The organism is Agarivorans sp. 2_MG-2023 (assembly GCF_030548085.1).
Classification (GTDB): Bacteria; Pseudomonadota; Gammaproteobacteria; order Enterobacterales; family Celerinatantimonadaceae; genus Agarivorans.
In genome coordinates, this window is the sequence record NZ_JAUORQ010000002.1 from 173,014 (window position 1) to 288,356 (window position 115,343).

Annotated in this window: 101 protein-coding genes and 1 riboswitch (1 of these 102 running past the window's edge); of the genes, 43 read left to right on the forward strand and 58 right to left on the reverse strand. The window is 44.6% G+C overall.

What is annotated here, in order from left to right; translation table 11 throughout:
* Positions 1 to 87 precede the first annotated feature (87 nt).
* A complete protein-coding gene (locus Q4549_RS03480; RefSeq protein ID WP_303549432.1) occupies positions 88 to 1,038 on the forward strand; it encodes a HEAT repeat domain-containing protein in 951 nt (316 codons plus the stop codon).
* 126 nt (positions 1,039 to 1,164) lie between these two features.
* The gene (locus tag Q4549_RS03485; RefSeq protein ID WP_303509858.1) at positions 1,165 to 1,815 is read left to right on the forward strand and encodes a hypothetical protein; all 651 of its coding nucleotides are present in this window, start codon (positions 1,165 to 1,167) and stop codon (positions 1,813 to 1,815) included.
* 53 nt (positions 1,816 to 1,868) lie between these two features.
* On the opposite strand, the gene Q4549_RS03490 is transcribed toward Q4549_RS03485, so the two are convergent.
* Positions 1,869 to 1,970, reverse strand: coding sequence for a MetS family NSS transporter small subunit (locus Q4549_RS03490; protein WP_303549430.1), 102 nt, complete (start codon positions 1,968 to 1,970; stop codon positions 1,869 to 1,871).
* 4 nt (positions 1,971 to 1,974) lie between these two features.
* Positions 1,975 to 3,456 (reverse strand): sodium-dependent transporter, encoded by a 1,482-nt coding sequence (locus Q4549_RS03495; protein ID WP_303509854.1) that lies wholly within the window; start codon positions 3,454 to 3,456, stop codon positions 1,975 to 1,977.
* A gap of 649 nt (positions 3,457 to 4,105) precedes the next feature.
* Here Q4549_RS03495 and Q4549_RS03500 point away from each other — a divergent pair.
* The gene (locus Q4549_RS03500) at positions 4,106 to 5,017 is read left to right on the forward strand and encodes an SMP-30/gluconolactonase/LRE family protein (RefSeq protein ID WP_303549428.1); all 912 of its coding nucleotides are present in this window, start codon (positions 4,106 to 4,108) and stop codon (positions 5,015 to 5,017) included.
* Positions 5,018 to 5,084: 67 nt separating this feature from the next.
* On the opposite strand, the gene Q4549_RS03505 is transcribed toward Q4549_RS03500, so the two are convergent.
* Together Q4549_RS03505 and Q4549_RS03510 are read right to left on the reverse strand one after the other, a co-directional pair.
* Positions 5,085 to 5,507, reverse strand: coding sequence for a hypothetical protein (locus Q4549_RS03505; RefSeq protein ID WP_303549425.1), 423 nt, complete (start codon positions 5,505 to 5,507; stop codon positions 5,085 to 5,087).
* 324 nt (positions 5,508 to 5,831) lie between these two features.
* Complete coding sequence (locus tag Q4549_RS03510) at positions 5,832 to 7,934, reverse strand: exo-alpha-sialidase (protein ID WP_303549416.1); 2,103 nt, start codon at positions 7,932 to 7,934, stop codon at positions 5,832 to 5,834.
* A 318-nt stretch (positions 7,935 to 8,252) separates the two neighbouring features.
* On the opposite strand from Q4549_RS03510, the gene Q4549_RS03515 reads away from it, so the two are divergent.
* The 3 genes from Q4549_RS03515 to Q4549_RS03525 all read left to right on the forward strand — a co-directional run bounded on the left by Q4549_RS03515 (position 8,253) and on the right by Q4549_RS03525 (position 11,494).
* A complete protein-coding gene (locus tag Q4549_RS03515) occupies positions 8,253 to 9,989 on the forward strand; it encodes a hypothetical protein (RefSeq protein WP_303549413.1) in 1,737 nt (578 codons plus the stop codon).
* 140 nt (positions 9,990 to 10,129) lie between these two features.
* Positions 10,130 to 11,029 carry a M15 family metallopeptidase gene (locus Q4549_RS03520; protein ID WP_303549409.1) on the forward strand — a complete coding sequence of 300 codons (900 nt, stop codon included), beginning with the start codon at positions 10,130 to 10,132 and terminating at the stop codon, positions 11,027 to 11,029.
* A 15-nt stretch (positions 11,030 to 11,044) separates the two neighbouring features.
* Positions 11,045 to 11,494, forward strand: coding sequence for a hypothetical protein (locus tag Q4549_RS03525; RefSeq protein ID WP_303549406.1), 450 nt, complete (start codon positions 11,045 to 11,047; stop codon positions 11,492 to 11,494).
* A 19-nt stretch (positions 11,495 to 11,513) separates the two neighbouring features.
* On the opposite strand, the gene Q4549_RS03530 is transcribed toward Q4549_RS03525, so the two are convergent.
* Together Q4549_RS03530 and Q4549_RS03535 are read right to left on the reverse strand one after the other, a co-directional pair.
* Positions 11,514 to 12,191, reverse strand: a complete 678-nt coding sequence (locus Q4549_RS03530) for a response regulator (protein WP_303549404.1) — start codon at positions 12,189 to 12,191, stop codon at positions 11,514 to 11,516.
* Between the two features lie 4 nt (positions 12,192 to 12,195).
* Positions 12,196 to 13,809 (reverse strand): sensor histidine kinase, encoded by a 1,614-nt coding sequence (locus Q4549_RS03535; protein ID WP_303549401.1) that lies wholly within the window; start codon positions 13,807 to 13,809, stop codon positions 12,196 to 12,198.
* A 235-nt stretch (positions 13,810 to 14,044) separates the two neighbouring features.
* Between Q4549_RS03535 and Q4549_RS03540 the strand changes: the two genes are divergently transcribed.
* From Q4549_RS03540 to Q4549_RS03550, 3 genes are all read left to right on the forward strand, one after another.
* The gene (locus Q4549_RS03540) at positions 14,045 to 15,013 is read left to right on the forward strand and encodes a tripartite tricarboxylate transporter substrate binding protein (protein WP_137672044.1); all 969 of its coding nucleotides are present in this window, start codon (positions 14,045 to 14,047) and stop codon (positions 15,011 to 15,013) included.
* 106 nt (positions 15,014 to 15,119) lie between these two features.
* A complete protein-coding gene (locus Q4549_RS03545) occupies positions 15,120 to 15,584 on the forward strand; it encodes a tripartite tricarboxylate transporter TctB family protein (protein ID WP_137672045.1) in 465 nt (154 codons plus the stop codon).
* A gap of 25 nt (positions 15,585 to 15,609) precedes the next feature.
* Complete coding sequence (locus tag Q4549_RS03550) at positions 15,610 to 17,163, forward strand: tripartite tricarboxylate transporter permease (RefSeq protein ID WP_303549398.1); 1,554 nt, start codon at positions 15,610 to 15,612, stop codon at positions 17,161 to 17,163.
* Between the two features lie 164 nt (positions 17,164 to 17,327).
* Here Q4549_RS03550 and sstT read toward each other — a convergent pair whose 3' ends face one another.
* The gene (gene sstT / locus Q4549_RS03555; RefSeq protein WP_303509832.1) at positions 17,328 to 18,548 is read right to left on the reverse strand and encodes a serine/threonine transporter SstT; all 1,221 of its coding nucleotides are present in this window, start codon (positions 18,546 to 18,548) and stop codon (positions 17,328 to 17,330) included.
* Between the two features lie 367 nt (positions 18,549 to 18,915).
* On the opposite strand from sstT, the gene Q4549_RS03560 reads away from it, so the two are divergent.
* The 4 genes from Q4549_RS03560 (at position 18,916) to Q4549_RS03575 (ending at position 24,196) form a co-directional block, all read left to right on the forward strand.
* Positions 18,916 to 19,668, forward strand: a complete 753-nt coding sequence (locus Q4549_RS03560) for a TetR/AcrR family transcriptional regulator (protein WP_303549396.1) — start codon at positions 18,916 to 18,918, stop codon at positions 19,666 to 19,668.
* Between the two features lie 235 nt (positions 19,669 to 19,903).
* Entirely contained in the window at positions 19,904 to 22,219 is a 2,316-nt protein-coding gene (locus tag Q4549_RS03565) for an RND family transporter (RefSeq protein ID WP_303509828.1), read from the forward strand.
* Entirely contained in the window at positions 22,188 to 23,006 is an 819-nt protein-coding gene (locus Q4549_RS03570; RefSeq protein ID WP_303509825.1) for an outer membrane lipoprotein-sorting protein, read from the forward strand. Before Q4549_RS03565 ends, Q4549_RS03570 begins: the two co-directional genes overlap by 32 nt.
* On the forward strand, positions 23,006 to 24,196 hold the full coding sequence (locus Q4549_RS03575) for a hypothetical protein (RefSeq protein ID WP_303549394.1): 1,191 nt from the start codon (positions 23,006 to 23,008) through the stop codon (positions 24,194 to 24,196). The genes Q4549_RS03570 and Q4549_RS03575 overlap by 1 nt, the downstream gene beginning before the upstream one ends.
* A gap of 205 nt (positions 24,197 to 24,401) precedes the next feature.
* Here the strand turns inward: Q4549_RS03575 and Q4549_RS03580 are convergent, their stop codons facing one another.
* From Q4549_RS03580 to Q4549_RS03600, 5 genes are all read right to left on the reverse strand, one after another.
* Positions 24,402 to 24,854 (reverse strand): GNAT family N-acetyltransferase, encoded by a 453-nt coding sequence (locus Q4549_RS03580; protein ID WP_303549391.1) that lies wholly within the window; start codon positions 24,852 to 24,854, stop codon positions 24,402 to 24,404.
* Positions 24,855 to 24,992: 138 nt separating this feature from the next.
* The gene (locus Q4549_RS03585) at positions 24,993 to 25,733 is read right to left on the reverse strand and encodes a hypothetical protein (RefSeq protein ID WP_303549387.1); all 741 of its coding nucleotides are present in this window, start codon (positions 25,731 to 25,733) and stop codon (positions 24,993 to 24,995) included.
* Positions 25,734 to 26,080: 347 nt separating this feature from the next.
* Positions 26,081 to 27,058 carry an anti-phage protein KwaB gene (gene kwaB / locus Q4549_RS03590; protein WP_303549384.1) on the reverse strand — a complete coding sequence of 326 codons (978 nt, stop codon included), beginning with the start codon at positions 27,056 to 27,058 and terminating at the stop codon, positions 26,081 to 26,083.
* On the reverse strand, positions 27,055 to 27,654 hold the full coding sequence (gene kwaA / locus Q4549_RS03595) for an anti-phage protein KwaA (RefSeq protein ID WP_303549381.1): 600 nt from the start codon (positions 27,652 to 27,654) through the stop codon (positions 27,055 to 27,057). The genes kwaB and kwaA overlap by 4 nt, the downstream gene beginning before the upstream one ends.
* 339 nt (positions 27,655 to 27,993) lie before the next feature.
* Complete coding sequence (locus Q4549_RS03600; protein ID WP_303549378.1) at positions 27,994 to 28,692, reverse strand: hypothetical protein; 699 nt, start codon at positions 28,690 to 28,692, stop codon at positions 27,994 to 27,996.
* A 332-nt stretch (positions 28,693 to 29,024) separates the two neighbouring features.
* On the opposite strand from Q4549_RS03600, the gene Q4549_RS03605 reads away from it, so the two are divergent.
* From Q4549_RS03605 to Q4549_RS03620, 4 genes are all read left to right on the forward strand, one after another.
* The gene (locus tag Q4549_RS03605) at positions 29,025 to 29,906 is read left to right on the forward strand and encodes a LysR family transcriptional regulator (protein WP_303549375.1); all 882 of its coding nucleotides are present in this window, start codon (positions 29,025 to 29,027) and stop codon (positions 29,904 to 29,906) included.
* Positions 29,907 to 30,007: 101 nt separating this feature from the next.
* Positions 30,008 to 31,090, forward strand: coding sequence for an efflux RND transporter periplasmic adaptor subunit (locus Q4549_RS03610; protein WP_303549373.1), 1,083 nt, complete (start codon positions 30,008 to 30,010; stop codon positions 31,088 to 31,090).
* Between the two features lies 1 nt (position 31,091).
* A complete protein-coding gene (locus Q4549_RS03615; RefSeq protein WP_303549371.1) occupies positions 31,092 to 34,175 on the forward strand; it encodes an efflux RND transporter permease subunit in 3,084 nt (1,027 codons plus the stop codon).
* Positions 34,162 to 35,637 carry an efflux transporter outer membrane subunit gene (locus Q4549_RS03620; RefSeq protein WP_303549368.1) on the forward strand — a complete coding sequence of 492 codons (1,476 nt, stop codon included), beginning with the start codon at positions 34,162 to 34,164 and terminating at the stop codon, positions 35,635 to 35,637. The genes Q4549_RS03615 and Q4549_RS03620 overlap by 14 nt, the downstream gene beginning before the upstream one ends.
* A gap of 141 nt (positions 35,638 to 35,778) precedes the next feature.
* On the opposite strand, the gene Q4549_RS03625 is transcribed toward Q4549_RS03620, so the two are convergent.
* The 3 genes from Q4549_RS03625 to Q4549_RS03635 all read right to left on the reverse strand — a co-directional run bounded on the left by Q4549_RS03625 (position 35,779) and on the right by Q4549_RS03635 (position 38,159).
* Positions 35,779 to 36,384 carry a YiiX/YebB-like N1pC/P60 family cysteine hydrolase gene (locus Q4549_RS03625; protein ID WP_303549365.1) on the reverse strand — a complete coding sequence of 202 codons (606 nt, stop codon included), beginning with the start codon at positions 36,382 to 36,384 and terminating at the stop codon, positions 35,779 to 35,781.
* A gap of 113 nt (positions 36,385 to 36,497) precedes the next feature.
* The gene (locus tag Q4549_RS03630) at positions 36,498 to 37,010 is read right to left on the reverse strand and encodes a PEP-CTERM sorting domain-containing protein (RefSeq protein WP_303549364.1); all 513 of its coding nucleotides are present in this window, start codon (positions 37,008 to 37,010) and stop codon (positions 36,498 to 36,500) included.
* A 264-nt stretch (positions 37,011 to 37,274) separates the two neighbouring features.
* Positions 37,275 to 38,159: a LysR family transcriptional regulator gene (locus Q4549_RS03635; protein WP_303549361.1), complete on the reverse strand. Its 885-nt coding sequence runs from the start codon at positions 38,157 to 38,159 to the stop codon at positions 37,275 to 37,277.
* Positions 38,160 to 38,253: 94 nt separating this feature from the next.
* On the opposite strand from Q4549_RS03635, the gene Q4549_RS03640 reads away from it, so the two are divergent.
* Entirely contained in the window at positions 38,254 to 38,766 is a 513-nt protein-coding gene (locus tag Q4549_RS03640) for a lactoylglutathione lyase family protein (protein WP_303509788.1), read from the forward strand.
* 47 nt (positions 38,767 to 38,813) lie between these two features.
* On the opposite strand, the gene Q4549_RS03645 is transcribed toward Q4549_RS03640, so the two are convergent.
* The 3 genes from Q4549_RS03645 to Q4549_RS03655 all read right to left on the reverse strand — a co-directional run bounded on the left by Q4549_RS03645 (position 38,814) and on the right by Q4549_RS03655 (position 41,279).
* Complete coding sequence (locus Q4549_RS03645) at positions 38,814 to 39,293, reverse strand: DUF1772 domain-containing protein (protein ID WP_303549358.1); 480 nt, start codon at positions 39,291 to 39,293, stop codon at positions 38,814 to 38,816.
* Between the two features lie 35 nt (positions 39,294 to 39,328).
* A complete protein-coding gene (locus tag Q4549_RS03650; RefSeq protein WP_303549357.1) occupies positions 39,329 to 40,225 on the reverse strand; it encodes a DMT family transporter in 897 nt (298 codons plus the stop codon).
* Between the two features lie 136 nt (positions 40,226 to 40,361).
* Positions 40,362 to 41,279: a LysR family transcriptional regulator gene (locus Q4549_RS03655; RefSeq protein ID WP_303509781.1), complete on the reverse strand. Its 918-nt coding sequence runs from the start codon at positions 41,277 to 41,279 to the stop codon at positions 40,362 to 40,364.
* A gap of 163 nt (positions 41,280 to 41,442) precedes the next feature.
* Between Q4549_RS03655 and Q4549_RS03660 the strand changes: the two genes are divergently transcribed.
* Both Q4549_RS03660 and Q4549_RS03665 read left to right on the forward strand, forming a co-directional pair.
* Complete coding sequence (locus Q4549_RS03660; protein WP_137672065.1) at positions 41,443 to 42,132, forward strand: type 1 glutamine amidotransferase domain-containing protein; 690 nt, start codon at positions 41,443 to 41,445, stop codon at positions 42,130 to 42,132.
* 29 nt (positions 42,133 to 42,161) lie between these two features.
* The gene (locus Q4549_RS03665; RefSeq protein WP_303549726.1) at positions 42,162 to 43,319 is read left to right on the forward strand and encodes an iron-containing alcohol dehydrogenase; all 1,158 of its coding nucleotides are present in this window, start codon (positions 42,162 to 42,164) and stop codon (positions 43,317 to 43,319) included.
* Positions 43,320 to 43,383: 64 nt separating this feature from the next.
* On the opposite strand, the gene Q4549_RS03670 is transcribed toward Q4549_RS03665, so the two are convergent.
* Both Q4549_RS03670 and Q4549_RS03675 read right to left on the reverse strand, forming a co-directional pair.
* The gene (locus tag Q4549_RS03670) at positions 43,384 to 45,564 is read right to left on the reverse strand and encodes a di-heme-cytochrome C peroxidase (protein ID WP_303549355.1); all 2,181 of its coding nucleotides are present in this window, start codon (positions 45,562 to 45,564) and stop codon (positions 43,384 to 43,386) included.
* 194 nt (positions 45,565 to 45,758) lie between these two features.
* Positions 45,759 to 46,019, reverse strand: a complete 261-nt coding sequence (locus Q4549_RS03675; protein ID WP_303549352.1) for a DUF1127 domain-containing protein — start codon at positions 46,017 to 46,019, stop codon at positions 45,759 to 45,761.
* Between the two features lie 215 nt (positions 46,020 to 46,234).
* Between Q4549_RS03675 and Q4549_RS03680 the strand changes: the two genes are divergently transcribed.
* Complete coding sequence (locus tag Q4549_RS03680; RefSeq protein WP_303509769.1) at positions 46,235 to 47,665, forward strand: PLP-dependent aminotransferase family protein; 1,431 nt, start codon at positions 46,235 to 46,237, stop codon at positions 47,663 to 47,665.
* Positions 47,666 to 47,690: 25 nt separating this feature from the next.
* On the opposite strand, the gene Q4549_RS03685 is transcribed toward Q4549_RS03680, so the two are convergent.
* On the reverse strand, positions 47,691 to 47,912 hold the full coding sequence (locus Q4549_RS03685) for a hypothetical protein (protein WP_137672069.1): 222 nt from the start codon (positions 47,910 to 47,912) through the stop codon (positions 47,691 to 47,693).
* Positions 47,913 to 48,474: 562 nt separating this feature from the next.
* Here Q4549_RS03685 and Q4549_RS03690 point away from each other — a divergent pair.
* The 3 genes from Q4549_RS03690 (at position 48,475) to yjjX (ending at position 50,297) form a co-directional block, all read left to right on the forward strand.
* A complete protein-coding gene (locus Q4549_RS03690) occupies positions 48,475 to 48,834 on the forward strand; it encodes a hypothetical protein (RefSeq protein WP_303509764.1) in 360 nt (119 codons plus the stop codon).
* Positions 48,835 to 48,914: 80 nt separating this feature from the next.
* Complete coding sequence (locus tag Q4549_RS03695) at positions 48,915 to 49,661, forward strand: sugar nucleotide-binding protein (RefSeq protein WP_303549349.1); 747 nt, start codon at positions 48,915 to 48,917, stop codon at positions 49,659 to 49,661.
* Between the two features lie 93 nt (positions 49,662 to 49,754).
* Positions 49,755 to 50,297, forward strand: coding sequence for an inosine/xanthosine triphosphatase (gene yjjX / locus Q4549_RS03700; protein WP_303509759.1), 543 nt, complete (start codon positions 49,755 to 49,757; stop codon positions 50,295 to 50,297).
* On the opposite strand, the gene Q4549_RS03705 is transcribed toward yjjX, so the two are convergent.
* On the reverse strand, positions 50,283 to 51,119 hold the full coding sequence (locus Q4549_RS03705; RefSeq protein ID WP_303549347.1) for a hypothetical protein: 837 nt from the start codon (positions 51,117 to 51,119) through the stop codon (positions 50,283 to 50,285). The two genes, yjjX and Q4549_RS03705, sit on opposite strands and share 15 nt — an antisense overlap.
* 566 nt (positions 51,120 to 51,685) lie before the next feature.
* Between Q4549_RS03705 and rnr the strand changes: the two genes are divergently transcribed.
* Positions 51,686 to 54,016, forward strand: a complete 2,331-nt coding sequence (rnr, locus tag Q4549_RS03710) for a ribonuclease R (protein ID WP_303549344.1) — start codon at positions 51,686 to 51,688, stop codon at positions 54,014 to 54,016.
* 145 nt (positions 54,017 to 54,161) lie between these two features.
* Here the strand turns inward: rnr and Q4549_RS03715 are convergent, their stop codons facing one another.
* From Q4549_RS03715 to Q4549_RS03760, 11 genes are all read right to left on the reverse strand, one after another.
* Positions 54,162 to 54,689, reverse strand: coding sequence for a hypothetical protein (locus tag Q4549_RS03715; protein ID WP_303549341.1), 528 nt, complete (start codon positions 54,687 to 54,689; stop codon positions 54,162 to 54,164).
* A gap of 114 nt (positions 54,690 to 54,803) precedes the next feature.
* Positions 54,804 to 55,820, reverse strand: coding sequence for a hypothetical protein (locus Q4549_RS03720; RefSeq protein WP_303549338.1), 1,017 nt, complete (start codon positions 55,818 to 55,820; stop codon positions 54,804 to 54,806).
* A 304-nt stretch (positions 55,821 to 56,124) separates the two neighbouring features.
* Complete coding sequence (locus tag Q4549_RS21865; protein WP_368411616.1) at positions 56,125 to 56,385, reverse strand: aldo/keto reductase; 261 nt, start codon at positions 56,383 to 56,385, stop codon at positions 56,125 to 56,127.
* Between the two features lie 159 nt (positions 56,386 to 56,544).
* Positions 56,545 to 57,183 (reverse strand): cytochrome b/b6 domain-containing protein, encoded by a 639-nt coding sequence (locus tag Q4549_RS03725; protein ID WP_303549335.1) that lies wholly within the window; start codon positions 57,181 to 57,183, stop codon positions 56,545 to 56,547.
* 99 nt (positions 57,184 to 57,282) lie between these two features.
* Positions 57,283 to 59,796, reverse strand: a complete 2,514-nt coding sequence (locus tag Q4549_RS03730; protein ID WP_303549332.1) for a heavy metal translocating P-type ATPase — start codon at positions 59,794 to 59,796, stop codon at positions 57,283 to 57,285.
* Positions 59,793 to 60,227 (reverse strand): MerR family transcriptional regulator, encoded by a 435-nt coding sequence (locus tag Q4549_RS03735; protein ID WP_303549329.1) that lies wholly within the window; start codon positions 60,225 to 60,227, stop codon positions 59,793 to 59,795. Before Q4549_RS03735 ends, Q4549_RS03730 begins: the two co-directional genes overlap by 4 nt.
* A 112-nt stretch (positions 60,228 to 60,339) precedes the next feature.
* Entirely contained in the window at positions 60,340 to 60,921 is a 582-nt protein-coding gene (locus Q4549_RS03740) for a copper resistance protein CopA (protein WP_303549327.1), read from the reverse strand.
* Positions 60,922 to 60,939: 18 nt separating this feature from the next.
* Positions 60,940 to 64,062, reverse strand: a complete 3,123-nt coding sequence (locus Q4549_RS03745; RefSeq protein ID WP_303549323.1) for an efflux RND transporter permease subunit — start codon at positions 64,060 to 64,062, stop codon at positions 60,940 to 60,942.
* A complete protein-coding gene (locus tag Q4549_RS03750) occupies positions 64,062 to 65,810 on the reverse strand; it encodes an efflux RND transporter periplasmic adaptor subunit (protein WP_303549318.1) in 1,749 nt (582 codons plus the stop codon). Before Q4549_RS03750 ends, Q4549_RS03745 begins: the two co-directional genes overlap by 1 nt.
* A gap of 11 nt (positions 65,811 to 65,821) precedes the next feature.
* Entirely contained in the window at positions 65,822 to 67,087 is a 1,266-nt protein-coding gene (locus Q4549_RS03755) for a TolC family protein (RefSeq protein WP_303549315.1), read from the reverse strand.
* Positions 67,088 to 67,128: 41 nt separating this feature from the next.
* On the reverse strand, positions 67,129 to 67,500 hold the full coding sequence (locus Q4549_RS03760; RefSeq protein WP_303549312.1) for a hypothetical protein: 372 nt from the start codon (positions 67,498 to 67,500) through the stop codon (positions 67,129 to 67,131).
* A gap of 385 nt (positions 67,501 to 67,885) precedes the next feature.
* On the opposite strand from Q4549_RS03760, the gene Q4549_RS03765 reads away from it, so the two are divergent.
* Positions 67,886 to 68,764 (forward strand): glycoside hydrolase family 16 protein, encoded by an 879-nt coding sequence (locus tag Q4549_RS03765; protein WP_303549309.1) that lies wholly within the window; start codon positions 67,886 to 67,888, stop codon positions 68,762 to 68,764.
* 48 nt (positions 68,765 to 68,812) lie between these two features.
* Here the strand turns inward: Q4549_RS03765 and Q4549_RS03770 are convergent, their stop codons facing one another.
* Entirely contained in the window at positions 68,813 to 70,324 is a 1,512-nt protein-coding gene (locus Q4549_RS03770; RefSeq protein WP_303549306.1) for an alpha/beta hydrolase-fold protein, read from the reverse strand.
* A 179-nt stretch (positions 70,325 to 70,503) separates the two neighbouring features.
* Positions 70,504 to 71,409, reverse strand: a complete 906-nt coding sequence (locus tag Q4549_RS03775; RefSeq protein WP_303549303.1) for a LysR family transcriptional regulator — start codon at positions 71,407 to 71,409, stop codon at positions 70,504 to 70,506.
* A 158-nt stretch (positions 71,410 to 71,567) separates the two neighbouring features.
* Here Q4549_RS03775 and Q4549_RS03780 point away from each other — a divergent pair, with 158 nt between their 5' ends.
* A complete protein-coding gene (locus Q4549_RS03780) occupies positions 71,568 to 72,551 on the forward strand; it encodes an aldo/keto reductase (RefSeq protein ID WP_303549301.1) in 984 nt (327 codons plus the stop codon).
* 256 nt (positions 72,552 to 72,807) lie between these two features.
* On the opposite strand, the gene ribB is transcribed toward Q4549_RS03780, so the two are convergent.
* Positions 72,808 to 73,461, reverse strand: coding sequence for a 3,4-dihydroxy-2-butanone-4-phosphate synthase (ribB, locus tag Q4549_RS03785; RefSeq protein WP_303549298.1), 654 nt, complete (start codon positions 73,459 to 73,461; stop codon positions 72,808 to 72,810).
* A gap of 155 nt (positions 73,462 to 73,616) precedes the next feature.
* A riboswitch (FMN riboswitch) is annotated at positions 73,617 to 73,809 on the reverse strand.
* Positions 73,810 to 74,055: 246 nt separating this feature from the next.
* Between ribB and Q4549_RS03790 the strand changes: the two genes are divergently transcribed.
* The 4 genes from Q4549_RS03790 to Q4549_RS03805 all read left to right on the forward strand — a co-directional run bounded on the left by Q4549_RS03790 (position 74,056) and on the right by Q4549_RS03805 (position 77,381).
* Positions 74,056 to 75,039: a permease gene (locus tag Q4549_RS03790; protein ID WP_303549295.1), complete on the forward strand. Its 984-nt coding sequence runs from the start codon at positions 74,056 to 74,058 to the stop codon at positions 75,037 to 75,039.
* 34 nt (positions 75,040 to 75,073) lie between these two features.
* Complete coding sequence (locus Q4549_RS03795; protein ID WP_303549292.1) at positions 75,074 to 75,322, forward strand: thioredoxin family protein; 249 nt, start codon at positions 75,074 to 75,076, stop codon at positions 75,320 to 75,322.
* A gap of 73 nt (positions 75,323 to 75,395) precedes the next feature.
* Positions 75,396 to 75,920, forward strand: coding sequence for a sigma-70 family RNA polymerase sigma factor (locus tag Q4549_RS03800; RefSeq protein WP_303549290.1), 525 nt, complete (start codon positions 75,396 to 75,398; stop codon positions 75,918 to 75,920).
* A gap of 330 nt (positions 75,921 to 76,250) precedes the next feature.
* Positions 76,251 to 77,381 (forward strand): glycosyl hydrolase 53 family protein, encoded by a 1,131-nt coding sequence (locus Q4549_RS03805; protein WP_303549287.1) that lies wholly within the window; start codon positions 76,251 to 76,253, stop codon positions 77,379 to 77,381.
* 300 nt (positions 77,382 to 77,681) lie between these two features.
* On the opposite strand, the gene Q4549_RS03810 is transcribed toward Q4549_RS03805, so the two are convergent.
* Entirely contained in the window at positions 77,682 to 78,179 is a 498-nt protein-coding gene (locus Q4549_RS03810; RefSeq protein ID WP_303549284.1) for a fasciclin domain-containing protein, read from the reverse strand.
* Between the two features lie 304 nt (positions 78,180 to 78,483).
* On the opposite strand from Q4549_RS03810, the gene Q4549_RS03815 reads away from it, so the two are divergent.
* Positions 78,484 to 80,223, forward strand: coding sequence for a choice-of-anchor I family protein (locus Q4549_RS03815; RefSeq protein ID WP_303549723.1), 1,740 nt, complete (start codon positions 78,484 to 78,486; stop codon positions 80,221 to 80,223).
* An 85-nt stretch (positions 80,224 to 80,308) separates the two neighbouring features.
* Here Q4549_RS03815 and Q4549_RS03820 read toward each other — a convergent pair whose 3' ends face one another.
* On the reverse strand, positions 80,309 to 82,024 hold the full coding sequence (locus Q4549_RS03820; RefSeq protein ID WP_137672088.1) for an NAD-dependent malic enzyme: 1,716 nt from the start codon (positions 82,022 to 82,024) through the stop codon (positions 80,309 to 80,311).
* A gap of 226 nt (positions 82,025 to 82,250) precedes the next feature.
* On the opposite strand from Q4549_RS03820, the gene Q4549_RS03825 reads away from it, so the two are divergent.
* The gene (locus Q4549_RS03825; protein ID WP_303549280.1) at positions 82,251 to 83,474 is read left to right on the forward strand and encodes a threonine/serine exporter ThrE family protein; all 1,224 of its coding nucleotides are present in this window, start codon (positions 82,251 to 82,253) and stop codon (positions 83,472 to 83,474) included.
* Between the two features lie 150 nt (positions 83,475 to 83,624).
* Here the strand turns inward: Q4549_RS03825 and Q4549_RS03830 are convergent, their stop codons facing one another.
* Positions 83,625 to 83,885, reverse strand: a complete 261-nt coding sequence (locus Q4549_RS03830; protein ID WP_137672089.1) for a hypothetical protein — start codon at positions 83,883 to 83,885, stop codon at positions 83,625 to 83,627.
* 361 nt (positions 83,886 to 84,246) lie between these two features.
* Between Q4549_RS03830 and ggt the strand changes: the two genes are divergently transcribed.
* The 3 genes from ggt (at position 84,247) to Q4549_RS03845 (ending at position 89,685) form a co-directional block, all read left to right on the forward strand.
* Positions 84,247 to 85,986 (forward strand): gamma-glutamyltransferase, encoded by a 1,740-nt coding sequence (gene ggt, locus Q4549_RS03835; protein WP_303549277.1) that lies wholly within the window; start codon positions 84,247 to 84,249, stop codon positions 85,984 to 85,986.
* A 104-nt stretch (positions 85,987 to 86,090) separates the two neighbouring features.
* On the forward strand, positions 86,091 to 89,132 hold the full coding sequence (locus Q4549_RS03840; RefSeq protein WP_303549274.1) for a DUF1566 domain-containing protein: 3,042 nt from the start codon (positions 86,091 to 86,093) through the stop codon (positions 89,130 to 89,132).
* On the forward strand, positions 89,119 to 89,685 hold the full coding sequence (locus Q4549_RS03845) for a DUF1566 domain-containing protein (protein WP_303549271.1): 567 nt from the start codon (positions 89,119 to 89,121) through the stop codon (positions 89,683 to 89,685). The genes Q4549_RS03840 and Q4549_RS03845 overlap by 14 nt, the downstream gene beginning before the upstream one ends.
* 41 nt (positions 89,686 to 89,726) lie before the next feature.
* Here Q4549_RS03845 and nqrM read toward each other — a convergent pair whose 3' ends face one another.
* The 11 genes from nqrM to Q4549_RS03900 form a co-directional block, all read right to left on the reverse strand.
* The gene (gene nqrM / locus Q4549_RS03850) at positions 89,727 to 89,963 is read right to left on the reverse strand and encodes a (Na+)-NQR maturation NqrM (protein ID WP_303509704.1); all 237 of its coding nucleotides are present in this window, start codon (positions 89,961 to 89,963) and stop codon (positions 89,727 to 89,729) included.
* 15 nt (positions 89,964 to 89,978) lie between these two features.
* A complete protein-coding gene (locus tag Q4549_RS03855; protein WP_303549268.1) occupies positions 89,979 to 91,004 on the reverse strand; it encodes an FAD:protein FMN transferase in 1,026 nt (341 codons plus the stop codon).
* Between the two features lie 3 nt (positions 91,005 to 91,007).
* A complete protein-coding gene (nqrF, locus tag Q4549_RS03860; RefSeq protein WP_137672095.1) occupies positions 91,008 to 92,231 on the reverse strand; it encodes an NADH:ubiquinone reductase (Na(+)-transporting) subunit F in 1,224 nt (407 codons plus the stop codon).
* 31 nt (positions 92,232 to 92,262) lie between these two features.
* Positions 92,263 to 92,871, reverse strand: coding sequence for an NADH:ubiquinone reductase (Na(+)-transporting) subunit E (gene nqrE, locus Q4549_RS03865; RefSeq protein ID WP_137672096.1), 609 nt, complete (start codon positions 92,869 to 92,871; stop codon positions 92,263 to 92,265).
* A 4-nt stretch (positions 92,872 to 92,875) separates the two neighbouring features.
* Entirely contained in the window at positions 92,876 to 93,508 is a 633-nt protein-coding gene (locus tag Q4549_RS03870) for an NADH:ubiquinone reductase (Na(+)-transporting) subunit D (RefSeq protein WP_137672097.1), read from the reverse strand.
* Complete coding sequence (locus Q4549_RS03875; RefSeq protein WP_137672098.1) at positions 93,501 to 94,286, reverse strand: Na(+)-translocating NADH-quinone reductase subunit C; 786 nt, start codon at positions 94,284 to 94,286, stop codon at positions 93,501 to 93,503. Before Q4549_RS03875 ends, Q4549_RS03870 begins: the two co-directional genes overlap by 8 nt.
* The gene (locus tag Q4549_RS03880) at positions 94,276 to 95,487 is read right to left on the reverse strand and encodes an NADH:ubiquinone reductase (Na(+)-transporting) subunit B (protein WP_137672099.1); all 1,212 of its coding nucleotides are present in this window, start codon (positions 95,485 to 95,487) and stop codon (positions 94,276 to 94,278) included. Before Q4549_RS03880 ends, Q4549_RS03875 begins: the two co-directional genes overlap by 11 nt.
* A 2-nt stretch (positions 95,488 to 95,489) precedes the next feature.
* Positions 95,490 to 96,830, reverse strand: coding sequence for a Na(+)-translocating NADH-quinone reductase subunit A (locus tag Q4549_RS03885; protein ID WP_303549262.1), 1,341 nt, complete (start codon positions 96,828 to 96,830; stop codon positions 95,490 to 95,492).
* Between the two features lie 298 nt (positions 96,831 to 97,128).
* Positions 97,129 to 98,199 carry a TRAP transporter substrate-binding protein gene (locus tag Q4549_RS03890; RefSeq protein WP_303549260.1) on the reverse strand — a complete coding sequence of 357 codons (1,071 nt, stop codon included), beginning with the start codon at positions 98,197 to 98,199 and terminating at the stop codon, positions 97,129 to 97,131.
* A gap of 46 nt (positions 98,200 to 98,245) precedes the next feature.
* Positions 98,246 to 98,551, reverse strand: a complete 306-nt coding sequence (locus tag Q4549_RS03895; protein WP_137672102.1) for a BolA family transcriptional regulator — start codon at positions 98,549 to 98,551, stop codon at positions 98,246 to 98,248.
* A gap of 20 nt (positions 98,552 to 98,571) precedes the next feature.
* Positions 98,572 to 99,159, reverse strand: coding sequence for an alpha-ketoglutarate-dependent dioxygenase AlkB (locus tag Q4549_RS03900; protein ID WP_303549258.1), 588 nt, complete (start codon positions 99,157 to 99,159; stop codon positions 98,572 to 98,574).
* A 98-nt stretch (positions 99,160 to 99,257) separates the two neighbouring features.
* Between Q4549_RS03900 and Q4549_RS03905 the strand changes: the two genes are divergently transcribed.
* The 4 genes from Q4549_RS03905 to Q4549_RS03920 are packed head-to-tail and all read left to right on the forward strand — an operon-like array spanning position 99,258 to position 102,969.
* On the forward strand, positions 99,258 to 100,400 hold the full coding sequence (locus tag Q4549_RS03905; RefSeq protein ID WP_303549255.1) for a methyltransferase: 1,143 nt from the start codon (positions 99,258 to 99,260) through the stop codon (positions 100,398 to 100,400).
* 22 nt (positions 100,401 to 100,422) lie between these two features.
* On the forward strand, positions 100,423 to 101,004 hold the full coding sequence (locus tag Q4549_RS03910) for a YajG family lipoprotein (RefSeq protein ID WP_303549253.1): 582 nt from the start codon (positions 100,423 to 100,425) through the stop codon (positions 101,002 to 101,004).
* Positions 101,001 to 101,579 carry a peptidylprolyl isomerase gene (locus Q4549_RS03915; protein WP_303509676.1) on the forward strand — a complete coding sequence of 193 codons (579 nt, stop codon included), beginning with the start codon at positions 101,001 to 101,003 and terminating at the stop codon, positions 101,577 to 101,579. The genes Q4549_RS03910 and Q4549_RS03915 overlap by 4 nt, the downstream gene beginning before the upstream one ends.
* A 28-nt stretch (positions 101,580 to 101,607) precedes the next feature.
* Positions 101,608 to 102,969, forward strand: a complete 1,362-nt coding sequence (locus tag Q4549_RS03920) for an MFS transporter (protein WP_303549250.1) — start codon at positions 101,608 to 101,610, stop codon at positions 102,967 to 102,969.
* Here the strand turns inward: Q4549_RS03920 and Q4549_RS03925 are convergent.
* The 4 genes from Q4549_RS03925 to Q4549_RS03940 form a co-directional block, all read right to left on the reverse strand.
* The gene (locus Q4549_RS03925) at positions 102,966 to 104,222 is read right to left on the reverse strand and encodes an RNA polymerase sigma factor (protein ID WP_303549247.1); all 1,257 of its coding nucleotides are present in this window, start codon (positions 104,220 to 104,222) and stop codon (positions 102,966 to 102,968) included. The two genes, Q4549_RS03920 and Q4549_RS03925, sit on opposite strands and share 4 nt — an antisense overlap.
* Entirely contained in the window at positions 104,219 to 104,563 is a 345-nt protein-coding gene (locus tag Q4549_RS03930) for a YciI family protein (protein WP_303509670.1), read from the reverse strand. The genes Q4549_RS03925 and Q4549_RS03930 overlap by 4 nt, the downstream gene beginning before the upstream one ends.
* 257 nt (positions 104,564 to 104,820) lie before the next feature.
* On the reverse strand, positions 104,821 to 105,615 hold the full coding sequence (locus Q4549_RS03935; RefSeq protein WP_303549244.1) for a hypothetical protein: 795 nt from the start codon (positions 105,613 to 105,615) through the stop codon (positions 104,821 to 104,823).
* A 178-nt stretch (positions 105,616 to 105,793) separates the two neighbouring features.
* Entirely contained in the window at positions 105,794 to 106,276 is a 483-nt protein-coding gene (locus Q4549_RS03940) for a YajQ family cyclic di-GMP-binding protein (protein WP_303509665.1), read from the reverse strand.
* Positions 106,277 to 106,423: 147 nt separating this feature from the next.
* Here Q4549_RS03940 and Q4549_RS03945 point away from each other — a divergent pair, with 147 nt between their 5' ends.
* Genes Q4549_RS03945 through Q4549_RS03955 form a run of 3 tightly spaced genes read left to right on the forward strand, consistent with a single transcriptional unit; the run spans position 106,424 to position 108,223 of the window.
* Positions 106,424 to 106,783: a hypothetical protein gene (locus tag Q4549_RS03945; RefSeq protein ID WP_303549241.1), complete on the forward strand. Its 360-nt coding sequence runs from the start codon at positions 106,424 to 106,426 to the stop codon at positions 106,781 to 106,783.
* The gene (locus tag Q4549_RS03950) at positions 106,765 to 107,670 is read left to right on the forward strand and encodes a ketopantoate reductase family protein (protein ID WP_303549238.1); all 906 of its coding nucleotides are present in this window, start codon (positions 106,765 to 106,767) and stop codon (positions 107,668 to 107,670) included. Before Q4549_RS03945 ends, Q4549_RS03950 begins: the two co-directional genes overlap by 19 nt.
* Complete coding sequence (locus Q4549_RS03955; RefSeq protein WP_303549236.1) at positions 107,663 to 108,223, forward strand: DJ-1 family glyoxalase III; 561 nt, start codon at positions 107,663 to 107,665, stop codon at positions 108,221 to 108,223. Before Q4549_RS03950 ends, Q4549_RS03955 begins: the two co-directional genes overlap by 8 nt.
* Positions 108,224 to 108,293: 70 nt before the next feature.
* Here the strand turns inward: Q4549_RS03955 and Q4549_RS03960 are convergent, their stop codons facing one another.
* The 4 genes from Q4549_RS03960 to Q4549_RS03975 form a co-directional block, all read right to left on the reverse strand.
* Positions 108,294 to 109,919 carry a cellulase family glycosylhydrolase gene (locus Q4549_RS03960; RefSeq protein ID WP_303549233.1) on the reverse strand — a complete coding sequence of 542 codons (1,626 nt, stop codon included), beginning with the start codon at positions 109,917 to 109,919 and terminating at the stop codon, positions 108,294 to 108,296.
* Positions 109,920 to 110,205: 286 nt separating this feature from the next.
* Entirely contained in the window at positions 110,206 to 110,952 is a 747-nt protein-coding gene (locus Q4549_RS03965) for a carbonic anhydrase (RefSeq protein ID WP_303549230.1), read from the reverse strand.
* A 183-nt stretch (positions 110,953 to 111,135) separates the two neighbouring features.
* On the reverse strand, positions 111,136 to 113,781 hold the full coding sequence (locus Q4549_RS03970) for an alpha-amylase family glycosyl hydrolase (RefSeq protein ID WP_303549226.1): 2,646 nt from the start codon (positions 113,779 to 113,781) through the stop codon (positions 111,136 to 111,138).
* A gap of 168 nt (positions 113,782 to 113,949) precedes the next feature.
* Positions 113,950 to 115,343, reverse strand: the 3' portion of a protein-coding gene (locus tag Q4549_RS03975) for an AraC family transcriptional regulator (protein ID WP_303549223.1). The gene runs 28 nt beyond the window's last position; only the last 1,394 of its 1,422 coding nucleotides appear in the window; its start codon lies beyond the right edge, outside the window; its stop codon occupies positions 113,950 to 113,952.

Genomic DNA, 115,343 nt, shown 5'->3' on the forward strand with positions numbered 1-115,343 from the left:
CATTACTCAAAGAAGCGGCCTTTGGCCGTTTCTTTATTAATGCTTCTTGAGTACTTCGCAAGCAACTAGATTAATAAGGTGGATTGAATGCGCATATTAAAAACCGCAGTATTGATCATCCCTAGCCTTGTTCTCATCTTGGTACTTTTTTTAAGCCCCGCAGAACACACCGGCTATAGCAGTGAGGCCGAACAAGACATCAGCGCACTGGAAGATGACCTAGAGCGGCTGCGTGAAAAACTACACCTAGCGGAAGTCCAATTACAGCAAGTTGATTATTCACCGCAGCAAGCAGAGCTTTTGCTTACCCACTGTGAGCCAACTACTGGCAATATTACCGTCCAAGCAAACCTACCAAGCAATGCCCAACAAAACGCTGCACAAACAGATAAGGCCGCTATTGGTATAGAGACTAATGCCATAAGCAACCAAGCGGCCAGTGATACGGTTGCCGCCTTACGCCAGCTCGCAAGTGATAGCCCGTTTGACGTAGAAGAGCAAATAAACACCTTGCTGCTTAGCAAACAAGCCAATGATCTCGCAGCGCTCTCTCGCCTCATTTATGAATGGCGCCAAGAGCCACAAAGCTTGCCTGACTATTTAGTCACCACGATTTACGACAATGGACATAACGATAACCTTCGTAGAATAAGTGCTCAAGTATTAGCCCAACGTGGTGACTATAGTTTGCTTGAAGACTACGTAGCCGAGCAATCAGAAGCCATTAACAGCAACCAAGATCACCAGCGAAGCCAAGCCTTATATGCCCTTTCACAAACCAATAATTATTTGGCGGTACCGTTAATCCAGCCCTTACTTAACGACCCTAGCGCATCGATTAGAGTCGATGCCTTAATGGCCTTACGAGCTACGGGAAACGGTACTCATGCGGCGATTGCCCAAGAGTTAGTGGGTGATAGTAATCAACAAATAAGCGCGTTAGCCAAAGAAGTGGTGAACCTACTTAATCAGTTACCAGATGATGCAAGACAACGAGTAAGCCAAGATGATATAAAACAAAATACTCCTGAGTTATAGTACACAAAGCGTACACTTTACGTCACTTTTAACGGTTAGTTAATTCAACCAGCCACATTTAGTTCTAAACCTCGTCGGCTACTATATATTGCGCCACCTTTTGCCAACGTGACTAGATTTGCCACTATGAATGCCCCCTTATACCTTGCCCTCTTTGCTTGCTTTACTTTATGGGCCAGCACATTAAACGCTGAAGAACGCCAAAGCTCTAGCGAGAAACATATTGAAGACCCCACTCAAATTGTAACGCGCGCAGGCGTGGGTTATGACGGTGAACTTACCGTTAATGCCTCAATAGGCTTAGACGATAGCCGCATGTTACGCGGTAAAGTGAATGCCAGTGGTGACGATTGGTACTTAGGTGGGTCGTGGTTATTTGAAAAAGGCATTGTTAATTTATATGTAGACGGCAATACCGACCGCATTAGTTACAATTTAGGCACCTATGTACCGTTATCAGAGTTTGGTGTGAATACCGGAAAATGGATGGTTTTTCCAACGGGCGGAGTGTCGGTGATTGATCCTAAAAACACCAGTGAGCTCAACTATGGTGGTTATCTTGGTGGTTTTGCCATTCGTCCCTTTAATGAACAATGGTCGCTAGTATCGTGGTTAGGTACAACGGTCGCATCTAATAATTACCAATCAATTTGGGGCGGCATTGGTGCGAGCTATCGCATCAACCAAGAGCAAAGTATTCGTGGAAATGTCAATTTATCCAACGACGATTATGGCCATAACACCACCTCAAGTATTTCATATACTTATCAGTTTTAAGCCACAAAAAAGCCAAGCAAGGTTGCTTGGCTTTTTGTTTCAAAGTGTTGTGTTTAGTCTTGCTTGGCCTTCATGGCTCTAGCAATACAAAAAGCCGCCCCACCCCAAGTAAACCCTAAACCAACAGCCATCATAATAATTGCACTTAGTTCCATGTTATTACTCCTGTGTTGCTGGTGCTGTAGGCAGTTTCCTTACGATGATAGATAGCACTACCATAATCGCAACAAGCCCCCAACCAAAGGTCATTAAATCAAACTGATTGTAGCCACCGTAGCCTTCTGATATCAAAGAGATAAAGTTGGTCACTAATATAACCAACAAAATGGCCGGACTAACAAAACGCAAACACACATTAAACCAAGCCCCAATACGGAACTCTGAGCGTTGATTACTGTATTCACGTAAATCAGGTAAACCTTTCAGCATCCAACCCACTATGATGAGCTCAAGGAAACAACTACCAAGAATACCCACGTTATTCATGAAGTAGTCAACAACATCTAATAACAATAAGCCGCCATTGGTAGTAAAAGCTAAAGAAACAAATAGGGCTACGCCACATACTGCTGTAGCCGCCTTTTTACGGCCGCAACCAAACTTGTCAATTACCGACGATGTTACCGCTTCAATAATAGAAATCATTGAGCTTAAACCCGCTACCGTTAAGGCTAAGAAAAATAATGGCCCTAAGATATAAGGAGCAGGCAAGAGATTAATAGCAGTAGGAATAGTAACAAAAGCCAAGCCTACGCCAGCTTTTACCACTTCGGTAATAGCAACACCTTGCTGATCAGCCATGTAACCCAAAATACCGAAAATCATGATGCCAGCCATAATCGAGAAACCGCAGTTAATTAACACGGTCATGAAGGCGTTATTAGCAATATCGGAATTTTTTGGCAGGTAACTAGAGTAAGCCAGCATAATGGCAAACCCGACACTTAGGGTGAAGAAGATTTGCCCGTAAGCGGCAGACCACACCGATGCGTCTAAGATTTTGCTAAAGTCAGGTTTAAATAGGTAGTTCAAACCTTCTACCGCTCCAGGTAAAAAGGCCATTCGAACAATTAGTCCCAACACCATAACAAATAGCAAAGGCATCATTATTTTGCTGGCGCGCTCAATACCACCTTTAACCCCAGTAAACACCGCTGAATAGGTAATTAGCCAAGCAATCACTACAGGGACTAAAATATGCAGCTGAACACTCCCCAAATTGCTTGGGCTGTTGTCGCCCAGCTTTAGGTATTCGCTAAAGAAGAAAGTATTTGGATCTGCGCCCCAGCTTTGGGTAAATGAAAATCCAAGGTAAGAAATAGACCAGCCAATTACGGCAACGTAGTACACCGCAATCGCAAACGCGATAAATACTTGAAACCAACCCAACCACTCTAATCTTCGCCCTAGTTTTGCAAACACTTGAGGGGCTGCGCCACGCATTTTATGGCCAAGGCTGAATTCCATGATCATAAATGGAATACCCGCCGATAACATAGCGAACAGATAAGGAATAAAAAATGCCCCTCCACCGTTCTCATACGCCATATAAGGGAAGCGCCAAATGTTGCCTAATCCAATTGCTGAACCCACGGCGGCCATAATAAAGCCAACCCGGGAGCCCCACTGCTCTCTTTGCATAATTATCTCCTCAATACCTTCAGGGGAGAGTAAAACTTAGGCACTCAACATACCGCTCTACTTTCCTTGTACAAAATACTCTTTACATCTAGCTATTCGGAATTTAACAGCACCGATAACTAATAGAGAACAATGCTACAAAACAAAGAACTAACAAAATAGAGCAACCCACAGGCACATTGATTTAAATCATTAATTTTATTTGGTTTTTTCACTAACAAGCCAAACAAAAAACAGCATTTAACTTTGCCAAAAACGAACATAAAAGAGTTAATAACCACGTATAAGCCAAAGAGCAAACACTGCCTCTACCAAGAAAATAAAATACAAACAAATACTCTACCCACCCATCCGTATTTAGCTTAATCCTCCAAACTGATTTCACATCCTCATGTAAATCCAAAACAAACAACTTTTAAGCGACGTATTCAGCGATGAAGATATTGTTGCTTTGTCTGTAACGCTAACCATAAACAAACCAGCACGGTCTCCTTCCTTAGAAATGCTCTTTACGCCCTACTCTAACTCGCAAAAATGTAGAAAACTGATGAAACAAATCATCCCCTAATTAAGAAGTGTTACCATCGCTAACAAACGAATTGAATGAGAAAATGCTCGCTTATAAGGGCATTTAGTAAAGGACATAACGATGAACAGTAACCCCAAGATAGAATGTATCTGGCCAGCTCAAGCGCGTTTAGGAGAAGGGGTTATCTGGATTGAGCAAGAACAAGCTTTGTATTGGGTCGACATATTAAAAGAAAGCCTGCATCGTTTTCATCCAGCCAGCGGCCAACAGCAAACCTGGTCACAAAAACCGATGATTAGCGCTATTTTACCCACTCAAATACCCGGTGAACACAGTACTTTTGTCGCCACTTATGCCGACGGCGTAAAGCTGCTAAGCAATAACATCAGCTACCCGTTAATAGACCCAGAACCTCAGCTGCCTAACAATCGCCTTAATGATGCATGGGTAGCGCCAAACGGCGACCTTTGGTTAGGTTCAATGGATTGCCAACTCAAACAAGATTCAGGCTCGTTTTACCGCTTAAGTCCAGACCTTAAACTGAACTCGCTGGCTGGCAAGTATTGGGTGACCAATGGTCCAACGTTTAGCGCCTCTAAAGCTTATGGCTACTTTGTAGACACTGAAAATTACTGCATCTTACGCAGTAAACTGGCTGAAGATGGTAGCCTCATTAAATTGGAAAACTGGCTAGAAATAGATCGCAGCTTTGGCAACCCCGATGGCATCACCATCGATGCAGAGCAACATATTTGGGTAGCTCACTACAATGGCGCGCAAGTAAGCCGTTATACGCCAGAAGGAAAACTAGAACGACAAATAGCAATTCCAGCACTTAATGTGACCAAGTGTGCTTTTGGCGGTCCCGATTTAAGCACTCTCTATGTAGTAACCGCTAGCGAAGGCATGAGTGAACAACAACTCCGAGACTACCCGCTAAGTGGCGGTGTATTTGCGATTGAGCTTGAAGATATAAGAGGTGTGCCAACGCCAGCGTTTGCAATGAGTGAGTGGCCAGAGACGCTTGTTTAAACCAAGCAAAAAAGGCTTAAGTGATAACTTAAGCCTTTTAGATATTGTCATTGAATACACAAATCTATTATAGCGTTTGGCAGTCTTTATAAGACTTCACTTTGCCAACAAAACCATTCTTACCGGTGAGGTTAACAAGCAAACCAAAACCATGCTTAAGAGCATCTAGCTTGGCTGGGTTAGTACAAAAATCCTTAAGTATATATCCACTCGTAGTTGAAGCTGCTTGCGGATTCCATTGCCAACGATTGTTAGTTAAACGCGTTTCGTAAACAATTACATCACCCTTCATGTAACAAGTATCAATGGTTCTTATTTCTTTACGGTAGAACTTAGCGCAATCTTCTATTATATTTTCGCGAATAGTTTCTTTATGAGGAGCATTTAATTCTGTTTTATAGGCCGCAGTCACTTCATCAACCGTAGGCCCTGTTAACGCACATGCACTCAATCCTAGGGCAGCAATAAGGCCCAACACTCTGTTTTTCATACTTCATCCCTGAAAACAACAAAGCCGGGATTTAAGCATTTAGTATTATAAAAATCAATAAGATGTGAAACTACATTTCCAGTAACAAAAATATCGTAATTCATATAAATATTTTTAAGGTGGTTCACAGCGCCTGAATACCGCAATTACTAATTATAAGCTGCCGACAGTGGCTGAAGAATAATGCTTTATCAAACAGTAGAAACAATTGGTAGCTATGTAGCCCCTGCCCAATAAGGTGTTAATGGAGTGAGTAAAAATGGCCTAAAAGTTCAACTTTAGGCCATTAAAATTAGTTCACTGTTGTAAAATGAAAAAAGCAGCTTAATGGAACAAAATCACCGACTGTGAGTAGCTATCATCTAGCACTTTTACCGGTGTCGTCCAAGTGACTAAATCGGTGCTGGTAGACATCCAAGTGTCGTATTCATTCTGATTGTGCCAGTTGACGATCCAAGTACCCTCTGGGGTATAGGTTAACATCGCCGATTCTTCTAGTTGCGAATCTGAATCAGCGTTAGGATTCAACGCCACTTCTTCAGACCAATTAAGGCCTAAATCGGTAGAAACGCTGTAATACACATCATCTTCTCCACCAAAGGTAGGGTTTTCACCGTGCCAAGTGATTACGGCAATGTTATCAGGAGTAACCACTACGCTGTCGGCATAATCTTGATCACTGGTACTGTCTGTTGATCCATAGTTGTTAATGCGTTTAGCATCAGTCCATGTTTTGCCAAAGTCTGATGTTGTTGCAGCCCAAATATCTAAATCATCAACACCCGTTCCTTTACCAGCCCATGCCGCCACACCAAAACCAGAATCGTTCATATCCACTTTAACGAAATAGTCGGTACTACTATCCACTGAGGCTTGGTGGTTCAAGTAAGCGGGTGCACTCCATGTTCCACCTTTATCCTCAGAATAACTATACAAAATGTCTCTATCAGTACTAGCACCGCCATCGAGGTCAAAATTAGAGTACCAGGTCACTAGCCACAATTGCTCTTTAATGATGATGACTGGGTCACTATTTCGGCTAGAGGGCGTATTTTTACCAAACGTGTTGAGTAAGGTAGTGTTTCCCCAGGTTTTGCCATTATCTTTAGAAATTTGGTAGACAATATCTGAATCGCCAGCACCTGAGCCTTGTATGTCTTCTTCAGTTCCCCATATCGCCACCCAAGTACCTTCTCCGTCAGTCGCAATATCTGGACGACTTGCGTCTAGGTTATCAATATCACCATCAGGGTTAAGCTGCTCACGTGGCGACCATGTTGCTCCATTGTCATGAGAGTAGCTATACATCACATCATAAGCTGAGTCGTAAAACTCCCACACTGCGACGATATTTCCTTTGTTGTCAGTGGCAACTTCAGGGTAGTAATCTTCATCGCCGTTGTTGGGTAGAATGCTTTCACTGGCCAACCAAGTGTCACCTAAATCTTCAGACTTAGTGATATATATTTCATAACCATCAGATGACACCATTAGCATCTCAGGTTTATTTTTAACAATAGTGTTAGCGCTAGAGAACGATTCTTCAGCACCTAAATCATCAATAAAACTAACTTCTACATGGATATTTTTGCCATTATCAGAAGGCTGTAAAGCCAAAGAGTTAGCAGTTGCACCATTAATTTCACCGCTCTCATCAAACCATTGATACGTCACTGACATATTCTCAATGCCATCGGCGTCGTTGGCTTGCAACACAGCCGTCACCGTAGACTGTTCTTCAACATCTCCACTTATACTCACACTGCCAACCGCTGGATGGTTAACATGCACAACACTATTGGAAAAATCTGACTCTACAACAACGGTTTTTCCATTCACTGTGTAACTAAGCTCTACCGAGACTTTCTTGTCGATGTCCTCGGCCGTTAATAAGTAAGTGTCAGATGTTGCTTGAAAAATCTCTTCGCCAGCTCTACTCCATTGATAGCTATATTCCCCTCCCGTAATCGAAACAGTAGGGACAGCAACCAAAGATTGATCTTCAAAAGAACTGCCTTCTAATAACACTGATGCGCTGAGTTTGGCGGAAACCGCATAACTAGAGCTGGTAAGTAACTCAGAGAATCCAAGATCATCTACAAAGCTAACAGCAAGATAAATAGCCTGTTCAACATGCTCATTAGTTAATTGAATAGAAGGGGTAGTTGCACCGCTAATTTGTCCTGTTTGGTTATACCATTGGTAAGAAAGTGTCGCATTTTCAATACCATTTACATCATGTACAGCCACTGTTGAGACTATCTCTTGACCAGCTTCAAACTGACCACTAAATGAAAAACTGGCTGATGCTTGGACATTCTTAACAAGCACTTCACTCGCTTCATCCCCTCCGCCACACGCACTAAGCACCATAGTTGACGCTAATACCCACAAAGGGGGAAATACAAATTGACTCTTTTTATACATAAAACTGCTCTTCCTAAGCACAACAAATCCATTTAACAAAAGCATCTAAAAAATAACATTATTTACATGCTGGCGTATCTTCGGTGAAACACACTGAATAAGTCAACTTAGAATGAAAGCATGCAAAGTGTTGCATAACGAAACTAGCCCCAAATATTCTATTTACTTGGCCTCGAAAGATCTCAATATTAAAACCATCAATATCAATTGATGCCTTGGCTTATCAATGATTTAATAAGCCCCATTTACCTCTTCCTAAAGTTGAAGCATGAAGCGTTTCAGCTACAGGTAATCAACGATTAATACATGGAGTTTTAGATGAAGAACGTTCTTATCGCCGGTGGTTTACTGGCTATTGGTGCTGGAGCCGGCGGATATTGGTATTCACAACAGGCAGACCAAACAACAGCCGACAGCGGTGTATTGGCTTATGTGCCTGCCGACACGGCTATATTCTCAGCCAGCCTTAAGCCGTTTCCGGTGAAAAACTACATCAACTCTTTATCTGGCTCTTACCAAAGCTTGCCAGTAGACGCCTTTGACGACGCTGAGATTAGCGATCCTCGTGGTAAGTTCTTTGTCGCGTTATTCAAAAGCTACAGCGAGGCACTTAAAGACGGCCAAGCCTTTGTAGATACCTTTGGTTTAGCCGATGAAATACGCAGCTACATGTATACCCTTGGCGCCGTGCCAGTGATTAAAGTTGAAGTGGCTAAGCCAGACGCCATTTGGGCGTGGTTAGACAATGCCGAGCAACAAAGTGGCTTCAGCCATAAAGCTGCAAACTTAAAAGGGCTAGATTACCGCACTTACCCATTAAGTGATGAAGGTGATCAAGACAGCGCCGAGCTAGTGGTAGCGGTAAATAATGGCTTGTTAACCATTACCCTTAATACTTCACTTAACGATAGTGAACTGTTAGAAATGGCCTTAGGAATGACTCCAGCTAGTCAATCAATTGCCGATACAACACTGATTCAAGACAGCTTAACTAAACACAACTTTATCGACGACGGCATTGGTTTTATAAACCACCAAGTGATTGCTAAAGCGTTAACCACCAGCGACGGCAATTTATTGGCCAAACACCTAACTAAAATTACCCAAGCCAGCGGTGATGAGAATGCCTTGGTAGATCTACGTACTCCTGCTTGTGACCAAGAATTTAGTGCCATTGTTAGCAACTGGCCTAAAACCGTGATGGGTTTTGACAACTTGAGCATTACCGAGCAAGAAAGCAGTTTTGGCGCGCGCATGGTTGTTGAGAGCAATAACAGCGTATTGCTTAAGGCTTATCAATCGATGAGCGGCTTTATCCCTTCATATGCATCAAATACCGAAGATGCTGTTTTCAGCATGGCCTACGGGATTGATGTTAACCAACTAGTGCCGTCGCTGCTGTCAGTGTGGGAAGAAATGCTCCAGCCAAGTTACCAATGTGCGCCTCTACAAGAGATGCAAATGGCCATGGAACAGCAAAACCCTGGCATGGTGGGCATGATGACTGGCATGGCTAACGGCTTAAAAGGTGTTGGCATGGCGGTATTTAGTTACCAATTGGCCGACATAAGCCGCCCAGAAGATCTGGAAAGCCTAGACGCGATTTTAAGTGTATCGGCAGATAACCCAGCAGTGTTGTTTGAAATGGCTAAGCAGTTCTCACCACAATTGGCCAGCATCACCTTACCTGCAGACGGAACCCCGGTAGACCTAACAGGCCTATTACCCATTCCACCAAGCATGAACATTCAACCTCAACTCGCCGTTAAAGGTAACCACCTTGTATTGTTTAACGGCGAACGTGCAGCCGAAGTTAGTGAACAACTTGCAGCAGAGCCGGTGGCTAACAATGGCTTAATCAGCATGTACATTGATTACCAGCAAATGTTTGAACCGATCATAAGCGGCATTGAAATGAGCGGTGAAGAAGTACCAGAAGAGTTATTAGACTTAAAGGACTACCGCATTAAAGCGCAAATGAATATGGCTGTGAATGACCAAGGTATTATCTTTGGCTCAAGCATGACTAGCCAAGCAGATAGCGCCACTAACTAATAAAAAAAGAAACTAAAAAGGCTCGCCACGGCGAGTCTTTCCGAACAAAAATATACTAATAAAAACAATTTATTGTGTAACCACCCCAACAAAATGATAATATACTCATTAGAGTAATAGCACTAATAAATGGACTTAGTATGATAACAAATCTACTTTTCTCTGTTCTTTCTGGGCAGTTTGAACTTTTTGCTGGGTATGAGCTGCGCCGTGGTGATAACGATAAGAAAAGAATATGGGGAGGTTCTTCACACCCTGATACTTATAGTCACGTTGAAGAGCTACAACTTATACTTAAGAAAGTAGGTACATATGTAGCCAAAGTTGATGGTGATTTTGGGGGCAAAACGGATCTTGCTCTTAAGCTATTTCAAAGCAATGCGAAAACTATTCCTTACCGCATTAAAAACGGCTCTACTGTTACAGTTAAACCAACATTTCATGAAGCTGTATCGGGTAAAACAACGAAAGCTACTAGGCGAGAATTAGCTATTTGGAGTAGCAATACTTATCAAGCTACGGGTGATTTGATTCGCCTAAAAGCGACTACTTACTCAAATATTGAGCTAAACCCTAGTTTTAAATTATTAAGAAATCAACATGTTACAAAAGGTGAGTTTGTTGTATCTGCTTCATTACTGCCTTATATAAAGACTATGAACATTGAAGCTAAAAAGTTAGGGTTAAAGATCGTCATAAACCAATCATTAAGACAGTTAGGAATTCCACCTAAAGGTGCTGTTGTTACACCCGCAAAGCGTAGCCAACATTACATTGGTCACGCTGTAGATGTTAACATTGTGGATGGCAGCAATTGGAACACTAGTGCCACTTTTAAAGCCCAAAAAGCCACTAATTCAGCGAAGCTTTTTATTGCAGCCATGAAAAAAGCAGGCTTACGTTGGGGAGGAGATTTCTCAAAAATGGACTCTCCACATTTTGACAGAAAACTTGATGCCTCAACATTTGAGTACGAAGCGAAGCACTTTTTTAACCAAACCTCTAACTCAAACAATCATATATTACCGTTAGTGATATAAATTAAGGATGACTAAATGAATAAGGCAACGTTGATTGGGTTAATTCTGGCATGTGTGGCGTGCAGTGGACAAGCCGTAACCACTATCAAAACAACAGAACAAAACCTATGTGATGACTATAGGCAAGGATTTGCAATTGCAATCATAGGTAACTCCACAGCAGATGATTCAGAATGGTATGCAGATTGGTCAGCGTACCTAAATGACTTCATCACAAATAATAAAGAGACCTTTAAAGTTTATCGAGAAAGCCAATTAGATAACATTGAGTTACCCATCTACAGTGTGGCATTCAGTAAACAATCGAGAACCAGTTATTTACTGCAGGAAACTATCGAACCCCAGTATTATGAGTATGTCGCAGCAGACTACCTAAGAGCCTCTATCGCTGATCATGTGGCACCTTTTAAGCCATTAACGCATGAAATTGATTTAGTTAAACAGCTATGTGATTCGTTAAAATAGACAGCACAAAATAGCTAAGTCACTTTAGTCGATGATACACCCGCTCTGGTCTGCCTACCGCACCGTAAGCCACTTCTGGGCTTAGCTCATTACAACTCACTAAGTATTCCAAATATCGCCTTGCCGTAGTTCGACTACTGCCAATTTCTTTACCCGCTAACTCAGCGGTTAACGCCGAATGCTCGGTAAACAAGCCGCGCACTTTATTTAGGGTGACCGCGTCTACCCCCTTAGGTAAACGCTTCTTACTTTCTGCCGTGGCGCCTTCGCTCATCGGCATTAGCTTATCTACGTCTTGCTGCTCAAAAGAGCTATTTTGGTCAAGCCTACGCAGGTAGTTTTTGTAGTTATTCAGTGATTCCTGCAGCCGCGGAAAAACCACCGGTTTAAGAATGTAATCAAACACGCCGCTGCGCAGGGCTTCTTGCAAAGTGGATGCTTCTTTGGCGGCGGTAAGTAGCATGACATCAATCGCCAAATCTTGGCTGCGAATATGTTTAAGTAACTCTAAACCTGTGCCATCGGGCAAATACACATCAAGCAATAAAAGCTGTGGAGGCTTGGCATTAATATGAATCATTGCGTCAGCAATACTCAAGGCGATACCCGAGACGTCAAAGTCACTGACTCGCTGCAAATACTGGCGATGAATTTCAGCAATACCCGCGTCGTCTTCAACAATAAGAACCTGAATCAAATCGCTACTCCTGCTTTAACTGCTTGGGAATATATACGGTAAAACGTGTTCCCGATTGATCACTACTAAACTCTACATTTCCCCGTAAAACCTGCACCGTTTCTTTCACCAAGTATAACCCAATACCATGGTCGCCTTGGGTTTTGGTGGTAACGCCCTGCTTGTAAATATTGGGCTGTAAAGCATCTTGAATACCACCGGCAAAATCTTCCACTTCAATGATGATATCGTTACCTAAATCAGTCATTGATAATGTTACGGCTTGTTGATTCTCACTATGCCGAGTGGCCTCAAAGGCGTTATCCAGCAAATTAGCCACTATGGTAACAATTTGCTCTGAGCCACAATGTTCGGGCAAGTCTCGTAAACTGCTATCAGGGTCAATGCTTAACTCTAACCCCAGTTCTCTCGCCCGATGAAACTTACCTAAAATACAACCCGCAATCACCGAATCATCTACCGCTTCAATTAAAAAGTGAATCAGTTCTTGGAATTGGTCATTGGCTTGGCCAATAAATGCTAGGGCTTTATCGCCCTCTCCCAACTGGATTAAACCAGCAATGGTATTAAGCTGATTAGCATGCTCGTGATTTTGCACCCGCAAGGCTTCTGAATGGGCTTTAATTTGCGAGAGTTGTTTGGTCAGCAGGGTAATTTCATCCTTACGGCGAAAACTCGATACCATGCCAATAAAGCGTTGATTGTGATCATTCATTGGCACCCGGTTAGCAATTACCAAGTGGCCATTGAGTAGCAGCTCTACATCGCTTTGCGCCTGTGGCTGGTCAAGCAGTTCCACCATATCGCTATCAGGCAACCAGTCACGCAAAGCCATGCCTACGGGGTTGGCTGGCTGGCCGAGTTCATCTTTACCCAGTAAGCGCATGGCATTGGCATTTACGTTAGTAATTATGCCTTCACGGTTAATCGCTATAACGCCTTCGCGAATGGTATTCAAGGTCGCTTGCAATTCGGCATATAGGCGGGTCATTTGTTCAGGTTCAAAACCTAACAAGGTGTCTTTAATCCGTTGAGCCAGCCACCAGCCAATTAACATATTTAGCGATAACACCCCCATCACTAGCAGCGCCATAAAGTGCAAATAAGGTTGTAGCTGCACATCTATTTTTTCTAGCAGGTAACCCACAGAGACAATGCCAATAATCTCATTTTGGCTATTGCGCACCGGTACTTTACCGCGCACCGATACCCCTAAAGATCCTTTGGCTTGAGACACATATTCTTGGCCAAGCACCAAGGCAGCGTGGTTGTCTCCCCCAACCATAGGTTTACCAATCCGCTCACTTTTGGGGTGGGCTAAACGAATACCCTTGGCGTCTCCCACCACAATAAAGCTGGCGCCCATGGTGCGGCGCAATTCTTCGGCTAAAGTTTGTAGGCTAGCACTATCTTTTCGTGCAACCGCGCTCACTACATCGGGCAGTTTAGCCACTACTCTAGCAACATCTAGCGCCCGCTCACCTTTATCTTGGTATTCAGAATCACTGACATACCAATAGCTAGTCACCACCACAATGCTCAGCTGAATCAAGCTGTAGATCAGCATTATCAGCAGTAATCTTGCGCGGTAGCTGGGTAAGCGAGCTTGTTGATACATCGAAACATTTCCTTGTTAACTCAATCCAGCTTAGCACGAGCACACTCACCCACTCCCGTGAACAATATGAACTTAATCACCAATATGGACTTTAAAGCCATTACTTGGCTTTCATTCCCAAATGCCAGCGATTGATTAACATTAATTCAACATTATTTGCCAGCAAGCCGTTTTCAGTTTTGGCAACTATCACTTCCAGCAACGCTGGAAACCCTATGCAACAAGGAGAGCAAGCATGTTAGCCAAGATTAAGTTGGTAAAAACATTAATAGGGGCCGCTGTATTGGCCACCGGCCTAAGTGGTGCCGTACAAGCAGATGAAGTTCACTTTCTTATTCCCGGCGGTGCCGGCGGTGGCTGGGATGGCACAGCACGTGGTACCGGTGAAGCCTTAATGAAATCAGGCATTATCGATAAAGTGTCTTATCAAAACATGAGCGGCGGCGGTGGCGGCAAAGCGATTGCCCACTTAATCGAAACCGCTAAAACCCAAGAACATACCTTAATGGTGAATTCCACGCCGATCGTGGTTCGCTCGCTAACCGGGGTATTCCCGCAATCATTTCGCGATTTAACCCCCATTGCCGCCACCATTGCAGATTACGGTGCGCTGATTGTTCGCAAAGATTCAAAATATACTCACTGGGACCAAATTGTTGCCGACTTCAAAGAGAACCCCAACAAAGTGAAAGTGGCAGGCGGTAGCGCCCGAGGTAGCTTAGATCACCTGATTGCAGCAGCAGCCATTAAAAACGAAGGCTTAGATCCCATGAAGCTTCGCTACGTTGCTTACGACGCTGGCGGTAAAGCCATGGCAGGTTTGCTCTCTGGTGAAACGGCGCTGTTATCTACCGGTTTGGGTGAAGCGCTTGATATGGCCAAAAATGACCAAGTACGCATTCTAGCCATTACCGCTGAGAAACGAGTAAAAGACGCACCAGAAGTACCAACCCTAAAAGAAATGGGCAACGATACGGTATTTGCTAACTGGCGTGGCTTCTTTGCCGCTCCAGGCACCAGTGAAGCGCAAGCTGAAAAGTTTTCCGACATGCTAAAAGAGATGTACGCCACTGGCGAATGGGAAACCGTGCGCTCACGTAATGGCTGGGTAAACAACTTTGTGCCTTACGGCCAGTTCTTCGGTTTCTTAGAACAACAAGAGAAAACCGTAGGCAGTCTGATGAAAGAACTTGGTTTCTTATAATTTCATAAGCCAGCAACTCCCTTGCTGCTTTCTTTGCTTACCGCAGTAATAGGCTAAGCACCGGTGTCGAGTTCGGCACCGGTATTTTTCAAACTTGGAGCTAACAATGCAAATTAGCAATCAACGAATTGGCGGCCTCATTTTTCTGCTGTTCTCTTTGTTTTATGGCTACTTTAGCTACGACATAGCGCTATTCCCCGGCGCTGAGTATGAGCCCTTCACCCCGCGTACTTTGCCGCAGTTTTTGGCGCTGAGCGGAGTGATATGTTCGGTAATTTTAGTAATCACTGGTGGGGCAGATTTTCGAGCCAGTATTAAGCATTTAGTTTGGCAACCTGTGGCTAAGCTGCTGGCGGCCATGTTCGCTTATGGCCTGTTGGTGAATTGGTTGGGTTTTGTATTAGCCACCATTATTTTTCTGGTGGTCAGCTTTCGCATTATGGGCGAAACCAAACACAAAAAGGCTGCTGCAATAGCCGTGATCTTCACCCTCGTGTTTTGGGCGCTATTAACCCAAATATTAGATATTTATTTAGAACCAGGGCAGCTATGGCACTGGTTTAATGGCTGAGCGTAAGCGAATCAAGGAGTAAACGATGTTAGACGGAATTTTAGCAGGGCTTGGCACCGCAGTAATGCCAATGAACCTGATGATGGTAGTGGTGGGTTGCTTAGTCGGCACCTTTATTGGCATGTTGCCAGGCCTCGGCCCCATTACAGCTATTGCCTTGATGATCCCGCTCACTTACAGCTTAGAGCCTTCGTCTGGTTTAATTTTAATGGCGGGTGTCTACTACGGGGCTATTTTTGGCGCTTCTTCGTCTTCTATTTTAATCAATGCGCCAGGTTGTAGCGCAACCGTAGTCACCGCTTTTGATGGCAACCCATTGGCTAAAAAAGGCCAAGCAGGCAAAGCGCTAGCGGTGGCGGCTTACGCTTCGTTCACGGGCGGTACTCTTGGCGCAATAATGCTGCTGATTGCCGCGCCTGCGTTAGCCTCAGTATCTTTAAGTTTTCAAAGCGCAGACTACTTCGCACTCATGGTATTGGGCTTGTCGGCGGTGGCTGCATTCTCGGGCAAGGGCCAAGTGCTTAAAGCGATTATGATGACAATTCTCGGTTTAATGCTCGCTACAGTAGGTACCGATAGAAGTGAGGGTGTAGAACGCTTCACCTTTGGTCAGCTAGATCTCATCGACGGTTTCAGCTTCTTACTACTGGCCATGGCAACTTTTGCCTTAGCCGAAACGTTAATGTCGGTGCTAAAACCAGAAAACCCAAACAACAGTGCCACAGAGCAAAAAATGATGTCGGAGCTGGGTAGCCTTAAGCTCACTAAAGAAGAAGTAAAAAGCGTGGCCGCGCCTACCTTACGCTCCTCTTTCTTAGGCTTTTTTGTGGGCGTATTGCCCGGTGCTGGCGCAACTATCGCGTCGTTTCTAGCCTATGGTGTAGAGCGTAACTTAGCCAAACCAGAAGATAAAAAACAATTTGGCGAAGGCTCACTCAAAGGGCTCGCCGCGCCAGAGTCGGCTAATAATGCAGCCTCAACGGGCTCGTTTGTGCCACTGTTAACACTGGGTATTCCAGGTTCGGGCACAACTGCAGTATTACTCGGTGCACTGATTGCTTACGGGATTCAGCCAGGGCCTAGAATGTACATTGAGCATCCAGATTTATTCTGGTCAATCATCATCTCTATGTACTTTGGTAACGTGATACTGCTTATTCTTAACTTGCCACTCATCCCCTACTTAGCCAAGTTATTGAATATACCGAGACCTTACCTGATACCGATGATTTTGCTGTTTTCTATTACTGGCGTGTACTTGGTTTCTTTCAACAGTATGGACATCATGATAATGGTGGCGGTGTGTATGGCGGCCTTGGGTTTGCGCTTACTCAACTTCCCTATGGCGCCCATGTTGCTGGGTTTTATTCTTGGCGGAATGTTAGAAGATAACCTGCGCCGAGCGCTACTCATTGGTGATGGCGAACTGAGCTTTTTGTGGGAGCGACCACTCACACTAACCTTTATTAGCATTGCCGCACTTGTATTATTTAGTCCTTTGCTACGACCAATTTGGGAACGCAGTAAAGCAAGAGCCGAATACGAACAAGCGAAACGTAAAGCGGCAGCAAAACTATAATTCAATGATGTTAAGCAATATTGGGATGCCCACTCCCCTCGATATCAGGGCATCCCAATCCCACATTAATTCCAGCATATTCAGCAAACAAAAAAGGATGGCTTAAGCCATCCTTTATACTAAACAATTAACTGACAATGTTAGCTTTTACGCATAAATAGCGCTTAAGCTTTTTCCTCTGCAGCTTTACAACATGCAGCAGTAAACAATACATCAGTAGAGCTGTTTAGAGCAGTTTCTGCAGAATCTTGCAGCACGCCAATAATAAAGCCTACTGCTACCACTTGCATGGCCACGTCGTTAGATACACCAAACAAGCTACACGCTAATGGAATCAGCAATAGTGAACCACCCGCTACGCCAGATGCGCCACAAGCAGAAACAGCCGCCACTACACTCAACAACAATGCCGTAGCAAAATCGACTTGAATACCCAAGGTATGCACTGCTGCTAGCGATAGCACGGTAATAGTAATCGCAGCGCCCGCCATGTTAATGGTGGCACCTAATGGAATGGATACTGAATAGGTATCTTCATCCAATTTTAAGCGTCGAGCTAAATCCATATTTACCGGAATATTAGCCGCTGAGCTGCGAGTAAAGAAGGCGGTAACACCACTTTCACGCAGGCACTTAAATACCAACGGGTAAGGGTTACGACGGATTTTGTAGAACACCAAAATTGGGTTCATCACCAAGGCAATCAGTAACATTGAACCAATAAGCACCATCAGCAATTGGCTGTAACCCAGTAATACAGAGAAGCCGGTTTGAGCAATGGTATTTGCCACCAAACCAAAGATACCAATAGGCGCCAGGCGAATCACAAAACGCACAATGCTAGATACACCTGCAGCTACATCGTTAAACAGCGTTTTAGTAGTATCTGACGCGCTATGCATGGCAATACCAAGGCCGATAGCCCAGGCTAAAATACCAATATAGTTGCCGCTCATAATCGCGTTAATTGGATTATCTACCACCTTGAATAACAAGGTATGTAGTACTTCGCCGATACCTTGCGGTGGATTTGCTGAGGTTTCAGTACTCACCAATACCAATTCAGTAGGAAAGGCAAAACTCATTGCTACCGCAGTTAACGACGCAGCAAAGGTGCCAAATAGATACAGGTAAATAATCGGACGTAATTGAGTATTTTGTCCACGCTTGTGGCTAGCGACCGACGCAGCGACTAAAACAAAAACCAATACCGGAGCAACCGCTTTTAGCGCGCCTACAAACAGTTCGCCCAGTAGTCCAATAGACATTGCCGCGCTTGGCGCAGCCACTGCAAGCAAACTACCGGCAACAATACCGATAAGAATTTGCAGCACTAAGCTACCTTGAGTGATAAATCGTAATATGCTGTTGTTTGATTGTTTCATGCTTCTTATTGTCCTTCCGTGAAGCTATATAATTGGTCAAGGCGTAACCATATAGGATGAAACACTAACTTTAAACCCAATATCGATATTATATTGATGCATCACAATAAGTTTTTTTGCCTAAGTGTGATTTAGCTTTATGAAACACTACTTTGTTGATAAAAAAACGATCGCTAAGGGTTCTAATGGATTAGTTTTCCCATACACTGGCTCACAAACGCAGTTATTACTTACACTTCTATTCAGTAATACTGTAGATACCATTGAACAGTGATATAAAATTAAAATAAAACTTGAATATCAACTTCCTCAAGCGTATAAATTGACGAATCGTCACATTGTGACGATGGGTCAACAAAGAGACAAAATGAATACTAAAACCAGAAAAGCCCTAGAAATAGCCGATCGCGAAGAGTTACTGCTGGATATAGCCTTAGAGCTAATGGCAGAAACCGGCTTTGCCGGATTAACAATGGATAAAATCACTCAACGCTCGCAGTATTCCAAAGGCACGGTGTATAACCATTTTGGCTGTAAAGAAGATGTATTGTGCGGATTATGCTGTCGCTCAATGCGCTTACAAATTGACTTGTACCAGCGCATTAATGGCTTTGCCGGTAGTACTCGAGAAAAAATGATTGCGATGGCCTATGGCTACCGTTTGTTTAATCGTCTTTACCCTACGCTTTCAATGGTAGTGTTAAGTATGAAAACACCCAATATTATGGAAAAAACTTCGAGTACTCGTAGCGCCAGCGTTAGCGAATATGAAAACAAAATTGTTGGCGTAGCGGTTAAGTTAATAGAAGAAGCGGTTGCTTTAGAAGAGATCCCAGCGAGTCAAAATGTGGATGCAAATGCAGCAACTTTTGCCGCTTGGTCCATGGCTTTTGGAACCAACGCACTCAGCAGCTCAGTAGTAAATAAGTCGAGTAAGTTTTGCTCTGCTGGCTTTGATAGCCAATATGCGCTGCTTTATAACATTAACTTATTGTGTGACGGGCTAAATTGGAAGCCGTTATCGCAGGAACAAGACTACCTAGCAACTTGGCAGCGAATAGGCCAAGAGCTGTACTCTGAAGAGTTGGCAATGCTAGAACAAAACGAAACACTGTATTAAGCACTTTACGCAAGCTGATAATTAGCTAACTAAGATTTGTCAGCTAGGTAAGAAAAAGTAACAACTTGTTCTACCTTTTGAAGGTAGTTAAAACAAAAGCACACATAGCAAGCAACGAAAACCGCGGTAACTAGCGGTTTTTTAAACAACGCAAGTGACGATTCGTCAAATTTAGACCAATCGTCATAATTCACTTTAAACCAATTGAATGGTGCAATTGGTAAAGGACAGGGCCATGGAAAAGAAATTTTTTAGTCAGGTAATTGCTCGACCTTGGTTAACGCTAGTTTTATTACTATTAGCGGTAATGGCAATGACATCGGGAGGACGCTTTCTTACCTTTGTTGGGGATTACCGAATATTTTTTGGTGAGGATAACCCGCAGCTTCAAGAATTTGAAAGTATGCAAAAGGTGTTTAACAAAACCGACTCCGTCACCTTTGTTATAGCCCCAGAGCAAGGCGATGTATTCAACCAAGAGTCTCTCACGTTAATTAAAGAACTTACCGATGAATCTTGGCAAATACCCAACTCCACACGGGTAGATTCTATTACTAACTTCCAGCATACCGAAGCGGTAGAAGACGACTTGTGGGTAGAGGATTTATTGCTTGAGTTGGAGATGTTAGATCCGGAAAAAGTAGCCAAAATAAAACAGGTGAGTTTAAGTGAACAGCTACTCGAAAGCCGCTTGATCAGCCTAGATGGTCGGGTTGCGGTAATAGCGGCTACCATCACCATCTCCGAAGCCGACATGCAGGCAGAAGTGCCCAAAACCTCTCAATTTGTGCGCGATCTACAAGCTAAGTATCAGCAGGCTTATCCGCAACACAAAATCTTACTCTCTGGCATGATCATGATGAACAACAGCTTCATCGAACAAAGCCAAAAAGACATGTCTACTCTTGTGCCGCTGATGTTTCTGCTTATTTTAGTGATGTTAGCGCTGCTACTTCGCTCAGTGCTTGGTATGTTAGCCACCTTAGTGGTGATAGTAGTAACTATTGCCAGCACCATGGGCATGGCCGGTTGGATGGGTTATGCATTAAACACCGTAACGGTAAATGTGCCTACCATGGTAATGACCTTAGCAGTGGCCGATTGCGTGCACGTTATCGCGTCTATGCTCTATGAAATGCGCCAGGGTAAATCTAAAAACGAAGCATTAGCCTTTAGTTTAAAAATCAACAATCGGGCTATTTTCTTAACCAGTGCCACTACCTCAATAGGTTTCTTAACCCTTAACTTCTCCGACTCGCCGCCCTTCCAGGCTTTAGGCACCATTGTTGCGGTTGGGGTAATGCTAGCTTATGTGTATGCCTTAACCATTTTACCGGCACTGCTAAAAATCTTGCCGATTAAACAAGCGCCAAATGTAGAGAGCCGCTCTAACTTCGACCGCTTAGCTAACTTTGTGATTGATTCTCGCAAATGGCTAATGCCAGTGACCATTGTGGTAATTGTTGGCTTTTTAGCGATGATTCCCAGAAATCAGCTCAACGATGTGGCCACCGAGTACTTCAGCAAACAGGTGGACTTTCGGCAATCTACCGACTTTATGGAGGAGAATATATCTGGGATTACCACCATTTCTTATGAAATAAGAAGCGGTGAAAGTAGCGGCATTAACCAGCCAAACTACATGCAAACGGTAGCCGACTTTAGTGCTTGGTTAAGAGTGCAGCCAGAAATAGACAATGTGAATAGTATTTCCGACATCATGCGCCGTTTAAACAAAAACATGCATGGTGACGATGCCAATTACTATTTAATACCAGAGCAGCGAGAGTTGTCGGCGCAATACCTATTAATGTATGAAATGAGCCTACCCTATGGCTTAGATTTGAATAATCAAATCAACGTAGACAAATCAGCTTCACGCTTAACCATTACCACTAAAAACATGGGTTCTGTTGGCATGATAGCCCTAGAGCAGCGCTCGCTAGAATGGTGGCAAATAAACGCGCCGGAATACCACGTAATTGCAGCTAGCCCTAACCTTATGTTTGCTCACATTGGCGAACGTAACATGCCGCAAGCCTTAAAAGGCGCATTTTGGGCCTTGGTGCTTATCTCGGTACTGATTGGAATTTCACTTCGCTCGTTGCGGCTCACCTTTATTAGCTTGTTGCCAAACTTAGTGCCTGCAGGTATTGGTTTTGGCATTTGGGCATTAATTGATGGCAACATCAACTTGGGTTTATCTATCGTGATTAGCGTCACCTTAGGGATTGTAGTGGACGATACGGTGCACTTTCTCACCAAATACCAATACGCCCGCAGGCTAGGAAAGAGCACTGAGGATGCAGTGCGTTATGCCTTTGTCAGTGTGGGTAAAGCCTTGGCCATTACCACTGCGGTATTGGTAGTAGGTTTCTCGGTACTTATTGGTTCAACCTTTACCATCAACTCAAATATGGGTTTATTAACCTCAATCATTATCGCCGTCGCTTTAGCCATCGACTTCTTACTACTACCATTACTTTTGATTAGCTTTGACCGCGCAAAGGGAGCAGAACATGCAGCAGCACTTCAACAAAAAACCGCTTAAATTATGGATGACTCAAGCATTAGTGCTTACGGTGGCTATGCTCGGCAGCCAACAAGCCTTAGCAGAAACCGAACAGGAAAAAGGTTTACGCATCGCCACCGAGCGTAAAGCCTTTGATCTGGGTTGGGTTGACTCTAAAGCGGAAACCGAAATGATTCTGTACAACGCACAAGGTGACAAAAGCACTCGCTCAATTCGTATTCAATCCTTAGAAGTGGCAGATGATGGCGACAAAGCGCTGAGTGTGTTTGATCACCCAGCCGATGTTAAAGGCACTGCCTTTTTAAGCTTTTCTCATGCCTTAGAGCCTGATGAGCAATGGCTGTACTTACCTGCACTTAAGCGGGTAAAACGCATCGGCTCGCGCAACAAATCAGGCCCTTACATGGGCAGTGAATTTGCTTTTGAAGACTTAAGTTCATTTGAAGTAGAAAAGTACACTTACACCTATTTGCGCGATGAAACCGTAGCCGGCTTCGACAGCTACGTAGTTGAAAATGTGCCTGTCGATAAATACTCAGGCTATACCAAACAAATAACCTGGATGGATAAAGAGGCCTACCGCGTTCATAAGGTCGAGTTTTATGACCGCAAAGGCCAATTGCTTAAAACCCTCACCATGACCGACTACCAAGTTTATGCTGATAAACACTGGCGTCCTTCAAAAATGCTAATGGTGAATCACCAAACCGATAAAAAGACTGAAATGTTTTGGAATAACTATCAGTTTAAAACCGGTGTAAAAGAGTCTGACTTCAACAAAAATAAGCTTAAGCGAGCCCGCTAATGACTGTATCTAACACTAGGCTAGCGCTTGCTTGCAGCTTGGTATTTGCCAGCTTTAGTAGCGCAGCCATGGAGCTGCGCGGCAATATTGCCGTGCAATATCGAGGCTTTTTTGAAGAAGGTGCATTACCTCATCAAGACCAGCAACACCAAGGATCAATTAGCGCTGAGCCCGAGTTGTACTGGGAGTGGAATGACGGCGTAGATAGCATTACTTTTACTCCCTTCGCCCGCGCCGATTCGATGGATAGCGAACGCAGCCATGCCGACATTCGTGAGCTTAAATGGCTGCATTTGGCTGACGAATATGAGCTAGAAATTGGTATTGCCAAAGTGTTTTGGGGCGTTACCGAAACTCAGCACTTGGTAGATGTGATTAATCAAACAGATTTTATCGAATCTCCCGATGGCGACGAAAAGCTCGGCCAACCAATGGTGCACTTCAATACCTATCAAGACTCGGGCATTTGGGATGTGTTCATTTTACCCGGCTTTAGAGAGCGCACCTTTGCAGGCGTTGATGGTCGCTTTCGCCCGCCCTTACCGGTAGACCAAGACAATGCCCAATACGAATCAGGCGCAGAAAACAAACATGTTGATTTTGCCCTACGCTGGGCGCAAACCTTTGGTGATTGGGATGTAGGTACCGCTTACTTTCGTGGCACCAACCGCGACCCTTTGTTGCTCCCTAGTAACGGAGGTAGCACGCTCACGCCCTACTACGAGCAAATGGACCAGCTTGGCGTAGATCTTCAAGCCACCATAGGCGATTGGTTATGGAAGTTTGAAGGTTTGTATCGCAACACCAACAGCAATAATTACACTGCGGCAGTGGGTGGTTATGAATACACCTTGGTAGGTCTATTCGACAGCATTGCCGATTTAGGCCTGCTCACCGAATATAACTGGAATAGTGACGGCAAAGAGGCCACCTCTACCTTTCAAAACGATCTCTACCTAGGCGCTCGCTTGGTATTAAACGACGCCCAAAGTACCGAGTTTTTGTTAGGCGGAGCCATTGATTTAGACTACAACACCAATGTGGTGACACTAGAAGCCAGCCGACGTTTTGGCGATAACTGGAAGGGAGAGTTAGACCTTTGGTACATTGACGCCGACGACCTAGCCGACCCCACTTATGCCTTTAGCAAAGACAGCTTTGTACAAGTAAACATGGCCTACTTTTTCTAAAAACTAAACAGAAGATAAATTGCAAAAAGCCCTCGTTGTTGAGGGCTTTTTTGTTGGGCTTAGCAAATGCGCCAGTCGAGAAGTAAGGCCAAATTAAGGTGTGAACTACGCTAAAACCTTACCTAAACCATTGTGCTATAAACACTAAACTGACTTGATGTGAGGGCGCCAAGTGTTGTGAATCACTCATTGTTATGTTGTAAGCCTAACCTTCCCACCGACACTCTAAGTCTGGAAGCCCTTCTTCATTTTCACTGTTTCCAGGCAGAACAACAAAACCATGTGCACGATAGAACCTCTGTGCTTTTTCATTTGCTTCAAACGTCCGTAAAGTAAGTAAACCACTAGATTGTTCTTTAGCTTGGCTTAGTAAGTACGAGCCAATACCTTTTCCTTGGAATTTAGGTGAAACGTATAGCTGGCTTATTTCTGTTTCTGAGCAGGCCATAAAGGCAACCGGATGAGAGCTATTAATACGGACAATAACTAACACTTGATGGCTACTAGGTAGGATATGTTCAAGAAAGTAAGCCTGTGACTCAAAGGAGTGAACTGGCTGTATGCCTAGAGCTTCCATCATTGATTCACGCCAAAGTGACGTGACTTCATTGATATGCTCTGAAGCTAAAAGCTCAATGTTGTAGATGCTTAAGTCCATTTTTTTCCTACAACATAACGCTGCATTAAGTGGTGAACAACACCAACAAACCTTAAACCTTAAACCTTGCCACATTTAGCATTGAAGCCGACCCAAACTGAAATTGCCAAGCGTTGCGAATCCGTCTTAAATGCTTTGTTATATTTGTTTTTCCAATAGACCGATAAACTCTATTGATTTTTCTTTAATTTTACGAATTACTGATGGGGTTTTATCAGAATGAGTTAACGACCAATACTTATTCTCGTTCCATTCTGTTTTCCGAGTATTACCTGTTCCTTTTTGGGTGATGAATCCCCAAAACCACAGGTCATCCCACACTTCTAGATCACTACCCTTGTAGTATTGCTTAATTAGTTTATTAATTTTCGAGAAATTTGGCTTATCCATACCTAGCTGTTTAAATATATGGATGATAACAGCATCTACTGGCAACCATATTTCATCTCCCTTAGAGATGTGCTTAGGTGTATCAGCCCAAAAATGACAATTTTCGCTTAACTTATTGTGAGCTTGGTAAACCACTTTTGTAAATAGAGCCGCAGTCTTGTCTCCCCAACCTTTTTTTGCTCGTAACCCTTTGTAAAGGTAACTAAACAACAGGCTTTCTTTTCCTGTAAGTAACTCTACAAAACTTGCAAAGCTCTCTGTTTTTTCAACATTCCGATACACGGTTTTATAAAACTCAGCTAAAAGATCAATTTTTGGCTGGCTCTGAGTATTCGCGACATGATATAGAAGGTTAATTACTTTAGGGTTAACGCTGCCATCTACACATAATACAGGTAGAAAAAATTGCTCCTGTAGACGAAGATTAAAGTCTCTATTCGCTTTTAAGAACTCGAATATATCTTCTAATTGAATTTGAATTGAACTCATCACTTCCTCGAAAAAGAGTAAAATTAAACTGCTTATGCCTTTAAGACCGCAACTTAAGGTGACTATTGATAACGAGGAAACTGCGCGCCCCCTACCCCAGAGTAGCAGTACATATCATTCAACAAGGCAATAACCGCTAGGCTATCGATTACTATCAAAATGACAGGTGAAAGTATATAAACCCAGCGAGTTAAAGTGACTCTGACCCCTTTTATTCCAAAACTAACAAGGCTTTGGCCCCGCCAACATCAACACCGTTATTTACTATAGAAGAGAGCATTGGGCTTGTTCAACACCCGAATAAGGTGTCGGCTGCGCGACACCTATTCCTATTTGTTAGAGCACCATTATGCTGCACTTTCAGCAACAGTTTCTTCAATATTATCTTTTGCAACACTTTCATAATATTTTTTAGTTAATTCCGACTGTAAGAAATCGTCATTTAATAATTTAAGAAATAAATTTTGAGACTTCTTAGTTTTCAAATCAAATTGAGAACCATCGGAACTATATTTAAACTTACCTTTTAATGCAGGGTGAGTGTTTGTAAAAGATAATATTTCACGATTAGGAATTACTGATAGCACTGGAGATTCACTAGCTGATTTAACTAATTTCCTTGAAAAGGTTATATCATCAAGTCGAGCTTCAAACACAGCACAATTCATTACTAAATCTGATGATTTAATATTCTCAACCCCCTGTCTGGCAATGTTTTTGATAGCATCGTGGAAACCAAAGAATCTTTCTAATGCCTTAATGTCTAGGATATAGTACTTACCATTCAACTTAATGAACTGAAATTTAGGGTCAATTTTTAGAATATCTTGATCTAGCTTCTGAAACCTATTTGAACCACGCATTTTAGTTAGACTGAAGCCACTATCTTTTTGTAGTAAAGTAATTGGGTAATGATGTTTATAAATGGCAAGCTGGACGTCTTGATTACCAATTAAAATGAGTACACCTTCGAGTTGTTTTAATGAATCATAATTAAATGAAAAAGTATCAAACTCCTCATTTTCAATTATTTTTTTTAAGTTTGATAACTCTTCAGGAACATCTTCTAAATCGTATTCATAAATTGCATTCTTACGGTCATCTGCACTTGATATTGGAATAAGTGAAAGATCATCATTAAGGAGAATATTATTACTCAATGATTCAGTAAACATCTCTGACAGTTTAGTTTGATCTACTTCGTTAATATCAACAGATTTAACACACATTCCTTCATCACCATCTAAAAGAAAGAAAAATTCAGCAGAACATCCTCTCGCTGTTATAACTGATGAAATTCCTTCCTTTAAGTTTTCAATCGTCATTCGACTTTCCTCGCAAAATAAACTTTCTTATCTAAATCTAACGTTTTTAATTGATCAAGTTCACTTAACCTATCTTTTGTGATTACAACAATATTTTCTTTTATTCCCGTCCTTGACTTCACCGTCACTTTGTAAAGTCTAAAGCCTAAAACAGCAAGAGTCGGGTTAGCATAAAATTTATCTGTTTTTACGTAAATAATACCAATAACAATTAACAAAAATGCCAAAGCTATCAGGTATCTTGTACTAGTAAGGTTAAAACAAATTAAAGGGATAATGTACGTAGTTAAAAATGTAAGGTGTTCATAATTAAGATCTTCTATCTCTGTAATTTCGACTGGTAACTTCTTACTTCCGGCAACTCTATAATCAAAACGGTAATAAAAAACAATACCGAATAGAACTAACAACAAAGAAATAGCAGGAACGATATTTTTCTTAATAACTTCCCAAAATCCAATGTATTGGCAGTTTTCCCCAAAGCACATTGGTATATCCACTGTAATCACAATGATTAAGAAGAATAGAAACCAAAGTGACATTATGTATAATTCGAATTTGTCCCAAATTTCACCAAACTTCATATGCTCATCCATGCTGATTACTGGTGCTCTAACAGCTTATTAAGAAGAAAAAATTCTTGTTTAAACAAGGAATCTTTCCTCTTTCAACGTATTTTATAATACAAAGGCTATCACCTTTCCTACGCTACATCAGCTACCCAGCTCTAAAAATAACAAAAATATCATTACCAGAGATTGAAAGCCTTTGGGGAAAGAATGAATCGCAGATTACATGTATAAAATTACGGAAAGCACCTGCTTTTTATGCCTTTAACTAAGCGCTCTTGCTACCGGAGTATTCGCGAACCAATGCAGATCTAAGGCCTAAACTCAGCAACGCTAAGCACCACTGAGTTTACGCCCTGGTTATTACTAAAAGTACATACTGGCCTGCAGCCAACCTACGGTGTCTTTTTTAGATACTTTGCTATCTGCTGTATGTTCAACCTTAAAGCCTACCGATACGTTGTCTAACACCATGTAACCGCCGCCTACTTCTACCTGCGGGATAAAATCTTTAGCACGACTAACATAGGTAGCTCTTGGGTTAGCGTATAACCAATGTCCGTCATCAAAGGCATACATGGCATATAAGCCACCTTGTACTAAATTTGAGTCTTTAAAGGTTTCGGTACTGTCTTTAATGGGCATATCTATTTTACTGCTCATTTTGCCGGCGTAGAGCATTGGGAATAGAGAGATATTGGGCGTAATGTCAAACTTGTACATCCCTCCCACCAAAGCTGTAGTGGTATTTCGGTCACCCATAACATCTACTGAATAGCCCAAGCCGTCGTTCACTTTGAAATAGCGAAGGCGATAGTCAAAATCAACTTTATTATCAGCGTCTTTTTTATCTGCTGCGCCAAGGTCAGCAAAGATCATATGGCCTTCGCCCCAACCAAAAGTGCTATTTATTTGAGTCCGGTCATTACTGCGAGACAAGCCCACAGAGCTAAACGTTGCGGTGGGGTCACCGTAGTTAATGTCTGTTTCCGCTTCACTAGTTTGCTCCGCTAAAACAGTAAGAGGCAGAGTTAAGATGGCTACTGCTAGAATCGTTTTTTTCATTTTAATTACCTTAAATATATGAAATGCCCTTTAAAAAAGAGCGGCGATCCTTAGCCGCATAAGCTGCGAGAACTTAAACTCATTATCAAATAAGCTAAACGTTGCTCAGTCTTGCTTTACCGATTATCTACTCGTTATGGCGCTCACTTTAGCGACTAAAGGCTTTAGTGTTAAACGTGGACCTTTCAGTTCAGCTTACAGGGGAATACTCGGCTTATGCGCAAACGCTAAACAGCCTTATTGGGCTTTTGAAGCAAGCTACTACGGTTTGAATTAGTCACTAATACTGTTAGTCTTCGCTAAGTTTGTATCTAATTTGGTGACAATTTATTATGCGAGTTGAAGATCTTTCTCTATTTATTAAAGTGGTGGAATCAGGCAGTTTTAGCGCAGCAGCACATTCTCTAGACCTGCCCAGAGCCAACGTGAGTCGCCGTATTAATGAATTAGAACAAAGCTTAAGTACACGGCTGTTTGTACGCACCACTCGTAAGCTAAACCTGACTAGCCAAGGCCAGCAGTACTACGAAAGTGTGCAAGACATTATTCGCCGGCTAAACGACGCTAATGGCGCACTTCACAGCCATACCACTAGCCCAAGTGGTTTAGTGAAAATGGGGGTAAACGTAGGCAGCGATCACTATGTTATCGACATACTAAAAAGCTTTAGGAAAAGCTATCCAGACATTAATGTAGAAGCCCGTTACTCTAATGAAAGTTACCAAGGATTATTTGAGCACGGCCTTGATATGGCCATGTATGTAGGCTCTCTTGACGACTCTAGCTTTGTTGCCAGAAAACTGGGCGGCTTTAGTAAAGTTGTTGTCGCCAGTCCGGAGTATTTACGCCACAATCCCGTTCCCAATACCCCGCAAGACTTGCTGCAGCATAGCTGCATTATTTATCGAAGTTATGGCCAGAAACTGGAAAATCGTTGGCAATTCTCTAATCAAGAAATTGAAGTGTCTCATCACCATATTAGTAATAATTATGCCCATATAGCCCAGGCGGTAGAAGCCGGATTGGGTATAGCGCTAGTGCCTTACATACTGGCTTATCCAATGATTGAAAAGGGCACAGTGTGTCACTTAATGAAAGACTACCTTTCTTCATCGGAAGAGGCATGGATGGTATACCCAAGCCGCAACGGCCTCACCCATACTGCGCGTTTGTTACTCGACCATATTGTTTCTCGTGTACCAGAGTATATGTGATTGTCACGATATGCGTGACACATAAGAACAGAAGCGCTAGCAGATAGCGCACTTAAAACTGTTTACCATGCCTGCTCTCAACCTAGTCACCGGAGCACGCAATGAAACACTCCTACCTCGCCATTGCACTTAGCGCAACTTTGCTAAGTGCTTGTAGTAATGAACAAGCAGTAGAAACAACCGTTAGCAAATTACGCCCCGTTAAAGTAATTAGCTTAACCGCAAGCAGCCAAGCTGTTAGTCAGCATTACAGCGGAGTATTGCAATCAAGCACCAGTTCTAAGCTGGCGTTCCGAGTGCCTGGTACTATCACAGATGTTTTTGTCACAAGCGGCGAAGCGGTAACAAAGGGCCAATTGTTAGCGCGCTTAGACCCGCATGATTACCAAGTGAGTCTATTAGAACTGCAAGCCAAACTCGCCGAAGCTAAATCTGTACAGGCGCTGGCTTACAACGAATACCAACGAATAGAACAAGCCAGCCAAGACAATGCGATTGCCCCGGTTAACTTAAACCGCGCATTAAGTGGTAAACAACGTGCCGACGCAACGGTAGAGGTGGTTAATCAAAACATTCAACGGGCTAAAGACGCCTTACGCTACACCGAGTTACGCGCGCCTTTTGACGGCGTAGTAGCACAACGCTTTGTTGATAATCACGAGCAAGCTGTTCCTGCGCTGCGCGTGTTTACCTTGCACAAACCAGAGCAACTGGAAGCGGTGATAGACGTACCAGAAAACCAAATCGTTAATTTTAAAGTAGGCCAAAGCGCCCAAATTACTTGGCACAAGCACCCCGAGGGTATCACCGCCACAGTAAGCGAAATTGCCACCGTGCCAGATCTTATCAAGCAAACCTACACGGTAAAGTTTGACCTCGAAAACAGCACCGTAGAAACCTACCCAGGTAAAGCAATTCAACTCGCTTTAGCCCAAGAGCAATCAGAACAAACGCGTTACTGCTTGCCTCATTCAGCATTGGTATTAAATGGCGCTAAGGTCAGCGTTTTTCGCGTCACCGCTAACACAGTGGATGCGGTTGCCACCAACATTGTTAATCAAACCCAGCAACAAGTGTGTGTAACGGGTGACTTTTCCCCTCAAGATAAAGTGATTGTGGCAGGAAGCCGCTACCTCAAAGACGGACAACCAGTAGGCGAATTGCTAGAAACGAAGGAAGGGTGAGATGAACTTAGCTGAATTCGCCATTAGGCAACGTACCTTTGTATGCTTTTTTACCGTGTTATGTATCATCGCCGGTATTGGTTCATACATCGGTTTAGGGAAGCTAGAAGATCCCTCGTTCACCGTAAAAAGCGCCGTAGTGTTAACCTTATATCCTGGCGCCTCAGCCGAGGAAGTGGAGCTGCAGGTCACCGACAAAATTGAGACTCGACTCCAAGAAATGGGCTCGGTGTGGAAGTTACGTAGCCTCTCCCGCCCTGGTAGTTCGATGATCTTTGTTGATCTTAAAGAGAATACCTCGTCAGAAGAATTGCCTCAGCAATGGGATTTATTGCGCCGTAAAGTAAACGACGTAAAACTAGAACTACCAATGAGTGCGCAAATCAGCGTAGTGCAAGATGAGTTCTCTGAGGTATACGGCATGCTGTTTGCTGTTTACGGTGAAGACACCTCCCCGGCAGAGCTAAAACACCACGCTAAAGAACTACAGCGCCGCTTAAAAGCCGTTGAAGGGATTAAGAAAGTTGAGTTACATGGGGCAGCCCAGCAAATCGTAACTATTGATTTACCCAGCGAACGCTTGGCCGAGCATAAACTGTCTAGTGCGCAAATTTTTAATCAGCTTACTACCCAAAACATGGTGCTCGATTCTGGTAGCTTCAAGCTAGGCGAAGAACGAATTAGAGTGACCCAAAGCGGTACTTTTAGCAGCGTTAGCGACATTCAAAACTTTTTGCTTAAATCAGGAGTAGCCGATTTAGGTTCTGGCCTGATTCGCCTTGGCGACATCGCCGATGTGTACCTTGACTATCAAACACCCGCCCTTTCGCAAAGCCGCTTTAATGGCAAACCAGCCATTACCGTTGCAGTGAGTCCAGTGAACGGTATCAACGTTGTAGAGCTAGGTGATGCCTTAAAACAAGTACTGAGTGATTACACCAACGAACTACCTGTAGGCACCGAGATTGGCACCATCGCGTTTCAACCAGATGAAGTGCAAAAATCTATCAATAACTTTGTGACGAACTTAGTTGAAAGTATTGTGATTGTGGTTGCCGTGCTGTGGATTTTCATGGGTCTTCGCAGTGCAGCCATTGTAGGCAGCAGCTTGCTTATTACCCTGCTGGTTACGCTGATTTACATGCTAATTGCTGGCATTGATTTACAACGCGTTTCGGTTGGATCATTTATTTTGGCCCTCGGTATGCTGGTAGATAATGCCATTGTGATTACCGATATGTTCAAATCTAAACTTGCTCAAGGTATGGAGCGCTATCAAGCGGCCACCAGCAGCGTAAAAGAAACCTCGGTGCCACTGCTTGCAGCTACGGTTATTGCCATTATGGGCGCGACGCCAGTATTGCTTTCGCAAACCGATGCGGCTGAGTTTTCTATCTCGGTATTTCAGATATTGTGCAGCTCATTGTTGTTATCGTGGCTAGTGGCAATGACCTTAACACCATTAATGTGTTGGGCCTTTATCAAAAACAAACCCGGCCAAGAAGGCCAAGACGAACCTAAGATAAGTAAGCTGTCTCGCCGTGCACTTTCTTGGGTTGTGGCCAAACCTGTTAGCGCTATCGCGTTAGTGATACCAGCTTTGCTAGTCACCGCATTAGTTGTGCCTAAAATTGCCATTAACTTTATGCCTGGCTCGGACCGACCCATCCTATTTTTGGATTATTGGCTGCCTAACGGTGGGCAAACTGAAGTAGTGTCGCGCGACATGCAAAAAATAGAACAATGGTTATTGCAGCAACCTGAAGTTACCGGCATTTCAAGCTACATTGGTGCCAGCGCGCCACGGTTCTCGGTAACTGTTGAACCAGAACCTTTCGACAGCAGCTACGGCCAAATTTTAATCAACGCACGCGATTTTGACTCTATTCAAGCATTGGTAGAGCGTGGCGACCGTTGGTTATTAACGCAATTCCCTAATGCAGAACCACGCTTTAGAGACTTAAAACTTGCCACTAAAGACAAGTTTGCGCTTGAAGCTCGCTTTAAAGGGCCTGATCCGCAAGTATTGCAACACTTATCTGACGAGGCTCAAGCCATTTTTGCCGCTCACCCAAATACCAAATATGTAAGGGATGATTGGCGTCAAACGAGCAAGCAATTAGTGCCTATTACTAATCAAGATAAAATGCGCAGAGCCGGCATCAACCGCAGCGATATTGCAATAGCGATTCAACGCGCCTCGAGCGGCGTAGTGGTAGGTGCATTACGCCAAGGCGACGAAACCTTGCCTATCAAACTACAAAGCACTAATACCGATATTGCTCAGCTAGAAAACCTACCAGTTCGCTCATTGTTAGGTTTACACAGCGTACCACTAAGCCAAGTAGTAGACGGCTTTGAAATGCGTGAAGAGCAAAGCCTTATTTGGCGTCGTAACCGTGTGCCTATTATCACTGCTCAAGCAGCGGTATTTGGAGAAACACCATCAGACGTGCGTAAAGACCTAGCAGAGCAAATATTGGCGATAGAATTGCCATATGGTTATAGCTTTGAATGGGGTGGTGAATACTACGACGAAAAACGCGCACTCGACGACACTTTGAGTCAAATACCAAAAGCGGTACTGATGATGGTAATTATTATGGTGGCTTTGTTTAACGGCCTTAAGCAACCAGCAATCATCCTCATTACCCTTCCATTGGCTTCCATTGGTTGTGCTTGGACACTGTTCCTCTTTGATAAACCTTTTGGCTTTATGGGATTAACTGGTGCAGTTGCCCTATCGGGAATGATCATCAAAAACGGCATTGTACTGATCGACCAAATTGAATTAGAGCGCAAACAAGGCCGCAGTATTGGTGATGCAATTATTGAAGCGACCCTAAACCGAACAATGGCTATCTCTATGGGGGCATTAACCACTGCATTAGGTATGGTGCCGCTATTAAGTGACCGCCTGTTCGACCAAATGGCAGCCATTATTATTGGTGGCCTCGTCGTAGCTACCTTCTTATCGCTAATTATTATGCCTGCTTGGTATCGCATTTTTTATCGTGAAGAGCCACAAACTCAAGCACAGCTTGAAGCTAAACCTTGTTCGGAGCTTAATCATGAAAACAACTAATCTACCTACTCATAAGCTCAGCAAGCTGTCTTTATTGGTGGTATCGGCAATGCTGAGTGCGTGTTCTATGGGACCTGAATATCAGGTGCCCGATCTTGAAATCGACAGCAGCTACTCTAAGCAGCAAGCCAATCAAATTGACAATCAGCAAACGGTGACCGCTGGTTGGTGGCACCAGTTTAATGACCCAATCTTGAACAGTTTGGTTGAGCAAGCTCAGCAGCAAAACTTGAATATAAAAATGGCGGCAAACCGTATTCAAGCAGCGCAAGCTTACCGCAGCGCAGTAGCCTCTTTTAAAGTGCCCACTGTTAGCTTAGGCGGCGGTTACACCAGTTATCAACTGAGTAAAAATGGCCCCTTAACCGGCCCAGCCTTTGGCATAGACAACCCAATAAGCGGTGGCCAACTGGATTTACTTGAACGGCAAAATGGCGGTTTTTTTGCCGGAGCCAACGTGAGCTGGGAAATGGATTTGTTCGGGCGCATTAACAAGCAAGTTAGCGCTGCAGAAATTCGTGGAGAGCAAGCCAAAATATACCACCAAGGAATGCATACCTTGGTTAGCGCCGAAATCGTTAATAACTACTTACAATATCGCGGCGCGCAACAACGTATAGCCATTGCAAAACGTAATATTAGCGAACAAGAAACAGTGCTTAAGTTAGTGAAATCGCTGACTTCGAGTGGTTATGGCTCGGAGCTAGATGTAGCCAAAGCGCAAAGTGCCCTCGCCTTAAGCCGCGCTGCTTTACCGCAGCTTAATAGTGCTGAGAACGTGCATTTAAATCGTATCGCACTGGTTCTGGGTCAAAGCCCTTCGCAACTTACTGCGCAACTTGCAGAGCCACAAAAGCTACCAACATTTAATGGTTTAATTCCGGTTGGATTACCATCAGATTTACTCACTCAACGCCCAGATATTAGTATTGCAGAGCGGGAAATGGCAGCAGTAAACCAAGAACTGGCGGCAACAGTAGTATCAAACTACCCGCGCTTTTTCTTAACCGGTGGACCAGGTTTAAGTGCTAAAAACTTTGATGATTTATTCAAAGCCGATTCCGGTGCTTGGTTAGCCAGCGTAGGCGTGCAATGGACCCTATTTGATGGTGGACGCCACGAGGCAATGGTAGAAATGCAACAACAGCGTTTCAACAACAGCGCCCTTCACTACCAACAATCGGTAAACTCAGCCTTTATCGAAGTTGAAACCATGTTAATGGCCTATGGCAATAGCCAAGAGTTTGCTAGCAACATAGAACAGGCGAGTGCTCAGGCAGATCTTGCATTAAGCAAAGCAGATTCGCTCTATCGCGCAGGGCTAATTGATCACTTAGCGGTGCTTGATGCACAGCGCCAACAAAACCTACTAGAAGATGCGCAGATACTGGCAAAACTTCAAACCGCTAACACCATTGTGGGTTTACATAAAAGCCTAGGAGGCGATTGGTCACTTAACTAATTAAAGCTGTTTTGACGCCTTGGTATCACTCCTGGAGTAGCTGTTCTCGATTTACTCTCTCTTCCCAAGGCGTCCTTTTTCAAGGGCTGTTAAAGCCGTTAACCAAGAAGGTTCCAATTCTTGGTCAAAACGCCACGCCGATTAATCCGTAGAAAAAAGATCAACTTCCCGTGAAAGGTAAAAGCCATTATTTAGTTGAGTAAGTTGGTCTTCAGAAAAGTTAGCTGGCGTATATTCATTAGAGGGTTTATCCCCGCCCAACAAGCCCATACATTGGTAGGCGGCTGCCACTAATTCACTACAAAACAACGACGATAAATCTTCTTGGTTTTCACCAAAAGGCCCCTGCCAGCCAGCGCGTGCTAACTCCCAAAAGCTTTGTTCGTAATGCCGACCTTTTAAGCGCTCTAGTAAGCTCATGAGTTCAGCAATTGCAACATCTGCTAACTCGCCCCCCATTAGTTGGCGAACTGAAATACTGCCAAAGTGTTTTTTCACTCTTTCATGTAAAGCTACCACTTGCACCCCATTGCTGAGTTGCTGGCTATAGAGACATTGCTCGCCAGTGCCGGGAACCGCTTCCCACATGGTCGTAAAGTCGTATTGGTCTAACTGCAATACCATACCCACGTGGCTCCACTTACTAAACGTGCCGTAACGAATAATGTCACTGCTTAAGCCTTTACCCGAAAAAAAGACTAAATCCCCAGTTTTTAGCCGCTTAGCTAATTGCTGCCGCTCCAGCATATTCCATGCTCTCCAAATCATCCTTGATGCAGATTTATATGATAAAAATAAAAAGCCTGCAATGATGCAGGCTTAAATCAATAAATCTAAAGGTGGAGCTAACTAAATACTCATTAAGTGCGGCGACGCAACGCCAAACCCAATAAACCACACAACATAATTGCTAGGCTTGCTGGTTCACTGACTTGTGCCGCTAACGGGATATTGTTAAAACGAACCAATAAGGTTTCTTGATAACCGCCGTTAGGTTGGCGTGAGATTGAGTCGTTAAAGTCACAGTGGCTGTGGCTATTGTCAAAGTATTGCGCAGCACATATCTCCGTATCCTTAAACAAACTTCTGGCTGGGATATTGGCAAATTCCTCTACACTGGCAAAACGCCAAATGCTTACACCTAAAGCTGCATTTAAGGCATCATCGTAAAGCCCGCCTGCATATTCCCAGTTATCGACTAACTGGCTACAGCCACCTGAACAAGGTGAAGCCCATACCCAATCAAAAATGTCGCTGGTTACAATCACATCTTCCAGTGGATCTAGTGCGATCACTGTGGCTGCTGATTGTTGAGAAAACACCATGCTTAATAAAAGCATGCTCGATATTGTTATTTTTTGTAATAATTTCACTTTCCGCTTTCCTTGCTATTTTGGTCATTGCCCGCGCAGGGATGCAAAAAATAGTCCTATATATCAACACCTTTAATTACAAAGACTTAAATCTAAAAGCAATAATCTAATGTTGATATATGTAAAAATAGCTGACACTAAAATGTGAACCTAACTAAACAAAATGCTTATTAATCAATAATTAATAGTTCAACTGTTGAAAAAATACCGCTTAAGGTGAACGGGCACCTAAATGTGATGTAAGTCACTCTTTGTTCAACTTGCTTAGTTATCGTTCGCTGTTAAGCCCTGCTGCATAATTTGTGACACCAAGTTAAAACGGCTAGCCAGTTGTTGATAGCGGCGCTGCACTAGGTAAATGGTCTCATCTACTGGCTTAGCTAAGTGATGAATGGCTATTTTACTGGGCTCAGAAAAAGCGGCCACGGCATGGGCTGGTAATACTGTGAAACCTAAACCTCGAGACACCGGTTCTAAGATCAGGGAAATTTGGTTTGAGAAGCCTTGAAGTCTAAATTGCTCAAGTTGTTCAAACTCGGGATAGTTAGCCGACAACAACAAATTTGCATGATGAGCACCATCTGGATGATCAATGTAACCTAAGTTTTGTAAGGCTTGCCAGTTAGGCTTATTGCAACTGGCCGGGGTCACCAGCAGTAAGGCTTCTTTGGCAAAAACTTGTGCGCTTAACTCACTCAACTGCGAAGGGCGTGTAATAAAGCCTAAGTCTAACTGGCGTTCTGCCAATAGCTGCTCAATTCGCGCGTTAGGCGCAAACTGATAGTCAAACACTAACTTAGGATGCTGCTGTTGTAAGTCCAATAAACTGGGGTATAGCTTTAAACCTAAGCTACCGGGGCTGGCAATTCTACATAAGCCAGTATGTGGATCATCTTGCTTTAGGCTCACCTCTAATCCACTCAGTTGAGCCAGAGTTACCTGCGCTTGCTGATAAACCTTGTGGCCCGCTTCCGTTAAGTTGAAGCTTTTGCCTTCTCTTTGCAGCAAAGGCGTTTGAAAATGATCTTCCAGTTTACGTATTTGTTGGCTAACACCTGGCTGTGTCATCGCCAGCTTCTCGGCCGTTCGGGTAAAATGCCCTGTCTCAACCAACGTACAATAGGTTTGCAACCAGTCTAGATTAATCATAATAAAATCTTATCAATTTAATAATTAAAGATAATTTAATGTTTTTATTATGCCGCACTAAACTTAAACCATCAAATCACTGGTGGAGCTAGACATGCAGTTAACTAACAACCCTTACCCGCGTACTTTTTCGCACATTGGTATTTCAGTGCCAGACCTAGAAGCCGCTGTAAAATTTTATACCGAAGTATTGGGTTGGTACCTAATTATGGAACCGACCGAAATTACGGAAGACGATAGTGCGATTGGTGAAATGTGTACCGACGTATTTGGCAGTGGTTGGCAAAGATTCCGTATTGCCCACCTATCTACGGGTGATCGTATCGGTGTTGAGCTGTTTGAATTCAACAATCAAGAGAACCCTGAAGACAACTTTGAATACTGGAAAACCGGTATCTTTCACTTCTGTGTACAAGATCCAAATGTAGAAGAATTGGCCGAGAAAATTGTTGCTGCGGGCGGTAAAAAACGCATGAAAGCACCACGTTTCTATTACCCAGGTGAGAAGCCTTACCGCATGATTTATATGGAAGACCCGTTTGGTAACATCTTAGAAATTTATAGCCATAGCTATGAGTTAAACTATGCCGCAGGCGCATACAAATAAGCGAACTTGAATCGACTAAGGCCTTATCTTCTTGATTAAGGCCTTTTTTATAGCGCGAAGATAAACAGCAACATCGCCATCGCTGATGCCACCGTTCGTAGATGATTCCAGGCAGTCCACGACCGAAGGTAAGTCCGCCAATATTGCGCATCTTCGGTACTCACAGCGGTCTGACTAGAAATAAGCGCTAGAGCCTTATTACGAGGTACGTTAGCCAAAGCGGTAACAGCAAAGCAGCCTATTAAGTAACTAAAGCTCGCCGCAACTGCGTAGTAATTAATGCTTACTGCAAGCGTAAATTGCCAAATAAGGCTTGCTAGGCTTAACAGCGCACTCCCGATAAACACCATAAAAAAACCAGGGTTTAGCACGGTAACATTTATACTTTGCATTGCAGCTAAACCCTGCTCATTGGTTAGCCTTGCTAAGGCTGGCATCACAAAGTTGGAGAAAGCAAAAAAGATCCCAGCTACTACGCCGCTAGTTATGGCTGCTAACAACAGCAAAAAGTATTCTACGTTTGTCATGTTCTTCCCTTAGCTGTTTGCTTTAAATTGACACCTTAGGCCACCAATTTTAAGCCAATCACACTCATGCACACTAGGCTCATCATCAGCCATTGCTTAGTGCTTGGTTTCTCGCCCAATAGCCATAAACCCAAGACCATACTAAATACCATCATCGTGCTTAATATTGCCGCAGCAATGGCCAGCGGGCCGAGAGTCATCGCTAATGCGTAACACCCCGTGCCGATCACGGTAGGTGACGCATAAATAAGAATCTGTTTAAAGTGGGTAAAACTAATGCCTTGAAAACCGTTGTTTACGGTAAACAAACCGCGGCCAAATGCCATTAACATGGCCATGACCCCAATCATCACCTCCCAAGCATAACCCACTAAAAAAGGATGACTAGAGCGCGACATACTGGCCACCAATATCAGGGCGCAAGACATTAGCGCGCCGTAACCAGCACTCGCCAATATTCCCACTAGCGGTTTGTATTGAAGGGAAGCTTGCAGCGCAACCTGTGTAGCTCGCCGAGCTTGGCTAGCGCCCAGTAACAACACCGCCACCAAGGTAAATCCCCCCATTAACCATTGCTGAGCACTCAAGCGTTCATCAAGAAAAACTTGCCCTAGCAAGGCCACAAATAACGCGGTGAATGCCATGGATAAGGCGCTAGCAATGCCAACCGGTAAACGCACAAAGGCAATGGCATTCGCCCAATTACCTAGGGCAGCCAAACTCGCCGCTAAAACTAAGTATCCCGTTTGACCAACAAAATCTGCATAAGCCGAGCGCGGTACTAATAACAATAGAGGCGACATGCTAATCAATAAACTTAGCCCGCGATAGGCTACTGCGCTAAGTGGGTCGGATTGGCGATATACTTTGGCCATTAATACGCCTTGCAAGGCGTAAGCGAAGGTGGCGCTTAAGGCAATAATAAAAAACACTATGGCACTCAGTTGTTAATGTTAGCTAAAGCCTACGCAACTCGCTTAGCAGCAACAAGGCTTTAAACAAGCTTCAACATGGCGCAACTAAAAATCATTATGAATAGTGTTAGCGAGTTGCGTACTCACGCTAACTTTATTGCAATAAATTGCTGGTTTGCTCCTGCTTGGCTAAATACTGCTTTAAATAATCAATCAGTAAACGCAGCTTTTTAGAGCTAGTGGCCCCTTTTGGAAATACGCAGTAAACATCAATATCTTGCAACTGATAATCACTCATCAATACTTCTAAATTGCCCGTTTTAATCTTTGGCAATGCATCATATAAGGGCACCCGCCCTAAACCATGCCCACCTTCAATAAAAGCGGTTCTGGCTGCTGCGTTATTGGTGCTAATACCCCCCTTGGTTTTGATACTAAAAGACCGAGACCCCTTAGTTAGCTGCAAAGTATTAGAGCCTGCGGTATAAATGACCCACTGATGGGCGTCTAAATCTGCTGGCTGCTGGGGGCGCCCCTGTTTGTTCAAATAATCAGGCGAGCCACATAAACAGGTCTTTAAGGTCGTGAGTTTGGATGCTTGTAAACCAGAGTCTTCTAGTTCGGCGCCGCGAATGGCTAAATCAAAACCATCTTGAATGACGTTTACCACCTCATCACTTAATACCAGTTCAATGTTGATTTTGGGGTACAAAGCTCGAAACAGATTAAGTGCAGGCACAATGGTTTGCAGGCCCGCATTGACCGGGCAAGAAATTTTAAGCGAGCCTTCAGGCTCTTGTTTAATATTTTCCATTTGCTGGTTAGCAGCTTTTGCTTGCTCAGCAATATTGTGGCATCGCTGATAATACTGCTCACCCGCTTCGGTTAAATGCAAACTGCGGGTAGAGCGGTTAAGCAAACTCACACCTAAATGCTGCTCCAGCTTTTTAACGTGGTAACTCACCACTGCTCGAGTAATGCCTATTTGCTTAGCCGCAGCACTAAAGCTGCCCTGCTCCACCACTTGGGCAAACACCACCATGCTTTTCAATTGTTCAAAAGAAACGCTCACATCAAACCCTCATCAGCTACATCAGCTGCATTGTATCAATTATTCTACCAATCATGTCTATTTAATCTGCATTGTCGCATTCAAACTTGGGGTCTACACTGCTTTCATCGCTACCGTATTTGGCGGTAGCCAATCAGCTAAAAGCAAATTAAGGAATAAACAGATGAGCGCAGCAAAAAAGATTTTGATGGTACTAACTTCTCACGATCAACTGGGTAATACCGAACACAAGACAGGCTTTTGGGTAGAAGAATTTGCCGCCCCTTACTACGTGTTTTTAGATGCTGGTTCAGAAATTACTTTAGCTTCTCCAAATGGTGGCCAACCACCGATTGACCCAAGCAGCGAACTTGCAGATTTTCAAACCGACGCAACACGCCGCTTCGACAACGACGATGCTGCCAAGCAACAGCTTGCAACCACCCTAAAGTTAGCAGACCTTGATGCGAGCGATTACGACGCAGTATTCTACCCTGGCGGTCATGGCCCATTGTGGGATTTAACCGACAACCCACAATCTATCGCTTTGCTTGAAAGCTTTATCCAGCAAAACAAGCCGGTTTCTGCAGTATGTCACGCTACCGCGGCACTGCTTAACGTTAAACAAGCTGACGGCCAATTACTGGTTAAAGGCAAGGCTGTAACTGGTTTTACTAACAGCGAAGAAGCCGCCGTGCAACTCACCGAAGTTGTACCATTTTTACTTGAAGACGAGTTAAAGGCACGTGGGGCTGATTACCAATCAGTTGCCGACTGGAGCCCATTCGCGGTACAAGATGGTTTAATGATTACCGGACAAAACCCGGCCTCGTCGGAAATGGCAGCAGAAAAATTACTGCAACAGTTCGCCTAATTTCCCTCTCACCTTTTTAAGGAATTATGATGTTGAACTTTTCATTTCAAAACACCACTCAGATTCATTTTGGTGAAGGACAAATAGCGTCTCTAAGCCAAGAGGTTCCCGCTAACGCTAAGGTGCTAGTCACCTACGGCGGTGGCTCAATCAAAAGTAACGGAGTCTATGACCAAGTTGCTAAAGCCTTAGAGAATCATCAATGGTCTGAGTTTTCTGGCATTGAACCTAATCCAAGTTACGACACCTTAATGCGCGCCGTTGAGCAAATAAAGGCTGAAGGCTTAGATTACATTCTGGCGGTAGGCGGTGGCTCGGTGATTGATGGCAGTAAGTTTATTGCCGCAGCTGCAGAGTATAAAGGTGACGACCCATGGGACATTATTGCTAAACAACACCCAGTTGAATCAGCGCTGCCTTTGGGTGCGGTGTTAACTCTGCCAGCAACAGGCTCAGAGACTAACCCTGCCGCAGTAGTAACACGCAATGGTACTAAGTTGCCTTTTTACGCCTTAGCGGTGCGTCCAAAGTTTGCGGTATTGGACCCAAGTGTGACTTTAAGTTTATCACCTCGCCAAGTAAGCAATGGTGTGGTTGATGCTTTTGTCCACGTGATGGAGCAATACCTTACCTACCCAGTAAACGCAAAAATTCAAGACCGTTTTGCTGAAGGGATTTTGCTAACCTTGATTGAAGAAGGGCCAAAAGCACTCGCCGCTGAAACCTCTCAAGATCTAGAAGTACGCGCTAACATTATGTGGGCAGCCACCATGGCTTTAAATGGCCTAATTGGCGCAGGCGTGCCGCAAGATTGGTCAAGCCATATGTTAGGCCATGAGCTTACCGCCGCCTACGGCGTAGACCACGCGCGCAGTTTATCTATCACCTTACCAGCAGTGATGAAGATTCGTCGTGAAGCCAAAGCCGACAAATTACTGCAATATGCCGAACGTATTTGGGGCATAAACGAAGGCGACAGCGAACAACGCATCAACGACGCAATTGCCGCTACCGAAGCATTCTTCCGCAGCATGCAAGTACCAGTGAGATTAAGCGACATTGATTTAGGCGCTAGCGACGTAGAAGTATTGTTGAGCAAGTTGGAACAACACCAAATGGTAGCCTTGGGCGAAGACAAGCAAACGACCCTAGAGGTTAGCCGCAACATTCTTAACGCGGCTTTGTAATAACAATCCTCATCACTTAAAAACAGGGCGCTAGCGCCCTGTTTTTTTGTATTTATTAATCAGTTTAAAGCGTTTTAAGGTATTCAATCATCGCGTCACATTGCTCTGCAGTAAACGCCGTCCCTATCGCACCAGTCACTTGATTCAAATAATGTTTTTTCGGATCGTATTGGTCGGAAAAGTGGTGGCCACTATTGTGATTGCCCGGTATCGACGTATCCAACACAAAGTAACCGTCTTGCGTGTATTTCTGCCCGCGCTTAAGGGTAAGCTTTGCCTCTTCTGCAAAACCTTTCGGCTGCAACAAACCCACGTTTACCGAGTCAAAAGCAATATTGCCCATTTGTAGGTATTTAGGCCGCTGACCACCTTCCGGGCAGAGTAAATCTCGCAATGTAGCCACTGACCCATTGTGTAAAAAAGGCGCGGTGGCCCATACCCCATTTAGTGGGCGAGCTTTATATCCTGAAGTTGCGCGAATGCAGTTTGGTCGGCCACCTTCAAACTTGGCTTGTAACGCAGGATCATTCAACCCATTTTGCTTAAACCAAGCATCAATGGTTTGTTGCACAATTGCCCCCAACGCAAGGCCAAACAGTATATTGCCGCCGTCTTTCACGGGCAGGTCCACCAGCGTTTTCGGCGAGGGTTCTTGCCCTAAAGGCCCGCGGTATGCCCCCTGTTCGCCATAGGCAAATTGCTTAGTTTGTTGCGCCGCATAGAGCTGATTAGGATCTTCACCACAAATCACTTGGTCAATACCTAAACCGGGAATAACCTCAGCAGCGGGTACATTTGCTACGCCAGCAGTGCCCAAGGTTCGCCGCGCTAATACGTCTGCCTGCGCAGAATCTGTCCCCACTTGCGACAGTTGAATCAAATTAAGTTTTAATACTTTTTCTTTGGTTTCTCGCGGCACACCTTGATGCTGATAAACAATGGGAGAAAAATATTGCTCCTGCCATATCTGCTCCGTATTTAAGGCAGGAAGATGGCAACCCTGACACTTTGATTGATACAAAGAAGCTCCAAGCTCAGCCTTTTTCTTATCTATAGCGCCAAACTCCCACTTGGGCCCTTGCAAGCCAGAGAATCCATCAATTGGGTTAGGCTGGTTCCCCCCTAAAAAATCTTCTAACCACACTAAGTTTTGCATAGGAATCGATGAGGAAAAACGCTGGTCATCAAGCGAACTTTGCATATCCACATAGGCGTTAACGCCCATGGCTTCACCCGCATTCCTAATCAACGGCCCCATGATGGAGGCATCGTATTGCACCCAATCAAACCAAGACGCAGTCCATAAATGGGGGTAGTTAACCGGCGCATTGATAGCGTGGTAATTATCGCGACGATTCACATTTTCGGAGAACACTTGGTTGCCAATGCGATTCAGTGCATCCAATCGCATAAAGCCTTCATCAACATCAATAATGTCGGTATGGCCTGCACTAGCCGTCACGATGCTTGCGAGATCATTGGCTAAATTCATTTTAGTTGCAGGGCTGTATGCGGGGCCTAATACGCGACGAGCGAAGCGATCAAAACGTCCATCAAAAAAGGGAATTTTACTCGACAGCGCGGTTTGGCCAAGCGCCGCGGCAAGGGTGCTGGTTAACAAGGTTAAATCGGTAGTAGCTGGCGCCCCATCAATCACGTACTCAACCTTATTCTCACCTTCACCGTGGATAAAATGCCCGGTGTGGCAAGCTGCGCAGGTAAAGCCGACTCCTGCAGTTCGAGTGGGGTAACCCGGTAAAGTAATTGAGTCAGAGCGCGCAAAGCCAATAGGTAAACCATCGGGGTTATATTTGTCTGCTTCAGAGCGAATAAAACCAAAACGAAGTAAAAACTCATTGGCGGTAAATAAGCCCTTGTCGGAGAAACTGTTGAGAAGCAAAAAAGACCAGATAGAGCTACTGGGTTGCTCTAACTCAACAAACCAGTGATAGGGAATAGGAATGGTGCGTGTGCCTTGAGAGATATGGTGATATTTCTTGGCATCTTCACTCACATACTGCCCTTTGCTTCCCCAGTTTTGATCAGGCCAATATTGCTCAAGCCAAGAGCCGTCACGGTGAGTAACTTGTAATTCGGGTAAATGAGGCGGGGTTAAGGTATCAACAATGCTTTTCACTTTGTCGCTGCTTAACACTGCCAGAACAAAGACAAACACAACAATAATAGCGGCAACAATAAAACGAATAATCCACTGACGAGTAATAGCAGGGGCAACAACACTCATGACCTGATTCCTTTCTTCCTTGAAGGGCTCTAGTCCATAAACCATAGAAGATTTAACTTAATATTGTAAGCTTAATACGCGCAGTGTCAGTATTTGCTACTTTCGTTGTGTAACGCTGCTTGCACAGCGCTACCGCAACCTTAGCATTTCAACAACTCAGATAAGGCTTGGCTCACCAGATCCAAAGTCACGCGTTAACGAGTAATGCGTTTTTTGAGCGCAAAAACAGATTGAGTTTTGCTGTACTTCTCACTGCTCCGCTTGGCCTGAGTACCACTTTGCCAAAATGCTTTATTTCCCTCGGCATACGCTTGAGCGCGGGTAATCCCTATGTCGCGCAACAGCTCATCACTTAAGCCTAATAGTGCTTGGCGACTGCGGCGGCGTGCGCGATACAGAGCGAGGCATTTAACTAGACGACGGATACTCAAATTTACTTTGTTTAACACCAACATTGGCTTGCTCCTTATTCCGTTAACGGCCTAAACAGCTTAAATTTTGTGCAAGCAAGCGTACAGATTCAGAATAACAATGTTTTAGCATGACAGACGCGCCAAAAGTGCATCTGTCATGCTTGGTCTAGGTTAATCTGTACTGCTTAATTTGGTTTTTTTCCAATCTGTATTTTGATGTGTTATTACTGAGGGATATTGCGGCTAAGGATGCGCCCATGACACTGTATGAACAATTTGCCCAAGAACTGAAAGATCAAATCAATCAAGCTTATTACCCTGTCGGACAAAAGCTGCCTTCAATTCGTGAAATGAGCAAAACGCGAGGGGTAAGTATTTCAACAGTACAAGAAAGCTACCGACTGTTGGAAGATGCAGGCTTCGTGCGCAGCAAGCTAAAATCTGGTTATTATGTTCAGCAACCGCCTAATACTTCACTACTGCTAGAAACCAGCCAACCAGAACAACGGCCAGTCCCTATTGATAATTGGCAAGCAGTGTTAGACCTAACCATGAACGAAAGCAACAGCCACTTTTTAGCCTTGGGCCGTGGTTCGCCAGACACCGAATTTGCCAGCTTAAAACCCTTACAAAAACTGCTAATCGACAGTGTTAAATATCAAAGCAAGCAGGTATTTAGTTGTTCCAAAGGGAATGGGTTATTTGCCTTAAGAGTACAAATTGCCCGCTTAATGCAACACTCAGGCTGTCATATTCACCCCGACAATATTCAAATTACAGCAGGCTGCCAGGAAGCCCTATCATTGAGCTTAAAAGCGCTCACCCAGCCTGGCGACATTGTTGCTATAGACTCACCCAATTTTTATGGCTGCATGCAAGCGATTCAGTCTAATCAGCTTAAAGTACTAGAAATACCCACTCACCCGGAAACAGGCATTAGCCTGCCAGCACTAGAGCTAGCGTTAGAGCAATGGCCAATTAAGGTGCTACAGCTTATTCCTACCTCTAATAACCCCTTGGGTTATGTGATGCCAGAAAAGAACAAGCTCAAACTTTTGAAGATGGCAGAACAATACGATTTTGCCATCATCGAAGATGACATACTCGGTGATGGTTTTTACCAAACGCCGCGGCCGCGTAGCTTAAAATCTTACGATACCCAAGAGCGCGTGTTGTTTTGCTCATCCTTTTCTAAAACCATTGCGCCAGGCCTTCGAGTTGGCTGGGTGGCACCAGGGCGTTACGGGCAGTTACTTACTCACTTAAAATTTATCACCTCGCTGGGGGCGAATAGTTTGCCTCTGCTAGCGGTGGCCGACTTTATTGAGCAAGGTTATTACGAGAAACACTTAAGGTTGTCTAAGCAGCAATATCAGGCGCGGCGAGATCTTATGTTGCACTGGGTACAACGCTATTTTCCTAACGGCAGTAAAATGAGCTTCCCTAAAGGTGGGTTCTTTTTATGGGTAGAGCTACCTGAGCAAATAAACTGTTTAGAGCTAAACGATAACTTAAAGCCGTTTCATATTGGTATTGCGGCGGGCAGTTTGTTTTCGGCGGCGGGGAAGTATAAAAACTGTTTACGATTAAGTTATGCCAACCCTCCTAGCGAACGGATTGAGCAAGCCATTAAGCTTATTGGCGAGCAAGCCAAAATATTGCTTAAGCAGGCAACAACGCGAGGTTAAAGGGCTTAACCTCGCTGCGCATAGCTTACAGTTTTTTCCACTGTAACTTAGTGCATTTGCCGTTTTCGTCGTGTACACGACAAGCGAAACGGTAACCATCTTTCACTAAGCTTTTGTGGTAAAACTCGGCGTTTTTGTCGAATTCACTTAAGGCCGGTTTACTACTAGGTTGCTCTGCCGCAACTAGCGGTAAACTTACACTTAACGCCATTACTACTGCTGATGCACTCACTAAAACACTGCGCATGATTTTCCTCTTACAATTATTGATAAATCCAATTTCTGCGGTTTTATACCATCTAATTGAATCAGTTCAATCTACGAAAAATCATCCTAAGGCCTCATAAAGACTAGCAAAAACAAAAAGAAAGACGTTACCACTTTATTCTTTGCTTGTTTAAATTAACTATTTAGCGATATATATAAATGACATCGATTTCAACAGCGTCAAATTTTTTATTAAAAAACAGGTTTAAGTGACTACTATTTAATCAAAAAAGCTTGATCTCAAAAAAATCGAACAAAAAACAATTAAATCATATAAAACAAAAGCTTAGATAAAATTAAACAAGTAAACGTTTTCAGAGGAGTAGTCATAAATAAATACTTAGCAATATTTGTACAGTAATCACTATAAGCATTAACAAAAATACAGAAATTATAAATCTAAGTAATCACTTATTAATTAATCCTGCCTATTTAGAGCTTCTCAATTTGACAAGATCTTAGTCTTAATATAATTTTTCAAGCACTTAAAATGGAATTGAATGTTATTTAGTGGCTTACGCGACTAAATACCTAAGGTAATAATGAATTTAAAGCATATTGTAAGTGCCACACTGGTATTGCTAAGCGCAAACACCAGCCTCGCGGCAGAAACCTTCGATGAATCAGAGTTACCCGCCCTTAAAAACTATGCCTTTGCTGCGTGCATGTACCATATTCAAGCCAAAATTGAGCCTACACCAAGCATTACGCTCAATGGTTTAAGGGAAGAAATGGACGTGTTTTACCAATACAGCGTATTACCGACTAACTTTTTTGAAACCGTATATGCCCAAGTAGAACTAGGCACCCAAAACATTCCGCCTTCTGGCTCTATTCGTTACTGTATTAGCTGGTTACAAGAAGACAAGGTTGAAGGTGTGGTTGCCTCTTTAGCTAAGTAAAGAAGCCCACCATAATTTTCTGGCAGTTGCGCTGCACACATCGCATAATCGATTTAACTTACCGAATGGGAAACAGTGCAATGCAACGCGCCTTAGTAACAGGTTTACACGGTCGACTCGCCCCTTACTTAAAAAAAGCCTTACTGACTAAGGGCATTGAAGTATTCGGTTTTGATCGCCAACAGCTCGACATTAATAACCGTGACCAGCAAATCGCTTATATTCGCGCTAACCGAATAGACACTATCTTCCATCTAGCCACCGGCTCAGAAGATTGGCTAGCCATGCTGGCAAGCATTGCTTTAGAGCTGGAAATAAACATACTGTTTACCAGCACCGAGAGTGTATTTAATCCCAACAGTACCGGCCCATTTAACCCTGACCACCCAGCAGATGCCGACAACGAATACGGCCGTTACAAAATAGTGTGCGAGCAAGCCGCGCTGCAAGCCAACCCTCATACCATTATTGCCCGTTTAGGCTGGCAAATGTTCGACACCTTTGAACAAGACAACCTACTCACCCATGTTAGAGATATGCATAATCAGAAAGGCTACTTGGAAGCCAGCACTGAATGGCTGCCCGCAGTGGCGTATGTTGAGCACAGCATGGCATGTTTGCTTCAGTTAGCTGAGCAAGGCCAAGCTGGGGTTTACCATGTAGGTGGTAATGAGCAGGGCTTGTCGTTTTATCAATTGGTGCAGTTAATTAATCAAAAGTACCAACTAGATTGGGACATTCGACCAGGGAACACACCTTCGCGTGACGGCAGAATTATTGACTCACGAGTCCCTTGTAGCAGCATTACCGATCAACTAAGCAGTTAATCTCGCAGACTATTTTGCTTTATTTGCTAGCACATTTAAGCTTTCAAATATGCTAGCATCAGCTGCCTAATTGTCGTTATTTATAGAGTTGTTATGTCTCAACGTTCACTCAAAGTCATTGTAGGTTCTCGCAACCCCGTTAAAGTACGCGCGGTAGCTAAGGCACTAGCCTTGTATTACCCAGATGCCGAGATTGATTGCCAAGGTATTGATGCGCCCTCGCAAGTGCCCGAACAGCCCATGACCACTCAGCAAACGCGTGACGGTGCAGTAAATCGTTTACGCTACTGCCAACAGCAACAACATGCAGACATTTACGCAGCGATAGAGGGCGGCGTTGATATGTTTGAAGATGGCCCCGCTACCTTTGCGTTTGTTGCCATAGCCAACAGCCAACAAACCGCTGTGGGCCGTGGAGCTAACATGCCCTTGCCTGCCAGTGTTTACCAAGCACTTGAGCAAGGCGAAGAACTTGGCCCACTTATGGATAAGCTATTTAATACACATAACATTAAGCAAAAAGGCGGCGCCATTGGCCTACTCACCAACGGCTTAGCCACCCGCGAAGACAACTACGTACACGCCTTAACGCTGGCCTTAGTAAAGTTTGCGCATGCTGATTTATTTGCGAGGTAAGGCAAAAGAACCCAGTATGCGGCGCTTACTTCGCTGCCAACAACATCCCAGTAAACCGCTAGCCAACAACACGCCCGATAACGGCTCCGATACGTCTACCGGTTTATTGATTGAAGCGGGTTTAAAATCGACTAAATACATCAAGTCGTCGTAATCATCATCCCCCAACATATCAGGTTCAAAAAAGCCAAAGGGAAGGTCTTCCCAGCCAATTAAATACGCGTTGGAGAAGGTGTGTTCAATAATACCGTCACCGAGATCTAAATAGCGTGATTGTCCGTTAAGCTCAGGAATAGCAAACGTCATAGTATGATCCCAGCCTCCGTTTAACTGATTTTCTGAATAAAAAGTAGAATATGTTACCGGGCCGCTTTGTTCTAAATACCAACCAAACTCACCCATTATGTCTAGGCTTACCCCTGCAAAAGGCTGGTTAGCCGAACCGTCGCCCATAAACCCATAATGTGGATTAGAAGGCAAAATGGCCGTTTTCTCTTGGCCAACGCCTACATCGGTATAGATACCAAGCGTATTATGGTTGCCTGCCGTTAACCCCACTAACGCAACGCTTTGCGAGCCTTCGCCCACAAATAATTGGTCGTTAGCCACGAAGCGATTGTCTAACTCAGCATTACTTTGGTAGCGAGTACCAAGCAACATATTCATGGCATCAAAAAGATCAGGAACACCATCATTGTGATCCCTAGCTGTCGGTATTCCATTCACATCATGGTGATAATAGTCATTTTCTACATTGCTACTGTATGGGGTAGCTTGCCCACTAAAGTGCAGCAGTGCTAGCGCCGCGATTGTGATTCTCATATTGATTCCCGCATGTTTACATTTATGTTGTTTTTATTTTCTTTAAGCGAGCGAATAGTAACCACACAAATTAAAAGGACAAATACAAGATGAACAAAATGTGAGCTAGATATTAAATAACTCAATTAAAAGAAAAGGAGGGAGAAACGGCGAAGGTTTAGCCCCTTTGCAGCTCTGCTCGGCTATATAAGTTGACAATCGTTCACAATTCTATAAAGTGGCCGCCATTAGAAAATCAGTCTATTTTTTGAACTCCGCATTAGCTTGCCTTCAATTAAGCTTCGTTCCGTCGTTTTAAATTCCAGCTTGTTTTTCCAATCTTGCCCTCAGGCAATTATTACTTTGCTTGTCATAGTGCTGTCATAAAACCAGCTTATAAGTCAGGCAAACACCGTGATGAGTGAACCCCAGATTGTAGCGTTCATCATCACACCTTATTTTAGCGACTCGATAAACGAGCGCATTGGCCTAAAAACCTTGAGAGTTATATCTGAACTGCATTAAAAGAACATTTCATGATTTCCCTAGAGCAAGGTTATTGGCCCGATTAACAGAGAACAATAACTATGAGTAAACACTCACGCTCTAATGAGCAACAATATGCCAACCCCATTCCTGATCGCGACGCCATCATTGCGCTGCTCGATCAACAAGGAAAACCGCTTAATCGCGAACAACTTGCCGCAGCCCTAAACCTAAGCTCAGAAGAAGACTTAGAAGCATTGCGCCGCCGCTTAATTGCCATGAGCCGCGACGGCCAGCTACATAGCGACCGCAAACGCAATTACTGGCCAGTAGACGACAGCGAATACTTAGTAGGCCGCGTAATTGGTCACCGCGAAGGCTTTGGCTTTTTAAAATGCGAAGGCTACGACACCGACTTTGTATTGCATAGCTCGCAAATGAGCAAAGTATTTGATGGCGACATCATTCAAGCTTTGCCAAATGGTTTTAACAACCGTGGTCGTGAAGAAGCGCGCGTGGTTAAAATTCTAGAAAAGAATACTCAACACATTATTGGCCGTTTTGTAGAGCAAGATGGCCGCTACAGTGTTCAGCCCGACAACCAACGCATTACTCAAACCATTGATGTACCCGCGGCGCAAACTCTAGGTGCCTGCAATGGCCAATACGTAAGTGCCGAGCTCATCAGCTACCCGCACAAGCGTGATAACGCCATTGCCCACATTAGTGAAGTAATTGGCGACCCTAATGCACCGGGTATGGAAATCAATGTTGCGATTCGCACCCATCAAATTCCTTTTGAATGGCCAGAAGACGCGCTGGCTCAAGCGGCTAAATTAGCCCCAGAAGTGGCCGAACAAGACAAGCTGCATCGAGTGGATTTACGCGATACGCCTTTTGTTACCATTGATGGCGAAGACGCAAAAGACTTTGATGATGCGGTTTACTGTGAAGCAAACACAAACGGTGGTTGGCGTTTATCGGTAGCCATTGCCGATGTCTCACACTATATTCAGCCAGAAACTGCCTTAGATATTGAAGCGCAAAAACGCGGCACCTCGGTGTACTTTCCTGGCCATGTAGTGCCAATGCTACCCGAAGCGATTTCAAACGGTTTATGTTCGCTTAACCCTCAGGTTGACCGTTTAGTGATGGTCTGCGAAATGAACATAGATGCCCAAGGTCAGCTGGCCAGTTACCAGTTTTGCGAAGCAGTGATTCACTCACATGCCCGCCTCACTTACACCCAAGTGGGCGCCATGTTAGAGCAAGCCAACTCAGCGCAAGGCCAACAGCTGTGTAAAGAGTTTGCCAAGGTACTGCCACACCTACAAGACTTGCACCGTTTATATGGCGTATTGAAACAGGCGCGTGAACTGCGCGGTGCTATTGATTTCGAGACCCAAGAAACCCGCTTTGAATTTAATAGCGAACGTAAAATTGAGCAGATTGTTCCGCTAGTACGTAACGACGCCCACAAACTGATTGAAGAATGTATGTTGTGCGCCAACGTTGCTACGGCACGTTTCTTAGAACAGCTAAAAATACCGGCGCTATACCGGGTACACCAAGGCCCTAAAGAGAAAAAACTCAAGGGCTTGCGTAGCTTTTTAGCCGAGCTAGGCTTGAACTTAGGCGGTGGCGACAAACCTACGCCAGCCGACTACAACAAGCTGCTCAGCAGTATTGGTGAGCGAGAAGATGCCAGCATTATTCAAACGGTGATGCTGCGCTCTATGAGCCAAGCTATTTACACTCCAGAAAACGACGGCCACTTTGGTTTGGCCTTTGATGCTTACGCTCACTTTACCTCGCCAATTCGCCGCTACCCCGATTTACTGGTACACCGCGCTATTCGCTCGATTATTCGCAGTAAAGAAAGCGGCAGCATTTTTAAACGCACCTTTAAATCATTAAGCGGCAAAGGCCTAGACCCAGTTCGCCGAGTAAACGGCGCAGCACCTCTTAAGTTAGCAAAAAGCTACCCATACGGCCCAGAGCAAATGTTAATGCTGGCCGACCACTGTTCTTTAGTGGCTCGCCGCGCCGACACCGCCAGTTGGGACGTAGACGCTTGGCTTAAATGTGAATACATGCAAGACCAAGTGGGCGAAAGCTTTCAAGGCATTGTAAGCGGCGTAAACAACTTTGGTTTGTATGTAGAGCTAAAAGATATGGCAGTAGAAGGCGTGGTGCATATCTCGTCACTGGCGGGCGACTTTTATAACTTCGACGCAAATAAACAACGTTTAATTGGCGAAAACAGCCGCAAGAGCTTTGGCATTGGCCATGTGATTGAGGTGAAGGTAGCCCGCGTAGATATGGAACAACGCAAAATTGAGTTAGTGCCAAGTGATATCGCCAGCGCGAGCAACTTCAGCAAACCCAAGAAAAAAGCCAAAGCGAAAAGCAAAGCAAAAAAAGTCGCTTAAAGGCTTTATCTCACTAAGGCTAGTAGTGGCCTTAGTGAGTGCTTTCTTGATATATCAAATCACAGGCTGTATTTACGCTTTAAATAAGGGGCAAAAACTGGCGTGCTACACAGCGCAAACCGCGAACTTTTTAAAGCCCCATTTTTTAGTGTGCAAGCCTCTCAATTTTCACCCACTTTAGGGTTCCATAGAAGGCTAATAGATAGAGTAAAAAAGAAATAACAACATAAGCTGGATACGCCAGTGCCTGCGCATAATCAGGTGAGTAAAACCACTGAATAGCAATTCCCAACCAAGTTACCGAACCACCTATGCATGAAACCATTAGCATATGCTTCAAATATTTATACTCTGTTATTGCAGATACAATGATCGCGAAAGTTAAACAGTCTCCGATTAAGTTCACAGCATTGAACTCCAACATCTGCGTGGAAATATGGACGAACAAACCATAACTAAAAAAGACAACAAGAAAATACTTAAATGCTCGATGCTTAATTGTGCAAGCTGACACTCGCGACTTCTTTACGCTAGATGGGTATTGATAACCCCCTTTATCAATTAGCTCTTTGATATAGGCGGCCTCGTCTGGGTTAGACTCAATATCTAATTTTTCTAATGCCCCTTCAAGTTCATGAAGGTGGAAAATCTCGTAATTCTGTGAGTACTTCATGCAAGTTCCTTTTGCACGTTAACGCCGCCATAAGCAGTGAGTAACAGTTGGCTAAAATGTGTAGTGTAGCGAAGCGGAACCGAGCCAACTACAGAATCCGACTTAATGGCCTTGTTAAGTTTCTTGGAAGTCCCGAGCTAGCATAGTGGAAGCTATAGATGGTTCAATTGCATCTTTACCTGAAAACTTCTTAGCTGCTTCATAGCCTTCATTTCTATATTGGGCGAGCATTTCGCTATACGAACAAATCTTACTTGTATCTATCCGAAGCCTCAAAGCAGTTCCCTTATATTTGCACTCTAAATCATTTTTTGACGTGCGATCTAAAAATATACTTTTATCGTTACTTGCGATAAAAAAATCCCCACCATTGCGACAAATTCGACTGGTCATGTAAAGGCCGAACCCAGAATTTTGCCACTCATCATGCTTTCGTTTTTTAACGCCCTTATACATTTTTCCTGATACTCCGGGCAGCATAGCTAGGTGTAAAGCATCTCTCTCATCACTTATATTTAGGAACGGGTTGGTAGATAGCCCATGCATAATTCCATTGCCTGTATCCAGAATTGCAAGTTCAACTAAACTTTTAGACGGCCAATACTGAGCACAATATTCAATGATTTCGGATTCCGAATGCTCAACAACGTTCCTAAGTATTTCTCTAATAGAAAACGTAAGAGTATCGACCAAATCTCCATTATTTTGACGGGTTAATATTTTTGCAATTTGCTCCGACTTTGCTTCAATTATGTTGCCAACATGGTCGTATGAGTCTGCCGCTTCTTGTTGTAAATCTGCGACATTTAATATTGTAAGGGGTAGATACGTACTACTACCCGCAGCCTCTCCAGGCTCATTCCCAAACTTAAGCCCGAATGCTCTGAAGAACCCCATATGTGCAGCATATGATTTATTTTTATGATTTAAGGCCGTAAACTTACTTTCAGGTTTGGTTTTCCTAAATCTTTTTAACTCATTAGCCACATAGGCCATTGTAAAGGGCTCAACTAGGCCAAGATTAGCAAAATCAAACGCATATTCATCAGAGTGCTCTAAATCCCATAACCGATTACAGAAATTCAATGCATTTCTAAGGGACAAATTTTGAGGGATTTTTACTTGAAGCATACTCATCCTTATAGAAGAAACTTAACAACTTATTAAGAGGAAAATTACCTTGTTTAAACAAGGAGTATTTCCTTTTATCACGCATTTAATGAAAGTCAGATTATCATCTTTCCTATGCCTCACCAGCCATCCAGATCAAAAATTAACAAAAATATCAGCAACAGATAATACGAGAATTTGGAGAAAGAAAGCATCGAGAAAAGCGATATTAATACAGCGTATTTTTGTCGCTAAACACCAAACGCCATATACTCAGGTTTATTGTGAGATGTAATAGTAAGTTTGCTTTGGTAAGTGCAATAAATTACGTAACTTGAAGTGTTTTCTCATCATTGATCTGGTTCTTATTCTGCAGGTTTTTCGCTACCTTGCAGGCCAAGCACTTGGCAAACTGTTGCTGAGTAGAAAAGGAGGTTTGTTGTTCACCCACTCTAGGTAGAAACTTTGTGGCAATAACCACGTTATTCCGAGCTGTCGTTGCTTGTATGGCTTTACCAACAAATTGTTCGCTTGTTCCATTTTGGTAGCTACTGGCCGTATCAAAAAAGTCAATACCAAGCGCGATACCTCGTTAAGCAAACATAGCCTTACTAAAACAGAGTATAAAGTCAGCACCAAGCCACAAATTGATATGTGTTAAGAAAGTACTGGGGTATTTTTAGCGGTTTTATTGAAGTAATAATTAGCCCTTTACTAGCAACTTTACCCTTGCCTACAAGCTTTGTTATTCGATAAAAACAAGCAAAACTCCAATCAGCAAGCAGCTAGTTAAAATTGGCCAAATGGCTTTTTTCATCATGGGCTTGCCTATCGTTTGGGCTGTTTTGTAGCCATTAATCATGGCATGTAAATATCCTCGTTTGATTAAGCTGAAGTAGCCAATAGCGAGTATATGAATAGCGATTAAGCCCAATAAATAGTTTACATTGCTGGCATGTAAAGATTTAAACCACTCGTAGTGTTGTTCATTCACATAGGCATATAGCGGGCCTTCGGAAAGAATGTCATCCGAATTAAACAGGCCCGAAACAAGTTGAATCAGCAGTAATAGCCAAAGCGCTAAAACCATATAAGAGCCGAGGAATGAGTGGCCATTGTGGTTACTTGCTTCGCCTTTCAATTCTTGTTTTATTTCTCTTACTACACCCTTAGGGTGAAGCTGCAAAGACTTAAACAAAGCGGTCTCGCTGCCTACCAATCCCCACACTAAACGAACAAGAAGTAACACAAACAAGGTTAAACCCAGCTTGATGTGTATATCAACTTCAGCTTGCTCCATGCTTAGCCATAAGCCTGCAAGTAACAGCAACTGTAACCAATGATAGAAGCGAACAAACCCATCCCACACTAACGTCCTTTTCATTCCCTATCCCTTATTTGAATGTTTAGTTTTTAGGCTTTAACCAAAACCACCAAATGATCAGTACTATTATTGCTAGACCAACAAGGTTAATTATAAGGTTCATAACGAGCCCTCTTTATTTGATTGCGAACGATACCAGCGCAAGCGGTTAGCGTTACTCACCACGGTTACGCTCGACAGCGACATTGCAGCGCCAGCAACAATAGGGCTAAGTAACCAACCAAATACTGGAAACAATACGCCAGCAGCAATCGGGATTCCGAGGGTGTTATAAGCAAAAGCACCAAACAAATTCTGTTTGATATTGCTAATGGTAGCTTTAGCTACGCCTAGCACTTCATCTACGCTTAGCAGGCTGCCTCGCAGCAAAGTAATGTCGGCACTTTCTATCGCTACATCAGTGCCTGAACCAATGGCAAAACCAATATCAGCCTGCGCCAAGGCCGGCGCATCGTTTATGCCATCTCCCACCATTCCTACAACAGCACCACCTTGTTGAAGCTGCTTTATCACATTGAGTTTATCTTGAGGAAGTAGCTCGGCTTGGTAGTCTTTTATGCCCACTTCGTTTGCCACTGCTTGGGCGCTCTCTGCGCTGTCACCAGTGAGCATGACGACTTTTATGCCTTGCGCCTGGAATCTACGGATTGCTTCAACCGAATCGGCTTTAACTTTGTCTTTAATCAAATACAGGCCGGCCAACTCACCGTTAATAGCACAAAAAACCTTCGACACCACACCCGCAGCATGGCGCTGCTTTGCCGTTAATAAATCAAGTGTTAGCCCATTTGCTAACATCCACTTTTCATTACCCACAACAACTGTTTGCCCATCTACCCTTGCGCTAATGCCTAAACCGGCTTTATTGATGAAATCGGCACTGGCTAAGGCTGGAATGTATTCAGCGTACTCAATAATGGCGCGTGCTAAAGGATGTTCCGACCCACGTTCGGCGCTAGCAACTAACTGATTGAATCGCTGTTGATCGATACCATTAAATAGGCGAACTTCGCTCACTTGCGGCTTGCCTTCGGTAATGGTGCCGGTTTTGTCGAAGACAAGGATATTTAACTTGGTGGCCACCTGCAGCGCCTCTCCATTTTTAATGAGTCCCCCATATTCTGCGGCTTTGCCAATTCCGATCATGGTCGAAATAGGCGTGGCGAGGCCTAACGCACAGGGGCAAGCAATAATGAGTACGCTAGTGCTAGCGACCAATACATAGACAAACTGCGGCTCTGGACCAAAGTTGAACCACGCTAAAGCGGTCAGCACAGCCACAATCATTACGCTAGGTACAAATATGGCTGATACTTTGTCAGCCAAGCGAGCAATGGGGGGTTTAGTATTCTGCGCCTTATTAACCATTGAGATAATCTGCGACAGCATAGTGTCTGCGCCCACATGTTCAGCCTGATAAAGAATGGATCCTGCGCCATTTATGGTGCCAGCAGAAACCGTATCACCTACCCCATGTTTAACCGGTTTGGGCTCTCCCGTGAGCATTGATTCGTCAATCCGGGATACCCCTTCTACAATTCGCCCGTCAACAGCGATTTTTTCCCCTGCGCGCGCTCGAATTTGCTCACCAACTTGAATAGTTTCAACCAGTACTTCTTGCTCTTTTCCCTCTCGAAGCACCACCGCGCGTTTAGGCGACAGGTCAAGCAAACGTCTAATTGCGTTAGAGGTACGCCCTCTGGCTCTTATTTCTAAGGCTTGCCCAAAGTTAATTAAGCCCAAAATCATAGCGCTTGCTTCAAAATACAAATGCCGAGCATTATCTGGCAACCATTGAGGAGCTAGCACAACCAACATGGAATAAAGCCAAGCAGCGGCAGTACCTAGACCAATCAAGGTATCCATATTGGCTTCTCGCCGCCGAAAACTAGCAAGCGTTCCGCGATAGAAGTGAGCACCGCTGTGGTACATCACCCATAGAGTCAATAAACCTACAATGCCCCATATCAACTGGCTGTGACCACCATGAATACTCATGTCGCCTCCAGCAAAGCCATAAAGCATTAATGGCACTCCAAGCGCTAGGCCTACTATGCTGTAACGAATTTTTTGCTGGTACTCTTTTTGGGCTCGCAGAGTTTGCTGTTCAAAACTGCTCGCTTCATCTTCAATAAGCTCTGCGCCATAGCCTGCTTGCTGCACCGCACTAATTACTTGATGCGGGTCTATATCACCAGTAACTTGAGCAGTGCGTTGAGCAAAGTTAACCTCAACTTTATCGACAGCGGCTAAACCCTGAATAGCAGAATGAATGGTGTTAACGCAGCCTGCGCAGGTGATACCGGTAAGCGTAAATCGTTCGACCTTGCCTTGAGGCATGGTGGGTTCACTAACATCAACGGCTGTTACAGCTTGCTCACTAGCTGCGTTTTCAACACTGCTGTTGCGTGCTAAGGGGCGAAACCCCAGCTCTTCAATCAGCTCAAGTAAACGAGCTTCGCTAAGATGGCTGGTAATAGTCATCTGATTGTTGTCAGGCAAGCCTTCCACTATCGCGTCGGTATCTATACCCTGAACTCTTAAGCGAACTTTACTCACACATCCCTGACAATTTAAGCCTGCTACATTGAGTTGCCAAGTTTGAACGCTCATAGCGCCTCCTTATCGTTTGTCACTAAAGGATCATCCCACTGCTCAATGAGTTGGCAAATAGAATGGCCATCAGGCTCACCGTTTGGCATGTGCGTCCATGCTACTAATGCTTCTTCCATGGTGGCGAGCTGCTTAGTTAATTGGGAAATTTTCTGCTTAGTAGACACAACACTTTGCTCGAGTAATTGGCGCACCATAGGGCAAGGTGAGTCTCCCAGTTGCTCATGTTCAAGTATTTGTTTAATTTGAGCTAGGCTAAAACCCAGCTGTTTCGCTTGATGAACAAATCGGAGTCGCGTTAAGGATCGCAGGTCATAGTCGTGGTAACCGTTCTGAGGATCTCGCTGTGCAGTAATGAGCCCCTCTCTGGTGTAGTGGCGCACCGTTTCAGCAGTTACCTTGGCTGCATTAGCTAGTTCGCTTACTTTCATACCTGTACTCCTAGTAACTTTGTTTTATACATTGTAAAACCTTTGTGCAACACACAGGTCAAGTTATCTAATATATAAAAAAGCCGCCTATCACTGGCGGCTATATTCTGGCTTAGTTGTCGCAGTCCATACGAAACTCTTTGTGGCTCCGCTTACTGTGTTTTTTTATGTCAACCAAGGCTGATTTGATTAAAGCCTTATCATCAACTTGCTGAAGCTGTTTAAACAGTACCCCTAGCTCATCAATGCCTTTCATATAAGCCATGTGCGCCATATGGCTTTGGTGGTTCATTCCCTCCATCGTTCCATGATTCATGTTGAAATGGTCTGCCTCAGCCATGTGTTCCATATGAGCTTGATGATCCATGCCTTCTATTTCCCCATGGTTAGTATCGGAATGCTCCACTGCCACCGGATGACCATCGGGCTCAACCATATGATGTCCGCCATCTTGTAGTTTAAGTGGGATAAGCTGTTTTGCATTTTTGGCATTGGCCAGCAACTGAGTAGCATGCAGTTGCATAGCAGCCTTATCATCGCTCTTATAAGCGTTTACGTAAGCTTTTAGCTCAGCTTTTGTATCCTTCATTACTGTACCAAGTTTGGTATCTTTGCAGTGTTCACCATGTGCTGTGGCCGTAACACTAACGAAGGCCAAGGTCGACGCGGCGAGTATTGAAACAAACTTATTCATTGGGTTTCTCCGTAATTATTAATCGTTTATTAGTTTGCGCAAGGACACACGCTTCCATAAATAGTAAACCGAGGGCAGCACTAACAGAGTGAGCACTACAGCTGACGCCATGCCACCTATCATTGGCGCGGCAATACGTTGCATCACTTCAGATCCAGAGCCTTCGCCATACATAATTGGAATAAGCCCAATAATCACCGTGGCAACAGTCATCATTACCGGTCTCACTCGTAAACCCGCCCCTTCAACCACCGCGCTACGCAGTTGTTGTTTGCTAATAAGTCCATGTTCAGACAAGGTGCTTTCTAAAGACTGGTTGAGGTAAATAAGCATTATTACGCCGATTTCCACCGCCACCCCCGCAAGGGCGATAAAGCCGACACCTACAGCAATAGAGAAGTTGTAACCCAGTAGATACATCAGCCATATCCCACCTATCATCGCCAGCGGTAAGGTACCGAGAATGAGCAGCACTTCTCCTACACGCCTAAAGGCCATGTAAAGCAACAACACAATAATCGCGAGGGTGGCAGGTACAACAACCTTCAAGGTTTCTTCGGCTCGTTCCATATACTCGTATTGCCCAGACCAACTCACCGAGTAACCCGCAGGTAACTGCAGTTGTTGTTGAACGGTTTGCCTCGCTTCCTGAACATAGCCCCCTAAATCTCGGCCCTCAATATCGACAAAGATCCAGCCATTGGGTCGGGAGTTTTCGGTCTTGATCATTGGTGGCCCATCTTCCACATAAACCGCCGCTAAATCGCCAAGTGTTAGCCTTAGCCCTGTTGGGGTAATTACTGGCAATAGCTTTAGTTGCTCTACACTGTCGCGGTAACGCTGCGGATAACGGAGGTTAATGGGGTAACGCTCTAAACCTTCTACGGTCTCAGACACATTCATTCCACCAATTGCGGTAGACACTACTGCCTGTACGTCGGCGATGTTCAAGCCATATCGAGCGGCAGCCAGCCGATCAATATCTACTTTTACATAGCGACCACCAGCCACACGCTCGGCATACGCAGAAGCTGTACCAGGCACTTGCTCTAGAATATCTTCAATATCCTTGCCAATGCCTTGGATAACGCCAAGATCTTCACCTGAAATTTTGATACCAATTGGGGTTTTAATGCCAGTCGCTAGCATGTCGATGCGTGTTTTAATCGGCATCACCCATGCATTGGTTAACCCAGGGAAGTTGACTAAGCCATCCAACTCTTTCCGAAGCGTTTCAGTGGTCATACCCTCGCGCCACTGTTCGCGGGGCTTAAGGGTGATAAAGGTTTCTATCATGGTAAGTGGCGCTGGATCGGTGGCGGTCTCTGCCCGGCCAACTTTACCCCATACTCGCTCGACTTCTGGGACGGTTTTAATCAGTTTGTTGGTTTGTTGCAACACCTCACGAGCCTTGCCAATGCTAATACCGGGATAGGTCGTGGGCATATACATCAAATCACCTTCATCCAGAGGCGGGATGAATTCACTACCGATTTTATTGACGGGATATAAACCAATACCGACCAAAGCAACCGCTAGCACTAATACCAACACAGGCGCTTTAAGACTGAGGTTGAGCAGTGGCTTATAACCGGCTATCAATAAACGATTAAGCGGATTTTTATGTTCGGCAATCACCTTGCCGCGAATAAAGTAACCCATTAGCACCGGTACTAACGTAATCGCTAAACCTGCTGCAGCCGCCATGGCATAGGTTTTGGTGTAGGCCAAAGGCGAAAACATTTTGCCTTCCTGGCCGTGCAAGGCAAACACTGGCACAAAGCTAAAAGTGATAATAAGCAAAGAGAAGAACAAGGCCGGCCCCACTTCAGAAGCTGCCTTGCCAATCACCTGCCACCGGTTGGCGTCGGTAAGTTCGGTTTTCTCCATGTGTTTGTGGACGTTTTCAATCATCACAATAGCACCGTCAACCATGGCACCAATAGCAATAGCAATACCGCCCAGCGACATGATATTGGCATTAATGCCCTGCCAACTCATCACGATGAAGGCGATGATAATCCCCACGGGTAAGCTGACCAACACAACAAGAGAGCTACGAATATGGAACAGGAATGCTGCGCAAACCAAGACCACCACAATGAACTCTTCAATCAACTTGTCTTTTAGGTTCTCGACTGCGCGCTCAATCAAACCTGAACGATCATAGGTAGTCACTATTTCAACGCCCTCAGGCAGAGAAGCACCTAGGCTATCTAGCTTGGTTTTTACCGCTTCAATAACTTGCTGAGCATTCTCGCCATAGCGCATTACCACCACTCCGCCAACCACTTCGCCTTCACCATCCAGTTCAGAAAGGCCGCGACGCATTTGTGGCCCCACTTGAATCTCAGCCACATCGCCTAGTAATAATGGAGTCCCTTGTGGATTAAGCTTTAGCGGCAGCTTTTGTAAATCTTCGACCGAGCTAATGTAACCACTGCTGCGCACCATATACTCGGCTTCACCCATCTCTATAACGCTGGCGCCGGTCTCTTGGTTACCCTGTTGAATAGCCATTTTCAGCTGCGAAAGACTGAGTTGATAAGCCCGCAAACGATCTGGGTCGATACTAATTTGGTACTGCTTGACCATCCCCCCCACGGTGGCCACTTCACTCACGCCCGGAACGGTTTGCAATTCGTATTTTAAGAACCAATCTTGAAAGCTACGTAATTGACTCAAGTCGTGCTTACCGCTTCGATCGACTAAAGCATAACTAAACACCCAGCCAACGCCTGTGGCGTCTGGCCCTAATGCTGGTTTAGCGTCGTTAGGCAGATTGGGCGCTACCTGCGACAAATACTCTAACACCCGTGAACGGGCCCAATAAATGTCGGTGCCATCTTCAAATATGATGTACACGTAGGAGTCGCCAAAGAAGGAGTAACCACGCACTGTTTGTGCGCCTGGCACCGACAACATGGCCGTAGTGAGCGGATAAGTCACTTGGTCTTCAACCACTTGCGGCGCTTGTCCCGGGTAAGATGTTTTGATAATAACCTGTACATCAGACAAATCAGGGATGGCATCTACAGGGGTGTTTTTAATAGCGAAACCACCGTAAACCAGTATGGCTAAGGTGGATATCAGCACCCAAAAACGATTATCTATAGACCAACGAATAATACTCGGGATCATTACCGCTCTCCCTCATCGTTATCCAAATCCAGCCAATCTAAATCGTCGTCGCTGAGGCTATCGGGATCAATATCACTGGCACTGTGCTGGGAATGTTCCATGTTTGAGTGGTCCATTTCGCTGTGGTCCATAGTGCTGTGGTCGATGTTGTCATCTCCCATTTGGGAATGATCCATAGTGCTGTGATCCATAGTGCTGTGGTCCATAGCGCTGTGGTCGATACTTCCATGATTCATTTGAGAGTGATCCATGGTGCTATGATCCACTGCTGTATCTAACGGCTCTAGCTTCTTAAGCTTAAGTGCTCCGAGTTTTAGGTTTGATATGGGAAACTGCTGGTCTTGCTTGGTAATCGTGAACTGCAGTTCTCGGCCGGGTACAATTTGCTCATCGATTTGCTCTGCCGCTAACGGGAAGTCCATCACCATATCTGGCCACTCCCACTCAAGTACTGGTTCGTGAGCAATAGTTAAAACGCCCGGCTTCACTGCAACGACAATGCCTGTGGCCTGCACTGATTCAATCTGCCTATCTGGCGGACCAATTCTGCTAAAGTCAGCGCTTAAGCTCGATTCTGAGTCCAGCATAAACTGCGCACTGGTCACAATTACATCGCCATTGACCAAGCCATCAAGTACTTCAACCACGCCTTGGCTTTCTCGCCCAATCTCAACACGAACACTTTGATACTTGCCAGTACCGCGCTTCATTACCACTCGATCAAAACGACCACCACGTATCACCGCCTCACTTGGAATGGTTAACGTTTGTTGCTCTGGCATTGAGGATATAGTCACACGGGCATACATATTGGGTTTAAGCCGTTCATCTTGGTTGTCGAAAACCATTCTGGCGCGCAGGGTACGGGTTTGAGGGTCAAGATTGGGGTAAATGTAGTTAATCTTGCCTTGCCAGGTGTGGCCTGGGTAACTGTCTACTCGCATCTCTACATGGTCTCCCTCAGCCACTAGGCCTGCTTGAGATTCAAATAGCTCACCAATTAACCAGATTTTATCTAGTGCTCCAGCATCTATCAGAGTGGTTGCGGGAGTAATATATGCACCTTCTCGCACACCTAATGTAGAGATATATGCTGAGCTGGGGGCGTACAATTCCACTAACTGCTCGCTACGACGCTGCTTTAGCACTCGCGCCACCTGCTGCTCTGACATACCGAGAACCTGTAAGCGGGTTTTTGCCGAAGCTATTAACCGCTTGTTCCCCATATTTAGCGCATTAAGTAAATCATCTTGCGCTTTAACTAACTCAGGAGAATAGATCGACATCAGGTACTGGCCAGCGTTAACTCGCTCGCCCTCAGCTTTAATCGCTAGTTTCTCTAACCAGCCTGAAACACGGCTGTTGAGTTGCCAACGTGAGTTTTCATTGAGAGTGAGCATACCTACTGTTTCAATGGCTACCGCAAACTCGCCTAGCTCTACCTTGGCGGTTCTCACTCCAAGGTTGTTTTCAACACTGGGATCAATAGTCACCAAACCGGGTTGAGTGGCCGATTGGCTTTCTTCATAAACAGGCACTAGATCCATCCCCATGGGAGACTTACCGGGTTTATCGCGGCGGTAATTAGGGTCCATTGGCGCAACCCAGTAAAGTGCTTCGGCGTCTGCTAAATTGCGGTGTGTGCTTTGAGCATCGGAACCTGATGGATGCTGCATCAGATTATTTGCCAGGTAACCACCTATTAGGCCTACCATAAGAAATAAGCTGCTTAATACAAATTTATTCATTGGTTCTATTCCTACTTAGCCTGAAAATAGCGAACTTGAGCTAGTGCTTGATACTGCTGAGTTCGTAATTGTTCAAACTCAAGTTGCAAGGCGGTCTCATCCATAAAAGCGTTAACCACCTGATCAAAATTAACCGTGTTTGATTGATAGCCTTGAATAGCAGCTTGAGTATTGGCTTGCGCTTGAGGCAGCAAGGTTTGTTGGTAGCGTGTTAGGCGCTGCTTCAGGTTTTGAATTTGAGCAAGCTGACCATTAAGCATGCCATTCATACTCTTGAGTAACAGATCCCTCTCGGCCTGTTTGATGCCCTTTCCCCGCTCGGCAGATATCACACTTTGATCTTGACGCTTATCGGTAAATAGAGGCACATCCATGGAGAGAAAACCCGACACTAAATCGGGACGAGAGCTACCATCCATATCGGCACTACGCCGATGGCCATAGCCAACTTCCACTTTAAAAGCTGGTTTATAGGATTGGTTGGCAATTTCTACCTGTTTTTCAGCTTCTTTAATCGCGCTTTGCTTTGCCTGCACCAGTGGGTGATTAACTAACAATTCGTAGTGTTCGATAGAAGCATGGTTGGCGTAGGTCAGTGCTTCACTCCAAGCTGGCAACGAAGCGTCAAAGGTTTGAAAAGCAGAGCCTCCTAGCCACGCGGCTAATTGACCACGGTAGGCCTGTTCTTGCTGAGAAAAACCAGCAATCTGCTCGTCATATTTACTCAGTTGAAGCTCTGCTTGAAAGAGGTCTTGGCTTTGCTTGTAGCCCAATTCAAATTGCCCGCGCACATGCTCTACATTGCGCTCGAACAGTCGCTTGTTGTCATTTAGCAGTTGTTGAGCCAAAGCTGAGAAGCGCACATTTAACCACATCTGGCGAATTTGTTGGCTCAACTCTAAGCGCCGCTGAGCGGCTTGATACTCGGTTTGCTGCTGCAAAATTTGGTAACGTTGACCGTTAAGTTCACGCGTATTTCCGCGGCTAAATTCCTGTGCAACACCAACACTCAGCTGTGTCATTGCATCTTGATCAAGCTTAAAGCTGTCGGTGGGCACATTAGCCAGACCAAGTTTTATCATTGGATCTTTAAGCTGAGCGCTTTGCACGCCCATAGCTGCAATTTGTTGCTGCCGCTGGCTATAAAGCATTTCAGATGGGTCAGCGGTAAGTGCAATCTCAACAGCGCGTTCAATAGTTAACGGCGCAGCCATAGCTGCAGAGCTTACCGATAAAGTAACGGCAAGCACTACCCCATAAAGAGAGGGAGTAAACATGTTTTAGTCCTTGTTATTTGATTTAAAAAAGTTTTGTTAAATCAAACAGCAAGAGGGGGACGGAACGGCAGTTCCTGAAGTGAAGGATGTAAGTTAAAACGATAATCGCTGAGTGCTACGGCTTGAGGCATATTAGCCACACTAAGCCCTGTTGAAATAAAGGCTGGAGCTGACGTACATAGCGATAGCTGGCAATCTAGCTTACATAGATCGCTCATCTTAGAAGCGGCTTCATGATTGTGATTTAAGCCATCACCATGACAGTCCATTGATGAATGCATAGTTGAATGCATAGTTGAATGCATCATTCCTTGATGATTCTGCATTTGCGCGTGCAGCGAATGCTCCGACGCGCTGGTAGCACCGGATAGTAGTTGCAAACAAAAAACGATAATCAAGAATAGAGCTTTCATCTGCGCAAATACTAAGCCAAACCAAAGCCAAACTGCAAGTAGTTTTGTGCAACCACATATGAAGTGGCACTCTGCTTTTGCAACGATTAAAGCATATTGCAGCTAACGCGCAATAGAGCCTAGCTATAACTAGAAGCAAAGCATTTACCCAATGAAAACTAACAAACTTTATTGTAATGGAACACCCGTCTTGTTGGCTGCGACCTAGTGCAACACAGGTTCTAAGCCATGCTATAAAAAATCTTAAGCTATTATTAGTTTCCATAAACCCGAGTACTTTTTTCATCATTGATCAGCCTCTGATTCCATTGGTTTTGCTCTACCCTCTACGCCAAGCTGTTGGCAAACTGATGCTGGAGATGATTAGCGACGCTTGGAGCACTTAATGCTAAACCGCAGCACTCAGATTGGATTACTTGTATTACTCAGTAGCAGCTTATTGGCTTGTGGAGGCGGTGTTAGCCCTCAATCGGAGCTGCCTAGCCAGCCAGAAGCCATTACTTGGCAACTCTCGTGGAGTGATGAATTTAACGACAGTCAGCTAGATCTGAGCAAGTGGACTTTCGACATGGGTAACGGCTTTATGCTCAACGACCAGTACATTTCAGGCTGGGGAAACAACGAGCTACAAGCCTATACCAGCAACGCAGCTAATGTGCGACTCAACGGCAGTGGTCAACTGATTATTCAAGCCCTAGTAGAAGGCAGTAGCGACCAATACGGTAATTACAATTACAGCTCTGCGCGTTTAAAAACCCAGGGATTATTTGCCCAAACCTATGGCCGATTTGAAGCCCGTATTAAATTGCCAGTTGGCCAAGGGTTATGGCCTGCCTTTTGGTTAATGCCGCAAGACAATGTATACGGCACGTGGGCGGCCTCGGGCGAAATAGACATTATGGAGGCGCGTGGTAGCAACCCTTCGCAAGTAAACGGCACGATTCACTATGGCGCACAATGGCCAAATAACACTTACTCGGAACGCCACTACCTATTTACCGACAGCGATATTAGCGAGTTTCATGTTTACCGAATCGATTGGACGCCACAGGGCATATATTGGTACGTAGATGACGAGTTGTATGCTAGCCAAAGTGCTTGGTATACCCAAGACTACGCCTTCCCTGCTCCCTTCGACCAAGATTTTTATATCATTATGAATTTGGCGGTAGGCGGCAATTACGATGGCAACCCGCAATCTAATCAGGTATTCCCTGCCCAAATGGAAGTAGATTATATACGGGTATACGAAGCGCTTAACTAAAGTTAGCGCTCCGCCTCAGCTTATTGCTAACACTCTGCAGCTGATTGTTTATGGATGGAAGAAGGCTGATATTTGGCTGAGAAATTGTGCTGAAATGCCATTCCAATAGCGCCAAGTGTGGCCGCCTTCTGCTGTGGTGTAAGTAAATTCAGCCTTATGGTTTTCTAGCTGCTCCACCAAGCGCTGATTGGTTTGAAAACTGGTATGGTCATCTTCACCGCAATATAGGTACAAGGCTGGCTGCATAGTAAAATTCTGCCAAGTAAAATCACGGTAAATGCTCATATCAAAGTAGCCGCTTAAAGGCACCGATAAACCAAACTGCTCGGGGTATTTATGCGCTAAATAAAACGCCCCTGCCCCGCCCATAGACACACCACTAATTGCACTATTTTGTGCACCTGGTTTAACTCGGTATTGCTCTCGAATACTCGGTAGCAGCTCTTGCATAATGTGCTGCTCGTATTCGCCAGTGTAATAACTCTGTTCGCCGGAAGGCATTAGCAATATGAAAGGATTAATCGTTTGTTTGGCGATTAAGTTGTCCATAAGGTGCTGGACTTTGCCGTCCACCAGCCACTGCTGGTAATTACTGCCATAGCCGTGCAACAGCACCACTAAGGGGTAGCGTTGCTCGCTAGCATGGTAGTTGGGCGGTAAGTAAACCGCATAAGGGCTGGCTTTGTTAAGTGCGCTGCTGGCGAAGGTTGCATCAACTATCTGGCCATGAGCAATTTCTGGGTTTGCGCTAAGCAGCGGCGACTCTTCGCCAATCACCAATACTGAGTTAAATCCGCCTCTGCTGTCATCTACCGCGCGCTCGTTGTTTTCGTCGGCTATCCAATTGCCGTCTATCACAAACTTGTACTGCCAAGCCCCCGGCGCCAAATACAAAGTAATTGACCAGCTACCATCGTCATTTGCTTTCATTTGAAATACATCGGGACGCCAGTCGCTCATTTCACCGGCTAAATACACCTGCTCAGCCTGTTTAGCCATTACCGTAAAGGTATGTGCGGTGGTGTTTTCTGCCGGAGAAAGCAGTGGGTGTGGTGGCGTTAAATCAAACTCGCCAAGCTCGGCGCTGGCGGCTTCTTGCTCGGATAATATTCGCCCTTTTACAGTGGTTGAGCCGGAACAATAATAAGCGCTGTTGAACCACTCCCACAGATAAGAGCCAGTAACCTTCCCATCGAGTATTTCAACTGTAGCCGAAACATGACTTAATTCCCCACCATCAATCCGAACACTAGGTGCAGACCAAGTGATTTGCTGGCCATTAATATCACCGGTTACGCCACTATCAATACTCAGCTCGCATTGCTGTTGCTCCACCACAAATACTTGCTTTAGCTGTTTGCCAAAGCCATTGCAATCACTGTTATCAACATCTAAAAAAAGCTCCCAAGTGCCAGCGTAATTAGCGCAGGCTAATTCACTCTGTTCAGAAGCATTGCTGTTGGAAGAAGAACTGCTGTTGGAAGAAGGGCTACTGCAAGCGCCAACAAATACCAAACTTAAAAGAGGTAGGGCTAATGCCAATAAGCTATGTCGTTTCATCTCAATCCTTAAGTTCCACTCATCCGTGATCACTAATAAACGCTGTAAATTTAATCACATACAAACACAGCACTATTGATAATGAAAGTAATTGCGACAAGTGCTGTGATAATAGGTACAAACTGCTAATAAGACCGATAAATAAACATTAACGGGTGTTTGAATCATCCATGTTGATCTCATCGAGATTTAGTCAACAAACTGCTTATATGGTCTTGCAGGTAAGCCATAAACTGCTGTAGCCGCGAAGAGTGTTCGATTTTAGGCGGGTACAGCATCCATACTTGTCGTGGCTCAACCTGAAAGTCGGCCAGTAACCTCTGCAATCGGCCTGCCTGCACATGCTCCCACACTAAATGCTCGGGTACTCGAATCACGCCCTGCGCATTTAAGGCCGCTTTAATGAGAATGTTATTGTCGTTCACCGCAAACCGCCCTTGGGCTTCAAACTCTTGCACTTTATTGGCTTGTTTAAATGTCCAGGTTCGCCAAGTAGGAAAGGCTAAGCACTGCAACTGGCTTAAATCACTAGGTTGAGTTGGCACAAACTGCTCTGCTAAGTATGCAGGGGAAGCACACACCCAATGGCAATAAGGCATTAGCGTTCGCGCCACCATATTTTGTGGCGGTTGCTCGGTAACACGAATGGCTAAATCGAAATTACGCTCATGTAAGTCTTCTAAATGATGGCCAACATCAATTTCAAAACTCACTTCGGGGTAGCGTTGATTGAATCCATTACATACCTCAACCAAAAACGACTCTGCAAAAGCGGCTGGCGCGGTAATACGCAAAATACCCGCGACATCTTCGCCGCTGTGTTCTAACTCGCGTTCCAGATCGAGTAAGTTATGGTGCATGGCTTGCGCCTGCAAAAACACCTTATGGCCTTCGGTGGTGAGCCGCACGCTACGGGTGGTTCTAATCAACAGTTGAGTGTGCAAGTCTTGTTCTAAGCTGCGAATTTGCTGCGATAAGTAGCTACGAGAAATATCAAGGTGTTCAGCGGCCTTAGAAAAGCTCAAGTACTGGGCCACTTCATAAAACAACAACAAGCGTTCTAACTTTTTATGATTCTTCGACATTCGCTTACCTACTTCGCTGCATCAACTTGTCCATAATAATACGCAAAGTAAGATTTTTTGTTTGATATAACAAACAGTATTTTTGCTTTCACCCTCTTTTTTCAGTGGCTTTATTAACTCTATACTTGAGCCAACAACTTTGATTAAGTGGGTATAAAATGGAATATCGTCGATTAGGCCAAAGTGGTCTGCAGGTAAGTGAATTTGGTTTAGGCTCTTGGGTTACTTTTGGCAAACAAGTGGACTTATCGGCCGCCAAGCAAATTATGACACGCGCCTATGATGCTGGAATAAACTTTTACGATAATGCCGAAGGCTACGAAAGCGGCGAAAGCGAACGCTTAATGGGACAAGCCATAGAGCAACTGGGCTGGACACGCGATAGTTTTGTGGTGTCTAGCAAAGTATTTTGGGGCGGCGATAAACCTACCCAGCGGGGCTTGAGCCGCAAGCATGTATTTGATGCCTGCCATGCCGCACTTAAACGCCTGCGGGTTGATTACCTAGATTTGTTTTACTGCCACCGCCCAGACATTGATACGCCGATTTACGAAACCGTTCGTGCCATGCACGACTTGGTTTGCCAAGGCAAAGTAATGTACTGGGGAACCTCTGAATGGAGCGCCCAGCAAATTACCGAAGCATGGGCAGTAGCCAAAGCAGAAAACCTCCATGCGCCAGTGATGGAGCAACCGCAATACAACATGATGGTGCGCGACAAAGTAGAAGCAGAGTACTTACCGCTGTACCAACTAACCGGTTTAGGCACCACTATTTTCTCGCCGCTGGCCAGCGGATTACTCACCGGTAAATACCTAAATGGCGTGCCAGATAACAGCCGCTTAAGCTTGCCTGGCTATGAATGGCTGCGCGATATGTTAATGGGCGAGAACAACAAGCTAGAGCAGATAGCGCAACTTAACCAATTGGCAGAAAGCCTTAACATGCCATTACATCACCTAGCCTTAAATTGGTGTTTGCGTACGCCACATGTGAGCAGCGTAATACTAGGAGTGTCTAAGTTAGAGCAGTTAGAAGATAACCTGAAAGCGCTAGAGCTGAAACAGCAGTTAAGCAACGACGTATGGCAGCAGGTTGATAACATTTTAGCTAATAAACCGGCAGCGCCAGAGCGCTTTTAATCTATCGATAAGGGGGTTTACCTTTTATTACATTAGAGCAAAAGCTCTATCACAAGCGTGTTGCTCATGAATATTACCGTGATCACACCCTTGTGAAAAAACAGCTGAAACATTGAAAAAATATAAGAACTTTTTATGACGCTAGGGCTATACTGATGAAAAGGTGATTACACCTACAAAACAACAATAGTACTAAACGCATAATCTGATCAGGGGCCTTAATGGCCCCTTTTATTTTGCCTAAACAAACGCTTAACTAGCTCGCTTTACTGATCAGCGCTTTCCGATATTCCACAATATCTTCAATGCTTAATACTGGCATGGCATGTTGTTTGGCAAAGGCAACAATCTCGGGCAAACGCGCCATGGTGCCATCTGGCATGGTCACTTCACACAGTACACCAGCAGGCGTTAATCCCGCCAAGGTCACTAAATCTACGGTACCTTCGGTATGGCCGCGGCGTGTTAACACTCCACCGGGCTGGGCACGCAGCGGATAAACATGGCCTGGTCTGGCTAAATCGCTGGGTTTAGTACCTTCGGCAATCGCGGTTTTAATGGTAGTTACGCGATCAGCAGCCGACACTCCAGTGGTTACGCCTTCATTGGCTTCAATGCTTACAGTAAAGGCCGTACCAAATTGGCTAGAGTTATCGCTAACCATTGGCGGTAAATCAAGCTGTTTGATTTTGTCATCGTTTAAGCACAAGCAAACAATGCCGCTACATTCGCGAATAAGCATGGCCATTTGAGCATTGGTGAGAGTTTCGGCGGCGAAGATTAAATCGCCTTCATTTTCGCGGTCTTCGTCGTCAACAACCAATACCCCTTGGCCTTGGCGTAAGGCTGCAAGCGCGGCGTCAACTCGTTGGATAGGATTGCCATATTCGGCAAGTAGAGACTGATTCATGGTTTAAATCCTTAAATTACTACATTAAGTTTTCCAGAATCAGGGCGTGCAGGAATAGCACCTCACCGTAAAGTGAAGTTTTTTATCGGCATTAAACCACACTCAGCCACAGGCTAAGTGTTCCGTTCTAACCAGGTTAAAACAAAATGATAATGCTTGATTCTCTTCCATCCGGACTCATTACAGCCAAGCTGTAAATTACCGTCGGCTCTGGACTAGTCGCAATAAAAATATTGCTAGGTCACCAGATCTGCTGACCCCAACTACCGTTGGGCGCTCGCGGGCTTTTAGCCATAAACATAACTAACTACCGCCGGTGGGGAGTTACACCCCGCCCTGAGAATTTGGCTGTTTCTGGTATAGAAACAGCCACGCTATGGTGCCTTTAATTTGCGAGGAACACAATGCAGAAAAGTACTCGCAATAAGTAGCACTCATCACTCACAGCCATAGCCTTGTGGCACTAGAGCTAAAACCACGCTATTGCCTGCTAATTCACTTTGCTCAAAAACTGGAAAAGTTTTTCTAAATATTCTGCGTCCTTTTTGCTGTTCATCCGTGTTAGTCATATACCCTCGAATTGGATACTGAAAGATGGAGATTTTTACTTGGTTGGCTGACTGGCTAAGTTATTCCGTATTTGGGCTAACACCCGGCACTCAAATGGCCAACGGCGTGCATTTTTTTATTGAAGACACCAGTAAGATTTTGGTGTTATTGGTACTGTTGATCTACGTTATCTCTTACTTACGCGCCAGCCTTAGCGTAGATAAAGTACGTAATTACTTACTGGGTAAACATAAGGGTGTGGGTTACTTATTAGGGTCTACTTTTGGCGCTATCACACCGTTTTGTTCCTGTAGCTCCATTCCACTGTTTATGGGATTTGTATCTGCCAGAATTCCCATTGGCGTAACCATCGCATTTCTTATCACCTCACCGCTGGTAAACGAAGTAGTAGTGATTATGTTAGGCAGTATTCTCGGTTTTAAATTCACCCTTATGTACGTGGCCATTGGTATGTTGCTGGGCATGATTGCTGGGGTAATGATGGATATGCTTAAGGCTCAACGATGGTTACAGCCTTTTCTTGCAGAGGCCTACCAACAAGCTGAAAACAGCAATATTCAAGTCGCAGACGACACACCAGCTCCCTCGGTCACGCATAAAGATCGCCATTACTTTGCCGTAAACGAAACCAGAACCATCTTAAGCCGCATTTGGAAGTGGGTGATTATTGGCGTGGGTTTGGGAGCCGCTATTCATGGCTTTGTGCCTGCCCAATGGTTTGAACAAAACTTGGCTAACGGCCAATGGTGGACCGTGCCACTGGCCACACTTAGCGCCATTCCCATTTATACCAATGCATCTGGCGTTGTGCCCATCATGGCCTCACTAATTGATAAGGGAATGCCAATAGGCACCACTTTGGCATTTTGCATGGGCGCTGTGGCAGTAAGCATTCCCGAATTCATCATGCTCAAGCAAGTGATGCAAATACGCTTTTTAGGCGCAATTGCTGGCTATTTATTGGTGGCCATATCCATTACCGGTTGGCTATTTAACTATTACTACTAAGCAACATTCAAACTAACACTACGAGGAACTCATTATGACAACAATTCAGGTATACGGTTCAGGCTGCAAAAACTGCACAACAACGGCAGAACGTATTTTGGAGGTAGCCAACGAACTTGGCTTAAACGTTGACCTTGAAAAAGTTACCGATTTACAGAAAATCATGGCCGCAGGGGTATTAAGTACGCCAGCCCTTGGCATTGAGGGGGTAATAAAACACAGCGGCTCAGTACCTTCTGTTGATCTAGTGCGTGAGCTACTGAGCGAAAATGTTATAGCATAAATCTTAGCAGCAACTCACTAAGCCGCTGGTACAATAACTTAGGCGGCTTAGCCCTATTGCGGCAGAGGGAAACATGAAATGTTTAATGAAGGCCTGGAGCGAAGCTGAGCCCTTGCTCTACGGCTGGTTAATAAAGCAAACCAACAACCAGCATGAAGCTGAAGATATCATGCAAGAAGTGTTTTTAAAGGCCATGAGCAATAGCCAGCGTTTTTGTACCCTAGATGATGGTAAGGCGTGGTTGTTTACTATGACCAAAAACCACTTCATTGATAAGCTGCGCCAAAAACTGCACGCCACCGACATCAATGATTTAGCCATTTCAGATAGTGTTGCGCCGGTAATGACTCAACTGCAGCGCTGTTTACCCAAAGTGCTGCCTAAGCTGTCTGACAGCGAGCGTGACATTATTGAGCAATGTGATCTTAATGGCCTTACTCAGCTTGAGTACGCCGAACAGCAACAGCTTAGCCTACCGGCCACCAAAGCCCGCCTGCGCAGAGCAAGAATGCAACTAGAGAAGGTATTAACCACCGAATGCAAAGTGAAGCGAGATGAAGCGGGAGTTTGTTGCTTTAAGAGCCTTGCAGAAAAGTAATCATAAATATTAGATAAAGCACCCTAGCACCTCATCTTCGGTCAATGGTTAGATGCAATACTTACTCAGATTAACATTCACTTAGCTCTGCATTTCGGTCGTCGAATCTTAGCTTCCCTTATAAACTCACCTCTCTATTTTCTTTCCACCTTAAATCAAGGTACTCAAAGGCAACAGGCAAACACCCTAAATAATGCGATGAGTTGTTGCTTGCAGTTTTAGCAAAAGCTAACCCACAGGCATGGGGCAGTGCTCAATTTGAACGATTCGAAATTGATTTTGTTGTTAGGAAACATACACTTCAATTATCTTCTCTTGAGTAGCTATCTGATGCGCAAATTTCACTTCACTTTTCTCCATGCTGTAATGGTTATTATGCTGGTTGCTTGCGGTAGTTCGCCTTCGGAAAACTCTCCGCCATTAGCATCTGAGCCGACCTTGCATTTTCGCGGTGTTGATGCTTCTTTCGCGAGCCTTTTACAAGATTGTGAATCTCCTATTCTGATAAGTGGTGAAGAATATCCTTGGCAGACCTATGCCGATGCTGGCATCAATCTCGTCCGACTGCGAGTATGGGTTGAGCCTGAAGCAGGATACAACGACTTAGCGGATACCTTACAAAAGGCACAAGCCATCGCCGATGCAGGAATGGACCTATATATTGACTTTCATTACTCCGATACATGGGCAGATCCGGGCAAACAAACTAAACCTTTAGCATGGCAAGACAGCGACTTTGATACTCTAAATACTCAGTTGTACCGCCATACCCTAGACGTAATGAATGCTCTTGCTTCGGCCAATATCCCCGTGAAAATGGTTCAGTTAGGTAATGAAATAAGCTCGGGTATGCTTTGGGATGAAGGGAGAGTGGGTGCTAACTTCAATAGTAACTGGTGGCGTTTAGCCCTGTTACTAAAGAGCGCGACGCGTGCCGTTCATGACAGTGATTATACTGATCCCCCACTAATTATGATCCACACAGACAGTGGCGGCGATAAAGATGCAAGCGAGTGGTTCTTCAGTCACCTTGTTAGCGAAGGAGTCGAATTTGATATCATTGGTCTGTCTTTTTATCCATGGTGGCATGGCTCAATGCAGGACTTAAGTGAAAACTTAAGTCACTTAGCCGCTAACTACCAACAAGCAATAGTGCTTGCCGAGATTGCCTATCCGTATAGCTTAGTTGACCACGATCAGCAGCCCAACTTTGTATGGCAAGAAACACCTCTAAATACCGAATTTTCGGCTTCAGAGCAAGGACAAGCAGATTACATTACTGCCTTACGAGAAGTGCTGCTTTCACTACCAAACAATAAAGGTTTAGGCATGGTTTATTGGGCGCCTGACTGGATTAGCCATACCCAAGAGGCATGCCAATCATCTTGGGACAATTTAACCTTGTTTGATGACGCTGGCCACCCATTGAAAGTCCTCGCGGAATTAGGCCAAGGGCAATAAAACCACACAAACAAAGAGCCTAGCCCTGCAAGCTTGTCACTCTAGTTCGAGGCATCATTAAGCTAAACTCAGCTGCTGCATAAGCCAGTCGGTAACAAAGCTCGCCTGCGCAGAACAAGAATGCAGCTAGAACATATATTGATTACCGAATGCAGAGTAAAGCGAGATGAAGTCGGTGTTTGCTGCTTTAAAAATCTTAACGATGGAGCGGGAGAGTAAAATAGGTTTTGAAGCAATCGCTTGCCGAAATCTTGTTTTAGGGAATCAAAACAGGGCCCGAATAGAGCCCTGCTACTGTGGTTACTTTGGCATCAGCACCGTATCAATTACATGGATTACACCATTACTGGCTTTCACGTCAGCCGCCACTACATTGGCGTTATTTATCATTACCATTTCGCCACTAGTGCTAACGGCTAACATTCCTCCTTGAACGGTTGTAGCGCTATCAATGTTAACCACGTCGGCTGCCATCACTTTTCCCGCTACAACATGGTAAGTAAGAACAGCGACTAGCTTGTCTTTGTTTTCAGGTTTCAACAGCATTTCTACTGTACCCTCGGGTAATTTAGCAAAAGCCTCGTCAGTGGGAGCAAATACCGTAAATGGGCCTTCCCCTTTTAGGGTCTCTACCAATCCACCCGCTTTAACAGCCGCAACGAGTGTGGTGAAGGAGCCATTTTCAACTGCGACATCTACAATATCCTTTTTCATTCCATGGTGATTAGCATGGGCGATTGTTGAGAATGTCACTGCAGCGATAATAAAAGTAAACACTTTTGCAATTCGTTTTAACATGGTTTCTTTCCTTTCAACTTTGCGTGCGTTGGGTTCGAGATTTGTACGGCCAAGCTATTCGCTTGGATCACATTACGCTGTAAAGTCCACTCCCCTTACTCACGCAGCAAATACTCATCACTCAAAAACAATGCTAATAAATTCAATAACCTAATATAAGCACCTTCTCAGAAAAGTAGGTTTAGAACTGTCCCTCTCCCTCAATCGAATGTTTAATAACTGTCATAATTTGGTCATCACACAGTCACATTAGGTACACAAAATGCCCTGCAAGATTAATCAGTGAATATAGGGATATATGATGATGCTCAAGAAGAGCTTAGTTTCACTTGCGGTAGTTTCTTGCCTGGCATTAGTGGGTTGTAACGGCGATGACGGTCAAGCAGGCCAAGCAGGCCAAGCAGGCGCCGATGCAGTAACGGGTATTTCACTTAGCCCTGTGGGCCGTATTGTGCTCAATGCTAACGGCGCGGCAGAAATTGTGCAGTATCATGCTGCTAGCCAAACCATTTATGCCATCAATAGTTCTGACGATAGTGTTGAGATGATTGATGCTTCTGGACTATCTTCTGAGGCTCTTGCTGCGCCACTTAGTGACAGTAACTTAAACGCCACCGCGCTTACGCTACCAACCGAAGCCAACAGTGTTGCCCTAGGCGGCGCAAATAGCATTGCAGTTAGTGGCGATTTAATGGCTGTTGCTATTGAAGCTGATGACCAAGCCAACAATGGCTACATTGTGTTTTACAAGGGCTTGAATGCTGGCACTCCAGTATTTTTAAACGCTGTAGAAGTCGGCAATCTTCCAGACATGGTGACCTTTACACCCGATGGCAGCAAGGTACTTGTGGCAAACGAAGGTGAGCCAAGTGGCGATTACAGCAATGACCCAGAAGGTTCGATTGCTGTGATTAAGGTAACCGACGGCACCCCAGCCAGCACCGCCACTATTATCGACTTTACCGCGTTTAATGGTATGCAAAACGAGTTGGAAGCCAAGGGCATGCATTTCCCTAATCCAGCGGGCCGAACCTTAAATGGTCAAGTCATCACTACCACTGTTGCTCAAGACTTAGAGCCTGAATACATCACTACCACTAACCACATGGCCTATGTAACGCTTCAAGAAAACAACGGCTTAGCCATTGTTGATTTAAGCGATAACAGCGTAAAAATAATCGGTTTAGGCTTTAAAGATTGGGCCGGCTTGAACTTTGATGGCAACGAAGACGGCAGCGTAAGCTTTGGCCAATACGACGGCCTTTACGGCGTATACATGCCCGATACCATTACTTCATTCACTTGGAATGGCGCGCCATTTTTAATCACCGCTAATGAAGGTGATGCCCGCGAGTATTTCTTTGATGTTGCCGACGAAGCCGCATGTACTACTGCTGGCGGCCAAGACTACGATGCAGATGACGGCTGTTTATCGTTCACTGAAGAACTTAAGCTTAAAAAGTTAACGGCGGCGGCGGGGTCTAAATTGGAGGCTCTGCAAGCGGGTGGCGAGATTGATGGGCTGCGCGTAACCAACATGCTAGGTGACGCCAACGGTGATGGCGAGTACGAAACTGCGTTTGCTTACGGTGCGCGTTCATTCACTATTTGGGATCAAAACGGCACGGTGGTATTTGACTCAGCCGATGACATTGGCCGCATTACCGCTGCCATTCACGGCAGTGCTTTTAACAATGGTGATGATGAAAACGAAGGTGACTCTCGCTCAGAAAACAAAGGCGCAGAACCAGAAGCGTTAACCGTAGGCATGGTAGGCGACAAAACCTACGCGTTTATTGGTTTAGAGCGTATGGGCGGGATTATGGTTTACGACGTAAGCAACCCGTATAACAGTGCATTTGAAAGCTATGTAATAAACCGAGATTTAACCGAGGGCCTAGAAGCCGGAGATGGCATTGGCGATTTAGCACCAGAGAGTTTGGTATTTGTTGCGGCTGCCGACAGCCCAACCAATAAGCCCTTGTTGCTAGTAGGTAATGAAGTGAGTGGTTCTCTGACAGTATGGGAAATTACGGCTCAATAACGGGCGGTTAAATCTATACGTGCACTTGTTCTTATAAATAGAAAAAGGAGCTTTTCGGCTCCTTTTTTATCAACAATGTTGAGTTCTATACTCTGCGGTAAGGCAGGTAAATAGGTTCCCACATATGCTGGGCGATTTCTTGGTCGATGTCTTTACCACTCAAGCAACCCTGTGGATCGGTTTCTTGAATTTGCTTCAAAATGGCCTTGGCCACAAAACCAGAAACATCTTTTAACTCGCGCATTCTTGGGAATACACAGCCGCTGTCTAGATCTTCTTGCGAAACATATTCGGCTAAAGCAAAAGACGCAGTAGTGAACATTTCCATGGTGATTTTACTCACACCCGCCACAATCGTAGCCAAACCAACCGCAGGGAAAATGAATACGTTATTACCTTGGCCAATACGGTATTGCTTACCGTTATAGTCTACGTCGTCAAACGGGCTGCCGGTAGCAACAATAGCTTGGCCATTAGTCCACTGGTAAACATCTTCAGGCAAGGCTTCACAGTTGTCGGTAGGGTTAGATAGTGGGAACACCATTGGGCGCTCGGTATATTCCAACATCTTTTTCACATGGCTTTCTTTAAATGCGCCACCTACACCACTACAACCTAACAGCACGGTAACGGGCGTATTGTCGATAAGCTCGCTTAAGCTGGCTTTCCCTTCTTCAGCAAGTGACCAGTTTTGGGCTAACTCGAACGGTTTTGCGTAACGTTTTTTGTATTCGTCTAAGTCTGGGCGATTATCAAATACCACACCGCGTGAATCGAGAATAAAGATCCGGTCGCGTGCTTCTTGATGATTAATGCCTTCTTTTAGCAAGCCAGCAAAGATTTGATCGGCTACGCCAACGCCACCAGCGCCAGCGCCGTATACTGCGTACACCTGCTCGCCTAAGGTTTCGCCTTTAATTTTAGTGGCACCAATTACACCGGCTAATACGACCGAGCCTGTGCCTTGAATATCATCATTAAACGACGGTAACTCGTCTTCATACTTAGATAAGTTATCGAAGGCGTTAGATTTACTAAAGTCTTCCCACTGCAATACTGCTTCTGGGAAGTGCAGTTTAGTTTGTGCCACAAACTTCTCAATAAACTCTTGGTACTCTTGTCCACGCATGCGCTTTTTAGGCAGGCCAAGATACATTGGGTCATCAAGCAAATCTTGGTTATCAGTACCGACATCTAATGCAATCGGCAAGCAACGCGCTGGGTGGATCCCTGCACCCAAGGTGTATAGCGACAATTTACCAATGGGAATGCCCATTCCGCCAATACCTAAATCACCTAAGCCCAAAATGCCTTGGCTGTCGGTGACCACAATAATTTTTATGTCTTTACCCGCAAAATGACGCGCCATATCGCCCATTTGATCGACGTTTTCAGCGGTAATATAAAGACCACGGTCTTTTTGGTAGCGGTGGCTAAATTCCTGACATGCTTTACCTACTGTAGGCGTGTAAATAATTGGCGCCATTTCTTCAATATGACGAGATACCAATGCGTAAAACAAGGTCTCGTTGCGGTCTTGTAAAGCGCGCAAATATTGGTATTGCTCAATATCACTACAAGCACTAAGAAAACCTTGGTATACGCGCTTTAGCTGATCTTCGAAGGTTTGTGGTTTTGGTGGTAACAAGCCAGCCAAATTAAAGGCTTCACGCTCTTCATATGTAAATGCAGAACTTTTGTTTAACGTGCGATCGTTAAGCAATGCGTTACCAGAAATAGAAACCGGACGAAACTCGTTGCCGTTTTCATCTTTCCAACGTAAATATTTGCCAATAGCCATGGCGTCCTCCGAGACAGCGCGTGATAAATTTAATCTAATCCTAAATGATAAATGATCACGCCGAATCTGTACGCTATTTCATTAAAAAATCAGGTAAATTTCTCTGTCACTAGCTAAACCCATTGGTTCTAAGTTATTACAGTGGCTTTTTATCTGCTGCCCACTACACCAAAACTCACTCTGTGGGATACAATTAAGCATCTACCACATTGAATAACGTCCCACATTGAAACAATCATCCTTTGAAGTAAAACGCGATTTCATTATCAAACTTGGCAAAGCCTTGCATAAATACGGCACGCCCGCTTTTCGTATGGAGTCTCACTTGCGTAACGTTGCCGAAACCATGGGCTTAGATGGCTATTTTTTAGTCACCCCTACTTCACTTACCTTTGTTCTATGGGCACCCGACGATACTCAAGAATACAACTATGTAATGCGCGTAAAACCAGGTGAAATTGACTTAGGCATGCTAGCGCGCACCAATCAACTCGTGGAGAAAGTGACCGCTCAAGAAGTGAGTTTAAGTGAGGCCATAACCCAACTAAACACACTCGCCAACCAAGCGCCAATGCATACGCCTTGGACCATGTTGTTAGCCTTTGCGATAACCGGTGGTGCATTTGCCATGTTAATGGCGGCCACTTGGAATACCATTATCTGGTCTAGCTTACTGAGTGGGATCTCTTTTTATCTAGCCCATCGCGCCGAGCACTCACGCGGTGTGCACGAAGCTTTAGAGCCAGTGGCAGCATTACTGTGTGCTTTTATGGCCGTGGCCATAAGCCAAATAGTGCCCGATATAAACATCCCCATTTTAATCCTTTCTTCTATCATCATTTTTGTGCCCGGCTTGTCCCTCACCTTGGGCTTAAGTGAACTGGCTGCGCGTGAATTAATTGCCGGCACAGCGCGAGTGATGGACGGTGTAATGGTGCTGTTTAAACTCTATTTTGGCGCAGTATTAGGTATGGCCTTTGGCGCGTTAATTTGGGGGCAGGTTGACCTACATGTAATGGAAGTGAGCACCTGGTGGATTAAGTGGCTTGGCGTATTTTTGCTATCTTTGGGCTTAAGCGTGGTGTTTAAGGTAAGACCAAAGGATATTCCATGGGGAATATTATCGGGAATTATTGCTTATTCTGCCGCCTTTGCGGGTAGTGCTTATTTAGGCGAAGCTTTAGGGCCGTTTATTGGCGCGTTTGTGGTGGGAGTGTACGCCAACCTATTCGCTAAATTCACCAAGTCGCCTGCCTCAGTGGTATTGCTTCAAGGCATTGTATTGTTGGTACCGGGCAGCAAAGCCTACATTAGTTTGAATTCAATGGTGTTGGGAGAATCAATGGTAAGCATTCCCAATATTGGCTCACAAACCTTTTTGATTTTCATGTCGATTGTTGCAGGTATTTTATTTGCGAATGTTGCGGTGCCGCAGCGTAGTTCTTTATAACAGGCAAAAAAAAGCGCTTAAGCTAGCACAGACTTAAGCGCTGGAAAAACATCGAGGATTTAGAACTGCTGTAAACTAGACCAAAAGGCAGAAATATCGGATCTCGACTGCATCCTAAAATTGGATCGGTTCACGAAAACTAAGGATTAGCTACTCAGCCACCTCACTGTTCTCTAGGTCTTCTGGTTGAACCGAGATTTCGAGGTTGATGAACTCAGCTTGACTAAGTACACCGTCTTGATCGGTATCTAACTCTGTCCATACTTGGCTAAGAATTGGCAACTCGGCCGCTTCTTCTTGGCTTACAACCATATCTTGGTTAGTATCCAAGTCTTTGAACACTTCACTATTTGCAGAAGCAAAGCTGGCTACAAATAAGGCTAACATTGGAAAGCTATACTTTAAGTTCATAAGAAACTCCTTGTTAAACATCAATTTCACAAAAAGACCGCGATTAAACTAGCGGTTGAGCACTAGGGTATTAGCAAAGCCTAAGCCAACTTTTAAAAACCCATTTAAAACAAATAGTTAACCGATAAATCAGCAGTTCACCCGACCATGACTGTCGCCAATGCCCGACAGCAATACCAAGGGATATTCCACAAGTGGCTAATAGCGCCACTCAAGCCTGTCTCAAATACCCATCACCTTTCTTTTAAAATCATCAAATAACCAGTAAAAATCACAAATTATCAATAAGATAAGCGAGATATGGCGAGAAGTTTTTCAGCTGCTACACTGGCTAGATAAACCTAATAGAAAGGAAGCCAACATGTTTGCTCGTAGCCTACTAAGCGTGGCATTAGTGATTAGCGCTAACAGCCTTGCCCAAAGCCAAACCGCCGATAGCGTTGCCCCAGAACAAGCCAGTGACATTGCCCACAAAAAACAAGTCGTTGCCACTAAGTTTATGGTGTCTGCTGCGAATCCCTTAGCGGTTGAAGCCGGTTACGAAGTGCTAAAAGCAGGCGGCAATGCGGTTGACGCAATGATAGCGGTGCAAAGCGTATTGGGTTTAGTTGAACCGCAGTCATCTGGTATAGGAGGTGGCGCATTTGTGGTGTACTTTGATGCAGAAAAAAGCCAACTTACTAGCTTTGACGCCCGTGAAACCGCCCCCTTAGCTGCGGATTCTTCATTGTTTTTAGATGATTCAGGCAAGCCCTTACAGTTTTATGATGCTGTGGTAGGAGGCCGTTCGGTGGGTACCCCAGGCGTGGTAGCGCTGTTCGAAACATTACATAAGCGCTATGGAAAAACCACTTGGGGAGATCTGTTTCAACCCGCTATCGGCCTAGCCAATGAAGGCTTTCGCGTTAGCCCGCGTTTAGCCAAACTTATTGCAGGTGACCAGCTACGCCTTGGCCGTTTTTCGGAAAGCCGCCGCTACTTTTTTGATGACTCAGCCACTCCCCTTCCAGAAGGCCACTTACTGAAAAATCCTGATTACGCTAAGACTTTAACACTGGTCGCTAAACAAGGTGCCGCTGGCTTTTATCAAGGTACAACTGCCGAGGCAATGATTGCTGCGGTGACTCAACTCAATGATAAGAATGGCCGTTTAAGCCTGGCCGATTTAAGCGCTTATGAGGTGAAAGAGCGCCCCGCCCTATGCGCTCCTTATCACCAATATTCGGTGTGTGGTATGGGGCCACCAAGCTCCGGTGCTAGCACTGTTGGGCAAATATTAGGTATTGCTGCCCACTACCCTTTAGATAAGTGGGGACCAAACAATATCCATAGCTGGCGAATATTGGGAGATGCCTCTCGCCTCGCCTTTGCTGACCGCGGCAAATATTTAGCCGATGGAGACTTTGTAGATGTCCCCCTTAAAGGCTTACTCAGCAGCGATTATATTAAGTCTCGCGCTGATCTCCTTAAGCGCGAAAAAGCCCTTAAAAGTGTTAGCCCCGGCCAAGTAGCAACCACTACTGCCCGTGCTAAGGATCACAGCATAGAACTACCTTCTACCACCCACATTAGTATTGTTGATGCCCAAGGCAATGTGCTGTCGATGACCAGTAGCGTTGAGAATGCATTTGGATCACGAATAATGGTAAATGGCTTTTTGTTGAATAATCAGCTTACTGACTTCTCTTTTGTTGGCGAAAAAGACGGGCAAATGGTCGCCAATCGCGTTGAACCAGGCAAACGCCCTCGCTCATCAATGGCGCCTACAATTGTAATGGAAAACCAGCAGCCAATTATTGCCATAGGTTCTCCTGGCGGCAGCAGCATAATTGGCTACGTAGCAAAAACCTTAATAGGCCATTTAAGCTGGGGCATGAGCTTACAACAAGCTATTGAACAGCCCCATTTAAATAACCGTTTCGGTACTTATGATCTCGAAGCAAATACCAGTGCAGCCTTGCAACAGCAAGCCCTTGAAGATTTGGGATACAAAACCAAAATAAAAGACATGACTTCGGGTTTACAAGGCATAAGAATTTACCCAGACAAGCTAGTAGGCGCAGCGGATCCAAGACGAGAAGGGATTGCTAAAGGGGATTGACCTAATCATTAATAGCCCCCTTTGCTTAGCAGAATACTTAATCAAGCCTATGCTTTATTAAGTGATTATAGCCTGATAAAGACTTGCTATTTAAAGGGGAATTAATGATAAGAGAAAAAGTATTTAGCTGTTTAATAATGCTTTTGGCTTGCTTGGTATTAAGCGCTTGTAATCATGATGACTCTACAAATGTTTCCCAAACGAATAGGATACTTGTTAGTGCAGGCCCAGATTTTCAGGTTAACGAAAATCTGCCAGTACTGGTTACCGCTGAAGTACAAGATGATTTTAACCAGCTATCGGAGATGGCGTGGCATCAGCTGTCGGGGATTGACGTTGAATTAGACAATACTCAAGCCTCGATACTGCGCTTTAATGCTCCATCAGTTAACGCAAAGCAAGTGCTGACTTTTGCCTTTACAGCCCGCAGCCAAGCAGGCAAGCAATACTCCGATAGCCTTGTCGTAACGGTACTTAACATTAATCAAGCGCCTACCATTGAGTTAGCCAGCGAGATGGCGGTAGCGGAGCAGCAGAGTGTTCTCATCAATCCTTTAGTCACCGATGCCGACAATCACACTCTTGATATTCAGTGGCGCCAAATACTTCTAGACAATCAAACTCCATTAACTATTTCAGACCCGACTCAGCTACAACTGAGTATCCAAATTCCTACTTTAAGCACTGTGCAGACCTATCAATTCGAGCTAAGCGCCACAGACTCGGAACAAGCTAGCACCAACAGTATTATTCAACTCAATGCTTTTCCGGCCTTAAAAGGGCGCGTTATTGATGAGCCGCTGGCGCAAGCAGTGGTAACGCTTAAGGACTGGCAAAGTGGCTTGCCATTGGCGCAAACTCACACTGATGACAACGGTAATTTTCAGTTTTTATTAGACAACAGTAGCAGTAACTTTAGGCTTGACGTTAGCGGTGGCATGTTAAATAACCAAAGTTTTTTAGGTTTAATGAATGGCGCATGTACATTTGATACCCGCAGCCAATGTAACGTCACCCCCATATCTAGCTTAATCCTTAGCTATGCAGCTAGAAACGATTTACAAGACCTTAGTCAACATGAACAGTGGGTCAGTGATATTGAAGCTTTAATCGGTAATATAAGCCCTGACCCATTCTTAAATGCCGACAACACTAATGTTGATCTAGAGAGCATTCGCGCAACAATAGGAAACCAAGGCGAAAACCTTCAAACATGGCTTTCACTCGTCGTAGATTACCTCAGTCAGCCCAATAATACGCAACTCAAAGAACAAATTGAGCAGGGATTTAACAACCTTAATTTCCCTCCAAGCGTAGAGGCGGGAAGTAACCAAACTGTTAATGAACAAAGCACCGTAGTCGTTATCGCTAGCGCCAGCGACAGCAATGGCCCTATTGCTAACTATGTCTGGACGCAACTTAGTGGCACCGAGGTGACCCTGAGCAACGCCAATAGCGCGATAGCCAGTTTCACCTCTCCAACCCTCTTATTACCTGAAACCTTAGTGTTTCAAATAACCGTTACCGATAATAACGGCGAAAGTTCTGCCGATACACTCTCAGTTAACGTAAACCCAATAAACACTGGGCCAATAGTGACTACTGGTGCAGAACAAAATGTAAATGAACAAGCTAGCGTGATGTTAACTGTGAACGCTAGCGATGCAGATGGCTATATAGCTAGCTATACGTGGACACAACTTAGTGGTACCACTGTAAGCTTGGGCAACGCGAACACCGCTATCGCTAGCTTTACCTCCCCCACTATAGTGGCCTCAGAAAATTTGGTTTTTCAAGTACTAGTTACCGATAACGAAGGTGTGAGCCAAATTGGACTGACACAAATAACCGTAAACCCGGTAAATAACGCCCCAAGTGTTTCAGCCGGCCAGGACCAAACTGTAGATGAACAAAACACTGTAACGTTAAATGCCACAGCTAGTGATAACGATGGCAGTATTACCAGTTATCATTGGCAACAAATCGCAGGACTAACAGTTAGCCTGCTAGATGCTAATACAGAAAATGCCAGCTTTATAGCGCCTGAAGTGAGCGGTGATAGCGCTGTACAACTTGAAGTAACTGTAACTGACAACGAAGGGATTAGCGTAAGTGACAACGTAACGATTACCATTGCTAATAACTTCCCCCCGACTGCTAGCATTGTTGCTCCCATTCAAGTGAGGGAAGCAGAGTTAGTTGTATTAGACGGCAGCGGATCGAGTGATACTGAAACCGTAAACTTACAGTACCTATGGCAACAAACCGATAATAGTGGTACCAACATTGTTTTTGTAGATAGTAGCCTTGAACAAGCTCAATTTACCGCTCCAAATGTCACCAGTGCGATAGCGGTAGTTATGGCCCTCACTGTAAGTGATGAAGGTGGTAAAACCGCGACGAACGAAGTAAGCATTGCGCTAACGCCAAGTAATACTAACTTAGCGCCAATTAACGATACTGGGATTACTACTTGTTCAGATTATGCTTTCGGCGCCAGTGAATCTCATCAGAATTCGATTGATTGTAATCTGACAACTGATGCCGATGGCGACTCGGTACCTCAAAATCAGGACGGTCATGCTGGTAGAGATATTAACGCTTCGAATAATGATGATGGAACACTCGGTTTTAGCTTTATTAAATTAGATAAGCAGGGGCTGGTTCTAAGCGCAGATGCAAGCTCTTGGTCCTGCGTATTAGATACCGTGACTGAGCTAGTATGGGAAGTAAAAACCAACAACAATGGCTTACAAGACACTAACCATACCTATAGCTGGTTAGATAATGACAATACCCGAAATGGCGGCGATAGAGGTACCTCTGATGCAGGTAGCTGCCTAGGTACATGTGATACTGAAAATTATGTTAATAACGTAAATGCCTTAAATCTGTGTGGTTTCACTAACTGGCGAGTGCCTGAATATCCAGAGCTACAATCCTTAGTTGACTATAGTAAAACTAATTTTGCCATAGAAAATAACTACTTCCCAAACACGAATAACGATTGGCATTGGACATCAACCACACTGTCCAACGCGAACATTGGCGCATGGAAAGTTAATTTTAACTTAACTGTTGATTCCCCCCCATTTGAGCTTAAATCTACCCCATTACCTGTGAGGCTGGTTCATGACCTTCCTTAAATTGAATACCGATACGCAATTATCAAGAAATTATTGTCTTGGATGCTTAGCAATTTTTACTGCTTATTTGCTAACGCCTCTACCCGCTCACGGTGCTAGCGTTTGCTTGGCATCATCACCATTAACTGCACCAGATAGCCGATTTGTCGACAACAACGATCAAACCGTTTCAGACCTAGACACTAATCTAATGTGGGCGCGCTGCACCTTAGGTAGAACTTGGGACGGCAGCACCTGCAACGGCGCAGCACAAACTAAAAGTTGGAATCAAGCGGTTGAGGAGGGCCCTAACTCTACACTCGCTGGATACAACGATTGGCGCTTACCCAATATAAAAGAGCTTAGCTACCTAATAGAATATAACTGTTATAGCCCTGCAATTAATGAGACTTTCTTTTCTTCTGAACAAGGCATTTCGATGCCTTTTTGGACAGCTACCCCCGATAGCTATAACGCTAGCAAGGCTTGGTTTATTAACTTTATCAATGGCCAGGTGGGCCTAGACAAAAAGGATGATGACTATGGAGTACGTTTAGTAAGAGGAGGATTATAGATTTAGATATATCAAAAAAAGCGCCCTAAGGCGCTTAACAATTAGATAATACGGTGTTCGTCTAACATCGCTTGGCGAGCTTGTTTCTTTTGCTCAACTAAGGCCATTTTAGCTTTGCGCTTGTCACAGGGTTCTGGGCAATCACAGACTTTTTCAATGCCTAAAGAAGCAATCCCCCCACAGCTTCCGCTAATGGTTTTCTTCTGAAAAATGTAGCCCACAGCCATAGCAGAAATCACCACTATGAAAAAAACAAACGTCACTAAAAAATAAGCCATTACGACTCCTTAATGTTATTGGACGACAAACGGGACAAACGCCGAGCTAATGTGCTCTGCAAACTCGTCTCCTTGCTTCTCGATAATATACACCGCTAGCTGATGATTTTCTGCAAAACTCATCGCAGCATCTACCCCCATTACTGTGAAGGCCGTCGCGTAAGCATCGGCCATCATGCTGGTTGGCGTAATTACACTCACCGATACAATATGGTTTGCGATAGGCATTCCGGTATTGGGATTAATAGTATGTGAGTATCTGACCCCGTCTTGTTCGAAATAATTTCGATAATCCCCAGAGGTTGCCAAACCGTTGTCACCCGGCTCAATAATTTTCTGCACCGCTCGCTGTTCAGCTAAGGGTTTTTCAACCGCTATACGCCAACCATGATTTTTATCGTTATGACCTTTTAGACGCAGCTCTCCACCAATATCAACCATGTAGTTATTCAACCCTTCAGCTTCTAACAAATCAGCCACACGATCAACGCCGTGGCCTTTTGCTATGGCTGATAAATCAACATATAGCTCTGGCAAGTCTTTAGACAATTTACCACTGCTTAAGCTTAGATGCTGATAACCAATTTTTGCTTTAGTTAGCGCTAACTCTTGTTCAGTAGGTCGTTGCTCTGGGCGTCCCTCAGGACCAAAACCCCACAAGTTAACTAATGGGCCCACAGTAATATCAAACGCGCCCTTAGAGTCTTCTGAGAGCTGTAATGAGGCCTCAATAACCAATGCTAGATTGTCAGAAATGCTGATTGCATTATTCGCGCTATGTTGATTAAACCGCGATAACTCCGAATCAGATATGTACGTAGACATCTCTTGATTTACTTGCTGCAGCACGGTGTCAATCTTGGTTTGTAATGCCTCACCATTTGGCAAGTTTGCTTTAGGCTCGGCCAATTTTATTTGGTAATAGGTACCCATAGTGCGCCCTTCAATTTGCAGAGTATACAAACTGTTTTGCTCACTACAGCCGCTAATAAAAAAGGCTAGTCCTACTAGGACTAGCCAATAATGCTTCACTAAACTCACTGTTTAGCCACCAAAATCATCAAGTAGAATGTTTTCGTCTTCCACACCTAAATCTTTAAGCATGTTAATAACAGCTGCATTCATTACTGGAGGACCACACATGTAATATTCACAGTCTTCTGGTGCATCATGGTCACGTAGGTAGTTTTCAAACAATACGTTATGAATGAATCCTGTTTTGCCGTCCCAATCATCACCAGGCTGTGGATCTGATAAGGCAACGTGCCACTCAAAGTTTTCATTTTCGCGCGCCAGCATATCAAAATCTTCTTCATAGAAAATTTCTCGGCGTGAGCGTGCGCCATACCAGAAGCTAATTTTACGCTTCGAGCTTAAACGCTTAAGTTGGTCGAAGATATGTGAACGCATTGGCGCCATACCAGCACCACCACCAATGAATACCATTTCTGATTCAGTTTCTTTAGCGAAGAACTCACCAAATGGACCAGAAATAGTGACCTTATCACCTGCTTTAAGGTTAAAGATGTACGAAGACATCTTACCGCAAGGTAGGCTCATGTTATTTGGCGGAGGCGTAGCAATACGCACATTCAACATAATGATGCCAGCTTCTTCAGGGTAGTTAGCCATTGAATAAGCACGAATGGTTTCATCGTCTACTTTTGACTCTAGGTTAAAGAAGCCAAAGTGTTCCCAGTCGCCACGGTATTGTTCTTCCACGTCAAAATCAGAGAATTTAACATGGTGAGCAGGCGCTTCAATTTGAATATAACCACCTGCACGAAACGGTACTGATTCGCCATCAGGAATTTGTAACTTAAGCTCTTTAATAAAGGTTGCTTTGTTATCGTTAGAGATAACTTCACAATCCCATTTTTTCACACCAAAGATTTCTTCAGGTAAAGAGATCTTCATGTCTTGCTTAACATTTACCTGACAAGCTAAACGTAGGCCAGTGGCTGCGTCGCGCTTGCTGATATGATCTAATTCAGTAGGAAGAATATCGCCGCCACCTTCGTGAATGTGCACATGACACTGACCACAAGAGCCACCGCCACCACATGCAGAAGAAACGAAGATACCCGAATTACCTAGTACGCCCAGCAACTTGCTACCGGCTTGGGTAGTAATCGCCTTAGCGGGATCATCATTAATTAAAATTTGAATGTCACCAGAACTTACCAGCTTAGACTTAGCAAACAAAATGATTGTTACTAAAGCCAAGACGAGCAAGGTAAACATGGTTACGCCGAGAATAATTTCCATCGACTAATTTTCCTTGTAGTTATTGGCCGTCTTACAGCTGAACGCCAGAGAACGACATAAACGCCATCGCCATTAAACCCACAGTGATAAAGGTAATACCTAAACCACGTAAGCCGTCTGGCACGTCTGAATACTTCATTTTTTCACGAATACCGGCTAGTGCCACAATGGCTAACATCCAACCAATACCACTACCTACACCGTAAACCAAAGACTCACCAAGGTTGTACTCACGTTGCACCATGAACGATACACCACCAAAGATGGCACAGTTAACGGTAATCAACGGTAGGAAGATACCCAAGGCTTGATACAAGGCAGGGAAGTATTTGTCTAATACCATTTCTAGTATTTGAACTAAGGCTGCAATAACACCAATAAAGGTAATGAAACCTAAAAAGCTTAAATCAGCGTTAGGTAAACCCGCCCAGTCTAATGCGCCTGGAGCCAGTAAGTTGAAGTAAATAAGTTGGTTAACAGGTACTGAAATACCTAACACCACAATTACCGCAACACCTAAGCCGAATGCAGTTTTAACTTTCTTAGAAACCGCTAGGAAGGTACACATACCTAGCAAGAAAGCTAAAGCCATATTTTCAATGAAAATAGAGCGAACTAAGAGACTAATATAATGTTCCACTCGATTACTCCTTCGGCTCTACTTGCGCTGGGTATGCGGTACGCAATGCCCAAATCAACAAGCCTATGATGAAGAATGCAGAGGCTGGCAATAACAATAGACCGTTTGGTTGATACCAACCGCCATTGTTAATCAGCGGCATAATCTCGATACCAAATAGAGAGCCAGAACCAAATAGTTCACGAACTGCACCTACCGACATTAAAATTGCACCGTAGCCCAAGCCGTTACCGATACCGTCTAAAAACGATTTGAACGGTGGCTCTTTCATCGCGAAGGCTTCTGCGCGGCCCATTACAATACAGTTGGTAATAATCAAACCAACAAATACCGAGAGCTGCTTAGAAATGTCGTACACCACAGCTTTTAACACTTGGTCTACCACAATCACTAGTGAAGCAATAATTGCCATTTGAACGATGATTCGCACACTGCTAGGAATGTGGTTACGAATCATAGAAATAAACAAGTTAGAGAATGCCGTAACAACAATTACTGCAAGGGTCATTACAAATGCAGTTTCTAACTTACTGGTTACCGCTAGCGCAGAACATACACCCAGTACCTGTAAGGCAATAGGGTTATTCGCAAAAACCGGTCCAAATAGAACCTTTTTGGTTTCCTTAGCATCAGCCATTGTTTAGGTCTCCCTGTTGCAACTTGGCAAGGAACTTACCGAAGCCTTTATCACTTAACCAAAACTTGAAGGTGTTATCTACGCCATTACTGGTTAAGGTCGCACCCGATAAACCGTCTACCTCAGAAGGTGAATCTGCAGGAGCAATACCTTTGATAACAGAGATTGCGGTATCGCCATTGTCATCGAACAGTTTCTTACCAACAAACTTAGCCTGCCACAATGGGTTAGCAACTTCTCCACCTAGACCAGGAGTTTCACCTTGGTCGTAGTAAACAATCGCATCAACGGTATTACCATCTGGTTGAATCGCCAAAAATGCGTACATGGTTGACCAAAGGCCGCGGCCATGAACTGGCAAGATAACCCGTGAAATATCGCCTTGGTCATTTTTAACCAAGTAAACACTGGCTAGATTAGAGCGACGTACAATGCCGGCAATATCTTCATCACCTGATAAGCGAATACTGGTTTCAGGATCTTTTGCAGATTTACGCTGTTCAAAGGTTTGCGGGTTAACTTGGTCTTCGGCAACAAACTCACCGGTGGCCAAATCAATCACACGAGGTTCAATCGCCTCAGCATAAACATCCGCCACCTTGCGCCCTGCTAGCTCAATGCCAGACACCGCTAAAATGTTCTTTTGTTTATCTTCAACTGCATTCTGCTGTTGCATGCCACGCAAGCCAACGGCTGCGAGTGATACCACAATTGAACACACTAAACTTACGCCAACAACAACCTGTATGGTTTTGGCTAAGGAATCATTACTGGCCATCGCGAGCAAGCCTCCGTTTGATATTGGCTTGAACTACAAAGTAGTCAAAAATTGGCGCAAACAAATTAGCAAACAAAATGGCCAACATCATGCCTTCTGGGAATGCTGGGTTAACTACACGAATTAACACCACCATCAAACCAATTAAACCGCCGTACCACCACTTACCTTTATTGGTAAATGACGCAGATACTGGGTCAGTAGCCATAAAGAACATACCTAGCGCAAAGCCACCTAATACAAGGTGCCAATGAGGCGGCAGTTGGAACATCATGTTGCTATCTGAACCTACTGCGTTCAACAGTAAGCTGGTTGCGACCATGCCTACCATTACACCAGCAACAATGCGCCAAGAAGCGATACGGGTAAAGATAAGGAACAAACCGCCTAGCGCTAGCAAGAAAGTTGAGGTTTCACCGCTAGATCCTTGGATGAATCCAAAGAATGCATCGCTCCAAGTAATACCTTGAGCGACTAGACCTTGCATGCCTTCTGCGGCCACTACACTTAGCGCTGTAGCACCAGAGTAACCGTCTACCGCTGTCCATACCGCATCACCTGAGATAGCCGTTGGATAAGCAAAGAATAAAAATGCTCGGCCAGCTAGCGCTGGGTTTAAGAAGTTTTTACCGGTTCCGCCAAAGACTTCTTTCGCGACAACCACACCAAAGGTAATACCTAGTGCAACTTGCCATAAAGGCATAGTGGCGGGCAGAGTGAGCGCAAATAAGATAGAAGTAACAAAGAAACCTTCGTTAACTTCATGGCCACGAACCGAGGCGAACAATACTTCCCAAAATCCACCCACAGCAAATGCTGTTAGGTAAATAGGCAGGAAGAAAATCGCGCCGTAAATCATTGACGATATCCAGCCAGCGTCAGCCCCTGTAGGAACACCTAGCATCGCTATCAAAGCACCATGCCAATCGTTAGGTACTGCGTAACCAGCGATAATTGCGTCGTTTGCTTGAATACCCGCATTGTACATACCAAAGAACATGGCAGGCATTAAGGCAACCCAAACAAAAATCATGATGCGCTTTAAATCAATCGCATCACGTACGTGGGTGTTTTTCTTCGTCACTAAACCAGGAGAGTACAAGAAAGTAGCCGTGGCTTCGTAAAGCGCAAACCATTTCTCGTGTTTGCCACCCGGCATGAACTGAGGTTCAATTTTTTCAATATATTGCTTAAGACTCATGCTTAACCTTCCTTCTCAATCTTGGTCAAACAATCACGAAGTACGCTGCCGTACTCGTATTTGCCTGGACAGACAAAGGTACATAGCGCTAAATCTTCTTCATCTAGCTCTAAACAGCCTAGTTGTTGAGCACTGTCGGTATCGTTTGACAATAAATCACGAAGCAATAATGTAGGAAGAATATCCAAAGGCATTACTCGTTCATACTGACCAATTGGCACCATCGCTCGTGAACTACCACCGGTAGTGGTGGTTAACGAGAACAACTTGCTCTTGTTTAAACCCGATACAAACAATCTCGCTAATGAGAACTTGTTCGTGCCTGGAACAGCCCAACCCATAAATTCTTTTTCGTAGCCTTCTTCAAGCGCTACGACTTGCTGATGGTAACGGCCAATAAATGCGTGCGGACCCGAAGCATGGTTGCCCATTAATACGGTACCGGAAATAACGCGGTGCTCGCCGTCTACCAATTCACCATCGATCAATTGATCAATATCAGCACCTAACTCGGTGCGAATTAAGCGTGGCTCTTTTACAACGGGTCCAGCTAAAGACACTACACGTTGGTTGTAAATTTTACCGCTTGCAATTAAGTGGCCTAAGGCGATGACTTCTTGGTAAGCAATCGACCATACCGTGCGCTGAGCACTGGCAGGTTTTAAGCTATGAATGTGCGTTCCAGCTAAGCCGGCTGGGTGAGGCCCAGCAAACACATGCTCTTGTACACGAGCCGCATCTGATTGAGGCAAGCTTTCGCTTCCCTTACATACAAATACTTCACCAGAAGTTAATCGAGACAAAACACGTAAGCCTGTTAAATAAGCACTTTGGTCTTGGTCAATAACCACTTTAGGGTCGGCAGCGAGAGGGTTAGTGTCGATGGCGGTAACAAAGATAGCAGAAGGTTCTGAGTCTACTGCGGGTACTTTGCTATATGGACGCGTTCTAAAACCGGCCCATTGGCCAGATTTTACTAACTTGTCAACAATCGTTGCGCGTTCTGCGCTATCGATTTCGGCATCGCTGAGAGCACCAAAATCGATGCTATCGCCTGCTTGTTTTTCAATAACAACAGACTGCAACACACGTTGGGCGCCACGGTTAACTTCTTGAACAACGCCAGCACAAGGTGCAGTAAATACAACGCCGGGGTTCTTTTTGTCTTCGAACAACGTCTGACCTTGGCTTACCACATCACCCACTCGAACTTTCATTGTAGGGCGCATGCCTACATAATCTTCTCCGAGTACAGCAACTCTGGTAACAATAGACGCGTCTACTATTTGCTGTTTGGGACCGCCTTTAATAGGCAGATCCAATCCTTTTTTTATTGTAATCATACTCTCTTACACATGTGTTGGGTTGGAAGACGAGCGATGATTTCCATGTAACTTTAGTACTCCAAATGAGGTAGTTAAGCTAACAAGTCTTAGACATTTAACTAACAAGCCACAGAAATCGCGAGTATTCTAGCACCAATTAATCCTATTTCTCCAAAGAAAAAGGCCAAAAATCTAACCTATTCGACTTAAGTGTTAGCGGTTTGTTAACAAACTTGTAAAACAAGTCAAGCAAGCACCAAGCAAAGCTCAAATTGCTGACAAATCACCCAATTCTGAAAAATCGAGTATTTATAGCTTATTCTAAGGTTGTAGGATCCAATTCCACTTGATTGTACTTAAGCACCCCAAATTGGAATCGTTGATAACTATTGAGAACCTTTTCAAAAAAACGATCCTGCTGAGCTAACTGTTGGATCACCTCAACGCTGTAGTCTTTTAATAAAGCGAGCACGTCATCGGGAAAAGCAACAACTTCCACTCCGTGCTCGTTGGCCAGCACATTTAATGCTTCTATATTGTAGACCACATATTCATTGAGGGTTTCTTGATTAACCACTTTCGTGGCGTTTTCAATTATTCTCTGTAAATCAACAGGCAAGGCGGCAAAAGCGTCTTGATTAACCACAAACTCTAAGGTGGTACTTGGCTCATGCCAACCAGGGTAATAATAATATTTAGCCACTTTATGAAAGCCAAATGCCAAGTCGTTATATGGCCCAACCCATTCAACGGCGTCCAGTTCACCAGATTGTAGTGCGGTATACAGTTCTCCTGCGGGAAGATTAGTGGGTAAGCCTCCGGCTAATTCGAGTACTTTCCCGCCTAAACCAGGGATGCGCATTTTGAGTTGCTTAAAATCGTTAATCGAAGTGACTTTTTTGTTATACCAGCCGCCCATTTGTGCGTCGGTATTACCACCAGGAAAAGGAATTAAGTTATGCGGGGCATAAAGCTCCTGCCAAAGCGCTAAGCCACCACCTAAATACAGCCAAGCATTAAGCTCTTTAGCGCTCATACCAAAAGGCACTGAACTAAAAAATACCGCTGCCGGCAACTCATTCTGCCAATAATAGGCCGCGCTATGGCCCATTTCAGCACCCCCCGCAGACACAACTTTAAATACATCCAGTGCTGGGTATAACTCTCCGGCACCATATACTTTGATGTCTAAGCGGCCATTGCTCATGGCTTTTACTTCTTCAGCGAAGCGGTCGGGAGCGGAACCTAAACCGGGTAAATGCTTAGGCCAAGAGGTGATTAAGGTCCAACTATACTCGGCTTTTTGCTGCTGAGGATCAGCTCCCTGCTGATCAATACAGCCAGCTAACAGCCAAGTTAGCACAAGCACTTTTATTACTATCCGCATTAAACATTCCTTATTTGATGCAGCAATGAGGTCAATCTACTAAGCCTTAGCTTCCGCCGCGGCATTTTGGCGAAGCTGGAGCATTTTGCTGTTCCGCCCATTGGCTTGGCGTATAAGTGTGCATAGCCAAGGCATGAATATCATTTTGTAATTCATTTGCTAACAACTGGTTTACCGCTCGATGGCGTTGCAATAAGCGTTTACCTTCAAATTCGGTGCTAACAATAGTGACTTTAAAATGGCTCTCTGAACCTGCAGGCACGTTGTGCATATTGCTTTCGTTTACCACCTCTAGGTAGCTAGGCGAAAAGTGTTGCTGCAATTTGTCGGTAATCAGTGTTTCAACGCGCATTAATAGTCCCTGTATTTGGTTTAACTCAAAGGCATTGTATATCGAAACGTTAAATTGATCCTTGGCTGTTTCACTCTTAGTGCTTTGGGCAAGCTATGTTGCCATTGCTGCTGGCATAAACCATTCATAATGAGTAAATCACCACTTTCTAATAGGTACTCATGTTTACGGTTCTCAACTTTATTACGGAACAAAAACCGTCTTGGCTCACCCAAGCTTAGTGACGCAATAACCGGGCGTTCGCCCAACTGTTTTTCATTATCACTATGCCAGCCCATATAATCATGGCCGTCTCGATAATAGTTAAGCAAAACACTATTAAACTGTTGCTGGCATTTGTGCTGCACTGCCAACTTTATAGGCATTAAAAAGCTTGGCCAAGGAGCAGGTGCTCGCCACTCTCCAGAGTAACGATAAGCCGTATTGGCGTCGCCAATCCACAGAGATAAACGGGGTTCGAGGCAGGTTTTGCCAAATATTTTAATCTGATGCTGCTGCCAAGGTAGCTTATGCAGCATGTGTTGGTATGCTAAGGCGCTGGCCTCAGAGTTTAACCATTGCCGATGATGGACAATTTCTTTGGTGGCGATATCTTCTGCGAACAGCACTTATTACAACCTACATCCATAAGGGTGTTGCTTTAGTTTAGCCCTCAACTTAGTTACACTGCTGCCACTATTCAAGGCCTGCACGTTACAAATCCAATATGAGTCAAGATTTGCAAATAAACTCGCTCAGTTTGAGCTTATCACGTTACCCCAAAGACGCGGCTAGCGACTTGCGAGCATGGAATGCGGCCGACGAACTTCTGATTGAATTCGCCGCTGAGCTTTCAACTATTCCACAACATATCTTAATCATTAATGATGAATTTGGAGCCCTAGCGTGTGCCTTACTGGCTCACCCCAATTTTACTAATAGCCACATTAGTTGGTTAAGTGACTCATTCATTGCGCAACAAGCACTTGCACAAAATCTACAGGTAAACGCGCTAGATGCGAGCCAGCGTTTAACCCTGCTATCTAGCACCGACACCATGCCAAAGGCTGAACTGGTACTAATGCGTTTACCCAAAAGCCTAAATTACTTAGAGCACCAGCTCATTGGCTTACAACAAAGCTTGAGTAACGATTCACAGTTGGCATGTGGTGCTATGGTAAAAGGTTTGCCTAAATCAGTATTTGGCTTATTTGAGAAGCACATTGGCAGTGTGACGACCTCACTGGCCAAAAAGAAAGCCCGTTTGTTATTTGGCCATTATGCAGGGGGAAAGTCTGCAGCGCTTTACCCTAAAGATTGGAACATTGCTGAATACAAATGGCAGTTAAATGATCACGCCAATGTATTTTGCTTTGGGAAATTCGATATTGGCACGCGCTTTCTATTAGAAAATTTCCCTCAAGGTGAATTTGAATCGGTGATTGATTTGGGCTGTGGCAATGGTTTATTGGGTTTACATGCTTTAAGCCTATACCCCAATGCCCGAGTTAGCTTTTGTGATGAATCAGCGATGGCGCTGGCTTCTGCCAAAAACAATGTGGCGCTAAACCAACCAGAACACCTGACTCGCTGTAGCTTTAATCACGATAATGCCCTTCAGCATCAAGCTGATGAAAGCGCTGATTTAGTGTTATGTAACCCGCCCTTTCATCAACAAAACACCATTTCTAGCCACATTGCTCAACAAATGTTCAAAGACGCCAAGCGCTGTTTACGCGCTGGCGGCAAGCTAATTGTGGTGGCAAATAGACACTTAGGTTATCACCCACTATTAAAATCTTACTTTGGTGGTTATAAGTTACTGGCGAGCAATAACAAATTTGTTATTCTGAGCAGCACTAAGCGTTAATCAACCCATTAAGGTGAACAACTTGAAAAGCCCGTTTTTGTTGCCCGCCCTGCTGTTAGGCGGTGTATTAGGCCTTAGCGCCTGTAGCAGCCAGCCTCAGCAAGTACAGTTACAACCCACGGTAAATCTCGATTCGGTCGCTCAGCATTCGATCATAGCGGCAATAAAATCGCAGGATCTACGCAGCAACCGCTTTTTAATCAGCATTCATCAAGACGGTGAAGAGCAGGCTCAGTTAATTGCCAGCGGCAGTAACTTACGCCAAAGCATTGAGCAACAACTATCAGCCTCTTGGCAGCAGCAAGGTGTGGGTTTTGTGCCCGATTCGCCAAACTTAATTACCATTGAGCTGCTTGAGCTTGCCAGTAAGGTAGAAGAAAGCAGTGTAAAACACGCCGCTACATCTACTATGCGAATTAAAGTCACGGTAGACACGCCGCATAAAACCTTAGCTAAACAATTTCGCTCAACCCATACCAATGAAGGGGCGTTTTCGGTAAATGTGAATAAACAAGCCGACGCCATGAGCCAACAACTTTCAGAATTATTGACACAAATCGCCAGCGACCCGCAACTTATTGAAGTATTGGAGTATCAACTATGACCTTGGGAATTTTTCGCACTAGCCTTTTTGCTTTAGCCTTTGCCGCACTTAGCCTACCCGCTGCAGCACAAACCTTAAAGTTCATCACCAATCAAGGTGAGTTTGAGATGGAACTTAAGCCTGAAGCTGCCCCCAAAACCGTCACTAACTTTATGCGTTACGTAGAAGACGGCAGCTATAAAGGCACCTTATTTCACCGCACTATCCCTGGCTTTATGGCACAGGCAGGTGGTTTCTCAATCAACTATGAAAAAGTAGACAGCTACCGCCCTGTTGAAAACGAATCTAAAACTGGCCTTAGCAATAAACGCGGCACAGTAGCAATGGCTCGAACCAACGACCCACACAGCGCCAGTCGCCAGTTTTTCATTAACGTTATCGACAATGCCTACCTAGACGGCAGCCCAAACAAGTTTGGTTACACAGTGTTTGCCGAAATCACTTCAGGCATGGACGTGGTAGATAGCATTGTAAACAAGCCGACCAAAACCGGCCCTATTCCAGGCATGCGCAATGTGCCAGTAGAAAAAGTGATTATTGAAGATGTAATCGTGGTTGGCGAAGCGCAACCTTAAGTAAGCCTTAACCTCAACTGAGCATTACATGAACTCATCGCTAAATTGGTCACAAACCTTACGCTCTTACTTAGATAAGAGATTGCTTTGGGTGTTTATGCTCGGTTGCGCCAGCGGATTCCCGTGGGTGCTTATTGGCTCAAACATGTCGGGCTGGCTAACCGATGCCGGCCTTTCTCGCTCAGCGATTGGCTTTTTTGGCTCTGTATTTACCGTTTATGCCATTAACTTTTTATGGGCACCTTTGGTTGATAGGGTCAAACTGCCTATCTTGCATAACTGGTTAGGTCAGCGCCGTAGTTGGATTTTTCTCTGCCAAAGTATTGTGTTGCTATGTACCTTTGGCATCGCTCAATTTGATCCCGCTAAAAGCCTAATGTTCACCTCTATGTTAGCGCTGTGTATTGCCACTGCGTCATCTACCCAAGATATCGCCATTGATGCTTATCGCATCGACAGTTTTTCTAGCAGTGACTCACATCGCTTACCGCAAGCCTCGGCCATGGCGGTGATTGGTTGGTGGACTGGTTATTCACTGCCTGGCTATTTAGCCTTTGTGAACGCAGACCAAATTGGTTGGAACGGCGTTTACCTTGGCATGTGCTTTATTGTTGCTTTGTTAATGTTATTTACAGTATTAGTAAAAGAGCCCATCACTAACCGTGATGCCCTGCAACAACAAGCCGAACTGCGCCACGCCCAATACCTTGGCACAAAATCCCCCTTGGTTGCGTGGCTTACCGTTACCGTAGCCGAACCCTTCTTAGATTTTTTCCGCCGAAATGGCGTAAGAGTAGCGATCACTCTGCTGCTATTTGTATTCCTATTTAAGATTGGCGAAGCCTTTTTAGGCCGCATGTCGATTACTTTTTACCGCGAAGTGGGTTTTAGTAACGACCAAATTGGCCACTACTCAAAACTAATTGGCTGGGGTGCAACGGTGGTATTTACTCTCGTCGGCAGCGCCTTTAATGTTCGTTTTGGCATTATTAGAGGGTTGATTTTAGGCGGTATAGCCATGTCGGCCAGTAACTTAATGTTTGCTTGGATAGCCTCGGTAGGGCCAGACGAACAGCTGTTTCTAGCCACCATTATCGTGGACAACTTTACCAGCGCCTTTGCTACCGTAGCTTTTGTATCGTTCTTAACCGTATTAACTGGGCAAGCCTTTTCGGCCACTCAGTATGCCTTGCTAGCAAGCTTAGGAAACTTAGGCCGCACCACTCTCGCCTCGTTTAGCGGCAGCTTGGCGGACTTCCTTGATTCGTGGCCGCTGTTCTTTATTTTAACCGCGGTGATGGTGATCCCAAGCTTATTAATGCTAATAAGCTTACGCGGCTATTTCACAAAAATACTGCAGCACAACCAAAACAGTAAAAACAACACTTAGTCACCGTTAGCGCTATAGGCAGACAAGCGTTTCAGCAACAGTTGTTTAATGTTTTCGGTGGGGGCTTGCGCTAAGGCTAACTCCGCGTTGTTAGTGGCTTGGACTATTTCGCCGCAGCGATATTGTAAGTCTGCCAATACAGCAAACCAGTGGTAGGAGCGCTCTAACCACACGGGGAAATTAGCCGTATTAAGTACCCGTAAACCTTCGGCTGCGCCTTGCCACTCAGCTATCGCTATCGCTCGATTAAGAATATGAAAGGGTGAAGGGGCTATTTGCTCAAGCAATTGATAGCTCTGCACTATTTTTTGCCAATCGGTTTGCTGGTAACTCGGCGCTAAACAATGTTCTGCTGCAATCCCCGCCTCCACATGATACCGAGACAAACTCTCGCCACTCGCAGAACGTTGTAAGTAAGCTAAGCCTTGGCGGATTTTTTGTTGGTCCCACAGCGTGCGATTTTGCTCTTGCAATAACACCAAGCCTTGAGCGTTTTGCCTAGCCTGAATCCGCGAAAAGTTAAGTAGCATTAACGCCAATAACGCGTCAGTTTCAGGGCTGCCACCGATTGTACTTTTCGCTAGGGCTTGGCCTAAGCGAATCGCCTCTTCACATAAATCATGGCGAATGGCTAAATCCTTATGTGATGACAAATACCCCTCAGTAAACATCAAATAAATCACCCGATGCACAGCAGGTAAACGGCTCGCCATGGTAGAAACGTCAACACCATCAAGCTCTATTTCCTGAGCCTGTAAGTAGTGCTTGGCGCGGCTATAGCGTTTATAAGTATTTGCCTCACTAATAAACAAGCGGTAGGCAATTTCTTCAATGCTAAAACCACACAAGCTTTTTAAAGTGAAAACCAACTGCGATTCAAGCGCTAAATTCTCATCACAGCTGATAAACAGCATCCGCAGCAACGCATCATTTAACTCTCCACTTAAGGGCGTGTCTTCGGGAGGGGTTGATTGATGATCTAACTGCTCATGTAAGCTAGTTAGTTTTTGTAGCTTAAGTTGATTGCCTCGAATCTCAGACAATGCATGCCGATAAGCCACCTGATATAACCAAGCTGAAGGCTTAGTTGGAGGCTTGGTTTTTGGCCAGTGTTCCAAGGCTTGGGCCATCGCCCATTGCACCGCATCATTAGCCATATCTAGATGCTGCATACCTAATCGTCGCACTAATAACGCCACGAGCTGCCCATACTCGTGGCGAAATAGATGCTCTACATGAGCATCTATTTTCACAGTGCGTTTATTTCTCTAATTTCAATACTCACACTGCTGCTTTCCACCATTGGGCTGGCTTGTATTACCGCAATCGCGGCTTCCTTATTAGCCGCACTAATCAACATATAGCCGCCAATCACTTCTTTAAGCTCTATAAAAGGACCGTCTTTTACACTATCGTGACGCACTACCGCCCCTTCGCTGCCTAGCTTACTTCCCATATCAACAATATTATCGGCAAATTTAGTTTGCCAAGCTTGGTACTTGGCATACATCACCTCCATATCTGAAGGTGACGGCTTTTCACAACCCTCGGCATTGTCACTGCGCAGCAGACACATATATTGTTTATTGCTCATCGTTACTCTCCTTGATGCTAATTGAGCCAGTGGAACAAACTCCTCTGACATTACTATGACGCATCACCCAGACAAAGTTGGACACTTTATTAAAAAAATTCAGATATAGGAGGTTGGCAGACTAAATTTTATCACAAAGCACATTCGCGCAAAGTTGATGAGGGAGTGGCACGTGTTAGTCAATAACCTCCGAAAGAAGAAGCTCTTAACGACGGCAAATGCTATATAGACCGCCAAGCTAAAATCTATAAGTTTTGCTAAATTTGAATATGGATATGGTCGTCGTGCCTTACAGATTTACAACCATGAAACCGAATTCTCGAGTCATCTAACTGTAAGCGCTCAACTAAATGCGGTTCAATAAACATCTTACTAATGGCAGTGTTCTTTAACAGGGTTTCAATTAGCTGCTTATTGTACTGATTAGAAAAGCTAAGTTCGGGATGGCGCTGACCCAAAGTGAGATACCGCGAATAATTATATTGAAAATACCCATTCTCTCTGCAAAAGGCGCTGGTATTTGTTTCATCTAAACTCGGCCACTCAAACACTCCATAACCACTTACAGAAGGCGTAAAATGGCTCGGTTTGCCATATCCATCCTGATAAACATAGCTAAGGTCAATTTTCCTGCCGTCGTTATGGCTTAGGTGAGGCAATAAAGGAAAACGATTTAAAAAAGGGAAATTGGCATCCAAAATGTTCAAGCTTAAAGCGGGTTGTTGTTGCGCCAAATTGCCGGCTATTTCAATTAGTGCATTGTTTAGCTCTGGCACAACATAATTTCTGTTCAAGCCCACCGTTAACCACATATTTAGTGGCTTAACATTGGTTAAATGTACCACCGGTTCTCTGCCAAATAACGGTGCGACATAAGGCACAACAGCTATCGTAAGTAAGGCATACATCGCCAAATTGATAGCAAAGGCATAATAAAGCTTAGTGATTTTGCTAGCACGACAAAGCAACATAGAAAGCAGATAAGAAACAGCCCCAACTTGCGTAACAATAGCTAAACCCAAACACACTATAAACCGCACAAAAAATTTCACGCTATCACTACCCTATTCGCTTACTTTGGCTTCCTTCCAAGAAAATATACCTTAGCATCCAACGGCTTAACATTCATCGCACTAGCCACATAAACAGCCACTTAAGCAATACAATCCCCAATAAATACAAAAAGCCGCACAAGGCGGCTTTTAACAAAGAGCGAAACACACGTTAACTTTAGTCTCGAAAGTTCTCAAATTGAAACGGCTGGTCGAATTCACCACTGCGCACTAGCGCCATGGCTGCTTGTAAGTCGTCGCGCTTCTTGCCGGTAACACGTACTTGTTCACCTTGAATCGACGCTTGTACTTTAAGCTTGGCGTCTTTGATTTGCTTAACCACTTTTTTAGCGGTGGCTTGGTCAATACCATTTTTAAAATTGACCACTTGCGAGTGAGTTTTACCACTGCGAGTCACCGATGCTAAATCTATAGACTTGGCGTCTACCGAGCGTTTCACTAACGTGCCACGTAAAATATGCAGCATTTGGTTAAGTTGAAACTCAGCTTCAGCAGTCATTTTTACTGACTCATCTTTATACTCAAAACTGGCTTCTACACCACGAAAATCAAACCGTGTTTCAAGCTCACGAATCGCGTTGTCACAGGCGTGACGAACTTCGTTAGCATCAATCTCAGAAACAATGTCAAATGAAGGCATGTTTTCTATCCCCTTAAATTTGGCTTATGCGAAAATGCTTGCATTATACCTGTGCTATCCGAAAATGCATGCTTCGGAGTATCTGGACAATAGTATTGTTAGATAAGCCAAGACTGAACCATTTCTAACAAAGAGTAACAAGCAATAGTGAAACAACGCAGAGCATTTTTTCGCGGGTTGTTGTGGGCAAGCCTACTTGGTATTTTTGTATTAGCCCTATGGCCAATGCACATAGTTGGCCCGATAGCGCACTCCGATAAACTGCTGCACCTAGTGTGCTTCTTTGGTTTAGCCTGGCTGGCACAACTGGCCGACTATAGTTACCGAGAACTAGCCCTTGGTTTATTGGTTTTTGGTGGGTTCATCGAACTGTCGCAGGGATTAAGTAGCTACCGGCAAGCTTCTTGGTTAGATTTATTGGCGGATATACTGGGCGTAATAAGCTATTTAGCCTTAAGCCGACACTCAAGCATACAAAAGGTGAACCGATGTATCACTGCGCAATAGTTGGCGCTGGCGCTGTCGGCGGCTTACTGGCTGCACTGTTGAGCCAACACAGTAAAGTGTGTTTTGTTGACCCGCGTATCGCCAGAGAAAGCAGCCTAGCGCTTACTTTAACGCCTTTTTCTGCCGACAAAAGCACCCAGCTACGCACTCGCTTGCCACTACTCAATACCATACCTAGCTGCCGCTGGTTAATCATATGCGTAAAAGCTCATCAAGTGGCCAGCGCAGTGGCCGCTCTTACTATTCCTGCGGATTGTAAGGTTATCTTAATGGTGAATGGTTTAGGCGCGCATCAAGACCTAATTAATCAACTTAATCCCGAGCAGCTCTATTTAGCCAGTAATACCCATGGCGCATTAGTGTTGAGTAAAAGCCAACAAGCCCTACACATTAAACATACCGGCTTAGGTAAAATTGACCTAGGTAGCTATTTAGGCAGCGCTGAACCTGATGAGCTATCGCTGCTGAACGAGGCCTTAGCTCCACTACACTGGCATAACAATATCTACCCAGCACTATGGTTAAAACTGGCCATTAATTGCTGCATAAATCCGCTTACTGCTATTCACAATTGTCCAAACGGAGATCTGTTAAATAGCCATTACCAACAAACTCTAGAAGCCCTATGCCAAGAGCTTAGCCTAGTAGCAGAGCGCGATGGAATTACGCTCAGCGCAGAGTATTTACTTCAAACAGTGCGCTTAGTGGCACAAAACACCGCCGCTAACTATTCTTCAATGCATCAAGATATTCATCATCAACGAACTAGCGAGATTAACTACATAAACGCTTATGTTCTGCAACGCGCCAAACAGTTTCAACTGCACTGCCCTTACAATGAAAAAATGTTAGAACAGATTAAAAAACTGGAGCAACAATATGACTAAAGTGATGGTAGCCATTGCACCCGGCAGTGAGGAAATTGAAGCCGTAACGATTATCGACGTATTACGCCGAGCCGATGTAACGGTGGATGTGGTAAGTGTTTGCCCTGCAGGTAGCATAGAGATATGCGCATCTCGAGGAGTGAAGCTGCTTGCCGATCTACACCTTAATCAGATAGACGCCTCAGCTTACGATATGTTGGTATTGCCAGGAGGAGTGCCTGGTAGTGAGGTTTTTCGTGATTCGATTCACTTGATTGAGATACTGAAAAACCGCTCCAATACTCAATGGCTAGCGGCAATATGTGCTGCGCCAGCACTTGTGCTAGTACCTCACAACTTACTTGGGGAAGCTCAAGTAACCTGCCATCCCGGCTTTCAAAAAGATCTGCCTAAACAGCTATTATCCACACAGCGAGTGGTAGTCGATAAAACTCATCAATTGATTACTAGCCAAGGCCCAGGAACAGCCCTCGAATTTAGTTTGGCATTAGTCGCGCAATTAAAAGGGCAAGATTGCGCAAACGCAGTAGCAGCGCCAATGGTACTTGCTTAGATATAAGTTCTTATATCAACCAAATAAAAGCCATGCTCAGCATGGCTTAAACTTAGTATGGGCGATTACCTTATTGGCAAACCACGCCAGTTACTGCCGTAGCATTACCCGCTCCGCTTCCAGTAAAGCCAAACTCAACACTTTCGCCAGCGGCGATGGTGCCGTTCCAACCAACGTTAGACGCTGTATAACCTTCTGCAGAAACCAGTGTAGTATTCCAAGAACTGGTCACCGTTGAACCATCACTGTAACCCCAGCTCACTTCCCATCCGTTAATCGCTTCGCTGCCATTATTGGTGATTGTGACTGCGCCTTGGAATCCACCATCCCAGCTATTGACGACCAAATGCTTACAGGCCGCGTTAGGATCCACCGGGTCCGTTGGGTCCGTTGGGTCCGTTGGGTCCGTTGGGTCCGTTGGGTCCGTTGGGTCTGTTGGGTCTGTTGGGTCTGTTGGGTCTGTTGGGTCTGTTGGGTCTGTTGGGTCTACAGGACCATCAACCAAGCCGCCAGAACCTGCAGGAATATTCAGACACATTGTGTAACCCACACAGCTTCCGCCATTTTCTTGTGAGTGACCACCATCTTCATATAAACAAACAGGAATGATGGTGCCATAAAAGTCGCACTGTTGAATCACAGGCAGCTCTTGTCCATCAAACACCGAGGCTAAAGTAGACGTTTGTTTAATCCCATTAATGCCGTTGAATAAACGCTCCCCCCAGGGAGTTAACTTGCTTGCGTCAAAATTAACTGTCATATCCAATTCAAAGGTGCCGGGGGCAGTGTTGCCAGACCACGACCAGCCAAGATAACCAATACTATACTCTTCAGCGACCGCCAAAATAGCATCTTCATCTACGTCTTGACCCTGATGATCCATACCAAATTCGCCAACAATCAACGGCATGTTATGACGAGTTAGGAAGGTAGATACATAAGATTCGATTTTCTCGCGATTTTGGTAAACCTGGTACATATGCACACTAAACATGATGTTATTTAGCGTATCAGCCGATGCGACATCTGAGGCATGATCCAGCATAATTTCTTGCCAATCCTGTCCCCAGTTCGCTGCATCTACCATCAAGGTATGAGTGAAGCCGGCATCACGTAGTGTGGTAATCGCTTGCTTATGTTCACTCACATAGGTTTCTGCGGGAACGTTATTGCCAAATGGTTCGTTAGCAATATTGATGATAACGTAGTCTTCTTCGCCCTTTAATACATCGGCCAACTCCACCCAGTAAGCGGCGGTGATTTGCATTTCTCCAGCTTCCGCTTTCTCGCCCGAGCCGGTGACATCATGCACTTCTAGCACACATACCAAGCGGTTTAACTTACACATTTTTACCACTTTGGCGACATCGGCGGCATCGTTTTTAGCAAACTGCTGGCCATCACTCAGTACCACTCGCACTGTATTTGCGCCGGCTTCAGCAATATCGCGAAACGCACCTTGGCGATAGTTGTACCAAGCGTGTGCATGGTTAACCCCGCGCATGATAACCGGCTTACCATTGCCATCTAATAGCTGAGTGCCCGAGGTAGTAAAACCCGCCGAAGCAGAAAAGCTAAGGCCAGATACTGTAGCGACTAAACTCAATATCCCAGCTTTGATAATTGTTTTTATTGCTGCTTTTTCTGCTCTAAGGCCAGAAGACAACAGCCATTCCCTTGTGTTGTAGCGTTTCATAGTTACTCCATATTGTTGTGTTATAAGTTGAAAAATAAGCCAAAAACCCTATTAATCAATTAAACAATAATGACTAATTTACATTTCGCATGAAAAACTAAAGGTTTCATACCGCTTTCATCAAATAGCTATGCTTAGGTCTTAGTTTGAATAAAAGTTATAAATGCTTTCTTGATTATTTGTATTATTGTTAGACCTAAATTAATTGACCGTGATAACGCGCTTATCCCCGCTTGTTGCTAATATTCGAATCCAAGCAACAAGCCGGTTTAGTCGTCAACGACATTTACTCAAGAATGGTTCTGGCGTTGATCGCTTGCAACGGACGGTTGTTTGGATGCTGCATAAGCGCGGTAAAATCGTCAATTTGTTGTGTAGAGGCACTTACTGGGGACTTAAGTACTATCCATCTCACACCTTCTGAACAAGGAGGGGTTGTTAGCGAGCCATTAAAACGGTAATAATCTTGCTGACTTGGCCACAGCGCTAAGGCGCTCACTACCTGACTTAACTCGGCTTGTTCGCCCGCATTTTTAGGCATTTGGGCCCACACTTTACTCAGCTCTTGGTTAGCCTCACCTTGCTCAAACATTAATGCCACAACCGCTAAGTTTCCTTGCTTGTCTGCATGAACAAAGTGCGCCTCTAAGGGGTAAGACTGGCCCTTAACGGTATTTTCACTAGGAGAGTGGAAATGAAACTGTTTTAACTCAAACTCATGGCCATCCAAACCTAGGGTGCTGCCAGCTGCGTAGTTAACTTGAATAGTATGACCATTATTAACTACCGCTTCGCCGGCGGGTTTATAGGCTACGGTAAGGCTTTCTAACTCACCTTTAATTGTATGACTTATATCAACGGGTGATTGATTTTTACCACCTGCGCACGTGGCAAATTCTGGGGCTAGCTCACCCCAATGCGCGGGGCCCTGATGACCAGAGTATGACCAATGAGCGCTTTCTTTAGCTCCTGCTACTGCCGATACACTAATTAAAGATCCCGCTAAAATAACGTTTAAGATTTGCTTGTTCATTTCTTGCTTCCTTCAAAAATGGAAAACTCACTACTCGATCCGAATGGATACGAGTAAAAGGAAACAAGGTTTTAACAGCCTAATGACTATTGAATCAATATAGAGATAAGGATAATGACTAAATTAATTATAACAGGTGTAAAAAAAGCCTTACTAATGTAAGGCTTAACATGGTTTATAGTTTTACTCGCTTAGCGTAATTATCGGTAATTCATCCCAAATTTTAGCCTCGTCCTCTGCGCCACCAGAAAAGTTCCAAGGTCCCATTTCAGGATTTAATGGGCGATAAACTGCCGACAAACCGTCCAGATCCCAAGTGCTAAGATAGAAACGAATGCCATTTAAGCTGCTTGGTCGGGCTAAAGCCTCACTAGCAAAATCTATATAAATCGTTTGCTGCTCCTTATCCACGGTGACAATAGGTGCTGGAGTCACTGCTTCACCCCAAGTATTTGCGTCAGCTCCATCGGCATTGTAAATCGAACTCTGCCAACCAAATATCACCGCATTACGATTCCAAGTACCGCTTGGCATGGTGGCGTTTATTTTAGGTAGTACACTTTGACTAGTCCCTTGATCTTCAGGTAGATCAATAAAGATAGAAAAACCTACATGATCAAACCCATTCGGTGGTAACCAAGTGTCGGTAAGCTTATCCATCACTAGTTTGATACGAACATTGCTGCCCACCGAATAAACTTCGGCTTGGTTAATCGTTAGCTGGCTATTTACCTTGTCAAAACTAGGATCGCCAGGTAGCGAGTAACTGCCATTTGGCCCGCCACTCCCTTCTGCTACATCACCGCTATCGTCAATACTAAAATCAGGGGTATTCGACCACGCCAAGTCCGAAGTAAAGTGCACATCAGCGAGGCCAGCCTGTTCCTTAGGGGAATAAATAGCAAAACGATGCGATTGTTTACCAATAGCAAAGTGACGAGTAGATAACAAACTTGTCCATTGCCCACTTTGGTCTGCTTGAATATCAGTGGCGTTTGCTAAGTTACCGTTTACCACTAACTGCAATTTAGCATTGGGTTCGGCACTACCGCTCACTACGGTGTCTTGGGTAATGGTTCGATCCGCCCAATCATCATCTAAGCGAATACCTAAGTCGGGGGTATTAACCGCTGCTGTTTGCTGGGTTTTAAAATAGATAACTGCTGCCTTTGCGGGTAACTCAAGGCTAACTTCGCCATTAGCATCGCTAACCAAACCTGCTGGTGCTTGCAACCAATTGGCCTGCAGCTGTTGCTCAAATACCGTCCCTTCTGGTTGTTGCAAGTTTAAGCGATTAAGCAACATAGGCGCATTTGCCGTATTCATTACCACTAAAACTTCTTCGTCGCCCAACGTTCGAATAAAACTAAATACGCCTGCTCCCGATTTATCACTGGCTATTACCTTAATATCGCCACGCGTCATCACTGCATTTTGTGTACGCAGTGCGGCTAGAGCTTGAATGAACAAATACATTTCACTATTTTGCTCAAAGGAGTCTTTAGACTCACCGTCATCACGATAACCACCGTCAAACATCGCATCACGGCTAGCACTCATCGCTTGCTCGGTGCCTTGGTAAATAACCGGGATCCCCGGAATAGATAACATAGTGATGAGAGCCTGCTTCAAATCAGCTTGGCTAGCTTGAGACAAGAAGCGTGGCATATCGTGATTATCAATGAAATTCGGCATTAAATAAGGGTTAGGAAACAACTCCATCATTTTTTCTAAACGAAAACGTAAATAGTCGGTAGGCTGTCCGCTTGCAAAAACCCGCGTCATGGTGGTTTGCAGAGGGAAGTTGAGTAAGGAGCCCAGTTGCTTGGCGTCTCCCTCACCCAAGTAACTTAGCATTTTTTGTTCCCCCTCGGTGTTGTATGCCGTCGAGCTTTCAAATACTTCACCAAAGGTTAAAAACTGTTGCCGCCCGGTTTGCTCTGCTTGCGCCATTACACCATTGTCGGCATGTAGAAAATCATGCCAAAACTCATGTTCAACAAACTTCACCGTATCAATACGAAATGCATCTACCCCCACTTCTCTAATCCATTTACGGTAGCTTTGCTTCAAATAAGCCCTCACTTCCGGATCTTCGGTATTTAGATCATCGAGATCTGAAAGCTGCCAGTTTTTCTCCTGATCTGGATTATTATGATCACTAATGCTTGGTGTCCAATGGTAGCTGCCCGTGCCATCTGCTTTACAGCTATTAAGATTGAGCGGATAAGGTAAAACCTGCCCCTCGACAAGAGGATTATTGGTCAAACGAAAGCCTTCGCAAGGTTGGCTGGCGTCGTATTCCCAGGGCTTATCATAAGTGAAGTAATTACCAACATGGTTAGTCACAATGTCCTGAATTAAAAACATATTGCGACTGTGAATGTCGCTTGCCAGCGCTTGATAACTGGCGAGGTCGCCGAAGTGTTCGTCAACCTGCTGAAAATCACGCGCCCAATAACCATGATAACCGCCATAGTTTTGCTCGTTATCCCACCATTGATTAGCCACCGGAGGGGTTATCCATACTGAGGTTGCACCCAGCTGTTGAATGTAGTCGAGCTTGTCGCTGACTCCCACCAAATCACCACCACTAAATTTTTTATCCGAGCTAGGGTCAAACTCCCCTTGGCCTTGATCACTTAAACTTGGGTCTCCATTATTAAAACGGTCAATCATCAGGAAATAAATAATCTGATCTTGCCACTCTGGTGATGCCACATGGCTGCCATTGACGACTTGAGCCTCATCATCAGAATTACAGCCACTTAATGCCAGTGCCACAGACAAAGCCAGTATATTTGCTGGCTTCATTATATTGTTACTCATTACTCTCATATCGCCTTCCATTGTGAATGATAGTGAGCCAAACGATAAAACAAAGGCAGATGAAAAATGGTGTCACTTGGTGCCAAATACTAGGCTTTAGCATGCCAGTAAAAGCACTTTGTGAAGGCTGCAACAATTTTAGTGGAGGTAAAAAATGCTAAACCTTGTTTACATCAGCGGAGGGACAAATTGGTAGTGTTTAGGGTAGTGATGCTTTGCCAACTCTTGGTTATGTTTGTCGTATAAGCGAAAATGACATTGTTTTGCCAAAGCCGGAAAAGGACTGGATAAGGTCCAAACGCTGTATTGCGAGTTAGTGCTTACTTGCTGTAAAGCCAGCGGTTCAGGATGCTCGCCTAGGTAACATAGTATTTTATCTACATTGGCTATACGACACGCCAACTCGATAAACAATTGATAAGCAAAACCAGTTTTTATAATACTCAAGGTAGGCACAATATACGCGGGCGCTCCCAGTAACAGGCGCTCACTAACTAAATAATCGCGTTGCTGGTTGTCATCAATATAAGTTTCGCCGTCAACGTCATAGCGTAGCCTAAAGCTCAGTGGTTGTGCCACTGGTAGGTTAGCGGTAGACCATAGCTCGGTGCCGTCTGCCAGAAAGTCATCAAAAAAAGCGGGATAGTGGCGCCAAATGCCATCTTGATCTTTGCATTCAACTGTTACCACCTTTTCAAAGGCAATATTGTCTACTTCTAACCAAACCTGCCCTTCTTGAGTATGCAACTCTCCAGGCAGCCCAATGGAGCCGCGCGCATAGTGTAAACGCACCGGTTGCTGGTTTACTTGAATACGGTTTTGTTGGCATTGCTGCCGATAAAAGCTAGGAGTAAAACTAAACCAGCGTCGAAACGAACGATGAAAATTGGACGGATCATCATAACCCAGTTTCAGGGCCACTTGAGCAACAGATAAGTGGGTATCGGCCAATAAATTAAGCGCTAAGGTTTGTTTTTCATCTTCGACCAATTGAGAGAAGTTAAGCTGTTTTTCGCTTAACCGACGCTGCAAAGTGCGGGTTGATAAACCCAGTTGTTTGGCAACAACATCAATGTTCAAGGGCTTATCAATAGCACGCTGAATGGTGCGCTTTAGCTGAGATTGTAAATCGGGTGATTCAATGGCTTGATGCTGCAGCAATAAAAAAACTTTTTTAGCAAAACTATGCAATGCAGGCTTAGCGGGCTGCGGCTCTAGCTCGTATAAGTTCACCCGCAAACATAATTTACTGGTTACCGACACCAATTCTGTTTTCACCTGCGAAGACAACCTAGCGTGTAACTCTGTTAGCAACAGCTCACTCCAAGCTGGCAGGTTTTGCTGGTCTCGAGTCGATAAGGTTAAATCAAGGCTCTCATTGGATTCACTGATCTCGATATAAACATTACGTTCAAACAAAGATAAGCTTTTACTCCACCATACCAAGCCTTCTTTCAGGCTCGGCGCATGACTCAGCAAGATATGTTGCAGCTGCAGCAGATCGCTTAAATGCCAATACTCTCCCGCCACGCGCAAGTGAGAATGCCCGAGTTTTTTAGCGA

Excerpts from the sequence above, each read along its gene's own strand:
- Q4549_RS03480 (WP_303549432.1), top strand. The coding sequence starts at position 88 with ATGCGCATATTAAAAACCGCAGTATTGATCATCCCTAGCCTTGTTCTC.
- Q4549_RS03485 (WP_303509858.1), top strand. The coding sequence starts at position 1,165 with ATGAATGCCCCCTTATACCTTGCCCTCTTTGCTTGCTTTACTTTATGG.
- Q4549_RS03490 (WP_303549430.1), bottom strand. The coding sequence starts at position 1,970 with ATGGAACTAAGTGCAATTATTATGATGGCTGTTGGTTTAGGGTTTACT.
- Q4549_RS03495 (WP_303509854.1), bottom strand. The coding sequence starts at position 3,456 with ATGCAAAGAGAGCAGTGGGGCTCCCGGGTTGGCTTTATTATGGCCGCC.
- Q4549_RS03500 (WP_303549428.1), top strand. The coding sequence starts at position 4,106 with ATGAACAGTAACCCCAAGATAGAATGTATCTGGCCAGCTCAAGCGCGT.
- Q4549_RS03505 (WP_303549425.1), bottom strand. The coding sequence starts at position 5,507 with ATGAAAAACAGAGTGTTGGGCCTTATTGCTGCCCTAGGATTGAGTGCA.
- Q4549_RS03510 (WP_303549416.1), bottom strand. The coding sequence starts at position 7,934 with ATGTATAAAAAGAGTCAATTTGTATTTCCCCCTTTGTGGGTATTAGCG.
- Q4549_RS03515 (WP_303549413.1), top strand. The coding sequence starts at position 8,253 with ATGAAGAACGTTCTTATCGCCGGTGGTTTACTGGCTATTGGTGCTGGA.
- Q4549_RS03520 (WP_303549409.1), top strand. The coding sequence starts at position 10,130 with ATGATAACAAATCTACTTTTCTCTGTTCTTTCTGGGCAGTTTGAACTT.
- Q4549_RS03525 (WP_303549406.1), top strand. The coding sequence starts at position 11,045 with ATGAATAAGGCAACGTTGATTGGGTTAATTCTGGCATGTGTGGCGTGC.
- Q4549_RS03535 (WP_303549401.1), bottom strand. The coding sequence starts at position 13,809 with ATGTATCAACAAGCTCGCTTACCCAGCTACCGCGCAAGATTACTGCTG.
- Q4549_RS03540 (WP_137672044.1), top strand. The coding sequence starts at position 14,045 with ATGTTAGCCAAGATTAAGTTGGTAAAAACATTAATAGGGGCCGCTGTA.
- Q4549_RS03545 (WP_137672045.1), top strand. The coding sequence starts at position 15,120 with ATGCAAATTAGCAATCAACGAATTGGCGGCCTCATTTTTCTGCTGTTC.
- Q4549_RS03550 (WP_303549398.1), top strand. The coding sequence starts at position 15,610 with ATGTTAGACGGAATTTTAGCAGGGCTTGGCACCGCAGTAATGCCAATG.
- sstT (WP_303509832.1), bottom strand. The coding sequence starts at position 18,548 with ATGAAACAATCAAACAACAGCATATTACGATTTATCACTCAAGGTAGC.
- Q4549_RS03560 (WP_303549396.1), top strand. The coding sequence starts at position 18,916 with ATGAATACTAAAACCAGAAAAGCCCTAGAAATAGCCGATCGCGAAGAG.
- Q4549_RS03565 (WP_303509828.1), top strand. The coding sequence starts at position 19,904 with ATGGAAAAGAAATTTTTTAGTCAGGTAATTGCTCGACCTTGGTTAACG.
- Q4549_RS03570 (WP_303509825.1), top strand. The coding sequence starts at position 22,188 with ATGCAGCAGCACTTCAACAAAAAACCGCTTAAATTATGGATGACTCAA.
- Q4549_RS03575 (WP_303549394.1), top strand. The coding sequence starts at position 23,006 with ATGACTGTATCTAACACTAGGCTAGCGCTTGCTTGCAGCTTGGTATTT.
- Q4549_RS03580 (WP_303549391.1), bottom strand. The coding sequence starts at position 24,854 with ATGGACTTAAGCATCTACAACATTGAGCTTTTAGCTTCAGAGCATATC.
- Q4549_RS03585 (WP_303549387.1), bottom strand. The coding sequence starts at position 25,733 with ATGAGTTCAATTCAAATTCAATTAGAAGATATATTCGAGTTCTTAAAA.
- kwaB (WP_303549384.1), bottom strand. The coding sequence starts at position 27,058 with ATGACGATTGAAAACTTAAAGGAAGGAATTTCATCAGTTATAACAGCG.
- kwaA (WP_303549381.1), bottom strand. The coding sequence starts at position 27,654 with ATGGATGAGCATATGAAGTTTGGTGAAATTTGGGACAAATTCGAATTA.
- Q4549_RS03600 (WP_303549378.1), bottom strand. The coding sequence starts at position 28,692 with ATGAAAAAAACGATTCTAGCAGTAGCCATCTTAACTCTGCCTCTTACT.
- Q4549_RS03605 (WP_303549375.1), top strand. The coding sequence starts at position 29,025 with ATGCGAGTTGAAGATCTTTCTCTATTTATTAAAGTGGTGGAATCAGGC.
- Q4549_RS03610 (WP_303549373.1), top strand. The coding sequence starts at position 30,008 with ATGAAACACTCCTACCTCGCCATTGCACTTAGCGCAACTTTGCTAAGT.
- Q4549_RS03615 (WP_303549371.1), top strand. The coding sequence starts at position 31,092 with ATGAACTTAGCTGAATTCGCCATTAGGCAACGTACCTTTGTATGCTTT.
- Q4549_RS03620 (WP_303549368.1), top strand. The coding sequence starts at position 34,162 with ATGAAAACAACTAATCTACCTACTCATAAGCTCAGCAAGCTGTCTTTA.
- Q4549_RS03625 (WP_303549365.1), bottom strand. The coding sequence starts at position 36,384 with ATGCTGGAGCGGCAGCAATTAGCTAAGCGGCTAAAAACTGGGGATTTA.
- Q4549_RS03635 (WP_303549361.1), bottom strand. The coding sequence starts at position 38,159 with ATGATTAATCTAGACTGGTTGCAAACCTATTGTACGTTGGTTGAGACA.
- Q4549_RS03640 (WP_303509788.1), top strand. The coding sequence starts at position 38,254 with ATGCAGTTAACTAACAACCCTTACCCGCGTACTTTTTCGCACATTGGT.
- Q4549_RS03645 (WP_303549358.1), bottom strand. The coding sequence starts at position 39,293 with ATGACAAACGTAGAATACTTTTTGCTGTTGTTAGCAGCCATAACTAGC.
- Q4549_RS03660 (WP_137672065.1), top strand. The coding sequence starts at position 41,443 with ATGAGCGCAGCAAAAAAGATTTTGATGGTACTAACTTCTCACGATCAA.
- Q4549_RS03665 (WP_303549726.1), top strand. The coding sequence starts at position 42,162 with ATGTTGAACTTTTCATTTCAAAACACCACTCAGATTCATTTTGGTGAA.
- Q4549_RS03670 (WP_303549355.1), bottom strand. The coding sequence starts at position 45,564 with ATGAGTGTTGTTGCCCCTGCTATTACTCGTCAGTGGATTATTCGTTTT.
- Q4549_RS03675 (WP_303549352.1), bottom strand. The coding sequence starts at position 46,019 with ATGTTGGTGTTAAACAAAGTAAATTTGAGTATCCGTCGTCTAGTTAAA.
- Q4549_RS03680 (WP_303509769.1), top strand. The coding sequence starts at position 46,235 with ATGACACTGTATGAACAATTTGCCCAAGAACTGAAAGATCAAATCAAT.
- Q4549_RS03685 (WP_137672069.1), bottom strand. The coding sequence starts at position 47,912 with ATGCGCAGTGTTTTAGTGAGTGCATCAGCAGTAGTAATGGCGTTAAGT.
- Q4549_RS03690 (WP_303509764.1), top strand. The coding sequence starts at position 48,475 with ATGAATTTAAAGCATATTGTAAGTGCCACACTGGTATTGCTAAGCGCA.
- Q4549_RS03695 (WP_303549349.1), top strand. The coding sequence starts at position 48,915 with ATGCAACGCGCCTTAGTAACAGGTTTACACGGTCGACTCGCCCCTTAC.
- yjjX (WP_303509759.1), top strand. The coding sequence starts at position 49,755 with ATGTCTCAACGTTCACTCAAAGTCATTGTAGGTTCTCGCAACCCCGTT.
- Q4549_RS03705 (WP_303549347.1), bottom strand. The coding sequence starts at position 51,119 with ATGAGAATCACAATCGCGGCGCTAGCACTGCTGCACTTTAGTGGGCAA.
- rnr (WP_303549344.1), top strand. The coding sequence starts at position 51,686 with ATGAGTAAACACTCACGCTCTAATGAGCAACAATATGCCAACCCCATT.
- Q4549_RS03715 (WP_303549341.1), bottom strand. The coding sequence starts at position 54,689 with ATGAAGTACTCACAGAATTACGAGATTTTCCACCTTCATGAACTTGAA.
- Q4549_RS03720 (WP_303549338.1), bottom strand. The coding sequence starts at position 55,820 with ATGCTTCAAGTAAAAATCCCTCAAAATTTGTCCCTTAGAAATGCATTG.
- Q4549_RS03725 (WP_303549335.1), bottom strand. The coding sequence starts at position 57,183 with ATGAAAAGGACGTTAGTGTGGGATGGGTTTGTTCGCTTCTATCATTGG.
- Q4549_RS03730 (WP_303549332.1), bottom strand. The coding sequence starts at position 59,796 with ATGAGCGTTCAAACTTGGCAACTCAATGTAGCAGGCTTAAATTGTCAG.
- Q4549_RS03735 (WP_303549329.1), bottom strand. The coding sequence starts at position 60,227 with ATGAAAGTAAGCGAACTAGCTAATGCAGCCAAGGTAACTGCTGAAACG.
- Q4549_RS03740 (WP_303549327.1), bottom strand. The coding sequence starts at position 60,921 with ATGAATAAGTTTGTTTCAATACTCGCCGCGTCGACCTTGGCCTTCGTT.
- Q4549_RS03745 (WP_303549323.1), bottom strand. The coding sequence starts at position 64,062 with ATGATCCCGAGTATTATTCGTTGGTCTATAGATAATCGTTTTTGGGTG.
- Q4549_RS03750 (WP_303549318.1), bottom strand. The coding sequence starts at position 65,810 with ATGAATAAATTTGTATTAAGCAGCTTATTTCTTATGGTAGGCCTAATA.
- Q4549_RS03755 (WP_303549315.1), bottom strand. The coding sequence starts at position 67,087 with ATGTTTACTCCCTCTCTTTATGGGGTAGTGCTTGCCGTTACTTTATCG.
- Q4549_RS03760 (WP_303549312.1), bottom strand. The coding sequence starts at position 67,500 with ATGAAAGCTCTATTCTTGATTATCGTTTTTTGTTTGCAACTACTATCC.
- Q4549_RS03765 (WP_303549309.1), top strand. The coding sequence starts at position 67,886 with ATGCTAAACCGCAGCACTCAGATTGGATTACTTGTATTACTCAGTAGC.
- Q4549_RS03770 (WP_303549306.1), bottom strand. The coding sequence starts at position 70,324 with ATGAAACGACATAGCTTATTGGCATTAGCCCTACCTCTTTTAAGTTTG.
- Q4549_RS03775 (WP_303549303.1), bottom strand. The coding sequence starts at position 71,409 with ATGTCGAAGAATCATAAAAAGTTAGAACGCTTGTTGTTGTTTTATGAA.
- Q4549_RS03780 (WP_303549301.1), top strand. The coding sequence starts at position 71,568 with ATGGAATATCGTCGATTAGGCCAAAGTGGTCTGCAGGTAAGTGAATTT.
- ribB (WP_303549298.1), bottom strand. The coding sequence starts at position 73,461 with ATGAATCAGTCTCTACTTGCCGAATATGGCAATCCTATCCAACGAGTT.
- Q4549_RS03790 (WP_303549295.1), top strand. The coding sequence starts at position 74,056 with ATGGAGATTTTTACTTGGTTGGCTGACTGGCTAAGTTATTCCGTATTT.
- Q4549_RS03795 (WP_303549292.1), top strand. The coding sequence starts at position 75,074 with ATGACAACAATTCAGGTATACGGTTCAGGCTGCAAAAACTGCACAACA.
- Q4549_RS03800 (WP_303549290.1), top strand. The coding sequence starts at position 75,396 with ATGAAATGTTTAATGAAGGCCTGGAGCGAAGCTGAGCCCTTGCTCTAC.
- Q4549_RS03805 (WP_303549287.1), top strand. The coding sequence starts at position 76,251 with ATGCGCAAATTTCACTTCACTTTTCTCCATGCTGTAATGGTTATTATG.
- Q4549_RS03810 (WP_303549284.1), bottom strand. The coding sequence starts at position 78,179 with ATGTTAAAACGAATTGCAAAAGTGTTTACTTTTATTATCGCTGCAGTG.
- Q4549_RS03815 (WP_303549723.1), top strand. The coding sequence starts at position 78,484 with ATGCTCAAGAAGAGCTTAGTTTCACTTGCGGTAGTTTCTTGCCTGGCA.
- Q4549_RS03820 (WP_137672088.1), bottom strand. The coding sequence starts at position 82,024 with ATGGCTATTGGCAAATATTTACGTTGGAAAGATGAAAACGGCAACGAG.
- Q4549_RS03830 (WP_137672089.1), bottom strand. The coding sequence starts at position 83,885 with ATGAACTTAAAGTATAGCTTTCCAATGTTAGCCTTATTTGTAGCCAGC.
- ggt (WP_303549277.1), top strand. The coding sequence starts at position 84,247 with ATGTTTGCTCGTAGCCTACTAAGCGTGGCATTAGTGATTAGCGCTAAC.
- Q4549_RS03840 (WP_303549274.1), top strand. The coding sequence starts at position 86,091 with ATGATAAGAGAAAAAGTATTTAGCTGTTTAATAATGCTTTTGGCTTGC.
- Q4549_RS03845 (WP_303549271.1), top strand. The coding sequence starts at position 89,119 with ATGACCTTCCTTAAATTGAATACCGATACGCAATTATCAAGAAATTAT.
- nqrM (WP_303509704.1), bottom strand. The coding sequence starts at position 89,963 with ATGGCTTATTTTTTAGTGACGTTTGTTTTTTTCATAGTGGTGATTTCT.
- nqrF (WP_137672095.1), bottom strand. The coding sequence starts at position 92,231 with ATGGAAATTATTCTCGGCGTAACCATGTTTACCTTGCTCGTCTTGGCT.
- Q4549_RS03870 (WP_137672097.1), bottom strand. The coding sequence starts at position 93,508 with ATGGCTGATGCTAAGGAAACCAAAAAGGTTCTATTTGGACCGGTTTTT.
- Q4549_RS03875 (WP_137672098.1), bottom strand. The coding sequence starts at position 94,286 with ATGGCCAGTAATGATTCCTTAGCCAAAACCATACAGGTTGTTGTTGGC.
- Q4549_RS03880 (WP_137672099.1), bottom strand. The coding sequence starts at position 95,487 with ATGAGTCTTAAGCAATATATTGAAAAAATTGAACCTCAGTTCATGCCG.
- Q4549_RS03885 (WP_303549262.1), bottom strand. The coding sequence starts at position 96,830 with ATGATTACAATAAAAAAAGGATTGGATCTGCCTATTAAAGGCGGTCCC.
- Q4549_RS03890 (WP_303549260.1), bottom strand. The coding sequence starts at position 98,199 with ATGCGGATAGTAATAAAAGTGCTTGTGCTAACTTGGCTGTTAGCTGGC.
- Q4549_RS03895 (WP_137672102.1), bottom strand. The coding sequence starts at position 98,551 with ATGCGCGTTGAAACACTGATTACCGACAAATTGCAGCAACACTTTTCG.
- Q4549_RS03905 (WP_303549255.1), top strand. The coding sequence starts at position 99,258 with ATGAGTCAAGATTTGCAAATAAACTCGCTCAGTTTGAGCTTATCACGT.
- Q4549_RS03915 (WP_303509676.1), top strand. The coding sequence starts at position 101,001 with ATGACCTTGGGAATTTTTCGCACTAGCCTTTTTGCTTTAGCCTTTGCC.
- Q4549_RS03920 (WP_303549250.1), top strand. The coding sequence starts at position 101,608 with ATGAACTCATCGCTAAATTGGTCACAAACCTTACGCTCTTACTTAGAT.
- Q4549_RS03930 (WP_303509670.1), bottom strand. The coding sequence starts at position 104,563 with ATGAGCAATAAACAATATATGTGTCTGCTGCGCAGTGACAATGCCGAG.
- Q4549_RS03940 (WP_303509665.1), bottom strand. The coding sequence starts at position 106,276 with ATGCCTTCATTTGACATTGTTTCTGAGATTGATGCTAACGAAGTTCGT.
- Q4549_RS03950 (WP_303549238.1), top strand. The coding sequence starts at position 106,765 with ATGTATCACTGCGCAATAGTTGGCGCTGGCGCTGTCGGCGGCTTACTG.
- Q4549_RS03955 (WP_303549236.1), top strand. The coding sequence starts at position 107,663 with ATGACTAAAGTGATGGTAGCCATTGCACCCGGCAGTGAGGAAATTGAA.
- Q4549_RS03960 (WP_303549233.1), bottom strand. The coding sequence starts at position 109,919 with ATGAAACGCTACAACACAAGGGAATGGCTGTTGTCTTCTGGCCTTAGA.
- Q4549_RS03965 (WP_303549230.1), bottom strand. The coding sequence starts at position 110,952 with ATGAACAAGCAAATCTTAAACGTTATTTTAGCGGGATCTTTAATTAGT.
- Q4549_RS03970 (WP_303549226.1), bottom strand. The coding sequence starts at position 113,781 with ATGAGTAACAATATAATGAAGCCAGCAAATATACTGGCTTTGTCTGTG.